92 protein-coding genes, 1 tRNA gene and 2 pseudogenes are annotated in these 87,954 nt (G+C 45.0%); 35 read left to right on the top strand and 60 right to left on the bottom strand.

Features of this window, described 5'->3' with window-relative positions:
• The first annotated feature begins 210 nt into the window (after positions 1-210).
• Complete coding sequence (locus tag QUA16_RS04650; protein ID WP_333102212.1) at positions 211-378, top strand: hypothetical protein; 168 nt, start codon at positions 211-213, stop codon at positions 376-378.
• Between the two features lie 243 nt (positions 379-621).
• Here QUA16_RS04650 and QUA16_RS04645 read toward each other — a convergent pair whose 3' ends face one another.
• Positions 622-1,119 (bottom strand): hypothetical protein, encoded by a 498-nt coding sequence (locus QUA16_RS04645; RefSeq protein WP_333102211.1) that lies wholly within the window; start codon positions 1,117-1,119, stop codon positions 622-624.
• A gap of 92 nt (positions 1,120-1,211) precedes the next feature.
• Between QUA16_RS04645 and QUA16_RS04640 the strand changes: the two genes are divergently transcribed.
• The 4 genes from QUA16_RS04640 (at position 1,212) to QUA16_RS04625 (ending at position 6,549) form a co-directional block, all read left to right on the top strand.
• A complete protein-coding gene (locus QUA16_RS04640; protein WP_333102210.1) occupies positions 1,212-1,640 on the top strand; it encodes an RNase H family protein in 429 nt (142 codons plus the stop codon).
• Between the two features lie 78 nt (positions 1,641-1,718).
• Positions 1,719-3,230, top strand: coding sequence for a hypothetical protein (locus tag QUA16_RS04635; protein WP_333102209.1), 1,512 nt, complete (start codon positions 1,719-1,721; stop codon positions 3,228-3,230).
• A 6-nt stretch (positions 3,231-3,236) separates the two neighbouring features.
• Positions 3,237-5,948: a hypothetical protein gene (locus QUA16_RS04630; RefSeq protein WP_333102208.1), complete on the top strand. Its 2,712-nt coding sequence runs from the start codon at positions 3,237-3,239 to the stop codon at positions 5,946-5,948.
• 46 nt (positions 5,949-5,994) lie between these two features.
• Positions 5,995-6,549, top strand: coding sequence for an HU family DNA-binding protein (locus tag QUA16_RS04625; RefSeq protein WP_333102207.1), 555 nt, complete (start codon positions 5,995-5,997; stop codon positions 6,547-6,549).
• 71 nt (positions 6,550-6,620) lie between these two features.
• On the opposite strand, the gene QUA16_RS04620 is transcribed toward QUA16_RS04625, so the two are convergent.
• The 4 genes from QUA16_RS04620 to QUA16_RS04605 form a co-directional block, all read right to left on the bottom strand.
• Positions 6,621-7,460, bottom strand: a complete 840-nt coding sequence (locus tag QUA16_RS04620) for an ATP-dependent DNA ligase (protein WP_333102206.1) — start codon at positions 7,458-7,460, stop codon at positions 6,621-6,623.
• Between the two features lie 16 nt (positions 7,461-7,476).
• On the bottom strand, positions 7,477-8,316 hold the full coding sequence (locus tag QUA16_RS04615; protein ID WP_333102205.1) for a hypothetical protein: 840 nt from the start codon (positions 8,314-8,316) through the stop codon (positions 7,477-7,479).
• 181 nt (positions 8,317-8,497) lie between these two features.
• Positions 8,498-11,026 carry a hypothetical protein gene (locus QUA16_RS04610; RefSeq protein ID WP_333102204.1) on the bottom strand — a complete coding sequence of 843 codons (2,529 nt, stop codon included), beginning with the start codon at positions 11,024-11,026 and terminating at the stop codon, positions 8,498-8,500.
• Positions 11,027-11,129: 103 nt separating this feature from the next.
• Entirely contained in the window at positions 11,130-11,678 is a 549-nt protein-coding gene (locus QUA16_RS04605) for a hypothetical protein (RefSeq protein WP_333102203.1), read from the bottom strand.
• Positions 11,679-12,231: 553 nt separating this feature from the next.
• Between QUA16_RS04605 and QUA16_RS04600 the strand changes: the two genes are divergently transcribed.
• Positions 12,232-12,378 (top strand): hypothetical protein, encoded by a 147-nt coding sequence (locus tag QUA16_RS04600; protein WP_333102202.1) that lies wholly within the window; start codon positions 12,232-12,234, stop codon positions 12,376-12,378.
• 261 nt (positions 12,379-12,639) lie between these two features.
• Here the strand turns inward: QUA16_RS04600 and QUA16_RS04595 are convergent, their stop codons facing one another.
• Entirely contained in the window at positions 12,640-12,858 is a 219-nt protein-coding gene (locus QUA16_RS04595) for a hypothetical protein (protein ID WP_333102201.1), read from the bottom strand.
• 63 nt (positions 12,859-12,921) lie between these two features.
• Here QUA16_RS04595 and QUA16_RS04590 point away from each other — a divergent pair, with 63 nt between their 5' ends.
• A complete protein-coding gene (locus QUA16_RS04590; protein WP_333181030.1) occupies positions 12,922-13,047 on the top strand; it encodes a hypothetical protein in 126 nt (41 codons plus the stop codon).
• A gap of 558 nt (positions 13,048-13,605) precedes the next feature.
• Positions 13,606-14,370 carry a DUF4058 family protein gene (locus QUA16_RS04585; protein ID WP_333102200.1) on the top strand — a complete coding sequence of 255 codons (765 nt, stop codon included), beginning with the start codon at positions 13,606-13,608 and terminating at the stop codon, positions 14,368-14,370.
• 216 nt (positions 14,371-14,586) lie between these two features.
• Here the strand turns inward: QUA16_RS04585 and QUA16_RS04580 are convergent, their stop codons facing one another.
• From QUA16_RS04580 to QUA16_RS04560, 5 genes are all read right to left on the bottom strand, one after another.
• Complete coding sequence (locus tag QUA16_RS04580; protein WP_333102198.1) at positions 14,587-15,297, bottom strand: hypothetical protein; 711 nt, start codon at positions 15,295-15,297, stop codon at positions 14,587-14,589.
• Positions 15,298-15,396: 99 nt separating this feature from the next.
• Complete coding sequence (locus tag QUA16_RS04575; protein ID WP_333102197.1) at positions 15,397-16,731, bottom strand: MFS transporter; 1,335 nt, start codon at positions 16,729-16,731, stop codon at positions 15,397-15,399.
• 1 nt (position 16,732) lies between these two features.
• Positions 16,733-21,232 carry an amino acid adenylation domain-containing protein gene (locus QUA16_RS04570; RefSeq protein ID WP_333102196.1) on the bottom strand — a complete coding sequence of 1,500 codons (4,500 nt, stop codon included), beginning with the start codon at positions 21,230-21,232 and terminating at the stop codon, positions 16,733-16,735.
• A 92-nt stretch (positions 21,233-21,324) separates the two neighbouring features.
• The gene (locus QUA16_RS04565) at positions 21,325-29,001 is read right to left on the bottom strand and encodes an SDR family NAD(P)-dependent oxidoreductase (RefSeq protein ID WP_333181029.1); all 7,677 of its coding nucleotides are present in this window, start codon (positions 28,999-29,001) and stop codon (positions 21,325-21,327) included.
• 402 nt (positions 29,002-29,403) lie between these two features.
• On the bottom strand, positions 29,404-29,610 hold the full coding sequence (locus tag QUA16_RS04560; protein ID WP_333102194.1) for a hypothetical protein: 207 nt from the start codon (positions 29,608-29,610) through the stop codon (positions 29,404-29,406).
• Positions 29,611-30,414: 804 nt separating this feature from the next.
• On the opposite strand from QUA16_RS04560, the gene QUA16_RS04555 reads away from it, so the two are divergent.
• The 22 genes and pseudogenes from QUA16_RS04555 to QUA16_RS04450 all read left to right on the top strand — a co-directional run bounded on the left by QUA16_RS04555 (position 30,415) and on the right by QUA16_RS04450 (position 55,195).
• Positions 30,415-31,962 carry a metallophosphoesterase gene (locus tag QUA16_RS04555; RefSeq protein WP_333102193.1) on the top strand — a complete coding sequence of 516 codons (1,548 nt, stop codon included), beginning with the start codon at positions 30,415-30,417 and terminating at the stop codon, positions 31,960-31,962.
• Positions 31,963-32,246: 284 nt separating this feature from the next.
• Positions 32,247-32,837 carry a DUF4255 domain-containing protein gene (locus QUA16_RS04550; protein ID WP_333102192.1) on the top strand — a complete coding sequence of 197 codons (591 nt, stop codon included), beginning with the start codon at positions 32,247-32,249 and terminating at the stop codon, positions 32,835-32,837.
• A 4-nt stretch (positions 32,838-32,841) separates the two neighbouring features.
• The gene (locus tag QUA16_RS04545) at positions 32,842-33,222 is read left to right on the top strand and encodes a carboxypeptidase regulatory-like domain-containing protein (protein ID WP_333102191.1); all 381 of its coding nucleotides are present in this window, start codon (positions 32,842-32,844) and stop codon (positions 33,220-33,222) included.
• 88 nt (positions 33,223-33,310) lie between these two features.
• Positions 33,311-35,221, top strand: a complete 1,911-nt coding sequence (locus QUA16_RS04540; protein WP_333102190.1) for a phage tail sheath subtilisin-like domain-containing protein — start codon at positions 33,311-33,313, stop codon at positions 35,219-35,221.
• 25 nt (positions 35,222-35,246) lie between these two features.
• Positions 35,247-36,449 carry a phage tail sheath subtilisin-like domain-containing protein gene (locus tag QUA16_RS04535; protein ID WP_333102189.1) on the top strand — a complete coding sequence of 401 codons (1,203 nt, stop codon included), beginning with the start codon at positions 35,247-35,249 and terminating at the stop codon, positions 36,447-36,449.
• Positions 36,450-36,473: 24 nt separating this feature from the next.
• Positions 36,474-36,929, top strand: a complete 456-nt coding sequence (locus QUA16_RS04530) for a phage tail protein (protein WP_333102188.1) — start codon at positions 36,474-36,476, stop codon at positions 36,927-36,929.
• A gap of 14 nt (positions 36,930-36,943) precedes the next feature.
• Positions 36,944-37,309, top strand: a complete 366-nt coding sequence (locus QUA16_RS04525) for a phage tail assembly protein (protein WP_333102186.1) — start codon at positions 36,944-36,946, stop codon at positions 37,307-37,309.
• Between the two features lie 17 nt (positions 37,310-37,326).
• Positions 37,327-37,479: pseudogene (locus tag QUA16_RS04520) on the top strand (DUF6760 family protein); the annotation flags it as partial.
• Between the two features lie 22 nt (positions 37,480-37,501).
• Positions 37,502-37,963, top strand: coding sequence for a phage tail protein (locus tag QUA16_RS04515; RefSeq protein ID WP_333102185.1), 462 nt, complete (start codon positions 37,502-37,504; stop codon positions 37,961-37,963).
• A 10-nt stretch (positions 37,964-37,973) separates the two neighbouring features.
• On the top strand, positions 37,974-39,416 hold the full coding sequence (locus QUA16_RS04510) for a hypothetical protein (protein ID WP_333102184.1): 1,443 nt from the start codon (positions 37,974-37,976) through the stop codon (positions 39,414-39,416).
• Positions 39,407-40,054, top strand: a complete 648-nt coding sequence (locus QUA16_RS04505; protein WP_333102183.1) for a CIS tube protein — start codon at positions 39,407-39,409, stop codon at positions 40,052-40,054. The genes QUA16_RS04510 and QUA16_RS04505 overlap by 10 nt, the downstream gene beginning before the upstream one ends.
• Before the next feature lie 5 nt (positions 40,055-40,059).
• Positions 40,060-41,130, top strand: a complete 1,071-nt coding sequence (locus QUA16_RS04500) for a contractile injection system protein, VgrG/Pvc8 family (RefSeq protein WP_333102182.1) — start codon at positions 40,060-40,062, stop codon at positions 41,128-41,130.
• A 5-nt stretch (positions 41,131-41,135) separates the two neighbouring features.
• Entirely contained in the window at positions 41,136-41,846 is a 711-nt protein-coding gene (locus tag QUA16_RS04495; RefSeq protein ID WP_333181028.1) for a phage baseplate assembly protein V, read from the top strand.
• 1 nt (position 41,847) lies between these two features.
• The gene (locus QUA16_RS04490) at positions 41,848-42,171 is read left to right on the top strand and encodes a hypothetical protein (RefSeq protein WP_106333757.1); all 324 of its coding nucleotides are present in this window, start codon (positions 41,848-41,850) and stop codon (positions 42,169-42,171) included.
• Entirely contained in the window at positions 42,172-42,558 is a 387-nt protein-coding gene (locus QUA16_RS04485) for a GPW/gp25 family protein (RefSeq protein WP_333102180.1), read from the top strand. It begins immediately after the preceding gene.
• 5 nt (positions 42,559-42,563) lie between these two features.
• Entirely contained in the window at positions 42,564-46,526 is a 3,963-nt protein-coding gene (locus QUA16_RS04480) for a putative baseplate assembly protein (protein ID WP_333102179.1), read from the top strand.
• Between the two features lie 2 nt (positions 46,527-46,528).
• Positions 46,529-47,503 carry a baseplate J/gp47 family protein gene (locus QUA16_RS04475; RefSeq protein WP_333102178.1) on the top strand — a complete coding sequence of 325 codons (975 nt, stop codon included), beginning with the start codon at positions 46,529-46,531 and terminating at the stop codon, positions 47,501-47,503.
• The gene (locus QUA16_RS04470; RefSeq protein WP_333102177.1) at positions 47,473-48,525 is read left to right on the top strand and encodes a phage tail protein; all 1,053 of its coding nucleotides are present in this window, start codon (positions 47,473-47,475) and stop codon (positions 48,523-48,525) included. The genes QUA16_RS04475 and QUA16_RS04470 overlap by 31 nt, the downstream gene beginning before the upstream one ends.
• A gap of 67 nt (positions 48,526-48,592) precedes the next feature.
• On the top strand, positions 48,593-50,176 hold the full coding sequence (locus QUA16_RS04465; protein WP_333102175.1) for a hypothetical protein: 1,584 nt from the start codon (positions 48,593-48,595) through the stop codon (positions 50,174-50,176).
• Between the two features lie 163 nt (positions 50,177-50,339).
• Positions 50,340-50,594 (top strand): hypothetical protein, encoded by a 255-nt coding sequence (locus tag QUA16_RS04460; RefSeq protein ID WP_333102174.1) that lies wholly within the window; start codon positions 50,340-50,342, stop codon positions 50,592-50,594.
• Positions 50,595-50,666: 72 nt separating this feature from the next.
• Entirely contained in the window at positions 50,667-53,087 is a 2,421-nt protein-coding gene (locus tag QUA16_RS04455) for a DUF4157 domain-containing protein (protein ID WP_333102173.1), read from the top strand.
• A complete protein-coding gene (locus QUA16_RS04450; RefSeq protein WP_333102172.1) occupies positions 53,084-55,195 on the top strand; it encodes an AAA family ATPase in 2,112 nt (703 codons plus the stop codon). Before QUA16_RS04455 ends, QUA16_RS04450 begins: the two co-directional genes overlap by 4 nt.
• A gap of 420 nt (positions 55,196-55,615) precedes the next feature.
• On the opposite strand, the gene QUA16_RS04445 is transcribed toward QUA16_RS04450, so the two are convergent.
• The 12 genes from QUA16_RS04445 to QUA16_RS04390 all read right to left on the bottom strand — a co-directional run bounded on the left by QUA16_RS04445 (position 55,616) and on the right by QUA16_RS04390 (position 59,367).
• A complete protein-coding gene (locus QUA16_RS04445; RefSeq protein WP_333102170.1) occupies positions 55,616-55,840 on the bottom strand; it encodes a hypothetical protein in 225 nt (74 codons plus the stop codon).
• 18 nt (positions 55,841-55,858) lie between these two features.
• Positions 55,859-56,098 carry a DUF2849 domain-containing protein gene (locus QUA16_RS04440; protein ID WP_333102168.1) on the bottom strand — a complete coding sequence of 80 codons (240 nt, stop codon included), beginning with the start codon at positions 56,096-56,098 and terminating at the stop codon, positions 55,859-55,861.
• A gap of 132 nt (positions 56,099-56,230) precedes the next feature.
• Positions 56,231-56,407: a hypothetical protein gene (locus tag QUA16_RS04435; protein ID WP_333102167.1), complete on the bottom strand. Its 177-nt coding sequence runs from the start codon at positions 56,405-56,407 to the stop codon at positions 56,231-56,233.
• 58 nt (positions 56,408-56,465) lie between these two features.
• Positions 56,466-56,705 carry a hypothetical protein gene (locus QUA16_RS04430; protein WP_333102166.1) on the bottom strand — a complete coding sequence of 80 codons (240 nt, stop codon included), beginning with the start codon at positions 56,703-56,705 and terminating at the stop codon, positions 56,466-56,468.
• 5 nt (positions 56,706-56,710) lie between these two features.
• Positions 56,711-56,953 (bottom strand): hypothetical protein, encoded by a 243-nt coding sequence (locus QUA16_RS04425; protein WP_333102165.1) that lies wholly within the window; start codon positions 56,951-56,953, stop codon positions 56,711-56,713.
• A gap of 32 nt (positions 56,954-56,985) precedes the next feature.
• The gene (locus QUA16_RS04420) at positions 56,986-57,375 is read right to left on the bottom strand and encodes a hypothetical protein (protein WP_333102164.1); all 390 of its coding nucleotides are present in this window, start codon (positions 57,373-57,375) and stop codon (positions 56,986-56,988) included.
• Positions 57,376-57,392: 17 nt separating this feature from the next.
• Positions 57,393-57,617, bottom strand: coding sequence for a hypothetical protein (locus tag QUA16_RS04415; protein ID WP_333102163.1), 225 nt, complete (start codon positions 57,615-57,617; stop codon positions 57,393-57,395).
• A 37-nt stretch (positions 57,618-57,654) separates the two neighbouring features.
• On the bottom strand, positions 57,655-57,864 hold the full coding sequence (locus QUA16_RS04410; protein WP_333102162.1) for a hypothetical protein: 210 nt from the start codon (positions 57,862-57,864) through the stop codon (positions 57,655-57,657).
• Between the two features lie 46 nt (positions 57,865-57,910).
• A complete protein-coding gene (locus tag QUA16_RS04405) occupies positions 57,911-58,144 on the bottom strand; it encodes an HNH endonuclease (protein ID WP_333102161.1) in 234 nt (77 codons plus the stop codon).
• Positions 58,134-58,481, bottom strand: a complete 348-nt coding sequence (locus QUA16_RS04400) for a helix-turn-helix transcriptional regulator (RefSeq protein ID WP_333102160.1) — start codon at positions 58,479-58,481, stop codon at positions 58,134-58,136. Before QUA16_RS04400 ends, QUA16_RS04405 begins: the two co-directional genes overlap by 11 nt.
• Before the next feature lie 39 nt (positions 58,482-58,520).
• Positions 58,521-58,850, bottom strand: a complete 330-nt coding sequence (locus tag QUA16_RS04395; RefSeq protein ID WP_333102158.1) for a hypothetical protein — start codon at positions 58,848-58,850, stop codon at positions 58,521-58,523.
• Positions 58,851-58,989: 139 nt separating this feature from the next.
• A complete protein-coding gene (locus QUA16_RS04390; RefSeq protein WP_333102157.1) occupies positions 58,990-59,367 on the bottom strand; it encodes a hypothetical protein in 378 nt (125 codons plus the stop codon).
• 398 nt (positions 59,368-59,765) lie between these two features.
• Here QUA16_RS04390 and QUA16_RS04385 point away from each other — a divergent pair, with 398 nt between their 5' ends.
• On the top strand, positions 59,766-60,221 hold the full coding sequence (locus QUA16_RS04385) for a hypothetical protein (RefSeq protein WP_333102156.1): 456 nt from the start codon (positions 59,766-59,768) through the stop codon (positions 60,219-60,221).
• A gap of 133 nt (positions 60,222-60,354) precedes the next feature.
• On the opposite strand, the gene QUA16_RS04380 is transcribed toward QUA16_RS04385, so the two are convergent.
• From QUA16_RS04380 to QUA16_RS04250, 27 genes and pseudogenes are all read right to left on the bottom strand, one after another.
• Positions 60,355-60,639, bottom strand: coding sequence for a hypothetical protein (locus QUA16_RS04380; RefSeq protein WP_333102155.1), 285 nt, complete (start codon positions 60,637-60,639; stop codon positions 60,355-60,357).
• A gap of 9 nt (positions 60,640-60,648) precedes the next feature.
• Positions 60,649-61,131 carry a DUF1822 family protein gene (locus QUA16_RS04375; protein WP_333102154.1) on the bottom strand — a complete coding sequence of 161 codons (483 nt, stop codon included), beginning with the start codon at positions 61,129-61,131 and terminating at the stop codon, positions 60,649-60,651.
• A 38-nt stretch (positions 61,132-61,169) separates the two neighbouring features.
• Positions 61,170-61,919, bottom strand: a complete 750-nt coding sequence (locus QUA16_RS04370) for a hypothetical protein (protein ID WP_333102153.1) — start codon at positions 61,917-61,919, stop codon at positions 61,170-61,172.
• A gap of 23 nt (positions 61,920-61,942) precedes the next feature.
• Positions 61,943-62,677 carry a hypothetical protein gene (locus QUA16_RS04365; RefSeq protein WP_333102151.1) on the bottom strand — a complete coding sequence of 245 codons (735 nt, stop codon included), beginning with the start codon at positions 62,675-62,677 and terminating at the stop codon, positions 61,943-61,945.
• 160 nt (positions 62,678-62,837) lie between these two features.
• Positions 62,838-63,314, bottom strand: coding sequence for a hypothetical protein (locus QUA16_RS04360; RefSeq protein ID WP_333102150.1), 477 nt, complete (start codon positions 63,312-63,314; stop codon positions 62,838-62,840).
• Between the two features lie 80 nt (positions 63,315-63,394).
• Positions 63,395-64,471: pseudogene (locus QUA16_RS04355) on the bottom strand (ISKra4 family transposase).
• A 293-nt stretch (positions 64,472-64,764) separates the two neighbouring features.
• Positions 64,765-65,121, bottom strand: coding sequence for a hypothetical protein (locus QUA16_RS04350; RefSeq protein ID WP_333102149.1), 357 nt, complete (start codon positions 65,119-65,121; stop codon positions 64,765-64,767).
• Between the two features lie 35 nt (positions 65,122-65,156).
• On the bottom strand, positions 65,157-65,543 hold the full coding sequence (locus tag QUA16_RS04345) for a hypothetical protein (RefSeq protein ID WP_333102148.1): 387 nt from the start codon (positions 65,541-65,543) through the stop codon (positions 65,157-65,159).
• A gap of 44 nt (positions 65,544-65,587) precedes the next feature.
• On the bottom strand, positions 65,588-65,788 hold the full coding sequence (locus QUA16_RS04340) for a hypothetical protein (protein ID WP_333102147.1): 201 nt from the start codon (positions 65,786-65,788) through the stop codon (positions 65,588-65,590).
• A 57-nt stretch (positions 65,789-65,845) separates the two neighbouring features.
• Entirely contained in the window at positions 65,846-66,418 is a 573-nt protein-coding gene (locus QUA16_RS04335) for a hypothetical protein (RefSeq protein ID WP_333102146.1), read from the bottom strand.
• 49 nt (positions 66,419-66,467) lie between these two features.
• Positions 66,468-66,752, bottom strand: coding sequence for a hypothetical protein (locus tag QUA16_RS04330; protein ID WP_333102145.1), 285 nt, complete (start codon positions 66,750-66,752; stop codon positions 66,468-66,470).
• A 53-nt stretch (positions 66,753-66,805) separates the two neighbouring features.
• Positions 66,806-67,369, bottom strand: a complete 564-nt coding sequence (locus QUA16_RS04325) for a hypothetical protein (RefSeq protein ID WP_333102144.1) — start codon at positions 67,367-67,369, stop codon at positions 66,806-66,808.
• A gap of 117 nt (positions 67,370-67,486) precedes the next feature.
• Entirely contained in the window at positions 67,487-68,161 is a 675-nt protein-coding gene (locus QUA16_RS04320) for an MT-A70 family methyltransferase (protein WP_333102143.1), read from the bottom strand.
• A 1-nt stretch (position 68,162) separates the two neighbouring features.
• A complete protein-coding gene (locus tag QUA16_RS04315; protein WP_333102142.1) occupies positions 68,163-68,516 on the bottom strand; it encodes a hypothetical protein in 354 nt (117 codons plus the stop codon).
• Between the two features lie 5 nt (positions 68,517-68,521).
• A complete protein-coding gene (locus QUA16_RS04310) occupies positions 68,522-68,749 on the bottom strand; it encodes a hypothetical protein (protein ID WP_333102141.1) in 228 nt (75 codons plus the stop codon).
• A gap of 101 nt (positions 68,750-68,850) precedes the next feature.
• Positions 68,851-69,066, bottom strand: a complete 216-nt coding sequence (locus QUA16_RS04305) for a hypothetical protein (RefSeq protein WP_333102140.1) — start codon at positions 69,064-69,066, stop codon at positions 68,851-68,853.
• A gap of 51 nt (positions 69,067-69,117) precedes the next feature.
• Positions 69,118-69,534: a DUF1257 domain-containing protein gene (locus tag QUA16_RS04300; RefSeq protein WP_333102138.1), complete on the bottom strand. Its 417-nt coding sequence runs from the start codon at positions 69,532-69,534 to the stop codon at positions 69,118-69,120.
• A gap of 138 nt (positions 69,535-69,672) precedes the next feature.
• Positions 69,673-69,882, bottom strand: a complete 210-nt coding sequence (locus QUA16_RS04295) for a DUF2997 domain-containing protein (protein ID WP_333102137.1) — start codon at positions 69,880-69,882, stop codon at positions 69,673-69,675.
• 25 nt (positions 69,883-69,907) lie between these two features.
• Positions 69,908-70,270 carry a DUF6283 family protein gene (locus QUA16_RS04290; RefSeq protein ID WP_333102136.1) on the bottom strand — a complete coding sequence of 121 codons (363 nt, stop codon included), beginning with the start codon at positions 70,268-70,270 and terminating at the stop codon, positions 69,908-69,910.
• A gap of 135 nt (positions 70,271-70,405) precedes the next feature.
• A complete protein-coding gene (locus QUA16_RS04285) occupies positions 70,406-70,789 on the bottom strand; it encodes a hypothetical protein (protein WP_333102134.1) in 384 nt (127 codons plus the stop codon).
• An 88-nt stretch (positions 70,790-70,877) separates the two neighbouring features.
• Complete coding sequence (locus QUA16_RS04280; RefSeq protein WP_333102133.1) at positions 70,878-71,312, bottom strand: DUF6876 family protein; 435 nt, start codon at positions 71,310-71,312, stop codon at positions 70,878-70,880.
• 50 nt (positions 71,313-71,362) lie between these two features.
• Complete coding sequence (locus tag QUA16_RS04275) at positions 71,363-71,671, bottom strand: hypothetical protein (protein WP_333102132.1); 309 nt, start codon at positions 71,669-71,671, stop codon at positions 71,363-71,365.
• Positions 71,664-71,981: a hypothetical protein gene (locus QUA16_RS04270; protein WP_333102131.1), complete on the bottom strand. Its 318-nt coding sequence runs from the start codon at positions 71,979-71,981 to the stop codon at positions 71,664-71,666. Before QUA16_RS04270 ends, QUA16_RS04275 begins: the two co-directional genes overlap by 8 nt.
• A 126-nt stretch (positions 71,982-72,107) precedes the next feature.
• Positions 72,108-73,676, bottom strand: coding sequence for an AAA family ATPase (locus tag QUA16_RS04265; RefSeq protein ID WP_333102130.1), 1,569 nt, complete (start codon positions 73,674-73,676; stop codon positions 72,108-72,110).
• Between the two features lie 330 nt (positions 73,677-74,006).
• The gene (locus tag QUA16_RS04260) at positions 74,007-75,215 is read right to left on the bottom strand and encodes a hypothetical protein (RefSeq protein ID WP_333102128.1); all 1,209 of its coding nucleotides are present in this window, start codon (positions 75,213-75,215) and stop codon (positions 74,007-74,009) included.
• 233 nt (positions 75,216-75,448) lie between these two features.
• Positions 75,449-75,733, bottom strand: coding sequence for a helix-turn-helix transcriptional regulator (locus QUA16_RS04255; RefSeq protein ID WP_333102126.1), 285 nt, complete (start codon positions 75,731-75,733; stop codon positions 75,449-75,451).
• Between the two features lie 67 nt (positions 75,734-75,800).
• A complete protein-coding gene (locus tag QUA16_RS04250; protein ID WP_333102124.1) occupies positions 75,801-75,926 on the bottom strand; it encodes a hypothetical protein in 126 nt (41 codons plus the stop codon).
• A 111-nt stretch (positions 75,927-76,037) separates the two neighbouring features.
• On the opposite strand from QUA16_RS04250, the gene QUA16_RS04245 reads away from it, so the two are divergent.
• The 3 genes from QUA16_RS04245 to QUA16_RS04235 are packed head-to-tail and all read left to right on the top strand — an operon-like array spanning position 76,038 to position 79,979.
• Positions 76,038-76,328, top strand: coding sequence for a hypothetical protein (locus QUA16_RS04245; RefSeq protein WP_333102122.1), 291 nt, complete (start codon positions 76,038-76,040; stop codon positions 76,326-76,328).
• Positions 76,325-79,813: a VapE domain-containing protein gene (locus tag QUA16_RS04240; RefSeq protein WP_333102121.1), complete on the top strand. Its 3,489-nt coding sequence runs from the start codon at positions 76,325-76,327 to the stop codon at positions 79,811-79,813. The genes QUA16_RS04245 and QUA16_RS04240 overlap by 4 nt, the downstream gene beginning before the upstream one ends.
• A complete protein-coding gene (locus QUA16_RS04235; protein ID WP_333102120.1) occupies positions 79,803-79,979 on the top strand; it encodes an NblA/ycf18 family protein in 177 nt (58 codons plus the stop codon). Before QUA16_RS04240 ends, QUA16_RS04235 begins: the two co-directional genes overlap by 11 nt.
• Positions 79,980-80,191: 212 nt before the next feature.
• Here QUA16_RS04235 and QUA16_RS04230 read toward each other — a convergent pair whose 3' ends face one another.
• The 5 genes from QUA16_RS04230 to QUA16_RS04210 form a co-directional block, all read right to left on the bottom strand.
• Positions 80,192-81,319: a tyrosine-type recombinase/integrase gene (locus QUA16_RS04230; RefSeq protein ID WP_333102119.1), complete on the bottom strand. Its 1,128-nt coding sequence runs from the start codon at positions 81,317-81,319 to the stop codon at positions 80,192-80,194.
• Positions 81,320-81,454: 135 nt separating this feature from the next.
• Positions 81,455-81,528: transfer RNA gene (locus QUA16_RS04225), tRNA-Pro, on the bottom strand.
• Positions 81,529-81,565: 37 nt separating this feature from the next.
• Positions 81,566-81,934: a DUF1818 family protein gene (locus QUA16_RS04220; protein ID WP_333102118.1), complete on the bottom strand. Its 369-nt coding sequence runs from the start codon at positions 81,932-81,934 to the stop codon at positions 81,566-81,568.
• A gap of 274 nt (positions 81,935-82,208) precedes the next feature.
• Positions 82,209-82,856: a hypothetical protein gene (locus tag QUA16_RS04215; protein ID WP_333109348.1), complete on the bottom strand. Its 648-nt coding sequence runs from the start codon at positions 82,854-82,856 to the stop codon at positions 82,209-82,211.
• A 247-nt stretch (positions 82,857-83,103) separates the two neighbouring features.
• Entirely contained in the window at positions 83,104-83,334 is a 231-nt protein-coding gene (locus QUA16_RS04210; RefSeq protein WP_015175138.1) for a DNA-directed RNA polymerase subunit omega, read from the bottom strand.
• Between the two features lie 80 nt (positions 83,335-83,414).
• On the opposite strand from QUA16_RS04210, the gene QUA16_RS04205 reads away from it, so the two are divergent.
• On the top strand, positions 83,415-84,107 hold the full coding sequence (locus QUA16_RS04205) for a GDSL-type esterase/lipase family protein (protein ID WP_333109350.1): 693 nt from the start codon (positions 83,415-83,417) through the stop codon (positions 84,105-84,107).
• 315 nt (positions 84,108-84,422) lie between these two features.
• Here the strand turns inward: QUA16_RS04205 and QUA16_RS04200 are convergent, their stop codons facing one another.
• The 5 genes from QUA16_RS04200 to QUA16_RS04180 all read right to left on the bottom strand — a co-directional run bounded on the left by QUA16_RS04200 (position 84,423) and on the right by QUA16_RS04180 (position 87,828).
• Complete coding sequence (locus QUA16_RS04200) at positions 84,423-84,803, bottom strand: amidase family protein (protein WP_333109352.1); 381 nt, start codon at positions 84,801-84,803, stop codon at positions 84,423-84,425.
• 138 nt (positions 84,804-84,941) lie between these two features.
• The gene (locus tag QUA16_RS04195; RefSeq protein WP_333109354.1) at positions 84,942-85,496 is read right to left on the bottom strand and encodes an RNA-guided endonuclease TnpB family protein; all 555 of its coding nucleotides are present in this window, start codon (positions 85,494-85,496) and stop codon (positions 84,942-84,944) included.
• Positions 85,497-85,533: 37 nt separating this feature from the next.
• Entirely contained in the window at positions 85,534-86,037 is a 504-nt protein-coding gene (locus QUA16_RS04190; protein ID WP_333109355.1) for a helix-turn-helix domain-containing protein, read from the bottom strand.
• Positions 86,038-86,045: 8 nt separating this feature from the next.
• Positions 86,046-86,693, bottom strand: coding sequence for an IS607 family transposase (locus QUA16_RS04185; RefSeq protein ID WP_333109356.1), 648 nt, complete (start codon positions 86,691-86,693; stop codon positions 86,046-86,048).
• Between the two features lie 34 nt (positions 86,694-86,727).
• Positions 86,728-87,828, bottom strand: a complete 1,101-nt coding sequence (locus QUA16_RS04180) for an amidase (RefSeq protein ID WP_333109357.1) — start codon at positions 87,826-87,828, stop codon at positions 86,728-86,730.
• Between the last annotated feature and the right edge of the window lie 126 nt (positions 87,829-87,954).

The following is an 87,954-nucleotide window of genomic DNA, read 5'->3' as shown; positions in this document are numbered from 1 at the left end:
TTCACAAGGTTTTAAATTTAGATAAAATTGATTTTTCATGATTTATTTCTTGTGTAACGACCAACAGAGCTTTATAGCATTTTATCTTGTTTCTTGCAAGACAAGAGTGAGAATAAGTTAGGAGTTTTGATTCAATCAGCTAGAGCAAAACCTTTCATTATATCATAAATTTATTTTGCAAGAGGTCTATTAATAATTCTGCTTTCATAGATGAGCACTCTAGAAGAACAAATCCGTTTGTACCGTCTAGGGCTATCTTATTCCGAGATAGCCAAACATACCAACACGACAGCAGGAAAGGTACAGCGCAGTATCAGAGCATGGGACTTACAGCCTAAGCAAGTCGAACCATCTACTCGTAGCTTGCGGGGCGCGTAGCGCCATCGACCGCTGAAATTGAAGCTTTGAGAGAACGCATTCGTAGTTTGCGGAGTCAGGAGTTATCTATGAAAGCGATTGGTCGTCAAGTTGTTTCAAACCGTTGTTTGGTACGATCGTCCATAAGTAAAACTTCCTTAGTTTCTAAATGAATATCAAATTTTTGTTCTTTGACTGCTGAACTTCTTCGCTGGACTTATAAATAATATGCCATCACCCGTTCAAATTCTTTGACTACATAGTTCATAAACTTTGGGTTTCGATGGCGCTACGCGCCCCGCAAGCTACGAACAACGTTGAAAATCTCTCAGGCAGACTATTAAATCCTTGTCGTACCAGTTCTTCTACCATGAAAAAGACCGCATAGCCGAAATAATAAAGCTTAGGGGCTATGTCACCTTCTGGTGTAAAACCTTCTGTTGATATGTAGGATTTTCCATTTCGATCGAGATACTGAACTAAATAGATAGTCCCGCCACTCTCCAGCTCTAAGGATTCTCTATTATTTTCTGTCAAGTTTCCATGTGGTTGATCGAGTTTGAAATCGTTATACATTGCTCTTGCTAAATAGTTCATTTGTTCCAACCGCTCAGTCAGTCTTAGATTTTCTGCTTTTACCCTCAAACTTTCTATTAACAGTTCCGAATTCTCGCTCAATAATTCAGAATTCTCGATCGACAATCCAGAATTGATAACCGATAAACGCGCATATTCTCTCAACAAATCTGTGTATTCTGACATAAATCCCCCCAATTCTTTGTTATATTATAGCAATAATTCAGGTTTTAGGTAGCTTCGCTTTTAGATTTTGATGTTCTTTTTTGTTAAAAGTAATGACAACTGTAACTGAAACAAAAAGTGTGGTTAATATTCATTGTGATGGTGCTTGCTCAGGGAATCCAGGGCCAGGTGGTTGGGCTGCATTACTCACAATTCCAGACAAAACTAACAAGAAAATGATTAGTGGTCAATCTGATACAACCACTACCAATAATCGGATGGAATTGACAGCAGCGATTGAAGCGTTGAAAGCTCTCAAGAAGCCTTGTAAGGTGACACTGTTTTCGGATTCAAGCTACGTCGTAAACACAATGGCTAAAGGTTGGAAACGTAACGCTAATCAAGACTTGTGGGAAGAACTTGATAAATTAGCAAAAGTTCATGAGGTGACATGGATCTGGCTAGCCCGAAACTCTACTCCTGAACTGACTGAATGCGATAGAGTTGCTAAACTAGAAAGTTTAAAAAACTCTAATTCTTAAAATTAGCTAATGACGGTAGGCATTAAGTGTGTGAATTGAATTATAATATTGTTAAAAATATCTCAAACCACACTTACTATGCCTACCAATCCACTCGATGATGTTTGGGCTAATTTTCAATCACTAAAAGGAGTTAGTGAAGTCAAAAAGATAATGGAGGCTCCTCAGCAATGGCTCCTGGAGCAACCGCTGACTCAGGGATTGTTGGCTCATCCAACGGCTAAAGTTCTTTTAGGTTGGCTTCAGTCATCGCAGAATGTAGCAGCATTTCCTCTTCTGATAGCTCAATGTGGAACAGCATTCTTGGAAACATCCCACGGCATCAACCGTGCCTACAACAGCAAACTTTATCCCAATTTAGCAGGTGCTGGTGAAAGAGCGTTGGCTGGATTAATCTCTACAAGTACAGAGAAAGGTATCTATGGTGATGTCATAAATGCTTTCAACAATAGCTTAAATCTCCCAGAATTGTCCAAAACCGGGGTAAAAATTAACTACGCTATGGATGAGGCTTGGAGATCAATTAATCAAAAAAAGCTTCTAATGCAGGAAGAAGCTAGAAGATTACGAGATAAATATTACCAAGAATTGCAAGATGAACGACTAAAATTAGACGATCGACGTAGAACGCGATCTAAATACAACAATGTGGCTAGAAGTTTAGTTGCTATGGGTGATGCACCTATCCCTTCTCCCAGAATTGTACGCTCTACGACAGGAACAGGTACAGGAACAGGTACAGGTACAGGAACAGGTACAGGTACAGGTACAGGTACAGGTACAGGAACAGTAATAGGTAATAGCAACTACGCTATCAACTCAATTTACAACTATCGAATCTTGTCAATCAGAAGTATCAAAGTAAATGCAAGCGCTTTGGTAGTTGTTCCCGTCGTCGCGCCGATCGTTGCTGTAGGAAGTGCTTTGGCAACAGTAGGGATTACCGCAGGCATTATTTCTAGCATAGCAAGCTGGTTTCTAAGCAATTGTATGAATCTAATTGGAATGCCAGCCAGTTTAATTTCAGCTCTCACTCATTGCGTAACTTCGGTTGTTCTCAAAGTTTCTGGCAGTTCTGGAGCAGAAGCACTAAGATTTTTTGCTGCTTCTGCGTTGAAAGCTAACGAAGCTTTGTTGATGACTGTTTTTGGTACGACAAACATGAATGTTACTGCCTGGATGTTTTTGCTGGCAATGGCAGGCCCTATTTTGATTGTCTCGATCATCATTATTTTAGCCATGCGAAACAAAACCGCCCTAGCAAAAACTCTCTACATCTTTGGAGATTTAGCCGACAATCCTAATCGATTTAATTTGATGGTAGCTGCCATGTACGACACTAATGCGATCGAAATATTGGAGAAATTCAAAGCTTCAGCCAAAGAGATGCGAGACACTGCTCGACTTGCTATGAGCCAAATTGTTGGACTGGGGATAGATGCTAAAAATGAGTATGCCATTTGTTATAATCTAACTAATCCTGATAATCCAATTCAAGTCACTGGACAAGAAGAAATTGCAGCATTATTAGGAGCCGACAAAGTTGCTCGAATAGCAACAGATAGACTCAACTTTATGGACTTCATTTAATCAGATATGCCAACCGAATATGACCTAAAATACGACTGGTACGGTGCCGATGAAACACTGGCAAAAATAGCAACTACTGCTGTTTTGTCTGTATGGGATTGCGTCGCAAAAGAATGGGCGAATACTCCCAAAGTAACTTTGCGAAATACTTTGCTTTCAGGCTTGCACAAAGATGTTGGAAAAGATAGATTTTGTATTGGTGAGATTCCAGAAAGTACCAAAAATGCTGCACTGCTTAACCCATTTGTAGCTAATAAAGTCGATCGGTATCAACTGGATTTAGCTAGCAATTCCCGCAATCATGGCAGGTTTACATTCAATCTGGCTCCGATCGGGAAAGACTATTATGGAACTCTAGCAACGGAACAATGGAAACGAATCATTTACGGCAGTATTCTTCACACAGGATGTAAGCATTTAATTGGTCGCGAATTCAACTATGTAATAGTTGATGATACAGCCAAAGATGGTAACGGCAATCCGCAAGATGATCCAGTAAATAAACGGCACTGGAACAGCGGAGACAGTCACGCAAAAGCTTCCAGAGAATTCATGCAATTGCTCGGTGCGGGAACAGCAGAATTTAATCCTGATGAGATTGATGCTGATATTCCTATTCAGTTTCGGATAGCAGCGTTTAAAAAATGGGTAGCAAAAGGAACGATCGCCTACAATCCTCTGTTAGATGACTCAGGCTACGATTTGGTCATACCTTGGAGTTCGCTCAAAGGTAACAAACCAGCACTCGGAAACTACACAGATAAATTACTCTGTGGATTAGTATTTGAGGCGGAAAAGCGCACAGCAAAAGCAGGTTGGATGCTATTTCAATGGTTTAAGTTTGAAACACTGGAACAAGACAAAATTATTACCAGACTTCGAGCGAAATGTGAAAAGTTAGCAGCAGCTACTAACTCTATTCAAGCCTTGGCTACTGAGTTGCGAATCCATCAGGTTGAAGCAGAGTTAGAGCAGGAACAAGGCGACTCCATTCAATCAGAGGCAGAGTATGTCAACACGGCGATGGAGATTATTAAATATGACATAAAAGGGAGATTGCTACTACATCCGTACATAACTGGCAAGGTAGCAGAAAGACTTCGCGCTGTTTGGCTTAATTTAGCGAAAGCAGCCGGAGTTCGTTTTTGGTCGCTGATGTCGCAACCTGATGAGTATTTCCAAAAATACGAAACCACGGACGCTAACAACGTAACCACTTTTAAGGAAAAAGTGTTTTGTGCACCGGGGATGGCTCCCGGCGAGTACATCGTATTTTGTAACCCCATGCGCCACTGGGGAGATTGTCAGCTTTGGATCAACCGTCATGAAGGCACTTATGCCAAAGGCTATGGATTGATGGCAGCCTCGACAAAACTCATGCTGAATTTGGGCAGAGACTTTGACGGGGACTTTGTTCAGCTCATCGCATCCAAGGAGTATCCAGCTCTGAGAGATGCGATCGCCAACTTTGACAAACCTCCATCCGTTGACAAGCTTCCAAAAATGGCGCTGCCTGGAACTCTGCAACAAGTCGCGGTTAACAGCATGAATGACAGCACCGGGATTGTTGCTTCACTTCTGGGTCGGGCCCGAGGTGCGGGAGCTGAAGGAATAGTCCTGATGATTCCTCCCGGCGGGATGCAGACAGCTCCCAAAGAAATGGCAATTATCGACTTCCTCAGTCAGGAACTTCAAATCGCGGTTGACTCATTAAAATCCGCATATCCCAACAATGACAAGGGTTTGCAAGCTGTTACTGACTATCTCAACAGTCTCGGAGATGCTGGTAAAATCCCCTGGCTCAAAGACTTTAAAGAGGATGCGGTTTATCTAACTCGACCCTGTGCCGTTGCCGAGGATGCGATGGATACTATTTCCCGCCTGGTCAGAGTCGTTAACACCTACTGGAAACCAGCTCAGTTGGAAACCAACATCAACATCAACTCCTTTGAAAATGCACTCTTTGTGGGTGTTGTAGTCGATCAAAAGCAGTTAGATTTTGCTTTTGAGCAACGCAAAGGATACGCGGACGAGATGAAGGTTGCGATCGAATGGAAAAAGCAAAACGATGGCGACACTACCAAACTCCGTGAAGTATCGGCAAAATATCAAGCTCTGAAAAGTTCGGCGTTTGAACAATTAGCCGATGCTAACGGCGAGGCTTTCAGCGAAAAAAGCTGGGCTGCTGCTTACTGGCGAGCTGTTCATACCGGAGCGTCTGAGGCTAGCACTGGCTCACTGGTCTTCAACTTATTCAGGGAAGAAATCGTGAAAGATTTACAAGAAAACCCCGACACCTTGCCTTATTTCAATGCTTACAACGTTCACAAACAAGAACCTAATATCTGGAGTAGAGGCGAATGGAAAGGGCAGAATGTTCTCGTTCGCATTGTCCAACGAATGAAGCCTGCTGCCGGAGAAGTCGCAGCACGGATGGAAATTGCCGTGGATATGAGTTTTCCTGAAAGTACCAAAAATATTGGCTACTTCCCTCTTGGATGGATACCAAAAGAGTACCAAAGTAAAGTTGCGATCGGCGAAACTCGCGAGATGCGCTGTTACACCAACGGCAAAATTGTTGACGAAGCTGGGCGAATTACCACGAAAACAGTTCGGCTGTATAATCGATCGCTCAGTCAAGAACAGATCGATTATTTGGAAGGCAACCTACCAGCAGGTCTATACAAACCAGAAGATTTTGGTTTACCACCAAATTAATCGTTTGATAGTGCATAATGAAAATATTCATTAGTTAGCATTAGTCATGTCTGCTTTAATTGACCACGTAAAAGCTTCAACAGGATTTTCTGAAAGTACCATTACTGCCGTATGGGAATCAGTAGTAGCCTTTATGTCACTCACTCTCCGCAATGGTGAAAAACTACCGTTAGAAGGGTTAGGGATTTTAAAAGCTACCGATCGACCTGAACGTCAAGGACGCAACCCTCGGACTGGAGAAGCTATCACTTTTAAAGCTTCTCGCAGACCTAAGCTCAGTTTCAGCAAATCCTTTTTGACTTTAGTTCAGCCTGATCCAAGCCAACCACAGCCTGCACCTGCTGCTGAATCTACTGCTCAATCAGTTGTTCCTGTTGCAGCAACGACTCCTCCTCCGATTCCCGCTGAATTGCTACCGCAACAAACTTTGAGTCATCCAGAACAAACCTGGCAAATCAAGGCTCCTGATAGTTCTTTCGTTGAAGTGCCAACCAGTGAACTAGCAGGCTGGGGAGTTAACGCTAGCACCCCGGTTTACTCGCCTAGCACAGGCTGGAAATTAGCGGGGAAAGTCCCGGAATTGGTAGGAATTGTCCAATAGTCCCTGAGCTGAACAGAAAAAAGCTTGAGTAGATGTACAATACTCAAGCTTTTTTCTGCCTCTATTTTGGTTCACACAAATGTCGAGAATACTGGATGCCGTAAAGAGCCTGTAGCAGTCACACCAAGATAAACCACTTCCAGCGTTCTGCCTAAATAATCAGCTTGGTTTGCAAATATTGTCGATCGCTCCAAGTCAGTAAATCCTGTCCCCACTCGACTATTGATGGTCTGACCGTTAATCATTCCCCGAATCAGTAAATTACCCAAAGACTTGGCATATTTGCCACTACCTTTGGTAAACCCAACCGCCGTAAAGTTATTCTTGACAAAGTTTTTGACTTTTAGGAGATTGTTCGATCGAACCCCGGAGTAAACAGAGTTCGGATTCCGTAGGATTATCCCTTCATCCGACAAACCAGAACTTTTGACCAATTCAGCTTCAGTTTGGATTACCAAAGGATTATTTTCAATCAATTTCTGAGGGACGTAGCTAACTTTCCCCATTGCCGGGAAAATTTGCTTGACCTGATCTACTTCATGAACTGTCTCCATTGTCGGGAATTGATTGAACCCGATCGCAAAGATGCGAAACTGAACTTTTTGTTTATTTGCTACTACAGATTCTACAGTTTTTCTGCTGCGGACAATTCCTGAGATAACATCAAAAAGAGTTCCAGGGATGTATAACTCACCATCCAAGAATGATAAATTATTAGTCGATCGGATACTTTCGCATATTTCCTCAATCTCAGTCAATCCTAAGTATCGAGTTAATCCCGAACGACTTCTTAATCCACTGCTTTGATTTTCGTACAGACACCGCACTCCATCCAGTTTGGGACTGCTAAACCATTGAGCAACCCCATAGTTTTTTGTGGGGCTGTAAGTATTGGCTAATTGTGGCAACATTATTTAAACTTTCTCCTTAAACAAATCGACCCAAAGCAGCAGTTCGGAGGTTTCCTGTAGCACTTAGTCCCATATAAACAATTTGGACTTGTTTGCCTATATAGGAATCTCTATTCATCCACAGATCCTGCTCTTCTTCATCGTTTAAACCATAAACACGAATAATTTTATTAACTCCATTTACCATCCCTTCAACGGACATATAACTGACGAAATTCACTACAGGATTTTGAGTAAATCCAACAACAGTAAAAATCCCGCTTGTTATGCCCTTCACTTTCAGATAGTTATCCGATCGTACTTCTGAATAGACTGAATCAGGATTTCTGAGGAATATTTCATCAGAAATCCCAGAATTCACTATTTTTGTATATTCGTCAAGAACTCCGAGCGGTGTACTGCGAATCAATTCTTGAGGTATAAAGCTCACCATTCCCAGCGGAATTCCCAGCGGAGGGAAGTTTTGTTGCATCAAAGCAATCATTTCATGACCTGTCAGATTAGGATTCGCTGTTGAAACAACAGCAGAAACTCTAAACTCGACAGCCAACTTATCAGCAAGGTCATAGTTGGTTCGATCCCGCACTAACACCGTAAGTTCATCAAGTGTTTTGCCGGGAATGAATAGCTCACCATCAAGAAACGACAGATTATTAGCATCACAGATAGTTTGACACGCTAACTCAAGACGATCGAGTCCAACGAATCGCGTAGTCAAAGTCTGGCTTCTTAATCCCTTTATTGCACCAAATCTTTGATAAACACACCGAATTCCGTTGAGCTTAGGACTGCTAAACCAGAAACCTGTAAGATATTCCTTTGCAGGACTGTAAGTATTCGCTAATTGTGGAAGCATTTTGATTGTTATAGGTTAGATACTTTATATAGCAATCCGATCTGAGTCTCACAACACAACGCCCTCTTGTCTTCCTAGACTTGTTGTATAGCAAGACTTTCAGATTTTACTGATTTAGAAAATCACTTAGGATTGCTATAACCCCGCTATTTTGGGAAATAACGGGATTATGAACTGCATATTAGTCAACTAAGAGCTGATCGATCGCGTAATATGTGCTTATTGTTCCGGCATCTTTTGCAAAATGCAAAAGAATGATTCCGCTACTGGCATAAGTGACATTACCTACAGTTACGTGAGTCCCTGAAGATGGATTCGCAAAAACTGGGAACGGTCTGCTTTGCGAAACACCAAATCCTGATGGAACATTGGCTAAAGTCAAACTAGGTGTCCCAGAAGTAGACGGTGCTGTTACTTGGGTGCCTCCTTGAAGGTGCAGTAAATTTCCAGATCGGCGAACTCTTAAACTGCCACTGCCAATTAAGACAGGAATGTTTACCCATTCACCCCAGACAATACCTGTACCAGCACTACCCGCTGGCCCTGTTGCCCCAGTATCGCCTTTCGGTCCGATCGGTCCTACCGGCCCAGAAATACCGGGATTTCCTTGCGCTCCAGTTGCGCCAGTCGCGCCAGTTGCGCCAGTTGCGCCAGTATCACCTTTTTGACCAGTCGGCCCTTGCGCTCCAACGGCACCAGTTGCACCTTGAATTCCGGTTGCGCCAGTTGAACCAGTAGGCCCGATCGCTCCAGTATCACCTTTAGCTCCAGGCAATCCTTGGATACCTTGGTCGCCTTGTTTAGCTCCCAAAGTCCAAGCAGCCGACGGCGGTGCAGAATTTATGCTTGGTGCGTTGGCAATATAGCTGTTGCCGTTGTGGGCGACAGAATCAAACATGACGTAGCTCGTCGTCGCGTTCCAGTTTCCGCGCCAAATCAAACCGGGTCGCCCTTGAATCCCTTGTGGTCCTTGAGCACCTTGCGCTCCGGTTGCACCAGCCGGCCCCATTTGACCAGCCGGCCCGATATTGCCCGGTATACCCTGAATTCCTTGCTCTCCGCGATCGCCTTTAGGGCCGGGAACGCCTTGAATACCTTGCGCTCCGATTTGACCTGGAATGCCTTGATCACCGCGATCGCCTTTTTGACCTGCGGGGCCGGTTAAGCCGATCGGGCCAGTTGCGCCAGTTGCGCCAACATCGCCCGGAATTCCTTGATCACCTCGATCGCCTTTAGCACCCTGTGGGCCCGTCAAACCGATCGGACCCATCGCGCCAATTTCGCCGGGAATTCCTTGGTCGCCACGGTCGCCTTTAGCACCTTGCGAGCCTGTCAAACCGATCGAACCAACAGGGCCGATATCGCCAGCAATTCCTTGATCACCTCGATCGCCTTTGGAACCCTGCGGGCCGGTTAAACCTTGATCGCCAGTCGCGCCGACCGTGCCGGGAATGCCTTGATCGCCACGATCGCCTTTTATGCCGGGAGCGCCTTGCGGGCCGGTTAAGCCTGCCGGGCCGGTTGCGCCAATTTCACCGGGAATGCCTTGGTCGCCACGATCGCCTTTGGGGCCGGGACTGCCTTGTGGGCCGGTTAAGCCTGGAATTCCTTGAGAGCCAGTAGCGCCAACTAGACCTTGATCGCCTCGATCGCCTTTTTCACCGATCGGGCCTTGCATTCCTGGATTGCCAATATCGCCTTTATCACCTTTCGGGCCGACCATTCCAGGTACACCCTGTAAACCTTCAGCACCCGGAGCGCCGGGAGTTCCGGGTAAGCCACGTTCGCCCGGTTCACCTTGAATGCCTGGATTTCCTTGAGGCCCTGGACTGCCAGCCGGGCCGGTCAAACCTTGAATACCTTGAATTCCTTGATTGCCTGGTTCCCCTTTTTCACCGGGAGCACCAGTCGCACCAGAAACGCCGGGGTTTCCTTGATCACCTTTAGGCCCGATCGGCCCGACCGCACCAGTTGCACCAGGATTTCCCTGAATACCTTGAGGGCCAGGAGCGCCAGGATTACCAGTCGCTCCGATCGAACCAGTCGCTCCGATATCACCGCGATCGCCCTTTTCGCCGGGAATTCCTTGAGGGCCGATCGGACCAGTCGGCCCTGCTGGCCCGACTGGCCCAGTCGGCCCAACGATTGCCGGCTCTGGAGGAATAAGAGAAACCTCACGAGAAGCGGTAGCAACAACACTCGTACCAACCATCAAATCAGCACGTAGAGTTCCATTTTGTGTAATGGCTGCTTCGTAAGGAATCCAAGGAGATTCCTTGATAATTGTGCCATTGAGAGTGAAGCGGACAAAAGAGTTAGTTGGCGGATATGCGACATCAGCAACTACTACAGTTTGTCCTGAATAAAGAATAGGATTTCGTAGCGCAATTGTTGGAGTATTTAGCTTAACTTCAAAATTTAGTTGAGCAGTCGATCGAACTGTAATAGGAACTGTTCCAGTAATATCCTCAACTTCAATTAAATGATTCCCCGCAGCATTAATTGTAATACTCATCCCAAATTGATATTGAGGCGCAGCCGTTGTTCCGACATTGGTTGCTGTAGTATCTGTGCCGACAACTGTACCGTTTAGCTTAAATCGAACGTCAGTATTTGTGTTACTGTCTGCGAGCGCCGTAACAGGTAAAGAATAAGGCAAAGAGTTTACTTGAATACTTGGCTGATTTGGGGCGGTGATTCTAATTGCCATGATTATTTATTTAATTTGTGAATACACGATATTTAATCTCTTCTCTGTAGTCAATACCAGAGAAGAGATTAAAAACAAGAGAGAGAAAGAACTTTGGCGCTTATCAGGTTTGAATCAGCAGAGCCTGAGCCAGGATAACTTCTGATTCCAATGATTCTCCAGCAATCATCAGAGTGGTGTAAGCATCAGGGCTTGTGTTGTCACCGTCATCGTCGTGAACCATGATGACTTTAGTATTTTGCAACTGAGTGAATGTTTGGTAAAGCTCAGTTAGATATTCAACCTGTTCGATCGGCATCAAAATGCTAAATACTGTCTCTGGTAAAACAGGCTCTTCCATCGCCAAACTTTGGGTTGCCATCCCTACTAACTCTGTCAAAGAGTTTCTGATCAAAGGTTGAAATAGCTCCTCTAAAGTTTTGTATTCAATGCGTCGTGTCGCCGGAGCTTTGTAACTAGGAGCGAGGGGATTCATCGCCTTGATTGCAGCTCTCCGCATTGAAGCATCTCTGCTAAGAATTGCTGCTTCATCCAATGGCAGTTTAGCTCTTTTAATCGAAAGCGGTGAATCGCTTTCAGATTGGGGCCAAAAGTTGTAGTCAGCGAGTGTTGCCCGCAGCATTTTTGTTGCGAATCCTGCTGTTATTGTCATGGTGGTAATCGAGTTCGGTATCGATCGATAAATTATTTTTTTAGTATATCATCTCAATTTTATTTCTCTTTTTGACGGCAAAAACTTGACTTTTGTTTACAAATAAGATAGGAATAAAAATTAAAATTGCCTAATGGGTTATGACCAGGAAACGGCAATAACAAATATAGAATTAGCAAAAAACCAGCAAGCTACAGAATTATTGTTTAAAACTGTTGCTTTAATATTTGCACTCTTTTGAGTATCAAAAAACTAGGCATTTTCAAAATTGCTTACCCATTTATCACTGTTTTTGTCACCTAAAAAAACAATTTGACCATTTTCTGTAGCGGGTCAACAAAATAGTAAGCGAAACACACAACAAACTTGAGGATAAGAAAAACCAGTAGCGAACTGGTGCAACGCTATTAGTGGCGAGAAAGTGCATAAAATTTCAGGAGATAGGCTTGAATTTCTTGATTTTAAGCCTATCAAAGGAATTGACCATATAACTACTGTCAAACAGATGACTTTGACCTTCCCCACGACAAGAAGCTTTGTTAGCAGGAAGCCAATGACAGTCACCGGAAGCATTTCTTACCAGATAGAAACATTGAGGAACGATCCTCTGCGAGGGCTGCGCCAACGGAAGTTCAATTTTACCGTAGCTTGCGGGGGGCGTAGCGCCATCGCCCAACCCGGACACCAGTTGCTGCCATAATAGAAAAAGCAGTCTTTCGGTTCGTTAAACCATTCGATGTGATTTTTAGTTATTTTGGCTATTTTGCTCAGGAAATTTAGATGGGATTTCAGCAACAGGTTGATTGAAAGCTTCATCGGTGGGTTTTTTAGTCATACCGATGGCATAAAACCATTTCTTGTTGGATATTTCGTCCCCCTCAGCAGATGGTTTTCTGTGCGCTATGACATAAATGTTGGCTCCCTCCATTCAGAAGTTGGTCGTAATAATATTTGGTAACTGTTAAAAGGAGATAGCGCCCGTATCACCTTTCGGGCCCGTTAAACCTGTTGGGTCGATCGCACCAGTATCACCTTTAGCACCCGCCGCCCCTAGTGCGCCTGTCAAACCAATCGGCCCCGGAGCACCTTGAATTCCTTGAGGGCCCCTATCGCCTCGCTCTCCCGTAACTGCTTGAGGGCCTTGTTCACGGGCGGAACCTAAATCACCTTTCGGGCCCAATGGGGCCCCATTGAACCTTCAGGCCCCATTGGGCCCATTGGGACAGGAATAAGGATTGGTTCAGTGGTCGGTGTTGGTGTCGGTGTTGGAGTCGGCGATCGAACAGTGATGAAACTGGTTGTGCGAAGTTCACCATTTACGAGTAATTCAGCTTTGACGACACCAGGGAAAGAAATGGAAACATTATAAAAACTTACCCTATCAAGCTTAAGGATGTTTCCATTCATTGAGAACTGAACGGCAGAATTGGGTGGTCGATTGGTAATAGTTGCAGTAACATAGAGCTGGAGTGAAGTGTTGGCTTGAGATCAAGTGATTTTTGGGACCAGTAACTTAACCTGAAATTGAAGAGAAGCAGTCGATCGCACCGTAATAGGAGGCGGTGAAATATCCTCAACTTCTACGGTATAACTTCCAGCATTAGCGAGCGGAATTTTTGATTGATATTGATATTCCTAATTGATATTAGTGGCAGTTGTATCTACTCCTACTTCAACACCGTTTAATTTAAAGCGAACATCGGTATTCATATTGATCGAGCTAGCGAACTGTTATTGTAGGATTGTGAGAACTTCTAAGATTTATTTAGCAACAGAATTTGTAATTATAATTGATATTTTCACACTTCTGTAACTTTGAGAAATGTGGGATTGTTTTATCGAGAAAATTCTAAGTATGTAAGAGTTATTAGTGCAACCAATCAACAATTATGTCATAATGAGTTTTGTACAGAACAGAGATATTCCTATGAAACTGCATTTTCCAGGAATGAATCCTTATCTTGAAAATCCTACTTTGTGGTCAGAAGTTCACTCCTGGCTGATTATCGAGTTGGCCCGATCGCTTAATCCTTCACTCATACCCAAGTACCGAGCTGCTGTAGAGAAACGGGTTTACATGGATTCTCTACTGGTGGGTATTCCAGATGCCTCGGTTTTTCAACAAAACCCTGAAACCTCGGGAGCCCCGAATCGTGTAACAACTGGGGTTTTAACTAAACCAATTCGAGTAACATTGCCCCTGACTGAAGAAATCACAGAACGCTATCTAGAGATTCGGGAGGTCAAGACTGGGAAGGTGGTAACGGTTGTAGAAGTTCTCTCACCCAAGAATAAACGAGTCGGTGAAGGTCGAGATAAGTACCTCACCAAGCGACAAAAAATTCTGGACAGTGCCACTCATTTAGTTGAAATCGATTTGCTGAGAACCGGAAACTTTATGCCGATGGTTCAAGGGATTCGATCGGACTACCGCATTTTAGTCAGTCGATCGAATCTCCGTCCTGAAGCTGAACTTTACGCGTTTAATGTAACCGAATCGATTCCCCAATTCTTGTTTCCTTTGCAGCCACCAGATGAAGAACCTGTTGTGAATTTAGCTGAGATTTTGGAACAGGTTTATCAGGAGGCGGCTCTAGATTTGGCGATCGATTATTCCGTACAGCCCGTCCCACCGCTGAGTGAGAGTGACTTTCTTTTTGTGCAGTCTTTGGCAGAATCATCGGAAAGCTAAACCACTTGTTGAATTTGTGGAATTTCTGGAGCAACAAAACTGTGTTTAAGTCGTGGGGTATGAAAGCAAATTAACTGAGCGCGTCGAATCGCAACAAATCAAAAATTTGAGGCAATTCGGCGCTTTGCTAATGGGCCGTGGGAGCAAATCCAGCTCGCGTCAAGCAAAGAAATAGGGCGATCGACTGCTAGGGCAAAATCTACCAAAATTCTATTATCACAAACCAGAAAAATTATCAATAATCCGTTGCCGCCGCGCCTCTAACCAGCCCTCTAACGCTTTTCGACGCTGTTGTGCTGTTGCAGCCCGCTGTGCGGCATCCGCTTCCTCGCTACCTGGCTTTTCCACCTTTATGGGCATCAAGACAAACTGAAAACCGCGTTTGACTACCGTAGGGACAGTGATATCTTGAACTTCCCACACCCGATCCGATCGCGTTGAATTTTGTTGAGCGACAGAAAGGGAAATTCCTTGATTTTCTGGGGAGTGAATAACGTGGCAGTCTCGGTTAACCTGTTGAGCCATTTCCTGAAATTTTACCATCTCTGCTGCTAACTGCTCCGCCAGGGCGTTTATGCGCTCTGCCTGCTCCTCCAAATGTTGCATTCTCTCTTTCAGATGCTGCTTTTGAGCTTCCTGCTTGTGCTGTTTTAGCTGTACGATTGACTTCTCCAACCTCACCACATCTTCTTGTAGCGCCTTTAAAGCCGCGTCTGAAAAGACAATTGGGAGAGAGTGTCCGTCCCGATGCCGATCTTGACTCGCCTCGATATCGCAATTGTCTTGCAGAGCGAGAGGGAATGCAGCCCCAGAAGGCGGCTCAACTCCAAAAGGCGATTCCCTACGGGATAGCTGTGCTTCACGCACCTCACCGATCGCGGAGAACGGCTCCTCACTTTCTGTTACCGTTGAGTCGAATATTTCCACAAGTTTATCTAACTCTAGATTAAACGTCTGGGGATTAGGAATGGGGCATACATGGCATTGGGAAAAAGGTAATTGGTGGGATTATTCTTTCCCATGCCCTTACTGGGTTTTGGCAGCAGGTTCGCCAGCAATAACATCCGGCAGTTCATCTTCCAGTAGCCGCAAGCGAGGATACTGGTAGCCTGCAACAGTTACTAGCATGACCATCGCGCCTGAGATCGCAAACAGCAGACCAATGCCGCGACCTGTGCCTGTGCCGATTATTTGTCCGATGCTTCCTGCTAACAAACCGTTGACAGCCATTAAGGGTTCAAAGATGCGATCGGCTAGAGGGCCGGCAACGAGAGCAGCCAGCGGGTAGGAAGACCAACCGATCGTGCGTCGAACAGCAAAAACCCTGCCCTGCACCTCTGGTGCGACTTTGGTCTGCAAAATTGCTTGGGTGGAACTCAAGAAAATTGCGGCGCTGAAATAAGCACCAAACCCAGCCAGCATAATCAGGGGAATGGAAGCTCGCACTCCCAGCAAGAAAATGCTCAGACCGAGCAGCATCTCAAAGCCAAATACCCCGTAAACACGGCGTTTCGGGCCTCCCCAAACGCTCATCATAATGCTCCCGACTACCATGCCGCCGCAAGCAATAGACTGCACAGTGCCGAGCACAGCGACTGGTGCGAAAGCTAGGATTAGCGGTGCGAACAACACCTGAGCGATGCCGATCGCGAAGTTGCTGGCAGCGATGAAAATCAGCAGCCCCAGCAGTCCCGGTCGAGCGGTGATGTAAGTCCAGCCGTCAGCCATTTCTCGCACCAGGCTAAGAGCGCCCGGTTTCCTGACAGTGGATGTCTTGGCATCAGGAAAGCGGATGCTCAGTAGGGTTACTAAGGAAAACAGAAAAGTGGCAAAGTCGGCGAGGATGATGCCCTGAAGGTGGATGACGCTCAGAAGTCCAGCCGCAAGCATCGGCGCGATAAACTGGGCGGCCGCTTCTCCTAGCTGAATCATCCCGCTGGCGCGACCCATCTGCTGTTTGGGAAGCAGTAGGGTGGTGGCAGCGGTATAGGCTGGCCATTGGAAGGCGCTAAAGGCAGAACTGACTGCGACCGCTAGATAGATGTGCCAGATTTCCAGGCGACCTGTAACTAGCAGAAGGGCGACGGCTACTGTACTCAAACTGGCACCGGAATCACTCAGAATCATTGCCCAGCGGCGGTTCCATCGGTCTATTAGGGCACCAGCGACGGGAAAGAGTAGGATCGCCGGTAGCCTAGCAAACACAGAAATGAGAGCGAACTGAGTGACTGAGCCGGTGCTTTCATAGACCCACACACCAAGGGCAAACTTAGTCAGACCCGACCCAATCAGGGAGATAAGCTGTCCGCACCAGACGAGGAGGAAAACTCGCATTCCTTGAGCTACAGGGCGTTTTGCCATTTTATTGATTCCCTGCCTTGAGGTAAGTTGTAAGCTGTTGAGCTAAAAGCTGAACGTGGGGGTCTCGGACAAGGGCGTAGTGGTCGCCTGGAATTGGGTGGATATCTAAGCCGCCAGTTGCTAATTCACCCCAGCCTTGGGTTGGATCAAGCTTTACTTGCAGCGGTTTCTCGCTAGCAGACAAGAGGGCAATTTTACCCGGATAGGGCTGGGGGATGTAGCTCAACATGGCTTCCCTGTTAGCTTGGAAAACCCGCATCAAGTGGCGCATTTGTTCTAAGCTGACTTCGGGCGGCAAAATATTGAGATTTTTAGAGCGCTCTAGGATGTAGTTCAATTGCTCCTCTGGTGGGAGTTCTCGCAATTCATCAGCGGATAGAGGCAGATCCTTACCGAACAGACCCCCCATATCCCTGGCAAGATGAACTAACAGCGAAGCCTCATCCATGTCCTCATACCAGTTAATAACAGCCGGTGTATAGCTGTCTATTAAGGCTAGAAGGGCGACTTCTTCTCCCCGAAAGCGCAACTGCTGTGCCATCTCAAAAGCCACAACACCGCCCAAAGACCAGCCTCCCAAATAGTAAGGCCCAGAGGGCTGAATGGCCTGTAGGGCTTCAATATAGTGAGCTGCCATGTCCTTAATGCAGGTTTTGGGTTCGTGTTCGCCATTGAAACCGGCGGATTGCAAGCCGTAAAAGGGTTGCTCCTTCCCCAGATGACGGGCGAGCTCGAAATAGCAGAGGACGTTGCCACCAACGGGGTGGACACAGAAGAAAGGTGGCTGACTCCCAGCGGGCTGAATCGCGACCAAGGGAGAGGATGGCACAGAATCCGTTTGCTGGAGCAGAAGACTTGCCTGGTGTTCGATTGTGGAGTTCTGGAAAAGGCTTGCCAGGGGCAGATATTTTGCGAATTGCTGCTGAATAAGAGCCATCAGGCGGACTGCTAAAAGAGAATGACCGCCGCGTTCAAAGAAACAGTCCCGGACTCCAAGGGGATAGACATTCAGAACATCTTCCCAGATTTGTACCAGTTGCATTTCCAGGTGGCTGCGAGGTGCGATGAAGGTGATTTCTGGAGTGATAGGGGATGTATCCGGTGCTTTGAGGGAGCGTCGGTCTACCTTGCCATTGGCTGTCAGGGGTAGCGCTTTCATCAGCACAAACGCGCTCGGTATCATGTAATCAGGTAGCTTTTGTTTCAGGTAGTCGCGCAGGTTGCGAGTTACTGTGCGCTGCAAAGTTTTCCACAAGCCTTGAATTTCCAACAAATATGATACAGTTTGGTCAACTAATGCCTGTTCGTTCGGCGTAAGATGAAAGCGAACCCCGGCGTGTGGGGGACGCGACCAAACTACTGTCCCACAAAGCCAGCGCGGGAAGCTCTCTTCAGGCAGTTGCAAGTGCAGGCGGACGCTCCTACCTTCATCGATCGCTGGCACCCCCGCCAGACCGACGCCGCCGGTGGAGATATCCGCTGTGTGGAGTTTGATGGCGTTGCCGTCTAGTTCTAGTTGGCATTCACTGTGATAAGGGATGCGATCTGGAATGAGCTTGGAGACGACATAAGCCACGAGTTGCTTGTTACCAGGAGTGTCTTCCCTGACAATAATGACTGCTGAGTTCACATCGGGGTGTTGCGCCAGCAGGGATTCGATTTCTCCGAGTTCGATGCGGAAGCCGCGAATTTTTACTTGGTTGTCAAGGCGACCGAGAAAATCGATGTTGCCGTCGGGGAGATAGCGAACCCGATCGCCGGTTTTGTAAAGGCGGGAATCAGGGTTGTTGCTAAAGGGATTGAGAATGAATTTTTCTTGAGTTAAATCTGGGCGGTTGAGGTAGCTTCTCCCCAAACCGGCACCGCCGATATACAGTTCACCGGCAGTGCCAACAGGCATCGGCTGGAAGTGGGAATCAAGGATATAAATCTCGGCGTTTGATATGGGGCGACCGAGAGGAACCGTTTGAGAATCATGCCTCACTTTCTGGCGCTCTACCTGATAAGTCAGTACGCCGACGGTGGTTTCTGTTGGCCCGTAGTGGTTGAAAATTAGGCAGTCTGGCGCATATTCCCACACTTTCTCTACTAACTCCCAACTCAGCGCTTCGCCACCCAAAATTAACCGCTTGCGAGGCAAAATTGATGCGGTTTCGGCGAGGAGCGCTTTCAGGTGAGAGGGAACGATTTTAAGGCAGTCGATCGCGTGCTGGCGAAAATATGCCGCTAGGGCTTTAGGATCGGTTGCCCGTTCTTGGGAGATGATATGCAGGCATCCACCGCCACATAATGCGGGGAAAATTACCGTGTTGCCCAAGTCGGCTGCAAAGGTAGAAACGGTGGCAAAACTCGCATTTGGCACGTTGAGTATTTGCTGGATGCTGTGCAGGTAATTGAGAAGCTGCCGGTGTTCGATCGCCACTCCTTTGGGGCTGCCGGTGGAGCCTGAAGTATAAATTACATAAACCAGATGTTTATCCGTCACAACACTTACTGGGTTTTCCTGGCTTTCGTGAGCGATCGTCTCCCAGTCTGTGTCCAAGCAAACCGCATCGGTCTGGCGAGTGAGAAGTCCGTCAACTAAGTGCGAGCTTGTTACAAGCAGCGGCACCTGAGAGTCCTCCAGCATAGCAGCCAGTCGCTGTTTGGGGAAGGCGGGGTCTAGGGGGACGTAAGCGCCACCGGCTTTGAGAATACCCAGCAGCCCCACCATCATTTCTAAGGAGCGCTCTACACAGATGCCAACCAGCAGCTCCGGTTTGACACCCAATTTTTGCAGATAGTGCGCCAATTGATTGGCTTTGGCGTTCAACTCGCGGTAGGTGAGTTGATTGTCTTCAAACACCACCGCTACGGCATCCGGGGTGCGTTCAACTTGTGCTTCAAATAACTGATGGAGACACAGGTGTTTGGGGTAATCCGCTTCGGTGTCGTTCCATTCCACCAACAACTGATGTTTTTCTGCAGCAGTGAGCAGGGGTAACTCTGACAGCCTGCGATCGGGATTGGCAACAATCCCCTCTAGCAGAGTTTGAAAATGCCCCGCCATGCGAGCAATTGTGACTGCATCAAACAAGTCAGTGTTGTATTTCCATAACCCTATCAGTCCTTCCCGAGTGTTTTCAAAAGATAAAGTCAAGTCTAATTTCGCCGTGAAGTTTTCCACCTCAAATGGACTGACAGTTAAACCGGGAAGTTCTGAAGGAATTAATGGAACATTGTGGAATACGAACATCACCGAAAACAGAGGCGTGTGACTTAAGGAGCGCGTCGGCTGCAATTCCTCCACCAACTGTTCAAAGGGCAAATCCTGATGAGCGTAAGCACCCAGCGCCACTTCCCGCACTTGCAACAGTAATTTTAGGAAGCTGGGGTTCCCGCTGAGGTCGGTACGCAATACGAGCGTGTTGACAAAAAATCCAATCAATCCTTCAATTTCAAGGCGATTGCGGTTAGCAATCGGCGTGCCTGTGCAGATATCCGCTTGCCCTGTATAGCGGTATAGCAATATTTGGAATGCTGCGAGGAGCGTCATAAACAGGCTGACGTTTTCCCGTTTGCTCAAGTTAGCAAGTGCCTCACTCAGCTCTTTTGAGAGCGGCATGGATTGATGCGCCCCCCGGAAAGTTTGAACAGGAGGTCTCGGTCGATCCGTCGGCAGTTCCAACATAGAGGGAGCGCCTTGGAGTTTTTCTTTCCAGTAAGCTAAGTAGGACGATCGTGTCAGTCCCTGCAACCACCGCCGCTGCCAGTGAGCGAAGTCCGCGTACTGTAGGGTCAGTTCCGGTAGCGGTGAAGGCTTGTCACTACAAAAGGCTTCGTAGAGTGCTGCTAACTCTCGGAAAAATATGCCAGATGACCAACCATCACAAATAATGTGGTGTGCATTGAGTATTAATATATGTTCATCTCGCTCTACCTGCAACAGCAGGACGCGCAATAAGGGACCCGCAGCTAAGTCGAAGGGACAGTGAACTAGGTCTGTGGCTAATCGTTGGATTTCAATCTCTCGTTCGTCATTCGGAAGCTGCCGCAAGTCTATGAGGGACATTGCAAGCTTCAGGGTTGAGGCAATCATCTGAATCGGTTGTCCGTCAACTTCCCTGAACGTGGTACGCCATACTTCGTGACGGCGAATAATCTCGTTTATACTCCGCTCTAACGCTTCGGTATTCAGGGAACCCTTTAGGCGCAAGGTTGCGAATTCATTGTAAGAGGGGTTAGTTGGATCGATCTGGTTCTTGAACCAGAGTCGCTCTTGGCCAAAAGACAGAGGTAAGTCCCCCTCTCGCGAGACAGGTACAAAGAGGAGTTCAGTCTCAATTGCGATCGCGTTGCTATGTTGCACCAACGCAAGCAGCTCTGCCTTGTACTCAGCCATTAGATCGCGCAGCTCCGGGGTCAGGACTCCTTTGGGAGCGCGAACGCGCAACTGACCTGCATCAAACCACAATTTTACACCTCGTTGGGAGAGTTCATCCACAAAGTGATTAAATTTCATAGAGTGCGTGTGGTTTGTTAACAATTTGTACGGAACAGCTCCTGCCAAGGATGGGGGGAGCTGTTCAAAGTCTTAATGAAGCGGAGGCAATTTTACAGCTCCATTTCCTCTTCCTCGTCCTCATTGAGTTCAGAAGATGGGGGCGCTGACATGATTATCTGCGTCAATGCTAATTGCTCTAGCAATAGCTCTGCGAGTTGAGAAATGCTCGGACCCCGCATGAGTTTCATTGTGGGCACGTCTACACTCAGATCGCTCTTGATGCGGTTACTCAGCTCCACTGCCATCAAGGAGTCAAGTCCAAAATTGGTTAGTGGGGTGGAATTGTCCAGCTTGGCGGCAGAAGTTCCCAATACTCGTGCAACTTGTTCGCACAGACGAGACTCCAATAACTGCTGGCGCTCTGCCGGTTCCGCTGCCATGAGGGCGTTGTAGAGCGAATCTCCTTTATTGCTGCTGGAAGAACCTGGTTCTTCAGAAATGGCTTCTTCTCTTAGCAACTGAGAGAATCGCGGTAATGCCCCCGCTGAATGAAACTGACACCACTGCTGCCAGTCCATAGATATCACCCCTGTCTGAACGGCCTCAAGAAGAAGCAATTCTCCTAGAACGGAGAGCGCTTGCTGCGACAGCAGTGGTTTAGCTCCGATCCGGCCTAGATGCTCGCCTACTTCTGCGTTCTGAGCAACGTAACCAACATCGGCAATCATTCCCCAGTTGACGGTCAGAGCTGGCAGATCCATAGCGCGGCGGTGGTGCGCCAGTGCATCCAGAAAAGCACTGGCAGCCACATAATTTCCCTGTCCTGGGTTTCCCACTACTGAAGCAAACGAGGAGAAATTGATAAAGAAATCCAAAGGTGCATTCAATGTCTGCGCGTGCAAGTTCCAGGCCCCGATCGCCTTGGGAGCCATTACTTTCTGGAATCGTTCCTGGTTCTGTTGCAGCAGGACACCATCGTCCAAAACCAAAGCCGCGTGGATAATGCCCCGTAACGGCGGCATGGACTGCTCAATGTCACTCAGAACATCAGCCACCTGAAGAGCTTGGCTCACATCTGCTTTGGCAACTACCACGTTCGCGCCTGCTGACTCCAAGGTTTTTACGGCTGACTGGGCGGCTGGTGAGGCGGCACCGCTGCGTCCCATCAATACTAGGTGTTTAGCACCGTTTTTCACCAGCCACTGAGCCACGGCTAAACTAAACCCACCGAGTCCGCCGGTAATCAAATAAGTTCCATCAGCGCGAAATGTCACTTTCTCCTGTGTTGCGTCTGTTGCGGGAGCTACCACTACATCTGGGTCTTGCAAAGACAGCACAATTTTGCCAATGTGCAATGCCCTCGCCATGTAGCGGAAGGCGTCTCGCACTTTAAAGATAGAAAAGACTCGGTGAGGAAGCGGGTGGAGAGTTTGCTCCTCAAAGTATTTCATTAATTCCCGGAATAGCTCCCTGGCAAAATCAGGGCGATCGCGGAACATACGGTCTACGTCCACAGCGAAAAACGACAGATTATTCCGAAAAGGTCGCAGCCCCAGCTTGCTGTTTCCGTAGATATCCTGCTTGCCGATTTCGATAAAACGTCCGTAGGCTGCGAGTACAGAGATGCTTAAAGGAATGGCCTCTCCCGCCAAAGAATTGAGGACAATATCAACTCCTTTGCCCCTGGTGAGTTCCATTACTTCATCAGCAAACGCGGTGGAGCGGGAATCCATGACATGATGGACGCCGAGCGATCGCAGAAATTCCCGTTTTTCGGGACTGCCTGCTGTGGCAAAAATCTCTGCGCCAGCTTTTTGGGCCAGTTGGATGGCGGCAAGACCCACACCCCCTGCGGCAGCGTGAATGAGAACCCGCTCACCCTTACGGATTCGCCCCAATTCGTGCAGGGCGTAGTAAGCTGTGAGGAAAACGGCGGGAATCGTACTCGCTTCTTCAAAACTGATATGTGCGGGCTTGCGTACCACCAAGCGAGCATCTGTGAGCGCATGACTGCTCAAACTGTGAGGGGCGCAGGCGATAACTTCGGAGCCTATCTCAAACCCTTCAACGCCAGAACCAATAGCAGTAATAATGCCGGCACACTCTAAGCCAAGCGATCGCCCTGAGTAGCCCCCTTCTAAAGCTTCGTCTGATAGCATCCCCATTGCTGCCATGACATCTTTGAAGTTGAGACCCGCCGCACAAACCTGAATCTCAACCTCTCCCGGCCCGGGTTTGGGGCGTTCAATCGCTCGCAGCGTCAGGTTGTCTAAAATTCCAGGTTTGGAGATTTCTAAACGGAACGGTTGAGACTCTACAGTTACAACCTTTTTCTTTTCTGGGGTAATATCGGCAGGCGACACCGAGATCAGGCGATGGACATACCGTGCTTCCCCCCGCAGGGCGATTTCATCTTCCCCTTCATCTGACCACAATTGAGCAAAAAGCGACTGAATCTCTGTGGGGGAGCCGACGGGGCTAATATCCACCTTCGTACACTGGAGATTGGGAAATTCATTATTTATCACCCGACCTAAACCCCACAAGGGAGACTGAGCCACCGAAACGGATTTGACTGATTCTCCTACCGCCTGCGCTCCTTTGGTTACCAGTACAAGACGAGGGGAACTCCCTACTCGCTCCAACGCCTGAACCAGGTGCAAAACACTGAGACAGCCCAGTGGGAGCGAATCTTCTAGAGAAGCAACTGTGGTTTCCTCCATCGGCGTTATGTCCAGACTCCACAGGTGAACTATCCCACGACAGGCAGGCTCAGAGACACTAACAGCCTCTAGGAGTTGCTGCATATCCTCTGGATTTTCTGGGCGGATTTGGAAAAAGCTGGCATCAAGGCGCTTGAAGCCATCTCCAGGCTCGATGAGAATGGGAGTTTCTGAGCATTCTTTGAGTGCGACTGCCAACTGCTGCCCAACCCCAGAGCGATCGGCAAAAATCAGCCAGCTTCCCTGCTGTTCGGGTTTCGCGGTTACAGTTCGCTCAGGTTGAGTTTCTGGCTGAACTTGAGGGCCAGTAGCCAAAAACACTGTATGCACGGAATCAATTGTCCCATCTGTATCTGAAATGCTAGCCACTTCCTCAAACCCGACCTTGGAGAGCAAATCTTGCCACTTTGGCTCTGGAAGCAGCGGGTGTGCTGAGCGCAAGTCGAGATCGGAAAACAGCCACCAGCCCTTGAGCATTCCGAAAACCAGATCGACCCAGCGCGGGGCATTTGTCAATTCCAGAAGCACCAGCAATCCCTCAGATGTTAGAAGCTGCTTGACGTTTTCTAGAGTCTGATGCAAGTCACGAGTAGCGTGCAGTGCGTCTGATGCCAGAATCAAATCGAAGGAATGGGCGTCAAATCCCTGAGAAATTGGGTCGGTTTCAATATCCAAAACCCGGTACTCAATGAACGGATAATGGGTAAATTTCTGCTGGGCTGTGGTGGCGAATACTTGGGTAATGTCCGTAAAGACATATTCGCTCTGTTTTGCTGGTAGCACAGGCAGCACGTAGGATGTCATTGAGCCCGTCCCCGCACCAATTTCTAAGATTCGCACTTTTCGTCCTGACGGTAAGCGCTCCAGTGCCGCCCGTATCGCCTTCTGCACTAAAAGGTTATAGATACGAAAAGTGGGCGAGTCTTGGTACAGATGCTCAGATGTTGCCAGAGAACCTTCCGGGAAAATCAGTTGCAGCGGATCGACTTCACCCCGCAACACTTCTGCCAATTTATCGCCGCACCGCAAGAGCAGCATCAACTCGGCTTGATAGGCAGGAAATCGAGTCAAAAGGGCTTTCCAAATCTCCTGCGGTTCTTTGAATTCTGGAACCTGGCAAACCTCCCACTCGTTCTCTACTCGACGCAGCACGCCATCTTCTTGCAGAATTTCCAGCATTCGCCCTAGCAAACGGTGATGTTGGGATACTACGCCCAGTTGCTGGGCAAGAGTTTCTACGCTTATGGGAGTCAGCAATTGTGGCTGCCAGCCGAGCTGTCCGAGGGCTTTGACAATGTAAGCGGCAGACAAAACATTTATTTGCGGCTCTACCGTCGAATAGTAATGCTTTCGTCCTAATTGCATGCTTAAGCGAGCCGCTCCGTTTTGCACACTGTCGGCGAGAAGCCGGGGAGAGGGCAGATAATCAGCAGGCTGGCGAGCTCGCCCGGTTCCGGGGTGTGTTTTCAATTCCCATTGGTATTTGTAGAGATAATCCTCTTTTTCTGTAACCTCCTGCGCGTTTCCTAGGGACTTGCAGCAGAATCCCTGAATTTCTACCAGCACGTTGCCAGTTTCATCCAGCAGTTGAATGTCTCCCTTAATCTGCCGCTCGTTTTGCTCCACCAGACGGGCGTAACTCCACACTTGAGATCCGGGAGGACTGTAAACGCGAAGTCGTTTTATCTGAACCGGCAGGTAGGTTCCGTTGGATGATACGGTGCCAATAAGAACCTGAAAGCAAGCATCCAAAAGAGCCGGATGCAACTGGTACTCTTTGACTTCTTTCTCTAGCCCTTCAGGAAGTTGTAGGAGTGCGATCGCTTCAGATTCAGCACTCCAGAGTTGCTCGATCCCCTGAAAATTCGGGCCATATTCCAGTCCCATTTCCTGGAACTGCTGATATAGATCGCTCTTGGAAATCTCTTCAGTACACCGACTGCGAATCTCATCCAATATAACCGGGTTGGGGGCGTGGCCATTCTGTAACCTTTGCAAGTTGCCAGTTGCGTGTCTCACCCACAACGATTCTTCACCTTTGACTTGACTGTGGATGTCGAAAGAGGTTTGACCCTGGCGATCGACACTCAACTGAAGTGTTGACGGTTCATCTGCTAAAAACAGCGCCTTGTGAAATTCAAGGTCTTCTAAAACATAAGACCCTTGACCGAAAATTTCCTTGGCAGCAGCCAGCGCCATTTCTATATAAGCTGCCCCTGGATACACCACGGCTCCTTGGATGCGATGGTCATCCAGATAAGTGAGGCGGTGCAAGTCTATCGTTGCATTCCACTGCGGCTGAGGCGATTCCAGACGGCTTCCCAGCAGCGGGTGTACCGGCACTCCCAGCACCGTTCTCTGGTAAGAAAGTCCCAGCCGAGATTGCAGTGATTCTTCGGACTCGTTCCAGTAGCGTTCTTGCTGCCACGGATAGGACGGCAGGCGAACGAACTGACCTTCTGCATAGAATCGGTGCCAATCTACCGGATATCCCAGCGTGTAGAGCTTGCCAAACGAGCCCAACATCACAACCTGTTCCGGTTCTTTGCGCCGCAGCGAAGGCAGTGTCGCTACTGTTTTGCTTTGGTTGGCAGCGCACTCAGAGATGTAACTGGTCAGGACTGGATGAGCGCTAATTTCTAGGAATAGGTCATACCCGGCTTGCAATAGTTCCTCTACTGCTGTGACAAACAGCACCGGATTCCTCATGTTTTGCCCCCAGTAGACCCCATCAATTTCTGGCCCTTCAACCTGCTGGCCGGTGACGGTGGAGAATAGGGGAATATTAGCTGCTTGGGGGTTAATTCCTTGCAGGCACTCTGCTAATTCTGCCTTTAGAGGCTCCATCAAGGGACTGTGATAAGGCACTTCCACCTGCAGGAACCGGCAGAAAATTTCTTTCACTTCTAAAGATTTGGCAATTTCTTCCAAAACACTGCCATCTCCGGATAGGGTGACGGAACTCGGGCTGTTGACGGCTCCTACAGAAACCCGATCTTCATATCCGGCGAGAACCAGAGTACCTGACTCTAACGACAGGCCGACGGCTAGCATTTTCCCTGTCCCTGCCGTTTTTGCTTGCAACCGGCTGCGGTGGAAAATCACCCGGATGGCATCTTCTAGACTCAGAACGCCGGCAACGTGGGCGGCTGCCACTTCCCCAACACTGTGACCGACAATCGCTTCAGGGATAATGCCCCAACTGCGCCACAAAGCAGCGATCGCGACTTGCACGGAAAAAATCGCACACTGAGCGATTTGGGTAGAGTTGATGCGAGAGTTTTCCTCGGATGCCGTTAGTTCTTCTAATAGCGACCAATCAGCATATTGCCGCAGCAATTCGTCGCACCGTTGAATAGTTTCTCGGAATACGGGTTCTTCTGACAGCAACGTCCGCCCCATCGCCCACCATTGCTGTCCCATGCCGGAGAACACAAAAGCCAGTTTGGGCTCGGAGTCTGGAAATGAGCGACCGGAAGACATTCCGGTGCGAGTTTCTCCAGCTAAAAACGCTGACAGGTTTTCTGTTAGTTCTTCTTTGGAATTCCCCGCCACTGCCAGTCGGTGGCTGTGATGACCTCGGCGCAGGCGGGCTGTGTAGCAGATGTCGGAGAGTGAGAAATCTTCTGTGGTTAAAAAGTCTTTATAAGCTGCTGCTAATGCCTTAAGTGCTTCTTCAGAGCGAGCTGACAGGGGCAATAAAAAAGATTTAAAACTTGGAATTTGGGAGTTGGGATTAATTCCGCCTCCAGCATTTTCAGGGGCTTCTGCGACCACTATGTGGGCATTAGTGCCGCCAAATCCAAAAGAATTGATGCCAGCAAGGCGCGGCCCCTTTCCATTGGGCCAAGGTTCTAGGGCAGTCGGCACGCGCAACCGCAATTCCTCAAATGGAATTTTGGGATTGGGTGTCTCAAAATGCAGAGAGGGCGGAATCTGTCGGTGCTTTAGAGCTAGGGCTAGTTTGATTAATCCAGCAACACCTGACGCTGATTCCAAATGTCCGATGTTGCTCTTTACCGAACCGATAGTGCAGTAGTCTCCAGCAGACCGATTTTTCCCGATCGCATTTCCCAGCGCGTTTGCTTCAATCGGATCGCCCACAGGCGTGCCGGTGCCGTGAGCCTCGATATACTGTATTTGCTCTGGTGAAATGCCTGCAAGCTTGCAGGCTTCCCGGATAGCGGCTTCTTGAGCTTGTCCGCTGGGAACTGTGATGCCATTGGTTTGACCGTCCTGGTTGACGGCACTGCCTCGGATAACCGCATAAATCGGATCTTTGTCTGCAAGCGCTTGAGATAAAGGCTTCAAGAGAACGACACCGGCTCCCTCGGCGCGGACATAACCATTGGCTCGCTCGTCGAACGTTTTGCAACGCCCATCAGGAGAGAGCATAGATGCCTTCGAGAATCCTATGGTTATTTCTGGTTTGAGCATGGCATTTACGCCGCCTGCTATTGCCAGCGCCGACTCTCCATTCCAGATACTTTGACAAGCCAGATGGACTGCAACCAGCGCAGAGGAGCAGGCGGTGTCAACGGCCATACTCGGCCCTTTGAAGTTCAAAATATAGGAGATGCGATTGGCTGTGACACACTGAACGCCGCCTAAATTTGTGTAAGCGTTAATCGAGTCGCGATCGCTCACACTTAATTGAATGTCGTGGTAATCGCTGCTCGATATGCCAATAAACACTCCTGTTTTTGACCCGGCCAGATTTTCCGGCACCTGCCCCCCATCTTCCAACGCTTCCCAAGCTACCTCCAGCAGCAACCGTTGCTGCGGGTCCATGCAAGAGGCTTCTCGCGGTGAAATCCCGAAAAATTCCGCATCAAATTCGTCTATTTTATCTACGAAGCCGCCCCACCGGGTTCGGATTTTTCCCGGTTTTGTCCCTTCCGGGTCATAGAAATTATCTAAGTTCCAGCGATCGGAGGGCACCTCGGTGATGGCGTCCACGCCATCTCGCAGCAGTTTCCAGAAAGCTTCTGGGCTGTTGGCACCGCCAGGGAAGCGGCAACCCATCCCGATAATAGCGATCGGTTCTTTTTGCGAGGTATTCATGTTTTCTGATGTATTTTGAGTCATTAAAGTGTTCCTAAGAAGTTGTTAGTTAATCGGGGGCAAGAAATAGCGGTTATGCGATCGGCTTCTGGGGCAGCAGATGCCGAAAAATTATAAGAAAAAGTCAAGGCTCTATAATCCAGGCACGGCAAGCTATCGCCAAAGCCGATGTGTTCCGTCCTGGTGAATTATCTATTGGTCAAACCCAATGATTTGTAATGCGAATGCTCTTTTACTACGAAGGTTCTTGACAAAAATGGGACGCTTGCGCTTTCTTGAACATTAGAGAAATTCCTACAAAATTCCTGTCTTTTGATTTTTTTAGATGCAGAACGCAGGGAATTTTATTGGATCGAATTTGCAGCGCCTTTTCAGCGTCAAATATTTTCGGGCAAACTCGTCCTAATAATAGGACACCAATTTCTGAATCAAGCCACTATTGGAAAGGCGGGAGCAAGCGTTCGACAGTCGAATGGTAGGTGCGATCGATCGCGAATGTGCGATCGCCCGTTCTCGAAGCCAAGATGCAGCAACGCCGCTGTCTTTATTTGCAAGTAAACCTGTACACCCTCGGTTCCTTTGTAGGTCGCTACTTTTTAACAGCTTCATTTTTGTCACCTGCCTAAAGACATAGTTAATTTACCTCTATAGATAAATGCTTGTCAAGGGCAAGAACATAAAGTTTGCATGAAGAACCAGAAAAAGGATAGAAAAAATCAACGTTTCCTGACTTAAGCAAGATTTGGGGATACCCGTTTAGGGCAAAAGTTGGGGTGCGGGCCGTCAGGAGGGCGCTAGAAAAATGCACGCAAAATTCTGGAACTGGCGTTTTTACGTCATAAGAGAAGCGATCGCTTCGTACCCGTATAACGATAAAACGTAAAGCCGCCTAAGCGAAAAGATTGCTAGAGGGGCATTCTTACAGGCGGTTTTTAAGGAGATGACAGATTACCCTATAGCTGTCTTTCCAAGGATCGAACCTCGACTTTTCGTTGCTTCAAATGTCGCAAACTCGTTAAATTTCCAAGATTGTGACAGTCATAGAGTTAGATGGCGATCGCTCATTCGCTTCAGACGGCATTGTTTGCGAATAGGCGTTAAATTTTTACAGTCTGTAGATTTTCTTAATATAAATAACCAAAAAAAGGGTGAGACCCCCTTGACAAGCTCTATCTAAAGAAATAGAGTTTGTCTATCGAAAGATAGAAGACAGTTAGCTTGTTCCCAACTAACTGCGAAAAAGTATTGCCTCTGTCAGCAGGTATTGCATCGTTACCAGGTTGAGGATAAAAAATTGAATTTTCACGCATCTATCCTTTCAGAAAGCGAGGAGCGATCGTGAGATATGGTCAAATATTTTGGCAGCAGTGACAGGAGTCTGGAGATTTTCTTTATGGTTGCTGCATAAAGTGGATGGGCAACCCAACTGATATGGTAAACAAGGTAAAAACTATGTCAAAGACTAAAATAGTCGTATTAAGCGACATTCACATTGGAACGAATGCGCCTACAGTATGGTATCAAAAGGGCATTCACGAGGAGTATTTAATAGCTGTTCTAGATTGGGTCATCGAAAATTCTCAATCAATTCGAGAACTAATTCTTCTGGGCGATATTGTGGATTTTTGGACTTATCCGCCTGACGAACAGCCCCCTAGTTTTGATGAGATTATGGCTGCCAACCCAAAGATTTTTAGTTCTAGTGGCAAGTTAAGTGAAGTTTTAACTGCACTGGAGGGGAAAATCACCTATGTGCGTGGCAATCACGACATGACCATTACACAAAGTGACTTGGACAATATTCCAAATCCAAATGGCTACAAAATTACATTATCGCCTGATGACATTTACTACCCTTTAGGCAACGGCAACCACAGGATTGTTTGCACGCACGGGCATCTCTACACGATGTTTAATGCTCCTTACAATAATAGTAACAATTCACTCAAACCATTGCCATTAGGTCAATTTATTACCCGCGCTATGGCTTATAAGTGGCAACGGCATCTTGAACCTGGTAAAACCGTGGCTGACTTAGATGCTTCTGGCGAGCCGAATGGCATTTGCCTAGACAATCTTGTAAATTCAGTTAATGATTCCGTAGCTGAAACAGTTCTCAACTATATAGTTACATTGACAGGGCTAGAAGAAACACACCCTATTCGCATGGCAAACAACACAGAAACTAGCATCAAAGAAGCTAAAAATATTTATCGCAATTTGTGGTCTGAATGGCAAAGCAAATCAGATGGAATTACTACGTCTAAATCGGCTACAGCCGATTTAAATGGGACTTTTATGGGCTGGTTCGCACAAAAGCTAGCCTTTGAAGTGGGGGCAGAGCTAGTTATTATGGGACACACCCACAAGCCTATTTCTGGACTGAAGGATTCTTTAATCAAGTATTTTAATACTGGCTTCAATTGTCCTTCAAAACGCGACCTCTCTAAAAAGCATCCTACTTTCCTTATCGTTGATACGGATGATTGCCATGCTGCAGTTTTTCAAGTAGTCAAGGAGCGAGAAGTCTACACTATTCAAGCGGCTGAGGCTGAAGAAACTAAAGTAGCTGCGCCATTTGATTTTTCTTGTTATTTAATTATCGATAACACTCAAGGCAACTGCGATCTGGACTTACTTGAATATGAACCAAAACCAAAACACGGACATTATATAGTTGCTCCTCCTCAAAAGATAAGTCGCGGAGAACAGGGAAGGTTCTGGCTGCAAGATTATCTGGGAACCAATGGTTCAGAGGGTTGGGCAAAATATTCGGCTCAAGGGAGAGAAATAAATTTGACTTATCAGTGCCCAACTGCTAGCAATCTGGTGAGTTTATCTTCAATAAACAACAATTGCTCGGGAGCCAACTTCTATACCAAGAGTGGGGGCGATAGCTGGGGCGATCTAAATCAAGTTAAAAAGCTAGGTCATCCATTTTTTGTGAAATTTGTCTTGTAATGAGGAAGCGGACATTCGACGCAGGAACCTATGCCTGCGTGCCGCTCAAGTCAATATTTTTTGGGATGGAGCAAACTTACCACAAAGGCGAACTAATGCGTGATTTACTGAAAATAGTTAATCAAGGTTTAACTCAAGAGGACTGGAAAGTCACTTGTATTATATTTGCCCCTTATGCTCCTGAAAAAAATCTATATTACCCTTGTCGATTCGCAAAAAAAAATAAATTGTTTAGTTTGTTCTAGTGGTCGGTAGTGACACGGTGCGAGACATCGCTTAAATCAATGATTCAAGACTTAGATGAAACTCTGCAAGAATTACTCAGTCAAGAACTTTCTCGAAAATGGAAGTCTACTGATTTTGGAATTAGCTTTGCTGCCCCTGATAAGGAGGTGGCTAGCAGCATAGATGCAGTTGCTACTACGATTAACCTGTTTCTCTATGACATTCGAGAAAACCTAGAATTGCGTAGCAATGAGTGGATCGTAGAACGTCAAAATAATGGTAGTGCGCTCAAATATCCGCCGCCTGTTAGAGTTGATTGTTCATATTTAATTACAGTTTGGTGTGCAAACAAGGAGATTAAACAGGAACACCATTTTTTAGGTGATGTTATGAAGATACTGATGCGCTACCCCAAAATTCCCAATGAGTTTTTGCGTGGTAGTCTCCAGGGAAAAGAACCTCCGTTGCGAACAATGGCTTTGCGTCCACCTCAATCCCAAAATTGGTCTGAATTCTGGCAAGTGATGGGAGGAAAGCCCAAAGCAATCCTGAGCTACACTGTTACCATTGCGGTAGATGTCCATGAACCTGTAGAAGCTGGAAAGCTCGTGCAGGAGTCGATAATAAATTATTCTCAATTAGGAGAATAAAATTATGTCAGCAAAGGAACAGACAAAAAATCGGGTGGCGATCGCAGGACAAGTTATAGATGCTGAAACTGAAGTAGCAATTCCTGGGGTCTTAGTGGAAATTACCCAAATGCCAGAGAAATTCAAAAATTGGCTCGATTTGCACGCTCTCCAGTATGGTAAGAGTTGGGAAAAGATCGTTAAGCGTCCTGACAAAACTCTAACCGCTGTTGACGGATGCTTTTGCTTGATAAACTTGCCCGATGGAGAATATACGCTTCTTACTATTCAAGTTTCTGCTCAAGGTTACAAACCAGTTGACCGAAGTGTAAAATTGAGCCAGAGTGAAACACTGGAGCTTCAGAATTTTCAATTAACTCCAGAAGACAAGCCAAAAGTTAAATAACTTAGCCAAGGCAATTTTTGGGTTGATAAGCTCTCAGCCGAACCAAACTGAATGAAATTGAGTCCAATTCTATAAAGGAGTAACTCCAATGACAACGTATCTCTCTCCCGGTGTATATGTAAAAGAAGTTTCTTCCGGTTCTGCTCCCATTGCTGGGGCGGGAACTAGCACAGCCGCTTTTATCGGTATTGTGTCCGATACGATTACTATTCCTACTGCGCCTATCATTGAGACTCAACAGAAGTTTTCAGTGAAGAAGTCACCAATAGTCTTAGAAAATCAGACACTTTCCAAAAAAGGGAGTGAAGATGGAATATATACATGGTCGCCTTCTACAGTTATTAACAAAAAAATCCAGATTAATCAAATTATTATGGATGATCATAATATATTTAATAACTCAGATTTTACCGTCACCCCTCCCCAGAATGAACAGACAATATATACAATCAATTTCCGGGTAGCGCCGAACATTAGCAAGCCAGTAAAAATCGACTATATCGGTCAGGATGTAGTAACAGAATTTCTGTGGGAAAGTAAGCCTGATCTGCTTGGTGATTGGGAAATATGGGTTGGCGATAATAAGTTAACAGAAAACCAAGTTAAAATAGAATTGGGTAATAAAGTTATATTCACACCGCCACTGGCACCGAACGATGACTTCATAATTAAGTATAAAGTCTTGGCCAACCAAGTGACTAATGAGCTAATTGGTAAACTTGTAGCGCCTAATGGCGAAGACAAAGATTTTACGCTCAAACGTTACCCAGTTAACACCACACAAAGTACATTTACAATCAAAATTGATGGAAAGCCCGATATAAGTATTAGCGATCGGCCAGAGGTCAAGCTGGAAAATGACCCAGTGAAGAAGATAGCCAAACTCACAATACCTAAAAGCGTTATAAGTTTAGTTGTTTCGGATAATCAGGTAAAAATTGTTACTGTCGATTACCAAGTTACTTTCCCCAAATTTGAAATATATGCAGCACAAGAAAAAGTGAAAGTGAAACTGTGTACCAATTTTAATGAGTTCAAAAATTTATTTGGAGATTTTTCTCAAGATGAAGGCCAAAAACAGCTAGCCCATGCAGTTTATGGTTTTTTTAACAACGGTGGAACTCGCTGCTATGTCATGGTTGTCAAAACAGTAAGTGAGATATTTGACAATTTAGAAAAATTGGAAGCGATCGATGAAATTTCTATGGTTGCTGCACCTGGAATTACCTCGGAATTGGTTCGCAGTGCCATCATTACTCATTGCCAGAAAATAGGCGATCGCTTTGCTATCTTAGATTGTGGCGAAAACGATACGAGCGCAGATATTACGAACAAGAAGCCTGCTAACTCCAACTATGCTGCATTCTACTTCCCTTGGATTCAAGTTTTTGACCCAGCTACAAAAACGGCGAATCCGGATGGGGATGGACTGATATATGTACCGCCCAGCGGTCACATTGCTGGAATTTACGCTCGCGTAGATGCACAAAGGGGGGTTCATAAAGCACCAGCAAATGAAATTGTGTTGGGAGCGCTGGGACTCAAGCAGAATCTCAGCAAAAGTCAACAAGACGGTCTAAATCCCCAAGGAATCAACTGCATTCGCAATCTCAACGGCAATATTCGGGTGTGGGGCGCGCGCACCATTGGAGGCGATGAGAATGGCGAGTTCAAGTATATCAATGTCCGTCGCTTATTTAACTATCTGAAAAAGTCGATCGACCAGGGGACTCAGTGGACAGTGTTTGAGCCGAATTCTCCGGAACTCTGGGCGAAAATCCGTCGCAATGTGACTTCTTTTCTGATGACCGTTTGGCGGAGCGGTGCTCTGTTTGGCAGTACACCAGAACAAGCTTTCTACGTTAAATGCGATGAAGAAACCAATCCACCTGAATTGCGCGAACAAGGCCAAGTTATAACTGAAATTGGTGTGGCTATAGTCAAACCGGCAGAGTTTGTCATCTTCAATCTCAGTCAGTGGTCTGGGCCAGGTAAATAGTAGCGATTTTCCAGGGAAAGTTAAAATGCTGACGGAGCAAAAACGACGTACAACACCAGGTGTCTACCTGGAGGAAATATTTCCTGCCCCTTCTCCCGAGTTAATTACAGGAGTCCCTGCATTCTTGGGTGTGACGAAGGTTAAAGATGCCGAACATAAAAATGCTAATCAACCGAAGCTATTAAAGCTTTGGCCACAGTTTGAGCAATTCTTTGGTCAGGCGTCATCTGGAAGTTACCTTGCTCATGCAGTACGCGGTTTTTTTGAAAACGGAGGTCGTCTGTGCTATGTGGTTCCTCTACAAGAGGCAAAAAAAGAAGCACTTGAACAAGGATTTGCAGCAATAGAATCTCTGGACACCATCGATTTGGTTTGCGCTCCAGATATTATGATGGAAAGTTCAGATATGAGGAAAAGTCCAGAAATACATAAAAATTGGGAATCGCACCGACTAGAGATGCAGAAACTTGTTCTGGATCATTGCGATAAGATGGGCGATCGCTTTGCTATTCTGGACTCACTGCCTGATAAAAAGGAAATAACCAAACAAAGAGATGGCCTGCAAAGCAATAACGGTGCTTTGTACTTCCCCTGGATTAAAGTTTTGGACCCAGCTACCCAGAAACTTATAGAAGTTCCGCCTTGCGGTCATATTGCTGGAATTTATGCTCAAAGCGATCGCACCTATGGTTTTCCTCAGACTCCAGCTAATTATCCCTTAGAAGGAGTCTTAGATTTGAGCGTTTCCTTGTCTAGCGATGAGCAAGACGCATTAAACTCAAAGAACAACTCAAATGAGCCACCAAGCATAAACTGCTTGCGCGTCTTCAAAGGTCGAGGAATTCGCATTTGGGGAGGCCGCACTTTAAGCCAAAATCCCGATTGGCAATATATTAACGTCCGGCGATTATTCTTAACCGTTCTTCGCTGGATAGAGAGAAACTTAGAGGATGTTGTCTTCGAGCCAAATGATTTCAAATTGTGGGTGCGTATTGAACGCGAATTAACCACTTATTTAGAATCATTACTGCGAAAAGGCGCATTGCAAGGACGAACTCCCCAAGAAGCGTTTTACATTAAATGCGACAGCGAAACTAATCCGCCAGAAATGCGCGATATCGGCACAGTTGTCACGGAAATTGGATTAGCACCGACTAAACCCAACGAATTTATTGTCGTTCGTCTCATCCACGGGACGGCTGGAGTTAATTCAACGACTCAACCTTAATAATTTTGAACAGGAGGATTCACTATGCCAGATCTAAAAGCCCCCCACAAACCCGATCCCTATTTAAGTTATCGCTTCTGGGTTGAATGGAATGGCATTATCCATGCTGGTTTTCGAGAATGTAGCGGCCTCAACTCCACCCAAACTCCTGCCGAATATCGGGAAGGAACCGATCCGCCAACTGTTAGAAAACTGCCAGGTTTAGTAACCTACAACAATATCACCCTCAAACGAGGTACAACCAATAATCAAGAACTCTGGAAGTGGCGGGAAAATACAGTGAAAGGGGGTGCTGAGTACAGAAAAGATATATCCATTGTTCTCTTAGATGAAACAGGTCAAGAAAAAATTCGCTGGAATTTAACTCATTGCTGGCCTGTCACTTGGTCGGGGCCTGACTTTAATGCGACTTCTAATGAAGTGGCCGTTGAGACTTTAGAAATTGCCCATGAAGGCATCAGCGTTGATAAATGGTCGTAAGTTTAAATTCACCAATGACACTGCAGACTGAATTTCCCTTTACTTTACCTCAAGGATATATAGACCCGGAAGGTAATCTCCATCGAGAAGGAACGATGCGATTGGCCACTGCATTCGACGAAATTGCACCACTGCGAGATCCGCGCGTTCAATCAAATCCAGCTTATTTGGTGATTATTCTTCTCTCCAGGACGATCGTTCGGTTGGGAGATGTCGAACATATCAATCCGAAAATGATTGAAAACCTCTTTTCTGCCGATTTGGTTTACTTGCAAGATTTCTACCAGCGCATCAACCAAAACGGTCACAGTCGCTTTCTCGTTGCTTGTCCTCATTGTCAAGGAGAATTTGAGGTTGAAACTGTGCCAGCGGGGGAGTAGTTTGCTACCCCTCAGAACGATTGCTTGAGGAGGTAGCTTATATTGCCTATCACTTTCACTGGTCTTACGAACAAATTATGAGATTTGAACACCGAGAAAGACAGCAGTGGGTTGCTGAAGTTATGCGAATCAATCAAAAGTCAAACGAGAGATTGAGACTGATTCCTTAGTTATGTAAGCGAGGAAAAATCTGTGGCAAGTAAGAACATAGGAGTTCGATCTAATCCTTACATGGCATACAACTTTTTTGTTGAAATTGAAGGATTAATAGCTGGAGGATTTACAGAAGTTACCGGGTTAGAAAGCGAAATAGAATTAGAATCTTACCAAGAAGGAGGAGTGAACGGATATACTCACCAATTCCCCAGACGAGTTCGATATCAAAATCTAATTTTTAGCCGTGGAATAACAGACAGCGACACGCTTTGGAATTGGTATGAAGCAACAATACTGGGCAAAATTGAGTTAAAAAACGGCACAATTATGTTGCGCGATCGCCAAGAAAAGACGGTGAAGCTTTGGCATTTTAAAAATGCTTATCCGGTGAAGTGGACAGGACCTCAATTCAATGCTACTAATGCAGGTACAGTAGCAGTAGAAAAACTGGAATTGATTCATCAGGGTATTGATACACCTGCAAACAAATCTCGCTAAGGCCTGGCTCATGTCTCAAACTCAATTACCAAAAACTAAACCGTTAACTTGGCATGACGTTATTGATAGGCAATTGCAACAGCGATTGTTGCGTCCTTTAGTCCAGCCCGGTTTGATTAACACTTCTGTGTTAGCAGGAGCAATTATTTCGCGATCGCAACGACTGAGCGATCGGCTACCCTTACTCGCACAAATGGATCGGCGCTGGTCTAGTGTAACTACTCAATCAGCGAATCATCTTCCCCTCGTTTACGCTCATCCTCTACCTAGTCCAGACCACACTGGGGAAAAACTCAATCTCTCAGAAACTTCATCTATCCCGAAAGTACATCGAAAACAAGTACCCATTATTCAAGCAAAGTTTGCTCCTGGTAGCGAATCAACCTTACTTGATAACTTGCCTCGGCAAAGCTCACAACTAAGTGAAGTAAACGACAAAAAACAAAATCACGTTCCTGAAAGTATTTTAGAGACTCTATATGTTCCAATAATACAGCATAAAGAAAGCTCAATTATTCAAACTAAATTAGTCTCGGACAGTGAATCGAATTTTTCTGAGAGAGATTCCCGGTCAGATTTACTAATGAATAGGGTGAGCGAAGAACCAGCAGAATCTTTGGTTTATATTGGTTCAGGTTCAAGAAATTTAGACAATATGGGTCAGTCGCATCAGTCAGCTACTCCGATAAATTCAACTTCTAACTTAGAGTTTTCCAAAATCTCAGTTAACCAATTGCCTGTTGTTCAGGCAAAATTAGACTCAGCCACTCAATCTGCCGATATATTATCCCCCAGTAGGCCCGGAAAGTTAGTTAGCAGCGAACTGGGGGAATCAACACTTCCTCTAGTTAAGTTTACGCCGGAATCGATTTCCGAAATGGCATCGCCAACTGCTCCTTTGTTTGGCGAAATAATGGCAGGTCGGGTATTGACAAATGAAGGGTATAGCTCTACAGTAAAAGTTATAAGTCAGGCTACCCAAACTCGAAATATGCTATTAACTCCTACGGAGGAGTTGGGCGCAAAAAAGACGGAGTTAACCGGACGAAATTCACAGTTATTAGTTAAGCCAAATATAGTCCCTAGCTGGGAGGGATTGGATACCCAACTTTTATGGTCTGTTCCTCCATTACCCAGCTACAGAACAGTAGCAGCTAATGAGAGTCATGATTTAGTTACTAAACAATATCGCCCAGGAGATAAGGCAGAACATAGAAAAGTAACTGAAGTTGCGATCGCCAGAACTGTTCCCCATGCTGATACTAACAATTCTGCCAGCACTTTTCCCAATAGTTCTGCAAGTTCAGCTATACAAGTACAGTATTCGTCTCCTATTCAGACAAGCAGTCAAACTCAGATTGACCTGGATAGTTTAGCAGACAAAGTAGAGCGTAAACTGATACGACGGCTGGCGATCGAAAGTGAGCGAAGAGGACAAAAACGATGGCGCTAGAAAAACTAAAAATTCTAATTGAAGACCAAACCCAAGGAAAACCGAATAAAGAAATACAAGCATTGTTCAATCCCAACCAAGTGACAATTAGCAAAACAGGTTGGAGTGAAGATAGCAAGAAGGGCTTAGTTGTTAGTCGCGCACCAGCCACTTTAACCATTGAGTTGTTTTTTGACACTACAACTTTAGGGAAATATCCGCCAGAAAACGTTCAAAACTATACTAAGCAAATTTACAGCTTAACTCTGATTGGGAAAAATGCTAGACCCCCTTTATGTCAAATAATCTGGGGTAAAAATGTTTTATTGCCTCTGGGAATTCTTAAATCTTTAACTAAAACTCTTACCCATTTTTTAGAAGATGGAACTCCCGTTGCTGCTAAATTAAGTTGCAATTTTCAGGAGTGGCAAGACCCCACACAACAAAAAAAGATTGAAAATCCAATAGACGACCCGATTCGGATTGTTAAGCAAGGAGAAACTCTCAGCAGCATCGCCGCGCAAGAATATAACGATCCTGCTATGTGGCGGTTGATTGCCAAAGAAAATAACATGGATAATCCGCGTTTATTGGAACCCGGTAAGCCTTTGACGATACCGCCAAGGCGTGCGGATAGCATTACGCAAGGGAGGCAATAATTACAGTGCCTAACCCCAGTGGAGTTGACTCATTAGTTCCCAAGTTGAACGTCCTGATTAAAGGAAACCGCTTACCTATGGAAACAGTCGGAGATTTACTCTCAGTAACCGTTTCCGAAGATTTGGACATACCCGCTATGTTTACCCTGGAATTGGTGAACTGGAATCTGGTAAAAAGCCAAATTACTTGGGCAGATAGTGAATTGTTCGATATTGGGAATACGGTCGAAATTCAAATGGGTTACGGGAACACTTTAAAAACTTTAATTGTTGGAGAAATTACCGGATTAGAACCGGAATTTTCCCAAACCGCAACTCCGACTTTAGTGGTGCGGGGCCACGATTTGCGCCACCGACTATTAAGGGGCAGTAAAACTCGCTCTTTTACCCAGATGAAAGATAGCGATATTGCTAGTAAAATAGCTGGGGAACAGGGAATTAGTTGCAAAGTTAAAGATACCAGTATAAAATTGGAATATATTTTACAAGCCAACCAAACCGATTTAGAATTTCTCCAGCAACGGGCTAAGCGCATTGGGTATGAAGTAACAGTAGAAGACAAAACCCTATTCTTTCGATCGCATCAAAATAATACTCAAAAGGTTTTGACGCTCAATCGAAGCGACAATTTAATAGAATTTTCGCCTCGTTTGAGTACGATGAGCCAGGTGGGACAGGTAGAAGTGCATACCTGGGATGTGAAGCAGAAAAAAGCACTGGTTGGCAAAGCGGGTGCTGGCGATGAAACCACTACTATGAAAGGAGGCACTAGCGGGCCAAAAAATACTAATCGCGCTTTTGGTAAAGCCACTCATGTTATTATTAATGAGCCTGTATTAAGTCAAGCGGAAGCAGAACAAATAGCTAAAGGACAGTATAATGATATGGCTCTGGCTTATATTACGGGCGAAGGGATTTGTCAAGGAAATCCTGAGTTTCGTGTCGGTTATACTATCGAAATTACGGGTTTGGGTAAACGTTTTAGCGGTTTTTATTATCTGACTTCAGTCACTCATATTTATTCGGAAGATTTAGGATATCGAACGGAATTTTCTGTCAGGAGGAATGCGGCGTAATGGCAATGAATATGCTATCTTATTTACAGGATGCAAATGAGGGAAGCGATCGCTTTTACGGCGTCACTGTAGGCATCGTCACCAACAACAAAGATGAGGAGGGATTGGGGCGAGTCAAAGTAAAATTTCCTTGGCTGTCTGAGACAGATGAAAGTTACTGGGCGAGGGTACTGACGCCGATGGCTGGGAAGCAGCGGGGACTCTACTTTTTGCCGGAAGTCGATGATGAGGTGTTAGTGGCTTTCGATCGCGGCGATATTTCTTCTCCTTATATTTTGGGGGGGCTTTGGAATGGTCAGGATAAGCCGCCTGAATCTAATACCGATGGCAAAAACAATCTTCGGGTAATTAAATCGCGCAGCGGTCATCAGATTATTCTGGACGATACGGAAAATGCCGAGAAGATTACTATCCGCGATGGTACTGGCAAAAACCAGATTGTCATCGATTCAAAAAATAACTCGATTAGCATCGAAGGAGAAAAAGATATTTCGATAAAAGCCAAAGGTAAAATCAGTCTGGAAAGCAGCGATGGAGATATTTCTATCAAATGTAAAAATTTAGCTATTCAAACTCAGCAAAATTGTGAAATTAAAGCCAATTCAAAAGTTGAGGTAAAAGCTAATTCTAATTGCAATATTCAAGCTAATGCTGGCATGGCTTTGAAGTGCATGGCAGGCGTGAAAATTAACGATGGTGCCTTGGAGGTAATCTGAAATGCCGGGATATTTGTTACACGCTGGGGCGAGTGTTATTTGCGCTCATGGGGGACAAGCACAACCTACAGCCCCTAATCCCAGAGTTAAAGTGATGGGACAACCTGTGGTGACTCAGGTATTTCCCTATACCGTTGCAGGTTGCGTCAATCCACCACCCCCAGCTAACGTTGGCCCTTGTGTAATGGCGCAGTGGGTGAGTGCTGCACTCCGAGTCAAGGTAATGGGACAGCCTGTTTTGCTGCAGGATAGCAAAGCGGTGGCGATACCCACTGGCACTTCGTTGAATATTTTGGTGACTCAAGTTCGCGTGAAGGGAATGTAAATGAATGCAGATTTTTTAGGGGTGGGATGGACATCGCCGGTGAAACGCAACGAAGCCGGACAAATCGAAATGGCAGGCTATGAAGATTGCGTTCGCCAGTCGATTTTGATGATTTTGGGTACTGCTAAAGGCGATCGCATTATGCGACCTGATTTTGGATGTGGCATTCACGATCTGGTCTTTGCCAATAATAGCCCCGGCACGATCGGACAAGTCATTGACGAAGTGCGTCAAGCGCTGATTGACTGGGAACCGCGTATCGATCTACTGGAAGTAGATGCTAATCCTGATGAAGCTCAGCCGAATCAATTGCTGATTTTAATTAATTATCAGGTTCGCACGACTAATAATCGGTTTAATTTGGTGTATCCGTTTTATTTACAGTAATTATTATGTCGATTCAGCCTCCCAAAATTGATAGCCGCAGTTATGAAGATATTGTCGCTCAGACTGAGGCGTTAGTTGAGGATTTCACAATCAGTGAAGTTCTACCGCAAGATTTTAAAAAATTATTGCTCGGTCGGACGTTGGCTGAGGAGGTAAAAGATAGAAATCGGCTGATAGCTTTCAGCGGTCAGTTAATAGATAAAGACCTAGCTGATGAAATTAGCAAGATTCAGGATCTTAAGCGAGTGAAGGTTAAGGGTTGGCAACCACCTGGATCTAGTGAGATCGATCCAAAAGAGAAAAGTAGGCTTGCTGGTCTTATCCTTAATCAGGACGTTAAGGATGGAGATGCAGAGATAATAGCCACCAGAGGTACAGTCATAGATACAGTCTTGGCAGAGAAGCTCAGCAAAATTGAGGGACTCAGCCGAGTGAAGGTAAAAATGCAGCCACCTGGGTCTATTGAAGTTGAACCCAACGCTCTGGTAGGGCGGACACTGGATCAGGACGTTAAGGATAATAATGATACCATCGCTACTAGAGGTACTGTCGTAGATGCAACCCTAGCGGAGAGAATCAGTCAAATTTCGTCTCTTAAGGTAGTAAAAGTCAAAGTAGAGACGGATGCAGGACGGGGGCTGATTCGCATTTTCGGGCGCATGGCGGCGCTGGTGAGCGATCGCCTCAATCAAGCCCCAGACAAAAATTTCCTGGCTTTCCTCGACTTAATTGGCACTCAGCTATTGCCTCCTCAGCCTGCCAAGGTGCCTCTGACTTTTTCTTTGGTAGAAATGAGCCCTGTAGATGCGCTGGTTCCTGCCCACACTCAGGTAGCTGCCCCACCTGCTGATGAACAGGAAGAAGAAGTGGTGTTTGAAACCGATCGCGAACTGGTTGTAACGACTGCCCAACTGAAAGCGGTGTTTGTGCGGGAACCTGAGAAAGACAAGTATAGCGATCGCACTTCACAAGCAACGGGAAAAAGCGATCGCACTTCACAAGCAACAGGAAAAAAAGATGCTGCATTTGAGGCGTTTACAGCAGAACAGCCTATTGAGCATTGTCTGTATTTAGCCTGCGATGAACTCTTTACTTTACCTGGAAACAAAACTATAACTCTAAAATTCGAGTTTACCGAAGCAACCGATCTAGCAAATCTACCGAAAACTTGGTCGTGGTCATACTGGGACGGTAGCTGGCGATCGCTGTCGCCTTTCCTCGACCAAAAAGCTGGGAATTCGGAAGTGATTATTAACAACCCGCCAGTTCCTACGCAACTGACTATCAATGGGATAGAAACTGTGTGGTTACGGGCATCACTAGAACAGACATTTCTTGATGAAAATGTAAAGCAAGGGATAAAGGAGCTTAAGGTTAAGGATGTCAGAGACTTTATTGCAGCTAATAATACTATCAGGATTGCTGCTGGTAGTAATAACCAGGAGGACTGCAAGGTTACTAATATTCAGGGACAAACTCTCACCATCGAGCAACCTCTCAAATATAGTCATCCAAAAGATTCGAGTGTATGCCTCTCAAAACTCCCAACGATTAATCGCATCACTGTTAGTGCAAATATAGAGCAGAACGATTTAACGCCTGAGTTTTGCTTTTTTAACACGGTTCCCCTCGATCTCAGCAAAGACTTCTACCCTTTTGGCGAACAACCACACTTTAACGACACGCTCTACATTTCAAGTAAACAAGCCTTCGCCCAACCTGGTGCAGTAGTTACGATCGTAGTAACATTAAGTGAAGGTTTATCTGTTAAAGCTGATGGCGGTGTCCAGGTCGCTTGGGAAGTATGGGATGGCGGTAAATGGCTGGAGTTGTTAAAAAGTTCGTCCAGCGGTAGCACTCCTGATGCCACTAACTTTACCAGCAGCGGAGAGGTGAGCCTAGCTTTACCCGCGACAATTGCTCCAACTCAAGTTAATGGAGAGAGTAATTATTGGATTCGTGTTCGGATTGTGAATAAAGGCAACTATGGTTCTGGAACTGCTTTTGGTCAACCAATAACCTTCACTACTCTCAGTGAAGATGCAAACATTGGGGCAACGGAGCTAAAAGTCAATAGCGCCAGAGGCTTTATGGCTGGGGATAGTATCCGCTTGGGGTTGGGCAGTAACACCCAGGAAGAGCGCACGATTGAAAGTGTTAAAGATTCTGGTACACTCATTCTCACCCAACAGACAACCTGTAAGCAAGTAAAAGCTACCAGTGTATTCCTTCTATCAAATCTAAACTTTGGACCGCCATCTATAAAATCACTGAAACTGAGATATAGCTATACTAAAAACGATGTTTCCTTGTCTGCTTGCCAAACTTACAACGATTTCATCTACGTCAATCGCTTACCAGAAAATAGTAAAAATGTCTCTCCTTTTTCACCATTTATCCTCACAGCAGACAAAAATCCGGCTCTCTACCTGGGGTTTGACAAACCATTTGCGAATCGACACACAAGCCTTTTTGCTCAGGTAGAACCTCCACAGTCAGTGCAACCGAGCGATACAGAACCCGTGCGACTGGTTTGGGAATATGCTAGTCCTTCCGGGTGGTCTTGGTTGGGAGTTCAAGATGAAACGAATGCTTTTGCTGAACGGGGACTGATTCAGTTTATCGGCCCAACTGACTGGGAAAAAACTTCGGAATTTGGTCAAGAGCTTTTCTGGTTGCGAGTAAATTGGCAGGAAGGTCAGTTTCGCGTACCGCCTCGCCTGCAACGACTGCTGACCAACACGATGTGGGCAACTCAGGCAATCACCCTGGAAAATGAGATTTTAGGGTCGAGTGATGGCACTACCAGTCAGATTTTCCGTACTGTCCAAAAACCCGTACTCCAAGGTGAGAAGCTAGAAGTGCAGGAAGTCAAGATTCCCTCTGCTGAGGAACGGACAGCGATCGAGTTACTAGAGGGAAATGATGCGGTAAAGGTTGTCAGGGATGAGGCTGGACAGATAGAAGCTGTATGGGTGCGCTGGCATAAAGTGCGGGACTTCTATGGTTCTGAACCGGGCGATCGCCATTATGTCTTGGATCGGTTGACGGGAGAACTGCTGTTTGGGGATGGGCAGTATGGTATGGTGCCGCCTCAAGGACGCAACAATATTCGCCTCTGCCAGTATCAAACGGGTGGCGGGACGCGGGGAAATTTGGCTGCTAATACCGTTGTTCAGCTAAAGACTACGGTTCCATATATAGAAAAGGTGACTAACCTGGAAGCTGCTGGGGGGGGAACCGAACAGGAATCTATCGATCGGGTAAAAGAACGAGGGCCCAAGTTTCTTCGCCACCGCGATCGGGCTGTAACGATTCAAGACTTTGAGGATTTGGCTTACGAAGCTTTACCAGATGTCGCTAGGGCAAAAGCGATCGCTCCTACTTTTAAACAGAAGTCGCAGGAGCAAAAAGACAACCGATTCGACCCGCTCGATCCTAACTTGTGGCTAGACCCCAATACTCGTAACCCCAACTTAGATAATCACAACAAAGCCAAAGCTGACAATGCCGGACAAATCAGAATCCTGATCGTGCCGAGAACTACAGCGCCTCAACCTGTTCCCAGTTTGGGATTGATCGATCGGGTGAAGGCTTATATGCGCGAGCGTTGTGACCCCAGTGTAGACTTACAAGTTACTGGTCCAGAGTGGCAGGCTGTATCGGTTACGGCTGAGGTGGTTCCGAAATCCCTGGAGAAGGCGGATGCGGTCAGAGCAGCAGTCGTTGAGCAGTTGGAAAAATTCCTACATCCCCTGACCGGAGGAAAAAAAGGTCAGGGATGGGCTTTGGGGCGTTTGCCTCAACAGTCGGATTTATATGCAGTAATCCAGTCAATTTCAGGGGTAGACCACGTTCGGTCATTAAAGGTCGAACCAGACCCTGAGACGAAACACTTATCTCCAGAGCAGTTGATTTACTCTGGCACCCTTATTATTAGCTCGAACTTGCCAAAGGAGGGAGCATAAAAATGTCATTACCCTTGCCGAATTTGGATGACCGCACCTATGCTGACCTTGTAGAAGAAGCGCGTTCTCTGATTCCGATCGAGTGTCCGGAGTGGACAGACCACAATCCAAGCGATACCGGAATTATCCTGATTGAGTTGCTGGCTTGGTTGACCGAGATGGCATTGTATCGGGTCAATCGTGTTACCGACAAGAATGTGGAAACGTTTCTCTTGCTGCTCAATGGCCCTGAATGGAAGCTGGAAGGGGATTTACAGGTAGCAATTCGACAAACTGTTTTAGACCTGCAAAGACACGATCGGGCAGTTAGTTGTGCAGATTTTGAGCGACTGGCCTTGGCATGGAGGAGTGATAAAATTGAAGGTAAGGTCGGGCGATCGCGTTGCATTCCAGAACGGAATCTGAGTCAAACAGACTCGGTAGCCCGAACCAGAAAAGCTCCCGGACATATAAGTTTGGTGGTGGTTCCAGAATCTATAGACAAAGAACCCAAACCCACACAAGAGCTAACCAAGGCTCTGATGGAATATCTGGATGAATGGCGACTCTTGACTACTCGCCTTCACATCGTAGCCCCCGATTATGTGCATTTAAAAATTAGGGCGCAGTTATATCTAGAGGATGGTGCTAATCCATTGACAGTTCCAGACAAGGCAATCAAGGAGGTAGAAAATTTCTTCGCTCCCCTTAACTCACAGACCTACTGGGAGGGCAAAGGTTGGCCGTTTGGTCAGAATGTCTACATTTCTGAACTTTATCAATTACTGGATCGATTGCCTGGGGTGGATTATGTTCGGGGGGTCAACCTTGAGGTATCTGGTGCTACCAAAACTGAGCAGCTTACTGATAATAATAACCTGACTAGCATTATCATCAATGACAATGAATTGGTGGCAGTGCAAGTTGATAAAAATAGTTTTACGATGATGGAACAAAGGGGGGGAGAATGGAAACCAATAACCAATCAAGCAGAGTAAGTAGTTATTTGGAGTATCTGCCAGCAAGCCAGCAAGCCGATCCGTTTCTGGGGCGGTTCTTACTGGCTTTCGAGCGGATTTTGAGCGGTTTCTCCTCTGCCGAACCTCAAGATCCGTTTCCGAAACAACACGGGTTAGAAGAAGAAATTAACCGCATCCATACTTACTTTAATCCGGGTACAAAAGAAGACTATGATACAGCTCAGAGTGAATTTTTACCTTGGTTGGCGGGTTGGGTGGCGTTGAGCTTGCGGGAAGAATGGACGGAGGAAACCAAGCGCCAGTTTATCAGACAAATTGTGCCGTTGTATCGTCGGCGCGGTACAAAGGCAGGTCTTGAAAAAATTCTACAGCTTTATCTGAAAAGCTCTAATTTGCCTGAAAAGGTTGAGGTTTTTGAATTTGACGATCCGCCGCACTACTTTCAAGTCCAGGTAACATTACCAGATCCTGACGTGGAAAAGTATTGGCGACAGGCTCGAATTGCCAGGGCGATTATTGACCAGGAGAAGCCAGCGCATACCTATTATGGTCTGAAAATTCTGGTGCCAACAATGCGGATCACGGGCAATGTGTATCCCATCTGTTTGGAGAAACCTGGTACGATCGTCGCCACTGTCAGTCAAACTGATACATCCAAAAGCTCTTTGAGGCTCAGTATCAAAGCTAATTTGGGACAGCCAGAACCCAATGTTTATAAAATCGGCAGCAGCGATCCCTTGGAAGTCACCTACACAGTGGCACAACAGCAGACGGAGCAAAACAAAAAATGGTATGTATATGTAATCGTTGATAACCTGAGCGATCGCCAATTTGAAGTCAATCTAACTGTTAATTATCGTCCGGAACCCCCATCGAATGAACAGAAAAAAGAAGAAATTATATTGGAGAAAACTGGAGAAAAATTACAGCGAGGTTTGAGAATTTTTAAGATTAAAGGAAAACAGCCGACAGAAGGGAATACAATTCTGGGAACCGATACGGGACTTAAAACCGAAGCATCTAAATCACCCACAAAATAAAAAAAATAGCAAAAGAATCGACTTGTCAAGTAAAAGTTGAAAAAAAATAACAGAGAGGAAACGCAAGATGGCACCCAACGAAATAGACAAAGAACAAGAAAAGGCAATAGACCAGCGACCCAACTATTTTGCTGGTCAGTATCTACTAGAAGATGACTTTCAGTTAGAACAGAAATACCACATAGACCGTCAGCGCCGCCACAACCGTCTTCTCCATGTATCAGGGATTGCCGAGGGGTTGAAAGTCAGCCTAGGTGAAGATAAGAAAGTAAAGGTATCAGCAGGAACGGCCATCGATTCACAAGGACGGCAAATTATTCTGCCAGACGATCAATCCGTTGACTTACTTATCAAAAAAAATAACAACCAAGATGGAGATTATAATTTATCGATTAAATATAGCGAGGTGCCAACACATAAACAGGAAAGCGAGGGAAGCCAAGAAACCACGAATCGGCGCGTACAAGAAACGCCAGCGTTTGAGCTAAGTTCATCAACAACACCAGACGTTATACCACTGGCAAAGCTGACAATTAAGGGGGGTAAAGTCGAAAATGAGGAAAATATCGATCAGAGTGTCCGACAGTATTCAGGGATTAGCTTACCTACGGAAGATGGGAAGGGAGTCACGTTGCGATCGCAACGCGAGGATAATTCCAATATAGCCCGACTGAACGGCGGTTTGAGCATTAGCGGGAAGCTATCTGTTACTGGTCATACGCAACTCAACAATACTTTGACGGTAACGGAAAGCACAAACATCAAAAATAATCTGACAGTAAAAAGTCTGATGGTAGGAGAAAACGAAACAGGTTTCACACTGCGATCGCAAGGCGATGAAAATACAAATTTAGCAATACTAGACGGCAGTTTGAGGATTGGCGGGAATCTATCTGTTACTGGTCATACGCAACTGAATAATACCTTGACAGTCAAGGAAAATACCACACTTCAGAAGGATTTGAATATCAGCGGAAATTTAAATATAACTGGGACGAACAACCTCACAGGAAATATCAACACAAATGGCAGTCTGACAGCCGGAATAATTACCGCAGAGCGGGTATTCGTGAAGAGCGGTTTCATTCAAAAAGAAGGAGACGCACCAATAGCAAACCAAGGTTCTGACATGGGGATATATTCAAGAAGACAAGGGTTTGCAATGAGATTTGTTACAAATGGCGGCGATTTTTATTTTTTCAAAGATGGAGATTATGGAAAAAAAGAAGAGGACAGAGTGCTAGCGATAACCCAAGAGGGAAATCTAATAGCAAAAGGAAAAATAAAAGCGACAAGAATAGAAGGACGCCTAATAGGAAAAGAACAGCACTTGGAGGGCAAATTTTTCGCCAAAAATGTCGAGAAGATAGAAGGGATAGCTGACGATGATGGATTCATAATCGCATGGATATGGGCAAGAAAAGACGGAGAAAGAGGAAGCATTGACGTCTATGTACGAGACACCAAAGATCAAGATATTTTGAGGGGGACAGCATCAGTCCATAATTACCCGGAAAAAGAAGCCCATATAACTAGAAGCTCCACTACTGTCCCAGTGAGGAAAGATGAAAAATATATCGTCCTAAAAGAAGACACATTTGGAACTTGCGATTGGAGGGTTTATTGGCAATCGATCGCCGGAAAGGAGTAGAAAAGAAAGAAAAAAACGGAGAACCCAAGAAAAAAGGAAACAGAGTACAAAGAAACAAGGAACTGCAAGACTGTCGCCGCCACGCTCTTTGTGGGGGCATCCCGGGGAAATAAATAGCCCTACCCAAATATAATTAACAGAGGCGCAGTCAGCAAAAGCGATAATGAAAGAAAAACTCACCCAACGCCTCAAATCGCTCAAAGCGGAATTTGAAGCCGGACAAAATCTCCTCGCGGACTATGAAACCAAACAGCGCAGCTTGCGAGAAACACTCCTGCGAATCAGCGGCGCGATCCAGGTACTCGAAGAGGAACTGGCGGACGTAGAAGAGGAGAAAAGCCAAGAGAAACAGACGATCGATATTCAAGCTGAAACACAACCGCAAGGAGAACTGGCACCGGCAGGAGAAGGGACGTAAGGGCAGAATTATCCCCCGACGATTTGGGTCAACAGTCAACTCGTACAATACACATAGTGGAAGGAGGAACAAATGGACAAACAAAGCACGCACCAAAAGAAACCCGGACCCACACACCCGCACCCTACCAAAACAAGCGTAAAATCCCCGGTACACCAGGAGGACGATCTGCAAGGGGCGATCGGCAACCGGCAAATGGGACTCCTGATGGAGACACATCCCCACATTCACCCATCCAGTCTAAACGCCACGATGGTAGGCGAGATGCCAATGCTGGGGGGTATGATGCCGATCGCTCAGGGGAGGATTCAGCGTCAACCCTTATTCGGGGGTTTGTCCCAGGAGATGAGGTTGGAAAATGCTACTCTGGCGCTACCCGCAACTGGGGCGCTGGTACAGCGGAAGCTGACCCTCGGCACGCCTGGGGATATGTACGAGCAAGAGGCCGATCGCGTGGCGCGACAAGTGGTAGACGAAATTCACAGTTCCCCAATCCGAGAACAGAACGCACAGTCGGAGGAGGAGAGGATACCTGCCGGAGGGGAAGCGGGACGGGTGCAACGGCAGATAACCGTGCGATCGGCGGGCGATGCTGGGGGTGAACTCTCTAGCGAGTGGGAAGGGGAGTTGCAGGGAGCCAAAAGCGGGGGACAGCCGTTGTCGCCGTCGGTGAAGGAGCCGATGGAGCGGGCGTTTGGGGCGGATTTTGGCAGCGTGCGCGTGCATACGGGGGCGCAGGCGGATATGTTGGCGCGATCGATTCAGGCGAAGGCGTTTACGACGGGGCAGGATGTGTTCTTTCGGCAGGGGGCGTATGAGCCAGGGAGTCGTGGAGGGCAGGAGTTGATTGCCCATGAGATTACCCATGTGGTGCAGAGATTGCCAAACATACAACCGCACCTACAGCGCCAAGAAACCCCTAACAAAACGGGATTACCCAATGCTCTTAAAGCAGGTGTTGAAAAACTATCGGGATATTCCCTAGATGATGTCAGGGTTAATTATAACTCACCTAAGCCAGCACAATTACAAGCATTAGCTTACACGCAAGGGACGGAAATTCATGTAGCACCTGGGCAAGAGGCATATTTACCCCATGAAGCATGGCATGTTGTCCAGCAGATGCAGGGAAGAGTAAAAGCAACGCAGCAGGTGAAAGGGAAACAGATTAATGATGATGATGGGTTGGAGAGAGAAGCTGATGTGATAGGAAACAACGCCATCAACATTCCCCATAAAACTCTACTAAAAAAAAGCATACTGGTTAACAAACCTGTTACTAAAGAGGTAGTACAGACTGTAAAAAAAAGAAAAACTAAAGAGGAGTCTAAAGAGAAATTTGATCGGGAAATGAAGGAATTGAACGATCTAATTGAAGCTACCAATCAACAAATCAAAAAAGTGTTTAAATTAAAAGCAACGATAGGCACGGATTCTTCCATGACCCCTATGAACCCTGCGGTATATTTTCAGGAGTTACCTATCACAGAGAGCCTCAATATGACAAAAAATGAAGCCAGACTGGCAAATTTTAGCTCTATGGTGAAGGAATTTATAAATTCAAAACAAAAGGTGACCCCTGAGATACAAACTGCAATAGTAAAATCAACCTTGGATAAGGAATTTATAAATTCAAAACAAAAGGTGACCCCTGAGATACAAACTGCAATAGTAAAATCAACGGATGGCACAGAAAGCATCTATATTTCCGGAAATACAAGCCGAGGAAACAAAAAAATTGGGAAAAATATGTCTCTGGAAGATTATTACAGACAAGATATACGTAAGATAAGTATCAGCCGGAGGGTAAGTGGTTTAGAACAGATAGCAAAAAAACAGATTTATAAGCAGCAAAATATAATAAGGGTTAAGCAAGACTTTAAGAATAAAATCAGTATTGGCAAAGGGGAAAATAAGGATGCAGTGGTAAGAAAAGTTATACAAAAGTTACTTACCGAAGGCAAGCGGAATCGAGATCGTCTATCGTCAACGAGTACACGTAAATTTGTCAGAGTACACAAAGCAAAACAATTACAGATACCGGACAACAAACAAAATTTTCACGCAGAATCGGCCATACTTGCGAGCTTGAAGGATACAAAAGCCAAAATCCAGGAAATTGGAGGCACAAAGGTAGCCTGTCTGGCCTGCCAAGCCTACTTCACCCAGATGGGCGAACCGGAATTGCTGGGGATTTATACCGGATATGTCTGGATATCGAAATCCTCACAGGACCAACTAAAAAATTTGATTAGCGAGATCAATTCAGCCGAAAGCTTATTGATAAACCTCGCGAAAATTTTAGAATCCAGGCTGTCAAAGTTAAAAAGGTATACTGGAGCAGCAGGAGAGAAAAAAATAGAGGATGGAGAGGCGGAGTCCGACGTAGATAAGACAGATTCAGAGGACGAAGAAGCAATAGAGGAATTGAAAAAATCCGATGTTGTGCAAGAAATCGCCCGAGCCCTTTTGAACCTTAGTAAACAAAGTTGAGTAGCAAATTGGGAAGGCACAGTACGATCAGCCCCCTCGAAGAATTACTCCCCTGGCTAAACCGCATTGACACCCTTATCCACAAAGCCTTACTCCTCGCCGAGTCCCACTACAGTCCCGATCGCGCCACCGCACCCTACCGGGGACTGCAAATCAGCCTTGAAGAAGTCGATCGCCTGCTGCAACGCCATCCCGCCGAACCCTTATTTGCCGCCGCCGCCCCAGAAACCGCATCCCCCCCAGCAGCCTCCCGGTTAGCATGGTTGCAGCGCCAATACCAGCTTGCAACCATCGACCTGGACATCCTCGCCCTCGCCCTCGCCCCCGAACTAGATCGCCGCTACGAACGCCTCTACGCCTACCTGCAAGACGACGTTCGCGCCAAACTTCCCACCGTCGATCTGGCCCTCAACCTCCTCTGCACCACCGCCGCCGAAAAACTCCAACAGCGCGATCGCTTTTCCCCCGACGCCCCCCTCATCCGCCACCATATCCTCCACCTCCACAGTCAACCCGACACCCCCACCCCCCTCCTCGCCCACACCCTCCACCTCGACCCCCAAATCGTCCGCTACCTGCTGGGAAACAGCGGACTCGATCGCCGCCTCGCCCCCTTTTGCCACCTGATACCCCCCACCCTCACCCACAGCGAACCGTTCCTCAACCCCGAACTCCAGCACAAACTCAGCGCGATCGCCCAAAACCCCCAACCCCGCTGCCTCTACTTCCAAGGAACCGATACCAGCAGCAAACGCAGCGCCGCCGAAGCCTTAGCGCGAGAACTCCACACCCCCTTACTCGCCGCCGACTTCTCCCGCCTCAGTGCCAACCTCAAAACCGAACTCGAACCCACCCTCAAACTGCTGAGGCGAGAAGCTCACTTTCAGAATGCCCTCCTCTATCTGGACGGATGGGATAACTTGCCGGGAAGCGATCGCACTATTGCCTGCGACTCCTTGCTTTCCACCCCCGCAACACTCACCATCCTCTCAGGAACCGAACACTGGAACCCAACAACCGGCGCGAAGGGAGTCGTCACCGTACCCTTCACACTCCCCGACTTTCACCAGCGCCGCCACATCTGGCAAACTCACCTGGCAGACGCGGGAATTTCCTTGACAGATTCCGACTTATATGCTATAGCCGATCGCTTTCGCCTGACGAGCGATCGGATTGCCGATGCGATCGCGATCGCCTGCAATCGCATTTGCACAGAAGGGAAGAACGACACCCAACCCAAATTAGCAGAATTGTTCGCAGCCGCCCGCGCCCAATCCGGTCACGACCTCACCCAACTCGCCCGCAAAGTCGAGCCCAAGTATCGCTTAGAAAATATTGTCCTGCCAGAGGAGCAAAAAACGCACCTGCGTGAAATCTGCGATCGGGCTCAACATCAATCCAAAGTGCTGTCCGAGTGGGGATTTGACAATCAGTTTTCGATGGGAAAAGGGATAAACGCGCTGTTTACAGGCGTGCCCGGAACAGGTAAAACAATGGCAGCCGAGGCGATCGCCCGCGAATTGCAGCTCGACCTCTATAAAATAGACTTATCCCAAATCGTCAGCAAATATATCGGCGAAACCGAGAAAAATCTCGATCGCATCTTCACCGCGGCCGCCACCTCCAACGCCATCCTGTTATTTGACGAAGCCGATGCCTTATTTGGCAAGCGTTCCGAAGTCAAAGACGCGCGCGATCGCTACGCGAACATAGAAATCGGCTACCTCCTGCAAAAAATGGAAGAATACGAAGGCATCGCCATTCTCACCACCAATTTAGCAAATAATATCGACGATGCCTTTACCCGCCGATTGAGTTTTATTATCGGATTTCCCTTTCCTAAAGAACCGGAACGATACCAAATTTGGCAACATATTTTTCCCGATAAAACCCCTCGAAGTGCAGACTTAGATATAGAATTTATGGCACGTCGCTTTGAGATTGCTGGCGGCAATATCCGCAATATCGCCTTAGCTGCCGCATTTCTAGCTGCTGCCGAAGGTGTAGAGATCGGGATGTCCCATCTCATTGGCGCTACCCGACGAGAATATCAGAAAATTGGCAAGATAATTTTGGATGAAGACTTAGGCAGTTATGCGTCGAGATAAACTGTTTGTTGGGAAGCATCCCGTTTTTGTGAGCAATGTTTGTTGATAGATCCTCTAGTTTCTATTTTCTCCCCATTTTTGCATAATCAGCAGCCGGGAACGACCCGATAATATCATGTCCGATCGAGCGACCGCGATTTTTGTAGGGGCTCCCCTCACCAACAATACCTGCCAACAATCTCCCATCTCAAAAACCCGCCCCGACCGGGATATGATGGTTAATCGATCGGACATGATATAACCAGTAAAACATTTTTGATGACGGAGCGATCGTCAATTACGCTATATCAATCTCATAAAGCGACTTGCCCGCGAGCGAAGCTTTATGAAATGGAGCCTCCGGGTTCGGGGGAACCGACCCCGCTAATGCGCTAATTAGGTTCCCAATAAATTAAAAAGGTTGCTAGGAATTTCTTGGGCTTATTCGGGGGCTTCTTCGGGGTTTGAGTCAGGAAAATAATATTCTGACTCAACAATTGCCTGATAAATTTCAGACAGGGTTTGAACTGCATCTGCCAAAACTAAATCGTTTGGAGTAGCAAACTTTTCGCTATTCTCGATCACTTGATATTCCGGCTGATTTTGTAGGAGTCGTAGAGTTTCTTCAGTGCCAGAGAGGATAGATTTGATTTGTTCGATATTCATGTAGTTCTCCCAAGGTATTTAATCGCGGTGTAATTCAATTTCAACAATGGAAAAATTACGATTTCCCGCCACATTTTTTTCGGATTCTAGACGTTCCAAGGCAGTCGATCGACTCTCCAAAAAATCGGCTTCTTCAAATTCTTCAGTCCATTTCCCTTTTTCTTTGAGCCAAAAAACACAACCGTATTCTGTTGCATCACCAACCCAATAACTAGCCTTACAAATCACAAACTTGATTTCAGATTCAGATTCAGACATAATTAGGAACCGGGAGCGACCCGGACTTAAGCGCTTATTAGTTTCCTAGCAAATCCAACACATCGCGATGACCTTCTTTGACTTGTTGTGGATTTGTAACGATAGCACTGGCAAAATCACATTCAGATTCTTCTATCGCCTGATAAATTCACTCAGCGACTGAATAGCATCTGCCAAAACTAACTCATTTTGCGTGACAAAACTATCGCTATTTTCGATCGTCTGATACTCTGGCTGCTTCTGCAAAAGTCGCAGAGTTTCTTCAGTACCCGCAAGTATTGACTTGATTTCTTCGATTGTGATTGTCATGATTCTTACTCCTTAACTGATTAAACTCATTAACTCAAAACCTCAAAGCGAAGCATTATTAGCTGAAAAGAGTTTTCAGGAAACATTTTTCATCAATTTTGTTCTCACAGACAACCATTGACTTAGCTGCTTGTTCCGCTAGTGATCGATTCCAGCCTTTGAATTCCGATTTAGCGACTAATTCAAGTTCTGGCATAACGATCGCTTCTAGGTAAAATACATTGCCTGGTGAATCATCGTAGTAGCAAGAGCTTTCTATCGTAAATTTCCAATTTGACCAGTAAAAGGTAGTTTTCATTGCTCTTAATCACGGTACAATTCAACTTCAACAAGGGAGATATTCTGATTGGCAGGATGACATTTTTCTTCAGTTAAGCGTTGTTCAGCATCCGATCGAGTATCAAAGAATTCGGCTGATTCAAAATCTTCACACCATCTTCCTTTAATGGGAATCAACCAGTAAACGATGCCATATTCAGTAGCATCACCAACCCAATAACTCGCCTTAAGAATCACAAACTTGATTTCAGGGTTAGGCTTAGACATAATTTAAGACCGGGAGCGACCCGGCAATCGCGCTATTCACTACACAATTGATAGGCAAATACCAAGCACAGGATGAAATTGCTTTCCAATCCGTAGCCTTCCCAACGACTATTTCTTACTCCAACAATGTGACGGCATCGCTTAAGCCATTCAACACCGCCTCGTTTGGTAATTTCTTCAAACAGTCGCGGATGCTGTTGTAATTTGCACACAATGATTTCCGTCATAATCTCGATCGATTCCTGCATATCACGACTTTTGTACTTTTGATATGCAGATTCAGCATCACGGTAATTCACGCCATTGAATGTTACCGGGTAGCGATTTTTGATGTTGCCCTTTCGGAAAGCTAGCTCTGTGGGATTAGTCAAAGCTGCACCAATCCCAATATCAGAGCCAGACCAAATATTAATGCCTTCCATCTACTTATCAGCTCCAACTAAATAGACTGAGCGATTTGATAGGCTTGTTGATAGAGTGGATCATTACTCTTTGGCTGCTGACCTTCTTTTTGATCGCTGACGGCTAAAGCTACCTTGATTTTCTGACTTTCAGTTTGTGAAGGTAGTGTTTGATTTTCATGGTAGTAATTGGCAGAAGTCTGGAAAAAGTTAGGGAGGTCGGCTTCATATTTCAGAAACCGAACTAATTCTTTTAAGTTCATAGCAGTGAGAAAAGCAACACTACCTTACAGCGAAGCATTACTGTGACTTTTTACGATTGCCTTCTAGTTCTTCAATTTGAATGCCCATCGGATATGACTCTTCATCATATTCCCCAAGATATGGATCGACTTGGCTAGCTTCAGTTACTTTGCCTGAAGTAAATAGAGGACTGGTTGCTGCTAGTGCGACGGTCAAAGCTGTTGTAACGGCAAGAATCGTGTGTTGTGTTTTCAGGGAAATACCCAAAATGGTTTACTGGAACGGGAATAACTTATTTGAGCAAGCTGTTGATTTAAAGCCACAAATCGCCTTCTTGAATCCGAGGTCGATCGGCTTCAAGTTTCTGTCTCAGAGAACGGACATGGTATCGTCCGTGAACAGAAGGACTAGAACAAATCACCAGGTTTTCTGGCGAGTTATTAGATATGTCCTCGTCCAGGTGATGAACAACTTCACCGGGGCTGAGCTTACGATCGAGAGTTTGTTCTGCCACCATCCGATGCAGATACACTGTTTTATAGGTCATAGTGTTGTTGATTGAAGTAAACGGGAAATACTGCTACGGCGTTTTCTAAGTCCAGAGGCTCAACTTCGGTTTGTTGACGGATTGCTTCAAGCCAAACACCATCAAGAGCAAATATTGCAGCAATTCTGGGTATCAGCCAGTCATACTCATTCGATCGGATGTCGATTCTATTATTTTCGATTTTCGATAATAGGTATCGATCGATCGTAAGAAACTCTTCATCTTCTGATGGAATTACCAGCAATTTACACAAATCTTTCTGGCTAAAACCAAGTTCTTGCCGAGCATTTTTTAGGATTCTACCCAGCGTTAATTTACTGTGTTCGTAGTTTGTCATGATAAGTAAGAATTCTGGGAGCGACCCAGATAAACGCTATTAGAATGCTAAATAACCAAATTGTTGATTTGCTAACTCAAGAACTTTGCGAATAAGTTCCTCTCTCTGTGCTTCAAATTCAGCATGAGGCATTTTGACATAGCGATAAACTTCAGAACTTGACCATCGGCTTTCAGAGTCATATCCTTCATCACCGCTAAGTACCACAATTTCAATTGATGTATTTTTGGGCCATTTGGTGATTTGTAGATGATATTCATTCCAATCTTCCCAGGTAGTAAGCTGATGAGTTTCTTTTGTGTATTTTATTACTTTGCCATCTTTGGCTTGCCAGGTACAATTTTCAACATCAAAGTCTGGTTGTGACATTATTTAATCCTCAATCTCACACCCTTACAGCGAAGCAAAATCTTACTTTGACTATTTTTATTGCCAGTAAGATTCCCAAAAACATTATCAGAAACATTTTTAGAAACGTTACTAGAAACAGAACAAGAAACAAAATCTGTTATATCAACCACCAATTTAAAGACTGAATCAATTTAGTAGCTTTGTCGATGACCTGAGTAACGATCGACTGAGTAATAACTTGAGCAGTGGAAAAACCTAAGTCAGAAACAGCAGTAAGACAAGCACTTTCCCAGGCACTTTGCTTAGTTTGAAAGAGTTTGATAGGAGTAAAGCCGATCGTCACATACTTTTGTTGAGAGAAACAAACCAATTTCGCTGCGTTGCCCGGTAAAAATTTAGGGGCAACAACTTCATGTTTGACCTCACAAGGTAAGAGCTGCCCTTCCTCGTTAAGCCATACAGCCTCTTCAATTACAGGACATATTCTCAGTTGGTTTTCGACTTCTTGAGGTATTGAAAAATCTGGGTTGTGCATAGTACGATAAATCTGCTAACAATACTTTACGGCGAAGCTTATAATTTGCTTGCTAAGTAAAGAATAGCGTTAAAATAAAATAATATTAATTCTAAAAGTGAGGAAATATGGGCGAAGCGAAACGGAGACGAGAAAGAGGGTTAGGATTTGGATTTAAGTCTCAGCCTGAAAGTTTAATTATTGGATGCTATCTAGCTCCAGCAGGGATAAGTGATCGACATACAGTTTATTTGGGAATCAGAAGAAAGAACTCTCATGGAGTAATCAGTAAACCGGTGTCAGTTCATACCAAGGTAACAGATGCTTTCCAAGTTCTGACAAACTGTAACAATGTCTTGAAGAAATGCTCTTTCACGATAAAGCACTCAGATGAAAAAATTTTTGATTCATTCAAGGAAATGCTACTCTCTGACTACGGGAATCAAGGTGAGGTAGGCGATCGATATCAAGTATCGGGGAACATAGATGCTTTCAATGCCTGGATGAACCAAGGTAACTACCGAGATAAAAATAATCCACCGCCAGGGGTGACAATTACCCATTTAACATCCGTAGTTAAAAAACGTTACAGAGTTTTTATCAGTCCGATCAAAGAAGAATCACCCAAATTCTATGGGAATCCCGAAGATAACTCGGTATTTCACGTAGGCGAAAGTTTTGACCGCCCTATTGCCGGAACCCAAAACGAACTGTTTATCTGGCAAACCTATGTAGTTGCAGCATTCTTCGCTGATTACCTGAATGATCATGATAAAGATTCCTTGAGCGCTGAGGAAGCCCAGAGGCTAACTCATGAAGTACAGGATTTGATGAATCAGGAGCGATCGCCAGGAGTTGTATTAGAACGCGCTTGACGGGGCGCTACTCCTGGCGATCGCTCCTGACTCTATACCTCGGCTATAGAGTCAGCTCTACCTCATCCGTCATCGTGGCCAAGTCGAGATCAAACTTTGGCGTTTTTGAAGCCGCCAAGCCGAGTTTTCACCACTAACCCATCATTGTGCAAATAGCTTCCCAGTTCTCGTCCACTTCTTCAGGAGTAAAATTTGTGAGACAACCCGCTAAGTAGTCTGTACTGCCAATGCAAAATTTTTTCCATACCTCTGGGCGATCGAATGGTCGAAAATTATCTTCAAATTCACATTCGGCTTCAGCGATGGCTCCGGCAAAATCATCTTCTACTTTTTCAGGGCAATTAACCACCCAAACCGCTTGAGCTGGATCAAGTTTGGGTTTTCCTGCCAAAGACATCCTTAGCTGTTTCAAATTCATGGTTTTTCCTCAAACATTTTGTAATTCAATAGTTTCCAAATAGTCAGATAAGCGGTCAAATGGCTGAAGGTCAGCAACAGAAATTTGTACAGTATCGCCGTGGATATCAGCAGCGGAGAGAAAGCCTAAAAGTTTGACTTTATCCAATGAGTCTGGTAATTCAACAAAGATATAAGCAATGCGATCGTTTTGGACTGGAACACAAATCTTTGTTTCTCCTTCACCAATTCGACAGCATTGAATCTTTCCGATTCCGGGTAACTCCAAATCAGCAAGTTCTAAAGCCGATTCAATTGCGACAGTCCAGTCATCATCTTTATCGAGAATGGTTTCAAAGTCCATCCAACCGATAAGATGATTGACTGCCCACACTGTCATTGTATTGTAGAAAAGTTTTAGACCATTTTCTAGGTTGGCTTGTTCTGAAGCATAACCTAAAGCTAAATTATAGACTTTAGCATCGATCGGGAATTGCATCAAATTATCTTTCATTTTGTGTAATTGAGAAATTACACTTTGAAAGCGAAGCATTATTCCATTACTAAATCTTCAAATGAAGAGGCAATTAGTTTTTCTAAACTCTCTTCAAACCAAGGAAGCAAGCTGTGATAAATGCCTTGGTTTAACAATCTCGGTTCAATATGGTCAGGAAACTTATTTCTAGGTATTTCCTTTTTATAGGCTATGGAAATATCATAGTAAGTTTGGCAGTAATAAACAAAGTTCAAGATTGTTTCTCTTCTGAGCTTTTCGGCTGATAGAATCTGTACTAAGTAATTCATTGAATCACTTAAAGTTTTTCTGTTGCCTTTAGCCCATTCCCAATCTTGAACTTGAGAAAACCTAATATAGCTATAGCCTCCGCCGAAATACCATTTCCTTTTGCCATACAATGTGTTTATGTAAGCAAGAAGTTTTTCACAAGCCAATCGCAAAGTATCTATTTTGCTATTAGGGTATAACTGCCCACGTCCAACAAGATACCATCCTAAATCATCAGTGACTAGGGTATCGTTTAACATTGAGGAAACGCAAGTTTTGCCAGCCTTTTTTACTGCTGGGTCGATCGATTTATCTTTCAAAAACTGAACCATCAAATTAAAACCAGGCTCACCATATTTACAAGCTTCACACAAACCACCAATTTGGGATAATCGGTGATTTGATGCTAAACGGCTCCTGACACCGAATAGACCTCCGAGCACGGCAGCGCCTTCGGGAGCCAAGACTTTATTGCCGAGTACCGCATCATACTCTCTAGGACTTTGTTGCTCTAACATTATTTTTACCTGAATTCTGAGCATTAATCTGACGCAATCAATTTTTCTAAACTTTCTTCAAACCAAGGAAGCAAACTATGATAAATGCTTTGTGGAGTCAATCTGGATTTAATCTTTTTGACGAATTTGGCTCCATACATTTCCTTCTGATAAGCCAAGCAAATATCGTAATAACTTTGAGAGTAGTAAACAAATTGCAAGATTCGTACTCTTCTTAGCTTTTCGGCTGTGAGTATCTGAACCAAGTAGTCGATCGAATCATTTAATGTTTTTCTGTTACCTTTAGCCCATTCCCGATCGTGAACCTGAGAAAAGGTAATATAACTGTACCCTCCCGAAAGATACCATTTTGTATTTGGATAGACAGTATGTATGTAAGCAAGAAGTTTGTCGCAAGCTAAATGCAAAGTATCTGTTTTAGTTGGAAAATCCAAGTTTCCATGTGAAACCAAATACCAACCTAAGTAATCGGTTGTTACAGTGTTATTTAACATTTTGGCAACTGTATCTTTTCCAGCGCTCTTTACGGTTGAATCGATCGAGTTCCAGTTATCTCTCAAAAATTGAACTATTAAATCAAAACCAGGCTCACCATACCGACACGCTTCGGACATAGCACCAATTTGCGATGCTAGATGACTTGATGCTAAACGACTTCTGACACCGGGTAAACCTCCCAGCACCATAGCACCGAGCGAAGGGGGAGTTTGACCGCCGAGGATAGCATCATATTCTCTAGGATTTTGTGGTTGTAACATTTTCTAACCTAACTTTGCTTTGTTATGGTGAATGAGTTATACTGAACTTGCTTCTGTTCTGTTGATTATCCAAGCACCCCGGATGAAACAGGCAACAAAACAGAAGTTGCACAAACCGAAAAGCGCTACAAACTTATGCCACTAGCCCTTTTTCATGGGATTAGACTAACTGACTAACGAGCGATCGAACTTGTGTTGAAGTTAAGCAAGCTAAATTATTACCAGCAGTTCGGGAAACAATAAGGCAAAAGCCATATAATTCTTTGCCAGTTTTGGTAACATAGCTCAACTTATCCTTAGAGTTTTTGTTAGCAAATATCACAGCAGTTCGATCGATGAATTCGTCTTCAATTCGCTGGACAATGATACCTACAGTTCCAATATTAGTCCCCATCAATTCTGCTAAGTTAATTCGAGACTGAGAAGATTTGCGAATGTCAAAACCTGTAGGCGACACCAAAATGTAGTAAGTGTAGGTGTCATTATCGATCAAATATCTCACTTCAGTTTTGCCCGTCGCGGTTTGTTTAGCAACTGATTTGATGTCAATTCCGCCCTGTTTTAAAGCCAAAATCATTTGAGTGATATATTGTGCCGACAAACCTCCTAGTTGACCGCCAATATCTTCGGGCAGCAAGGGGGGAGAATTTTTCAGCAGATTATGGACATTTCTAGCAGTGTACGGGAGCGTGTCACTTTTGCGATGAGTAAAAATACTTAAACAGCTTTTCCTGATTTACCAATTAAGCCGTTTAAGTAAGCACATCGATGAGCTAATACCTGCCCAACATGTTCTGATTTCCAACTTGCTCCAGATATTTTAATCCGTCTAGCTATTTGCTTAATTCCTGATTCTACTGCCCCAGAGCCAATTGAACAAATTCCGTCTCTCTGGAAAACTTCATAATTAATAATTCTTTCCTGATGCTTTTCTAAATACTTACAGAAGTTAATTGCTGATTTTTTCTTTAACTTTGTGAATAGTGCTATTGCACTTGGGACATTTCCTTGCCATAAATATGTTTCGGCTTGCTTTAACCGCTTAATTGAACCACCCACATAAGTGAAGATTTTCATTCAGATGATACCAATCTAAGATTTCTCTTCTGTTCTGCTCACAACTAATTTCCTTGAATATATTCCAGACTCCATCATGTCCATCACCTAGACAAGTTACTGGATTTGCTAGTGGTTGTTGATTTGCCCAATCAATAATCATATTATTTTGGTCGAAACTAGCTACTATTCCCGCCTCGGAAACAATTGCTTTATAGTCTTTCCACTCAGATTTTTCTCCTGGTGGTGTGATTAACCGGGCTTTGCCACCATCTACACTTAATTCAGTAATATCTAATGTTGCTACTGGTTTATTAAATTCTTGATCATGTACTAATATGAGTTGTGTTTTCGATGGTACAGTAACTCCAGTTATGTATTTAATATCTTTTGATGCACTTTCATAAGCAACATTAGCACTCAGTCTTAAACAGCAGTTTTCTAAATGCGGACTTAATCTGCTTCCCGTACCACACCCTAGTAGCTCCGCTTGCTTCTCGGTGATACTTAAATCACCTAATGTACTTTTTAATTTCTTTACCCTTCCTGCTTTTGTCCCGCTAGCTGAGTAGATAAAAAAATTCCGATCTGTGGTGTTACATGAGTTAACACTCTTTCTTTTACTGCTAGCTCGATATCTTCTAATGTCTTTAACGATTCAGGTTCACAATCCGCATACAGGATTGCAGAAATAGCTTCTACATGTGTTTGAATCGCCTGTTGCTGTTCTGGGGTCATGGTTCAGTCGCCATTAATAAGACACTATTATTCTCGCCTATTTTGCTCAACAATGGCTCAAAGCCACTATTTTACTCTTTTTGAGTATTTATACTTATCGCAAAAGTGACACGCTCCCGCAGTGTACAGTCCGGGCCAGCGTAGCGAAAAATCTCCTGATATCTCGATCGCATACTGAGCAATTCGTTGAAATTCGATATTATCCATGTTGATTCTGAGTGATTCTGAGTGATTATGAGGTGAATTGAGTCATCATGCCCTGTTTCACTTCGGATACAGGGCATAGGTTGCTGCTAGCGTGGACGTAACGGATAAACCTTGCTTTCTTTCTTGACAATTTCTAGCTGTTTCTGAGTCAGCAAACAGAAATCCTCAATTTGGTTATCAAGTGCGACAATCACAAGCTGTCCTTGGAGGGTAGTTCCATCAGGAGTAAGTAGTGTTGGTTGGCAAGCCTTACTCAAGAAGTTGTCATCACACAAAATAGCGATCGACGGGTCAGAATAGCGCTTATAAACTCCTTCAAAGAAAGCGTATTCGTCACCGGAAATGCCTACCAGATTTTGAAGTTCTTTCATTGTGGGCATTTCGGTTGCTTCTACTTCTTGAACTCCGGTTGAGTGATTAATTAAAGCGTAAAATTGTGTCATTTTGTCTCCAGTAATGTTGTTGTAACAATCTCAAATCAATCAATATCCCAGAGCGAAGCACTGAAATCATGTTCTGGCTTCACTGGTTTTGGATACAATTTCAGTTCCTCTTTCACAAGTTTGGCTTGACGTACATCAAGTAAGCACAAATTGTCTGGAGATTTATCAGTTGCCAGAATAAGTACCTGACCACAAACAATATCACCATTTTTCGTAATACAAGTTGGGGAAAGTTTCTTCGTCGATACAGTATCAGGCTCACAAAGCATGACGATCGACCGATCAGAAAAACTCAACTTTTTTACTATCGCTGGCATTGTTTCAATACCCATCGTTTCTTGAATTTCTTCAGAAGTCAACATTTCACGAGTGGTATAAACTTCAACTTCTTGATCAAGTGTGACTAAAATGTAGTAAGGCATTGTTGAAACTGGGAGCGATCCAGCTATTACGCTATTATGTTCTGTTATTCGATCGGAATTCCAAGTAACACTTTTGCAGTTTCAGCATCTTCCGGCAAAACGTAAAGAGTAAATTTGCCTTGATAAACGTAAAACTCTAGCTGATGAATCATTGGTTTGATAGCCGACACGACTTTATGATGTTCATTGAACCGAAAATCAGCTACTTTGTGCAATCCACCAACATTTATCTCAGGTGAAACCATTTTTAGAATTGGGAGCGACCCAGCAATTACGCTATATCAATATCCAAAAGTGAAACATTAACGACGCTTGAAAATATAGATTTTTTCATCTAATATCCGCCGATATATTCCCTTTTTTGGACAAAACCAATCTCGAATAATTTCATCAAAATTGATATGTTTCCAGTCAAGATTATTGCGCTGCAACTGTGCATCAAAGGCTTCTTTGCTAAGAATTTCTTTGACAAAATCTTCAATGCGATCGAAAGAACCTCTGTAATCTTCTCTGAAATTTGACAGAATTTCTGGCTCTCTAGGATAGTCCGCATAATAGAGTAAGAATGCTTTGCCATATTTGCGAATTCCTTCACCTATTTGTGCAATAAAGGATATCGGCATTTCTGGTGCTAGGTCAGTACCTTCAAAGTTTTGGAATAAACTAACTTTGACAGGTCTTTGAAATGGATAATGATGCTGAATGTAGTCCATATTCTTCTGCATTTCTGAAGCGTTGATAGCATCAATCCAAGCACCATTAAAAGACACTTCTTGCAGGACATAAACTCGGGGCATATTAACTTTCCAATTAGTTGGAGATGGCAAATTATTCAAAGGGTCAGTAGAAGTAGTAGAAGTAGAAATAGATTGCATGGTAGTGAACTGGGAGCGATCCAGTTATTACGCTATTTATCGGATGAAATTATCGAAGATTAGCAAGTTCGATCGATCTACAGAAATTACTAGCTGCTTCGAGTTGTTCCTCTAAAACGTAGACTCTAAAAGCGCCTTGTATCCAGAGCGCTTGAGGGTCAAAAGGATGAAACTTTATCAGATATTGAAACTCACTATTTCTCAATGCAGGTTCGATCGATTCATGCTGATGTGCTAAGAAGTCACTCACAATAATGAAGCCGTTTTCAGCAGTCTCTGGCAATTCATTGGATTCTGATTCTGTCGTTGTGCAGTCGTTATGAACGGTTGTCATGATGATATTTTGAGAGAACAAATCCATGCCTTTATGCGAAGCAAAACACTAAATTACCAGGTAATCTCTTCCAAATAATGATCACCTGTTTCAGCTCTTAAACTCTCAATCCAGCTTTGAGGAACGTTAAGCTGTTTCAAACAGAGGATTTGTTGTTCAATGCAGTCCAATTCTTCCTCCCTGCTATTGTCAACAAATTTATCACCAACAGATCGACGGATGATGTGATGATTTTCATGAACAAAAATGCTGGCTAACCATTCAACATCACGACTAAATGTTTGTTCAGCAATGAGTATTTCATTCTTCCAATAAGCAGCACCCGATGAAGTAGCACTACTTATGCAATGAGTATACTCTTGAATCAAGCTGAAATACTCTGGACAATAACGAGCTAAAAGTTCGAGAGCTTCGATTACTTTTGCTGCAAAATCATGGGTAAACTGTACCGGATTTGTGATTTTAATTCCGTAACTTTCCTCGTAACTTTCCTCGTAACTTTCATGTTGACTTTCTTCGTAACTTTCATCGGGGACAGTATCAGTTGAATCGTAGGAATTGTAAGTTGGATCGGATGCGATAGAAGTAATTCCAAAAACTAAATTAAACCAGCTCATTTTGTGACTGGGAGCGACCCAGTAAATACGCTTATAGGACAAATCAATATCCTTAAGCGAAGCAATAACAAAATGACTTAACCCTAGTAATTTCCATAAAAAACTAGGGTTGAGTTATCAAACTAAAGCATTAGGCAAGTTAGCCTCAGCACCCCAGGCATCCCAATTAGGCCGTTGTTCCCGAGCGAATAGTTCAATCCTCGACGGATGCGATAACTTGCCCAACCTCTCGCAATTCTCCAGTTTTTCAGCGAGTCGATCGGCGATTCCCCAAAACTGTTTCGGCTTTTGTGAATGCTCTCTACGGCGAGCTTTGATGAGGTTGTTAATGGTGGTCAAACCATGAGTGGTAAAACTCCCCGGTGCACCTTTAGTGGCGACCAGAAAATGCTCGGTGCAATTCCTGCCGTAGTGACCTAATCCAGCATGAGGTCTGCCGTCCTTGGTGACTTTCTCCCAGGTGAAAGTTGATCGATGAGTAAATCCCCAGCGATCGAGACACCGGAACCCCAGCGCTTGATGGTTGTTTGTTACCCATAGCAGCAGATAAGAGTCATCGCTGGCGATCGCACTTATCGGCATATTCAGAATTTCGTCATCGGTCATGGATGGGTAGCTGCAACGGCCCCGGTGAGTCTTGTCTGTTTCCCTGAGTGTGAACTGCCACGGCGGGTCAGCAACAATCAGTCTGTATTCTTGATGCGGAATTGGTGGAAGGTTGGGTAAGAGATGAAGTGCGATCGATAGTTTCAGTTGTCCTACCGCATCATCGGCTTTGTAAGTAGTCTTCATCCTAATTTCTCCTTTTTTCTGCTAATTGTTGTTCGGTTTTCTGTTTATTGATGACTAAGCCCTGGAAGAATATGTTTTGTGCTTGCTTAATTTTCAAAGTATCTAATTGACGAACTTTATAAAGCAAATGGTTGAGGATATCGATCGAACTTTGTCCATCTAAATGAGTCACATTTTGAACGAGTTGAGCAGCAATTGAGAAATATCCAAGTTGATAATCTGTCGCTCCGGCTAGAACTTTAATCGCAAATTGTTCCAAGCTCCAGTTATTCGATCGAGCCGTCTCAAAGATTTTATCAACCTCTATTTGAATTCTTGCAGCTTCGTCTACTACTTCTTGTGTGTGATGCCCCATGATTTTCACGCCAAACTTTTTACTTCTGAAACTTTGATGCTCCGTAAAGCGCAGCCGTATATCTCGATATAGATATAGGTAATGATTCGACCTTCCGTAATCGAATCTTGAGCTGTTTTACGATTAAATAAGAAGAACATTTGCCACCAAGTCAAGAGCATTGGCGGTTCCTCCAAGACTTCTGTTGTTACTTTCTTTCCGTCAATGACTTCTAAGACGACAATGTGTTTCATTTTGTTAATAATTTGACAGGGAAACAATCAAGGTTAACTGTTTCCCTAAAACCTTAAAAGCGAAGCATTGACTTGAGTTAAGTGAGATTTTATTTCACAAATCAATCGTCGGATAAATCAATTGAATCGTAACCCAACTGTTTGACTAATCTCAGTGCTAAGCTACCAGGTTCTGTCTCGTATTTACTTTGAGTTGTTCGTGTAGTAATCAACAAGGCATCGGCTGCACGATCGAGACATTTTATGATGTCAATAAAATCGTCTATGTCAACGACTACATTACTTCCTTCTTCGTTGGTTGTAAAATTCCAAATCATGGTTTCTGTTCCTGTTAAAGTTCTGAATTCCTTATGCGAAGCAGTATGGGTTTAACACCATTTACTAGCGACTATGACAACTTCACCATTTTCTTCAGTTTGAGACTCAATATTGAAGCCTTGACTTCTCAATACTGCTAGAGTATTTTCCCGTGCGTACCAGGGTAATAGTTGTTCCATAAATTTCTTGGCAGCATGGATGGAACCATCACGAGTTAAGAACTCAAATTCGTCTGATCCTTCTATCAATTTAAAGCCAAAATCGTAACCACCCTGATAGCTTTGTTTGCGCCGAATAACAAACTCTGCTAGCTTACTGTTGCCGAAAGGATCATGGATATGGGTGTTAGTTTCAAGGTAAGCTCCAGCAAGAATTCCATTAAGACCCGATCGAATCATCTCCTCAAGAATTTCCTGTAGGACGATCGGATTCTTTATCTGGGTGCGGATTACACTGAGATGTGACATTTTCTAAGTCTCCTAAAAGTTCTGAAAGTGGACGAGAGAAATACCGGGCAGCAGCAAGAATTTTTGAAGTACATTTACCGCCTTCGTAAGTTCTGCCGTTTACTAAGGGATTAAGACAACCAGGGATTTTACAATTCATCAGCTATTTGTCCATAAAGTTGAGTCCTCAATGATTTCCTCAGTTAATCTTTCAGTTAATGCTTCTGGAAGAAGTTCTTGCGATCGAATTTCTCCCATTGCATTTTCCAGTTGCTTAGTAATGGCAGTACAATTCGGCCCGGAACCAAGGACTTTTTCAGTAACAGTGCCATTTTTGTTGATGATGAATTCGATTTGGTAATATTGCATGATTGAATAAGTTAGGTAACTTGGGTTAATCTGTTAAAGTTTCTGCAAAAGTTGCCCGTTGTGCGCCATCAATTTCAAGCTGTGATATCTGGTTCGTAGCTTGCGGGCGCGTAGCGCATCGCATCAATACCAATCGCAGAGCCAGATTATTATTCCGAAGTTGGTGATAAATCCAGCCGACACATTTCAGCAATTTCTCATCAGTGGAATAGTGACAGCCCATTGCGATTTTAGGACTTGTCAACTGTTCAAACACATCTTGATTTGGATTAGCGATCGTCTCCTTCAAAGCTTCATGATTTTCCCGGCTATAGCCAGGAATTTTGCTCAAATCTCGGTCTACTTTCCACGGACAATTAGCGCATTGTTTGGTTTGTGTGAGTAGCAAGATTAGTATTTGACTGAGATTATGTTATCGAATTTGTCTCTGACAATTTTGGGACTTTTGTTAATATGAATCCCACAATTTCGGCAAATATAATGTCTCAAGTAGCCTAACTGACCAAGAAACATTAGCTGACCGCTACAGACTTTGCACATCAAATTTGCCATTTTGGTTTTTCTCTTTCAGGGTGTTATTGATAATTAAACCTTGATTGATTAAATCGACTGCCCATTGTACGATCGAAGCATCTTTTTCCAAAGTTTTGTTAGCTAGATATCGCATAAATTGCAGCAATTCATCTCCCAGAAAAGTTGTGCTGTGGTGAATCATGCGACAGGCAATTGCCACATAAGCTTTTTTTTCTAACATTGCATTCACCCAAATCTCCACTGAAAAGTCAGCAATTTTGACATGGTTAGTAATTGCTTCAGCAAAAATTGTATCAACTTCTGCCTGTAATTGTTGCAGTTGTTTTTGCCTTTCTTCGAGTGTAAATTCGGGAATTTGTCTGTTGGTAGTCATTCGATTTGCTCATAATAATTGTTGAATGATGTAGTGCGAAACTTTATCTTGTTCCCCAAAGGTGGAGAACAAGACAGCTTTTTAGGACTTAATTTTCACTTGGCAACAGAAGGACTTTATCTTGTAGAAAAAGCTTGATATCAGTCAAAGGAAAATCTGTCATTGGTATCTGCTGAATAATCGCAGGTTTAGTTTCGGCAGTTGGTGAATCTTCCCAACAAGTCAAAACAGCATCATTAGGCGATGGCGTACCGCCCCGCAAGCTACGAGGCTTAATGAATTCATGTGCATTTCCGACATGAAGGAACCAAAGCTGAAACTCGGTTAAGCTGTGAATTCTCCTCGCACGGGGCTGATGGGAGGCGATCGCATCAATCAACCAATAACATTGAGCATTATCAGCCAAATATTTAACTCCATCAGTGTAAGAAAGCCCAAGCCAATGCTTGTAATATTGCTCAGTTCCACCAAAGTGTTTCAAATTCTGCGACAGTGTTTCAGCATCCATCATTGCCTTTGCCATAATCTGATTCCAAATTGAAAATCATTTCTTTACAGCGAAGCATTACATCACTATTTTCTTACGATTTCTTGAAGTATTTCCAACTTACTAAGACTTACTATCTGACCTTCCACATACATAAATGGCGGAGGGTCATTAAGCAGTGCTGTTGCATAATTCCAGAGTTCTGTACCTTCTTCTGGTGGAGTAAACCAAGTACCTTTCAAAGTTGCTCTAATGCCCATGATTCTTTCTGCATCAGCAATGGTAGCTGCAACTAATTTGGCATCAGCTCGACAAATACAGACACATTTACCCTTGTAATTGGCGAATGCTGGAAATTCTGTTGGTTCATTTATCTCATTAATTAGGTCAGACATTTGAGTTTCCTTTTTCTTCAAATGGTTCTTCTATTTTCTGCTCAATAGCAAAAGCAAGAATGGCGATCGCATCTCTCATGGCTGCTTCATCTCCCTGCTTAGAACGTAGAATCAGTAAGGGAATTCTGCTTTTATCAGGAAATACCTCATTAACCATAATCAAAGCATTTGCGTTGCCAGCTAGGGCGGTTGACCAAATAACTGAAGCAAATGCCCAATTATTTATGACTTCTTTTTTGCCTTGATCAGTATCAATGATTTCGAGCGTTGACAGAGGATGAACATAATGCTGAAATTCTGGTTTGTGCATATTTTTGGTTTGTTGATAACAAATCAGAACCAAAAAGCCTTGCACTGAGCGAAGCCGAAGGGAAGCATTTAACCTTTCGGCTACACCCTTCGGCTTCGCTCAGGGCGACGCTTCGCTTTTTGATGATTAATTCTCGTCAACCTCAAGAGGTGAGAGATGAGAGTAGGAAGTTGCAGGTGTTTCATTCCGATCGGCAATGCTGGCAGATTTAGCGCCCGATCGAATTGCCCAAGTTTTCAGTTCGTCAATCTGACCTTGAGCAATCCGTGCCAGAGGAACACACCCGGTAATTGCTATGGTCAAATCTCGCTCTGTGAATTCGCGTCCGGCACTGAAGGCCGTTTGCATTGCATCAAAAATGACTTGCTCAATCTCTGCACCGGAGAGAGACGGTGACTGACTTGCCAACATTCCGCAATCAAAGTCTCCCGACTTCACTCGCGAAGGCCGGACGCGGGTGAGGTGAACTCGAAAAATTGCCTCCCGCTCTGTGAGGTTCGGTAGGTCAACCCAGAAAATTTCATCAATGCGACCCTTGCGAATCAGCTCGGCTGGTAAGACTTCAGCGCGGTTCGCAGTCATCACCACAAACACTGGCGCGGTCTTTTCTTGCATCCATGTCAGGAGCGCACCGAATACCCGCTGGCTTGTGCCAGAGTCGCCATCCATGCCAGACGTAATGTTCGCGAAGGCCTTATCTACTTCGTCTAAGAACAGAATGCAGGGTGCGATCGCCTCTGCCAACTTAATGACCTGTCGGATGCGGTTCTCGCTCTCGCCGACCATACTGCCAAAGACCCGACCGACATCGAGGCGCAGCAGCGGGAGTTTCCATTCAGCAGCGATCGTCTTGGCTAGCAGGGATTTACCCGTTCCCTGAATGCCGGCCAGCAGTACCCCCTTGGGATTGGGGAGTCCATACTCACGGGCTTCATCGCTAAAAGAGCGCGATCGAACTGTTACCCATTGCTTGAGATTTTCGAGTCCGCCGATCGACTCCAAACTAGATTGAACCGGGATGAATTCGAGGATGCCCGTCTCCCGGATGGTTTGGCGCTTCTCCTCGATGACCGCAGCGAGGGATCGAATATCAACTTTTCCCAGAACTAAGCACTTGGCAAGGACGCGGGAGATCCGGCACCGAGTCAGCCCCTGGCAAGCCTTTGTTAGCTGTTGCCGTTGTTCTGGGTTGAGTTTGATATTCTTGCCAACCAGTCGATCGATCAACTTCGATATCTCCTCGATGCCTGGTAAGGAGACATCTACCACCGTAATTTCTTCGCGCAGTTCTTGAGGCAGGCGCAGTTGATCTGAGAGAATGACGAGGCAGCGACGGTCACGAGCGATGCTCACTGCCAAATTTTTCAGCTCCCGGACGATCGCTAGTTGGTTACTTGCTATCTGCCCATTCGCACCCGGTGCAATCAAAGTCGCAATGTCTTTCATGACGAACAAAGTGACTTGTTCCATTGCCGGCGCTTTGCTGATCCGCTCCAAGGCTTGCATCGGATTTCCCTTGGATGTACCCGAATCTGTCCAACCTCTGGCAAAATCCCAAAAGTAGATTTGCCCTTCCTTAGCTTTTGCTATATCACACAAAATTTCTTCGGCGGTTTCCTCTTCTGGGCTTACTACCCACAACAAAGGAAATCGTGCCATCAACATTAGCTGAATTTCTTTTTTTAGGTCTATCATATTTCTATCCCCTGATTAAGTAAGTCGGCGCTTTAAAACGCAACTATGTAAACGATGTAAAGTGTCCAAATGCTTTCTCCTGGCTAACTTAAGCCTATTTACATACGGTTACATTATTCGGTTTAATCCCGCCTATCTACTTACTACCGATTACCAAGTAGCGATTGCCAATTACCCTATTAATGGTGGACGATTACTGGTTGATACGAGAGTGATTATGAGTTTTGAGTTTGAGTCCTCACTCAATACTAAAACCCCGAAACCCAAACTTTCTCTCTTTTTTCTCAGTAACAGTTTTTGAGAGCTGTTACTGAGTTTTTGTTTCTGTTTCTAGTGAACAAGAGCAAGTTTTGGTTTCTTGCTTTTACTGGGAGTTTTTTCAGGAACGTTATCAGAAACATTATCAGAAACGTTATCAGAAACATTATCAGAAGTGTTTTCAGAAACGTTATTAGAAGTGTTGTCAGGAGTGATAACAGGTGATAAATGAGCTATCATGCTTTTCAATTCTTCAATTTCTTTGAGAGCATCAGACAAGTCACCATGCAAAGTCTCGTTTTCGACCATAAGCTGTGCGTCTGTAACGATACCATCATCACTATCATCAAATTCTCGATCGACTTCTAAAGCCCCACTAACTTTTTGTTGACTTTGCAGGTTAGTGATTGTTGTTGAAGCTTCTCTTAGCTGAGTTCTCACTTGTTCTAGTTGAGCTTCTAGGACTTGTTTCTCGCCAACTTGTGTTTGTAGAGCTTGGATTTGAGAATGAAGACTCGACACTTCTCGTTCTCGTGCTTCGATTTGTCCATTAAGCTTAGATATCTCACTGAGTCGATCGCGAGAAGCATTTTCAAATTCTGCAACTTCGAGCAACCGTTTTTCAGCAAGTGTCAATTTGGCTTTCAATTCATTGTTTTCGGCTTGAAGCAAATCTAACTGCTGACGAAATTCTTCAGAATCGGTCAACTTTTGCTTATTCAGATTCATGTACGCTTCCCTGAGCTCATTCCGCTGGCGTTCGTACTCCGATTTATAAAACGTCAACTCCATTACATTTTGAGGAAAATCTTTGAGTTGTTGGCGCATCAACTCATTTTCCTGAGCTAACTGTTTCATCCGATCGCCACTCACGCTGGTATCAGCTTTTTGATAAGCCAGTCTGTAGAACGCGATCGCCATTTGATGAGAAACCTTGAGAATATCTTCAGGTATTTCGGAGTCCTCCAGCAAACCATCATCCGCTGCTTCCAACAGTGCTGTTGCTAAATCCTTCTCTGATTTTCCTTGCTTCATCAGCGACAGATTATCTGTACGCCATTCTTTCAGCAATTTGCAGATAATATCGGTGCTCCCTCCGATTCCGTAAATTTCCTTGAGCGCTGCACCCACACTCCGAACCACAATGCCTATACGATTTTTATTGAGCACAGCACACGTAAAATCAATCATTTCTCGACTGATTCCTGTGTATTGTTGACTGCGATCGAACTCAAATCCTGTCAAGTCAAGCGTTTGAAACGTTGTCGGTAGTTTTGGCACGGTTTTTTTAACTCGGTAATTTTGACAAAAAGATTCCGTACTTCTTTCTGAAGCAATTTTGCTTTTGCAATGTCCTAAAAGTTGAATCGCGCAAGCCTTGCGTCACATTCCTAAGCAGATCGTTGATTACTGAGGCTGCTGGTTCTCAGATTTTTGGGGCTGTTAATTTTGGCTTGTGCGATTATCATATCACCTCATAAGACATTATGACAAGCCATTTTGTCTTATTAAGGTTAAGCAAGCATTTCGTAGTTTGTTTCCTCCTCTACTAAATCTGACAAATCCCTGGGAAGCTCTTCCCAATGAACATTGAGAGCATCACAAAGGTCGATCCAGTCGCCCCGAGTAAGGGCTGGCTCTTTCCCCAGCGTCTCCCATCGCTGCAAAGTCCGCACTGCAATCCGATTTCCCAAACGTGCTACTAATTGCTCCCTACTTAGTCCCGCTTTTTCCCGTAAGTATCGCAACACAGTAATTTTCCTAGTTTCTAAGGATTGATCTTTAGGTCTTTCTGTCATAATATCAATTACAGGACAAATTGGCTACTTATTTTGTCTAGCCAGTTTGTCTCTTCTCGTAGAACAACTAGCGATCGAGGCCGGGGGCTAATTCGACCTCGATCGCTAGCACTATTCTCGCAGCCATCTCAACAAATTCACCCATGTTGAAAATCCGTAACGAAAAACCACGCACCCCAAAGCCACATTTCATACAGGCACAGTTTTCCAGAAAACAAAATGCGGTAATTCCATACGGATTTGGGAAACAGCTAACTCAGCTATTGGCTAACTGAAAAACTGCCCTAAAAAATCAGTACAGAACATGACCCAAAACGGATGGTGTCGATCGAATTATCACAAGGACGGCAAACGATGCTTCGGCTTATTAACGAATGGGCTGTGTGCCGAGTGCTATTGGTCAGATCCAGCCCAAGGTACTTTCCCAGCTAGCGAAATTCAAGCAAATGAAAGTCAAAAAATCACACGACTGAGAGAAAGAATCAATGATTTGGAAGAAAAACGATCGTCGGTCAATCAGGAAATCTATCGTTTGCGCCAACAATTGCAAACTTTAGTCGCAGCAAAATCAAAATCAGGAGTCACAAAGCAATGAATATAGATCGTGAATTGGCACAAAAACACCTGAATTACTTGGGCTATCAACCGGGCGAAGCTTTGTTGAGGTTTTTCTATCATAGCTCTGATGAACGCAAGAAAAAGGATAAAGGTCGCAAAAGTTCTGAGCTTAACTGGCAACAGATTGAGCAGTATCAAGCAGACAAGCGCGGTGTTTATGTCGTGGTTAATGGTGCAGGCGCAGGTACAGCCGGACATAGCGATGCTGAGATTAAGCAGTGCTGTGGTATTTTCTGCGAGTGGGACGATATCCCGTTGGCAGAACAATTTGAAAAATGGAGCGAAGTAGGTTTTGTTGAACCAACTTTCACCATATTTAGCGGTGACAAGTCGATGCAACCGTATTGGCTGTTTGAGGAGCCGATCGCACCGGAATATTGGCGGGAACTGCAAGTGCTTCTGATCGAAATTATGCAAGCAGACGAGAGCAACAAAAATCTTAGTCGTGTTTTTCGGCTGGCGGGTGCTTGGCACGTTAAGCCCGATCGCGAACCCGTTAAAACCGATTTTGTTGAAGAGTCCGGCACTCGCTACAGCTACAGTGATTTGCGCGATCGACTTCTCATTCTCTATCAAGAGTTACTCGCTCGGAAACAACGAGAACTTGAGGAACAGCACCAAGCTTTACTGCAATTTTCTACCACTGCTACTGCCACTGCCACCCACAGCGCTACTGTCTTAGACAGTGCCAATGCCACGACGGGGCGCACTGCCACCGCAACTCTAACTGCGACACCGGAGGAAATATCTCAACGGTATAAAGACATCACTGTTCCGGTGCCGGTGCCAATTTCTCTACAGTGCGGTCTGGGAAAGCCCAACAAGGAATTTTTGAATGGAGTAGCGACTCTCAGAAATACCTCAATGGCAACACTGGCACGGGATTTAATTGGAGTTCAATCTGAGTTCAGCCGACTGGGACAAGTAACCAATGAGGATGCCTACACTCTATTTCTTGATGCTTGTCGGCGTTGTTCTCCCGGCGGTGGCTGGGATCAAGAAGAGTGGGATCAAATCTGGAATTACGCAGTTAAGTCGAATCCGATCGCCAGCATCTCTAAATATGTTAGTGATGGGATTGAAAGCTGCATTAAAGGTGAATACTGGCGATTCATTAAGTCTTTGCAACCCGATCATTTAGTTTCATTATTGGAGGCAGAGGCTGAATCTGATTTGGTACAGACGCCCTGGCAGGGCGTCTCTCCTAATGCTAATTCTGCTGCTAGCTCTGATTCATCACCTGAATTTAATATTTTAAATTCAGATAACAGAATGATTCAGGATTACCGAAAAATCATTAGAAAATTTGGCAAACGGCTTCGCTTGAATAAACTCAGCAAGCGAATCGAAATTGACGGTACACCAGTATCACTCGATCGAGTGCGAATTCAACTCGCAATCAAACACGGAATTCTCGTCAAATCTAGTCGAGAAGATGTTCAAGATATCCTGACAGAAATAGCAGTAGAAAATCAGTATTCACCAATTGAAGAGTATCTAAATTCTTTGCCACCAGCACCAGATACTTCGTTTTTAGATAGTCTCGCGGAAAAATATTTTGGTGTCAACGATCCAATTTATGAAATGTTTGTCCGAAAAACATTAATTGGTGCTGTGAAACGAACGTTTGAACCAGGATGCAAAATAGACACAGTTCTGATTCTGCAAGGGAAACAGGGCTATAGAAAGTCAACTTTTTTTAAGGTACTGGCGGGAGGCAAATATTTTGACGATTCCCTGGGAACTGTTTCTGACAAAGATGAACGGCTGAAATTGCACCAAGCCTGGTTTGTAGAATGGGCAGAGCTAGAGAGTGTTTTCAGACGGCGCGATGTCAGTGCAACCAAAGCTTTTTTATCCACCGGAACAGACAAAATTCGACCGCCATATTGCCGAGATATTGAAGACTTCAACCGACCCAGCATCATTGTCGCAACCACCAACAAGCAAGAATTTCTCGCTGATGAAACAGGCAACCGGCGATTTTGGGTAATTCCGGTCAAGCACCGGATTGATACTAAATTGCTTAAGAAAGAACGAGATGCGATTTGGGCTGCTGCGATGCTGGCTTACAAATCTGGCGAAGAACCTTGTCTTGACTATGAAGATGAAGAAACTGCCGAACACATTGCTCAAGAGTTTCAGTCATCAGATCCCTGGGAAGATGTCATCGAAAATTTTATTGAACACCGCGAATATATCCGACTCAGCGACCTTCTCACTCATCTCCAAGTTGACCTGAGCCGACAAGAGCGATCGCATCAGATGCGCTGTTCCGCCATCCTCAAAAAATTTGGGTGGGAGCGAGAATTTCGATCGATATCCAGCAAACGAGTTCGAGTTTGGTGCAAAACTGAACCCGAACCCGAACCTGTCTCCCTCCCTCTTGAGCTTGCTGAATCCAACCCCGAATTTGACGCCGAATTTGAGGCTGATTCAATCCCTGTTGAGGCTGCTGATCAACCTCAAGTTTTGAAAAGCCCCTTAAAAAGGGAGGTTGATCACGAGGTTGATCACCCTGCTACACAAGGATTTGATCAACCTGATCAACCTGATCATCCTATTTCTGAAAAAATACTAAATTCAGATCCGACCTCGAATCCAACTTCTGATCCAACTTCTGATCCGACCTCGAATCCGACCTCGAAAGGAACAGTAAACTGGATGGCTGCTTCCGCTTTTAGTAATTCCACGGCAGCGAAAGATTTTCCTAGTTTTGGTAACAAGGTTGATCAGGTTGATCAGGTTGATCAATCCTTAGCACAGCAAGGTGATCAACCTAGCGATCGACCTCAAAATTTGGAGCCATTTTCAAAAAATGAGGTTGATCAGCAGACTCAACAGAACAACGAAACAGGGGATCTGGTCGAATATATCCGGCTAGCGATCGAAGTCGGCGATCGAGAAACAGCTCTTGATATTCAGACCATGCTCAAGGAAGTTTGCAGCAAAGGCGCAGCCGATCGCCAGAAAGTCTGGAACTCCCTTACCGCTGATGAAAAAACCACTTTTAATGGATTGATTTCCCCAGACCCGACACCAACTCCGACACTAGCTCCAACGACATCGGAATCGACAATGCCAATAGTAGAACCGACAGCAGAACCGACAGCGGAGACAGTGGAGACAGTAGAGACTGTGGAGACACCCACAGCAGTCCCAACACCGGAACCAGCAGCTACCGCCGGGGCAATAGCAGAGCCGAATAAGAGTGAAGGAATAGATGAGAAGGATGCCGAAAAGCTGAGAGAGATAGCAACTATTTGGTGGGATGAATACTACCCAGAACAATTGCAAAATCTACTGACTCAGATGTATGGATGGAAAGCGCCAGGGACGAAATACTGCGGAGAAATCATCAATCAGTGGCTGGAAAAAGAAGATGATTTAGTTCGCGATCGAATCAATCAATTAATATCAACCAAAACTCACAATCTGACTGAGGAAACACATGAAAACTGAGACAAGCCTCACAGTTGAACAACAGTTCAAGCTCAAAGTTTATGCCAACCAAACCCTATCACTTTCTGCGGAACAATCGCGCCTTTTACTTGTGGAAATGATGCGCCAGAACATGATCAAAGACAACGAAATCAAAAATTTACTCAATCCAAATCCAAATGAATAATTTCTGCGATGCTAAAACTGCTTGTAAAATCCTCAATTGTAGCGATCGAACCCTTCTGCGATACAGAAACCAAAACAAACTTATAGAAGGGATTCACTGGGGTAGAAATCCTGGCGGAAAAGTTCTCTACAATCAACAACTGATTGAACAATTGATAACTTGTGGTGGGGATATCAATCATCCGGATCATCAGAAATTTATGGAGAGGTATCTCACTGATTTACCTCAAAATCAACATCAGAAACCGGGTCGAAAACAGGGAACAAATCTGGTAGTTTTGGCGGGTTGACCAGTCCGGCATAATTTTCATAAAGTGTTCTCACATCGTGACCGGTGAGGGCTGCGATCGAAACAGGATTCATGCCAGATTCCAAGCCATGCGAAATTAGCGTATGTCGGGTATTGTAAGGTTTTCGATAATCAATTTCAAGGGATGCAAGCGCAGGTTTCCAGTAGCGGTTGCAGAAATTTTTGGAATCGATCGCTCTACCTTCGATGCTGGTGAAAATTAAATCATCAGGTTGGAAGTCAGTCGATCGCCGGCTCAGTAATAACTGTTGCAGCCGTGGAGTTAGCGGCACCGTGCGGTCTTTATTCCGCTTGGCTGCTTTCCGATCACCGTTACTCAAACTTTCTCCGATCCAGATGCGATCGCATTCAGCGGAACAATGTCGCCAGAGGAGAGCTGCTGCTTCGCCGGTGCGAAGGCCGACGCCGAATTTGAATTCCACATAGTCCGCATAATGTTTCAGATTCTCGTTTGAGCGGAATTTTTGGACGATCGCGCTTATTTCTGTAAGCGTGAACGGTTCTGGGCGTTGTTTGGGAGCTACGTTCACCTTGACTTCCTCCCAAGGATTTTCGAGAACCAGCTTCTTTTTTTGGCCCCACTCCCAGCAAGCATTAAGCATGATAATCCGTTCCCTTACGGTACCGGGTTCAAGTTTCTGTGCCAGCCAATCTCTAAATTTTTCTGCAACAGTTTCAGAAACAGAAATTGTGCTTTTGTTTTTGAAAAACGCAGAAACGTGTTTCTCAAGTCCAAGATATTTAGCGAAAGTAGAAGGCTCAACTTTCCGGCGCTTGTACTCGATAAATTGGTGAAACAGGTCAGAAACAGAGATGGATTCTTGTTTCTGGGGTTTGTATTTTGCCAGAGACGGGTCAAAATTGCCACTGGTCATATCGAGTTCGATCGTCCGCGCTTTGATGCTTGCCGCTTTACGGTTGACGATCGAGTCTGGCAAACCGAGATATAGCCAGAAACGTTTACCTTGCCAGGACCAGGCAAGTCGCAGCCGATCTTTGAAAACTTCTATATTTACTGAGCCTTTTGGCATATCCCAGATTTATCGCAGATTTATCGCAGTGATTGTCTGAGTATGTCATATTCTGTCACCCCTTATTGAGAATGGGTAAGGAACGAGTTATCTACCAAAAATAATGGAATCCTTAGTGTATAAGGATTCCATCTATCGGAGCGGCGGGATTTGAACCCACGACCCCTACTACCCCAAAGTAGTGCGCTACCAAGCTGCGCTACGCCCCGACAGCTTTAACAGCTTAGCATAGAATTCCCAAAAAAGTCAAAAAACTTTTAAAACTTTTGCGGCCTGCACCAAACTCGGAACCGCAGCCGTCGGCCAAAAACCCTCGCACCTCCTGCCAGCATTCAGGATCAACTGCACGCTGTAAGCTTCGGGATAGCCTTCCACCTGCACCCACAGCAAGTCGCTTTCGGCTTCAATGGCTATTTTTTCCTCGTCCATTAACTCAGAGGCCATTTGACTCATGGTGCCGGCCAATTGCCCCAACAATCGGCAAAAATCGTTTAACTCAGCCTCCGTGAGTTCGATCGCCCAACCGTCGCCAGCCACCAAACCCTTAAACTCCTCCGCATCCGGGTTCCATCCCAAACGCCACCCAACACCCGTTTTAATTACACGTTCCACCATTGAGGGATTTTAGATTTTAGATTTTGGATTTTAGATTAGGAATGAGAATTAAATAACTTCCACTCTTGAAAGTGGGATGGGCGTCTCGCCCGTCCAAAAAGGACGGGCGAGACGCCCATCCCACAATAACAATTAAAATTGTAAGTTATTTAATTCGCGATCCTTAGTAGAACTTACCCATAAATACGAAACGGAAGAAACCGGGTTTTTTAGCTGTGTTAAAGGGTCAACAGCAATATTTCCGTAAAAAACCCGGTTTCTGTATCCATGAGTATTAAGGTGCCAGCAACTTCGCATCTCCCGGCTGTGGCTGCGGTATCTCCGGCGAATTCGATCGCCCTTGTGGTTTTTCCCCCGCCGTCGGTGTGCGCCCACCCCCGGCAGTCTCCGTAAAAACATCAACCAAAGCTTGAACCAAAGCATCCCGCTGTGCTCTATTTAAACTTTGAATAGCAGCGCGATCCTGTTCCATTGGATTCGATCGCAAAACGTCCTTTCCCGGATAAACGCTTTCCACCAAATAATCGGGAGTCGCCCCCAAATAGTCAGCTAAACTCAACTTCCAATCAAAGCGGTAATTGGGCGGCCGTCCTTTGACAAATACGTGATATCGAATCAACCGCCCGACTAAAGTATTGGTAGGATCGACTTTTCCAGTTTCCTTAGAAATGTAGTTATTTTCGATCGGCAAATCCGGCAATTTTTCGTACACCAATTTCCACGCATCTTGCACCCTCACTTGTGGCGGCGCAGATTGTTGAGCCAACCGCTGCACTGATACAGACTCAGAACTCCGCAACAGCGAAGGTTTCAAAGCCGACATACTCAGTTCCCCGGATTCCAATACCCAACTCAAAAGCGTGAAAATCGCTACACTCAAAGTAACCAACAGAAAACTTAAGCCCTGCTTTAATCTATTCACGGTTTTGACAAGAATTTCAAAAATAGAATAATTTCATAAACTTACCCCAAGCAGATGTCCTAGTTTCTAATTTTAGGACTTAGGAAAAGAAACCCGGTTTAGGAAAATCAGAAGTTTGTCAACGAGACAGCTAAGAAGAAACCGGGTTTCTCGCCCAGGCCCGCCAGTCTAGTTTGAGAAAGTTTTGAGTGTGGAGTGTGAAAAAATTGCTCGCAATTCACCACTCAAAACCCAAAACTCCCAAAGTCTAGATGTCTCCGATAATTTCCGGCTGAGTCAGTTCGTCCGACATCTCAAATATGGCCCGCATTACAGGTTTCATTTGATGGTCATCCATATTGTCAAAATCTTCATAGCGACGGCGTTTTGCGCGGTTCGCCACCTGCACCGTAATCCGATAGCGGTTGGATGCACCGTTAATCAACTCTTCCGCCCGACGGGTTAGCTGAGTTGAATCGAAGGTTGGACGCTTAACCATGAGACTACCTACTTTATCTAATGTTACATTCTAGTCTAGTATGTCAAGATTCAAAAATTACTAACTGAGTATCATTGCTTATGCAGGTAGCAACAGCCTATTCTTTTGGTCACTTGCATCGGGGAAATTCTCATCCCCTCAAATTGGTTGCTTTTGGCGACAGCTTAATCTACGGTTTCGGCGACGGTGTAGGCGGTGGCTGGGTGGAAAGATTGCGGCGCCAGTGGATGTTACCGGAGAGTGCAGGACACGTTTTATACAATTTGGGCGTTCGGGGCGATCGGGCTTATCAAGTCTCCCAGCGGCTCGAAAACGAGTTTCGCCACCGGGGCGAACTCAGAAACCGCGTCCCGGATGCGATTATTCTTTCGGTAGGTCTCAACGATTCGGCGAGAGTGCAGTCGCCTACCGGGCGCAGCTACACTGATTTTGAACATTTTAAAACTGTTTTGGATCATTTGTTAAACCTGTCCCAACAACTTTGTCCGGTGATATTTGTCGGGATGGTGCCGGTGGATGAAAGTAAAATGCCTTTTCAAGATTGTTTGTATTACAGTCATGCTGACCAATATCGGTATAAAGAGGCAACGAAATTAGCTTGTGAGTTGCGGGGAATTCCCTATTTAGATATTTTTGATAAATGGGTAAATCGGGGCAGTGATTGGTGGCGATCGCGCCTGATTGCAGACGGGCTGCATCCCAATGCAGCGGGGTATCAATCTTTATTTGAAGATGCGACAAGTTGGGAGCCGATCGCCTCTATTAGTCATTAGTCAATTGTCAGTTGTCAGTTGTCAGTAGTTATTAGTTATTAATCAGCTAGGCTGTTGCGCCTGTAATGCAGCTTGTCTAAAAAACTGTGTAGTAGGATATGTTCGTCTGCGCTCATATTGTGCTTCTAGAGTTGATGCGATATATGTCGTCTATATCTAATATTCCCATGTGTGTTAGCTAATATCAATAGAACTGGCAGTTATTCTCAAACGGCTTTGTCCGTAAATCCTGTTAATTACAGAGACAGGGCTTACGCATGACGCACCATCCAAAAATCCTGCGTCACGAGCGGGTTTTTTGTGCCGATCGACTGTTCAGTAACCAGGTGGGTGTTGCAAGCTACCAACCACTTTGTCGATCGCACTTGCGATCGCCAACAACTCCATTTCACGCCACCGCTTACCAACAATTTGCATCCCAATCGGTAAACCATTTTGAGTTTGTCCAATTGGAATTACCACGGCAGGATGTCCACTAAGATTAGAAGGCAGGGTGTAAGCCCCGTTTGCCACTACATGAGGATAGGATCTGCCATTAACGTCAACGGCACTCCAAGCGGGACGATGGGTAAACGCAGCTGTTGCCGCAACGGGACAAAGCCATACATCCCACGGTTCTAATGCCTCATCTATATGGGCAGTGAAGGCATCGCGCTGTGTGAGTGTCTCGAAATATCCTTTCAAACTTGGATTCAATATCTCAGGTAGGAATTTGCTGAAATCTGCTTCGTAAAACTTATCTAAACTTATCTAAACTCATTTTTAGATACAATTCGTGTTCACTTCCTACGCTGTTGGGTAGTCGGCTATCCCAAGATAAGTAGGCTATCCCCCTCAAGCCGAGGGTTCCCAGTTTAAAATATTTAGACTTGCGTTCCAATCCCGATCTAAAGATATGCTACAAGCAGGACAATCAAAAGTCCGAAAGCTTAGTGGCATATCCTTTTTAGTGCCACAATTCGAGCAAGTTTTGGTACTAGGAAACCACTGGTCTACCAGTACCAAATTAGCTCCATACATTCGACACTTATAGTCGAGTTGACGCTTGAATTCGTAAAACCCAAGGTCAGATATTGCTCCAGCTAACTTGTGATTCGCCATCATTCCTTTCACATTCAGATTTTCAATCTTAATTATCTTAAAACTTTTAGCTAAATAAGTAGTTAACTTGTGAAGAAAATCTAGACGGATGCGAGCTATTCGGGCGTGGAGTTGCCTAATTTTATTGTAAGTTTTACGCTGGTTTCGAGAGCCTTTAACCTGTTTAGATGCTTTGCGTTGTAAAGTAGCAAGCTTGGTTTTCGCACTGGCTTTCAACGGCTTCGGTGCATCAAAATACTGCTGGTTTGATAACGTGGCAAAAGATTTGATGCCGATGTCAATGCCCACAGAACTTTCAGGCTGTTGAACCGGGAGGCGTTCTGCATCAACACAAAAAGAAACTTTCCCAGCGGTTTCCTTCCTTTGAAATAGTGAAAGTTTGAGAGACGAAGCTACAATCTAATGGCTCAAAAAGCCGGAAAGTTCCCAAAGTAGGAATCTTGATAGTGTTACCAGCGTTTAACAAAACTTTGCCATTAGACGAATCAACCGTAAAAGATTGACCGTCTCGGCGACTAGCAAATTTTGGATGCTCTGCCTTTCCAGAACGGTATCGGCTGAAAGCATCTTTCAGGTCAATCAAAGCGTTTTGATAGACTCGACTAGACAACTGATTCATCCAATTGAATTCAGGCTTTTTCTTGACATAGTTGGTGAGAACTTTTTTGACTTCGTTGAGTACCTTTGAGTCGGTAAATTTCCCCTCACTGTACATTTGAGTCCGCAAACTCAACCCAAAGTTAAACACTACGCGCCGGAACCCTGCGTGTTTTGCCATTAAGGTCGCTTCTTTGTTATTTAGGTTGAGCACTCGTTTAACAGCCAACATAGTTAAACTTATTCGGAATTACTTACTTGACTAAGTATAGTGGAATCCGTGCAAGGATCTACACCTTCTACAATATTCTTAACTTTTGCTTTATATTTTCGCAGTCCGTAAAGCCGGGAAGAAAAGCAGTGAAGTATTGAAAGTAGGTCTTGAGTTAATTCTTCATACGGTGACAGGCTTTCCGCGTTGGCGACAATAACCGTCCCGCCATTCCACTGCAAAATTTGTTCGATTAATTCACAACCGAATCGGCACAGCCGATCTTTGTGGGCGACGTACCGCACCCTGACTTCGCCCAGCATCGCCCATTGTACGATTTGCAGAAATTTGGGGCGTTTGAAGTTGAGTCCGCCTCCAATTTCCTGTATGGAATCCGTAATCGCAATACCTTGCGCCAAGCAAAACTGTTCCATAGCCTGCACTTGGCGGAGTAAGTCTTGTTTCTGTCCGCTAGACGAAACTCGACAATATATGATAACCCGGCTGGCTGGCGTTTTCCCTGTCTTCAAATTGCGGGCGATATTGAGGTGAGTTTCTGAATAAATGCGCTGATTTCCCAGCGTCCTCTCAGGGATTAATTTGTTCTCGCTTTCCCAGCGCCGCAACGTAGAACCAGATACTCCCACTAATTTGGCAAATTCTGCTACTTTCCACATATAACTTCCTCTTGTCGGTTAACTGTGAATAAGTTTAGCAAACTATTTGGCACTTAAGTCTTGCTCCCAATTTTCGGAGTTCCTTGTCGCCTTGGGTGGCGGTGCGGAAGATTAACTCTAAACTACGACGCAGGTTATATCTATCCTGCGGTTGAGCGTAGATAGTGAGGTACATTGACATCCGTCCGTAGAGATTCAATATTTTGGAAAGGTCAAAGTCTTTGGGAAGCCAGCGTTCGGTTTGGACACCTGCGTCAGAGAGTGTCTGGACGATCGACTCCATAGCTGCTCGAATTTCAGAAGCAACGGGAACTTCGGCCCATTCAGCAGTCCAAGCGATTTTGAGCTGCTGCAAAGGCTTCCCAGAGGGTCGATCGAGCGGAATCGGCGGAACATCAGGGCGTCGCAGATCCGCGCCTGCAATTAACGAAAAACATAGCCGGATGTCTTCTAGCGATCGAGCAAAACAGCCTACTGTCATCATTTGCCGAATAGACAGTGGCATTCCCGGCACTTCAGGAATCTGCCCTGCTGTAGAAATACGGCGATCTGTCGGCTTTAAACCATATATGCCACAGAAATGAGCGGGTTGACGCACCGAACCCCCGAAATCGTTCCCCAAATCCAACGGTGAAAGTCCTGCTGCGACAGCCGCGGCACTCCCTCCAGAACTGCCACCCGGTGTGTAGTCAAGATGCCAAGGATTATTCACCCGTGGAAACAGAGAATTTGTGCTTTGATAATTGGCAGCCAGTTCCGCCATGTTGGTTTTTCCCATGATGACAGCACCTGCTGCCCGCAATCTCGCAACAGCAGTTGCATCCTGTTGAGGGACATAATCTTTGAGGGGAATATAGCCTGCTGTGGTGCGGAGTCCGGCTGTTTCAAAAATGTCTTTAATCGTGATGGGAACCCCATGTAAAGCACCCCAGTTTTCTCCTCTGGCTAGGGCTTCATCGGCAAGTCTTGCTCTAGTACGAGCATTGTCTTCATCCAGGGTACAAATGGCGTTTAATTGCGAGTTGTGCTTGGCGATTTGAGTAAGGTAAGCGTCGAGAACTTCGACAGCAGAGACTTCGCGATCGCGAATCAGTCGCGCTAGCTGATGGGCAGAGGCAAACGTCAGGCTACTCATAGGCAACAAACAGGTATTTCTCGATCGAGTCAATTATATTCACTTTTAGTTAGGAATGAGAATTAAATAACTTCCACTCTTGAAAGTGGGATGGGCGTCCCGCCCGTCCAAAAAGGACGGGCGGGA

The sequence above is a fragment of the Microcoleus sp. S13_C3 genome (assembly GCF_036700905.1).
In the GTDB taxonomy this organism is placed as follows: domain Bacteria; phylum Cyanobacteriota; class Cyanobacteriia; order Cyanobacteriales; family Microcoleaceae; genus Microcoleus.
Note: the sequence above shows the minus strand (reverse complement) of the source record. Positions and strands in the feature narration are given on the sequence as shown.

Coding starts and splice junctions, on each gene's coding strand:
- QUA16_RS04620 (WP_333102206.1), bottom strand. CDS start 7,460: ATGTTGCCACAATTAGCCAATACTTACAGCCCCACAAAAAACTATGGG.
- QUA16_RS04190 (WP_333109355.1), bottom strand. CDS start 86,037: ATGTTGGCTGTTAAACGAGTGCTCAACCTAAATAACAAAGAAGCGACC.
- QUA16_RS04300 (WP_333102138.1), bottom strand. CDS start 69,534: ATGTCACATCTCAGTGTAATCCGCACCCAGATAAAGAATCCGATCGTC.
- QUA16_RS04245 (WP_333102122.1), top strand. CDS start 76,038: ATGACCCAAAACGGATGGTGTCGATCGAATTATCACAAGGACGGCAAA.
- QUA16_RS04475 (WP_333102178.1), top strand. CDS start 46,529: ATGTCATTACCCTTGCCGAATTTGGATGACCGCACCTATGCTGACCTT.
- QUA16_RS04305 (WP_333102140.1), bottom strand. CDS start 69,066: ATGATTTGGAATTTTACAACCAACGAAGAAGGAAGTAATGTAGTCGTT.
- QUA16_RS04335 (WP_333102146.1), bottom strand. CDS start 66,418: ATGCAATCTATTTCTACTTCTACTACTTCTACTGACCCTTTGAATAAT.
- QUA16_RS04460 (WP_333102174.1), top strand. CDS start 50,340: ATGAAAGAAAAACTCACCCAACGCCTCAAATCGCTCAAAGCGGAATTT.
- QUA16_RS04525 (WP_333102186.1), top strand. CDS start 36,944: ATGACACTGCAGACTGAATTTCCCTTTACTTTACCTCAAGGATATATA.
- QUA16_RS04255 (WP_333102126.1), bottom strand. CDS start 75,733: ATGACAGAAAGACCTAAAGATCAATCCTTAGAAACTAGGAAAATTACT.
- QUA16_RS04310 (WP_333102141.1), bottom strand. CDS start 68,749: ATGAAACACATTGTCGTCTTAGAAGTCATTGACGGAAAGAAAGTAACA.
- QUA16_RS04240 (WP_333102121.1), top strand. CDS start 76,325: ATGAATATAGATCGTGAATTGGCACAAAAACACCTGAATTACTTGGGC.
- QUA16_RS04645 (WP_333102211.1), bottom strand. CDS start 1,119: ATGTCAGAATACACAGATTTGTTGAGAGAATATGCGCGTTTATCGGTT.
- QUA16_RS04505 (WP_333102183.1), top strand. CDS start 39,407: ATGGCGCTAGAAAAACTAAAAATTCTAATTGAAGACCAAACCCAAGGA.
- QUA16_RS04385 (WP_333102156.1), top strand. CDS start 59,766: ATGCTACTCTCTGACTACGGGAATCAAGGTGAGGTAGGCGATCGATAT.
- QUA16_RS04235 (WP_333102120.1), top strand. CDS start 79,803: ATGAAAACTGAGACAAGCCTCACAGTTGAACAACAGTTCAAGCTCAAA.
- QUA16_RS04220 (WP_333102118.1), bottom strand. CDS start 81,934: ATGGTGGAACGTGTAATTAAAACGGGTGTTGGGTGGCGTTTGGGATGG.
- QUA16_RS04420 (WP_333102164.1), bottom strand. CDS start 57,375: ATGGAAGGCATTAATATTTGGTCTGGCTCTGATATTGGGATTGGTGCA.
- QUA16_RS04275 (WP_333102132.1), bottom strand. CDS start 71,671: ATGTCTGACCTAATTAATGAGATAAATGAACCAACAGAATTTCCAGCA.
- QUA16_RS04370 (WP_333102153.1), bottom strand. CDS start 61,919: ATGTTAGAGCAACAAAGTCCTAGAGAGTATGATGCGGTACTCGGCAAT.
- QUA16_RS04380 (WP_333102155.1), bottom strand. CDS start 60,639: ATGAATTTGAAACAGCTAAGGATGTCTTTGGCAGGAAAACCCAAACTT.
- QUA16_RS04550 (WP_333102192.1), top strand. CDS start 32,247: ATGATTCAAGACTTAGATGAAACTCTGCAAGAATTACTCAGTCAAGAA.
- QUA16_RS04555 (WP_333102193.1), top strand. CDS start 30,415: ATGGGCAACCCAACTGATATGGTAAACAAGGTAAAAACTATGTCAAAG.
- QUA16_RS04210 (WP_015175138.1), bottom strand. CDS start 83,334: ATGGTTAAGCGTCCAACCTTCGATTCAACTCAGCTAACCCGTCGGGCG.
- QUA16_RS04650 (WP_333102212.1), top strand. CDS start 211: ATGAGCACTCTAGAAGAACAAATCCGTTTGTACCGTCTAGGGCTATCT.
- QUA16_RS04440 (WP_333102168.1), bottom strand. CDS start 56,098: ATGTCTGAATCTGAATCTGAAATCAAGTTTGTGATTTGTAAGGCTAGT.
- QUA16_RS04470 (WP_333102177.1), top strand. CDS start 47,473: ATGGAAACCAATAACCAATCAAGCAGAGTAAGTAGTTATTTGGAGTAT.
- QUA16_RS04585 (WP_333102200.1), top strand. CDS start 13,606: ATGAAACTGCATTTTCCAGGAATGAATCCTTATCTTGAAAATCCTACT.
- QUA16_RS04575 (WP_333102197.1), bottom strand. CDS start 16,731: ATGGCAAAACGCCCTGTAGCTCAAGGAATGCGAGTTTTCCTCCTCGTC.
- QUA16_RS04535 (WP_333102189.1), top strand. CDS start 35,247: ATGCTGACGGAGCAAAAACGACGTACAACACCAGGTGTCTACCTGGAG.
- QUA16_RS04625 (WP_333102207.1), top strand. CDS start 5,995: ATGTCTGCTTTAATTGACCACGTAAAAGCTTCAACAGGATTTTCTGAA.
- QUA16_RS04530 (WP_333102188.1), top strand. CDS start 36,474: ATGCCAGATCTAAAAGCCCCCCACAAACCCGATCCCTATTTAAGTTAT.
- QUA16_RS04205 (WP_333109350.1), top strand. CDS start 83,415: ATGCAGGTAGCAACAGCCTATTCTTTTGGTCACTTGCATCGGGGAAAT.
- QUA16_RS04405 (WP_333102161.1), bottom strand. CDS start 58,144: ATGACCTATAAAACAGTGTATCTGCATCGGATGGTGGCAGAACAAACT.
- QUA16_RS04270 (WP_333102131.1), bottom strand. CDS start 71,981: ATGCACAAACCAGAATTTCAGCATTATGTTCATCCTCTGTCAACGCTC.
- QUA16_RS04425 (WP_333102165.1), bottom strand. CDS start 56,953: ATGTCTAAGCCTAACCCTGAAATCAAGTTTGTGATTCTTAAGGCGAGT.
- QUA16_RS04495 (WP_333181028.1), top strand. CDS start 41,136: ATGAATATGCTATCTTATTTACAGGATGCAAATGAGGGAAGCGATCGC.
- QUA16_RS04545 (WP_333102191.1), top strand. CDS start 32,842: ATGTCAGCAAAGGAACAGACAAAAAATCGGGTGGCGATCGCAGGACAA.
- QUA16_RS04490 (WP_106333757.1), top strand. CDS start 41,848: ATGCCGGGATATTTGTTACACGCTGGGGCGAGTGTTATTTGCGCTCAT.
- QUA16_RS04465 (WP_333102175.1), top strand. CDS start 48,593: ATGGCACCCAACGAAATAGACAAAGAACAAGAAAAGGCAATAGACCAG.
- QUA16_RS04455 (WP_333102173.1), top strand. CDS start 50,667: ATGGACAAACAAAGCACGCACCAAAAGAAACCCGGACCCACACACCCG.
- QUA16_RS04330 (WP_333102145.1), bottom strand. CDS start 66,752: ATGACAACCGTTCATAACGACTGCACAACGACAGAATCAGAATCCAAT.
- QUA16_RS04540 (WP_333102190.1), top strand. CDS start 33,311: ATGACAACGTATCTCTCTCCCGGTGTATATGTAAAAGAAGTTTCTTCC.
- QUA16_RS04365 (WP_333102151.1), bottom strand. CDS start 62,677: ATGTTACAACCACAAAATCCTAGAGAATATGATGCTATCCTCGGCGGT.
- QUA16_RS04315 (WP_333102142.1), bottom strand. CDS start 68,516: ATGGGGCATCACACACAAGAAGTAGTAGACGAAGCTGCAAGAATTCAA.
- QUA16_RS04435 (WP_333102167.1), bottom strand. CDS start 56,407: ATGACAATCACAATCGAAGAAATCAAGTCAATACTTGCGGGTACTGAA.
- QUA16_RS04340 (WP_333102147.1), bottom strand. CDS start 65,788: ATGGTTTCACCTGAGATAAATGTTGGTGGATTGCACAAAGTAGCTGAT.
- QUA16_RS04415 (WP_333102163.1), bottom strand. CDS start 57,617: ATGAACTTAAAAGAATTAGTTCGGTTTCTGAAATATGAAGCCGACCTC.
- QUA16_RS04185 (WP_333109356.1), bottom strand. CDS start 86,693: ATGTGGAAAGTAGCAGAATTTGCCAAATTAGTGGGAGTATCTGGTTCT.
- QUA16_RS04485 (WP_333102180.1), top strand. CDS start 42,172: ATGAATGCAGATTTTTTAGGGGTGGGATGGACATCGCCGGTGAAACGC.
- QUA16_RS04560 (WP_333102194.1), bottom strand. CDS start 29,610: ATGAAGCTGTTAAAAAGTAGCGACCTACAAAGGAACCGAGGGTGTACA.
- QUA16_RS04285 (WP_333102134.1), bottom strand. CDS start 70,789: ATGACTACCAACAGACAAATTCCCGAATTTACACTCGAAGAAAGGCAA.
- QUA16_RS04345 (WP_333102148.1), bottom strand. CDS start 65,543: ATGCCTTACTACATTTTAGTCACACTTGATCAAGAAGTTGAAGTTTAT.
- QUA16_RS04295 (WP_333102137.1), bottom strand. CDS start 69,882: ATGCAATATTACCAAATCGAATTCATCATCAACAAAAATGGCACTGTT.
- QUA16_RS04280 (WP_333102133.1), bottom strand. CDS start 71,312: ATGGCAAAGGCAATGATGGATGCTGAAACACTGTCGCAGAATTTGAAA.
- QUA16_RS04430 (WP_333102166.1), bottom strand. CDS start 56,705: ATGAAAACTACCTTTTACTGGTCAAATTGGAAATTTACGATAGAAAGC.
- QUA16_RS04320 (WP_333102143.1), bottom strand. CDS start 68,161: ATGAAGACTACTTACAAAGCCGATGATGCGGTAGGACAACTGAAACTA.
- QUA16_RS04395 (WP_333102158.1), bottom strand. CDS start 58,850: ATGTCACAACCAGACTTTGATGTTGAAAATTGTACCTGGCAAGCCAAA.
- QUA16_RS04565 (WP_333181029.1), bottom strand. CDS start 29,001: ATGAATACCTCGCAAAAAGAACCGATCGCTATTATCGGGATGGGTTGC.
- QUA16_RS04375 (WP_333102154.1), bottom strand. CDS start 61,131: ATGAAAGATAATTTGATGCAATTCCCGATCGATGCTAAAGTCTATAAT.
- QUA16_RS04325 (WP_333102144.1), bottom strand. CDS start 67,369: ATGAGCTGGTTTAATTTAGTTTTTGGAATTACTTCTATCGCATCCGAT.
- QUA16_RS04635 (WP_333102209.1), top strand. CDS start 1,719: ATGCCTACCAATCCACTCGATGATGTTTGGGCTAATTTTCAATCACTA.
- QUA16_RS04265 (WP_333102130.1), bottom strand. CDS start 73,676: ATGATAGACCTAAAAAAAGAAATTCAGCTAATGTTGATGGCACGATTT.
- QUA16_RS04445 (WP_333102170.1), bottom strand. CDS start 55,840: ATGAATATCGAACAAATCAAATCTATCCTCTCTGGCACTGAAGAAACT.
- QUA16_RS04480 (WP_333102179.1), top strand. CDS start 42,564: ATGTCGATTCAGCCTCCCAAAATTGATAGCCGCAGTTATGAAGATATT.
- QUA16_RS04640 (WP_333102210.1), top strand. CDS start 1,212: ATGACAACTGTAACTGAAACAAAAAGTGTGGTTAATATTCATTGTGAT.
- QUA16_RS04605 (WP_333102203.1), bottom strand. CDS start 11,678: ATGACAATAACAGCAGGATTCGCAACAAAAATGCTGCGGGCAACACTC.
- QUA16_RS04180 (WP_333109357.1), bottom strand. CDS start 87,828: ATGAGTAGCCTGACGTTTGCCTCTGCCCATCAGCTAGCGCGACTGATT.
- QUA16_RS04390 (WP_333102157.1), bottom strand. CDS start 59,367: ATGCACAACCCAGATTTTTCAATACCTCAAGAAGTCGAAAACCAACTG.
- QUA16_RS04510 (WP_333102184.1), top strand. CDS start 37,974: ATGTCTCAAACTCAATTACCAAAAACTAAACCGTTAACTTGGCATGAC.
- QUA16_RS04615 (WP_333102205.1), bottom strand. CDS start 8,316: ATGCTTCCACAATTAGCGAATACTTACAGTCCTGCAAAGGAATATCTT.
- QUA16_RS04350 (WP_333102149.1), bottom strand. CDS start 65,121: ATGACACAATTTTACGCTTTAATTAATCACTCAACCGGAGTTCAAGAA.
- QUA16_RS04600 (WP_333102202.1), top strand. CDS start 12,232: ATGACAGTCACCGGAAGCATTTCTTACCAGATAGAAACATTGAGGAAC.
- QUA16_RS04230 (WP_333102119.1), bottom strand. CDS start 81,319: ATGCCAAAAGGCTCAGTAAATATAGAAGTTTTCAAAGATCGGCTGCGA.
- QUA16_RS04630 (WP_333102208.1), top strand. CDS start 3,237: ATGCCAACCGAATATGACCTAAAATACGACTGGTACGGTGCCGATGAA.
- QUA16_RS04610 (WP_333102204.1), bottom strand. CDS start 11,026: ATGGCAATTAGAATCACCGCCCCAAATCAGCCAAGTATTCAAGTAAAC.
- QUA16_RS04400 (WP_333102160.1), bottom strand. CDS start 58,481: ATGACAAACTACGAACACAGTAAATTAACGCTGGGTAGAATCCTAAAA.
- QUA16_RS04250 (WP_333102124.1), bottom strand. CDS start 75,926: ATGAAATGTGGCTTTGGGGTGCGTGGTTTTTCGTTACGGATTTTCAAC.
- QUA16_RS04570 (WP_333102196.1), bottom strand. CDS start 21,232: ATGAAATTTAATCACTTTGTGGATGAACTCTCCCAACGAGGTGTAAAA.